The organism is Neobacillus sp. SuZ13, assembly GCF_030123365.1.
In the GTDB taxonomy this organism is placed as follows: Bacteria; Bacillota; Bacilli; order Bacillales; family Cytobacillaceae; genus Neobacillus.
The window spans coordinates 3,982,843-4,098,185 of sequence record NZ_CP126107.1; the positions used below are offsets into that span (position 1 = coordinate 3,982,843).

A 115,343-nucleotide genomic window follows, 5' to 3' on the forward strand; every position below is an offset into this window, starting at 1 on the left:
CGTTTAATCCATCGAAATGCGGGTGATAAGATTTCGCCATGGTTTGTGTTTTTATTTACGTTATCCTTTGCGGCACTCGGTGGAGTACTATGGGAAATTTATGAATTTAGTTCTGACCAATTCTTCGATATGACCTTACAAGGCGGAGGAAATAAAGATACAATGACGGATTTAATTGCTGATACGATTGGCGGGCTTTTAATTGCAGTGTGGGCAGGAATTCGAACGAAAATTAAACTAAAAAAGGCATAAATCAGGCTCGCTAAAATGGCGAGCCCTTTTATTTGACATGTTCATTTACCTTACTCATTTTACCTTTTCGATTATTATAGGTATTCCATTAAGCACTGCGTTTCCCGATATCGGATCAATCATTTGCTCATCCGTCAACAGGTTGACGTTAACACCCGCATGTCGGCTTGCTACCCCAAGACGAGTCCCTGAAAGGTTATGTCCCCATCCATGGGGCAGACTTACTGTCCCCGGCATAATATCATCCGTAATTATTACTGGCACTTCAATTGTTCCTGTTTGAGAATTCACTATCGCCATATCTCCCTGCAAAAGTCCTAAGCTTTCTGCATCACTGGTATGAATCATTAGTGTACATCTGTCTTCACCTTTTACTAGGACCGGGAGATTGTGCAGCCAGGAGTTGTTGCTCCGAAGGTCTCTTCTCCCTACCAATAGTATGGAATCGGCTTTCGAATTAAGCGTTTGTCGAAGACGCTCAACATCCTTCGTTAGAATTGGTGATGACAATTCAATTTTCCCTGAAGGTGTTTGCAATATATCGTCAATTCTCGGTTGAAGGGCTCCAAAGTCCATTCCATGTGGATGATCCTCTAAGACAGATAAGCTTAGTCCTTCAGGATTTCTTCCAAAGTGTTCTCCATAAGGTCCCACACGAAGGTAAAAATCAAGCAAACGCTCCGGCCCTTTTCTATTCTTTAACATTTCGGTAATTTCTATTGTGTCCCGCTCGTAAATAGGAGAATTCGGGTTTTTTATTTCATGTTTGATCAGTTCCTTAATTGCAAGTTCATCCAATTTACTAATGATGTCCCCTTCAATTTTTTCCTCACCAACGGCTGCAGCTAAATGGAGAAGAATCTGCCATTCATCTAGTTGTTCTGCTGGAAGGTCAAAAACAGGTTTTGAATAGTGGGCAATATTCCGTATAGCAAGATTGTAAAAGGTTATATCATAATGTGAGCGCTCTAATGGTGAAGGAACAGGAAGCAGGACATTTGCATTGCGAGATGTTTCATTTAAATAACAATCAAGACTTACCATAAAATCCACTTTTTCAAGAGCAGATTGTAATTGTTGACTATTCGGTGCTGAAAGCGCAGGGTTTCCAGCTATGGAAACAAATGCTTTAATTTGTCCAGGACCAGGGGTTTCAATCTCTTCTGCAAGGCAGGATACAGGAATTTCACCCAAGACCTCAGGAATATTTCTTACTCTACTTTTAAAACGGTTATACCGTATCGATCGAACTCTATTGGAAGATGCACGCCTCGTTGCTGGGTTAGGAAACATGACACCGCCCGAACGGTCCAAATTACCTGTTAGAACATTTACTACATCTACTAGCCAGCTATTCATGGTGCCAAAAGGTTGTGTACATGTGCCCATTCTTCCGTAAACAATCGCTTGAGGTGCGCTGGCAAGTTCACGTGCTATCCGACGAATGTCGTTTTCTGGAATTCCGCATTTAGCTGAAACTACTTCAGGTGTAAAATTCTCAGATAGGGTCTTGATTTCATCAAGCCCGTTAATATAATCAACCAACTTTCCAGGGTTAACTAAACCTTCCTCGAAAAGTGTATAAATAAGTCCGAATAGGAACAGAGCGTCTGTCCCAGGACGTATAAAATAATGTTCATCGGCTTGTTTTGCTGTAACCGTACGAACGGGGTCAATGACCACTAACTTTCCTCCACGATCCTTTAGAGCCTTCAATCGTTCTCTCATATTAGGTGCAGTCATTAAACTGCCATTAGATGCAAGGGGATTGGCACCAATCATCAATAGATAGTTTGTATGATCGATATCTGGAATGGGTAGATTGGCATCACTTCCAAACATGATTTCAGATGAAAGTTGTTTTGGAATCTGATCTAAAGTACTAGCCGAAAAGATGCTCCTGCTTCCTAATGCACGTAAAAAGTTTGGAACATATAACATACTGCCTAAATTGTGAACGCTTGGGTTTCCTAAATAAACAGCGACGGCATTCTTACCATACTCCTCGATAACGGAACAAAGACCTTTTTTTACTTCAGAGAAGGCTTCATCCCAGGAAACTTCTTGCCATTCTGCCCCATTACGAACCATCGGTTTTCGAACCCGATCTGGGTCTGAGTGGAGTTCTTTTACACTATATCCCTTTGGACATAAATAACCTTTACTAAAAGGATCCTGTTTATCACCCTTTATATGGACAACCTTTTCTTCCTGGGTATGAATTTCTAACCCACAGGTCGCTTCACACAGTGGACAGGTCCGATAGCTTATTTTAGTCGGTTTACCGATTAATTTCTCGCTTTTCTCCAAAATCCCCATTCTCCTCCCACCTTAACAAAATACTCTTAGTGAATTTATTTATGGATTTAATACTATTTTTCCGATTGTCTGACGCCCTTCTATTAGTTCATGAGCTAATTTCGCATCATCTAAGGGGAATGTGTTGCCTATTATTAATTTTAATTTTCCTTCACCAATATAATTCAATAATTCTATTACACTTTCTTTATATAACTTAACATCTTTTAGAATATGGATTAACCAGAAGCCTATAATACTAACATTACGCTGCATAAGAATGGCCGGGTCGAACTTTGTGGTTTGACCACCCGCACGGCCATAAACGACAAGTCTTCCATTTATAGCCATACATTTCAAACTTTTCTTAAAGATGTCCCCTCCCACCATCTCAAGAATGATATCTACCCCTTTTCCTTCTGTGGCAGCTAAAACCTGTTCATGCCAATTTTCTTCTGTGTAATTAATCCCTACATCAGCACCAATTGAATGGACCAGTTCTAATTTTTTAGAACTGCTTGCTGTTGCAATGACTTTGCCCGCCTCCATGATTTTAGCTAACTGGACAGCTAAAGTTCCTACTCCTCCTGCAGCCGCATGAACTAAAACAGTATCAGCTTTTTTTATTTGCCCCGATGTTTTTAAGATATGATAGGCGGAAACTCCTTGCCCCAGGATGGCCGCTGCTTGGTTGAAATCCACATTTTCCGGTATTTTTACTAACTGGGATACATGTAGGGCGATAAATTCTGCATAACCGCCATCGTCTGTTAAGGCAACAACACATTCTCCTTTTTTATACTCCGTAACTTCCGGTGATACCTCTGTAATAACTCCAGCAACTTCTGCACCTGGAATATATGGAAGAGGAGTTTTTGCTAAATATTGGCCGTAGCGACGTGCAATGTCAGCGAAATTTACACCAGCAGCCTTTACTTATTACCAGTACGTATCCTGGTCTTATTGATGGTATCGGTACATCTACCATTTGTAACACTTCTGGATTTCCATACTCCTTAAATTGAATGGCTTTCATCGTAAACATTCTCCTTATTCTTCTTTTAAATTCTGAACTACATACCGACCGGTTAGTATAATGATATCATAGAAATTAAATTCAGACTATTCGAATTTGAACTTCTTGTTTCCTAATTTTTAGGTACCTGTGATTAATAAGCAAAAAAAGCAGTCTAAAATCACAAGTGAATTTAGAACTGCTTTTTCATAATAATGAGCGTGATTATACCGTAACTGCCATAAAAAATTCCTCATAAAGTGCCTGAACCGCTCTTTTTTCATCTACTACCTTAACCCCAAACATCATGCTTACTTCCGAAGAACCTTGGTTAATCATCTCGATATTAATACGAGCTTTTGCCAGCGCTTTGGATGCTCTTGCCATTGTCCCTACATTGTGACGCATGCCCTCACCAACCACCATTATAAGCGCAAGACTGTGTTCAATCTTCACTTGATCAGCATGCAGTTCTGATTCAATTCGTTCAACAATCGCCTTCTCCATTTCGGCATCCATTTGATTTTCACGGAGGATCACGGAAACATCATCAATTCCTGAAGGCGTATGTTCATAAGATAATCCAAAGTCTTCTAAGATACTTAACAGCTTCCGTCCAAAGCCTACCTCTCTATTCATTAGGTATTTGCTTACGTATATACTACAAAACCCTTGGTCACTGGCAATACCAATGACTGGTCCATTTGTATTGTCTCGTTCATAGACGATCTTTGTCCCAGGTGCACTTGGATTATTTGTATTTTTGATTTGAACAGGAATTCCTGCTCTGAAGGCCGGAACAAGTGCTTCATCATGTAACACGGTGAATCCCGCATACGAAAGTTCACGCATTTCCCGGTAAGTCAGTTCTTTTATTTCCTTCGGATTATTTACGATGAAGGGATTGACGGAATACACCGCATCCACATCGGTAAAATTCTCATAAAGGTCAGCTTTAAGGGCATTGGCTAAGATGGAGCCAGTAATGTCGGATCCGCTTCTTGAAAAGGTAAACACTTCACCTTCCCTGCTATAACCAAAGAATCCTGGAAATATTAAAATCCCTTTTCGATCGTGCAACGAATACAACTGACTATAAGCTTCAGGCAGTGCTTGAGCATTACCTGGCTCATCACTGACAAGCAGCCCCGCTTCTTTCGGATCTATGTAAGAAGCTTCTACACCCTGCTTACGAAAATAGGCAGCAACCAATTTGGCGTTGTTATCTTCACCACTTGCTTTTAACAAATCCAGAAAACGATCAGGTTTTGTTTTATCAGCACTCAACCGTTTGGCTAAATCTTCTTGAATTTCGATTATAATATCATTTGACAGTGATAATTCCTCAGCGATCGAGGAGTATCTTTCTAGGACGGCCTCAAATTGTTCCCTTGGGTCCTTATTTTGTAGACATAGTTCTCCACATTCAATTAATAAATCGGTTACCTTATCATCTTCTGCAAACCTTTTCCCGGGGGCAGAAACGACAACGACTTTTCTCTTGGGGTCTGAAACAACAATCTTAAATACCTTTTCCATTTGTTTTCCTGATGCTAGCGAGGACCCACCAAACTTTACGACCTTCATCCCTACATCTCCCTAATTCAAAAATATAATCTTAATTTTAATCATATTCAGAAAATAATCAAGCTTTTTCTTTTATGCACGGACATTTGTTCACCTCTAGTGGACAAACAAAAAAAGAGAGGATTTCGGCAAGGAAATCCTCTCTTTTTTAATAACTATAGCCGTAGTAATTCAATAAAATGGGCAAGAATCTTGGCCGTAAGTCCCCAAATCACTTTTCCATCATAACGATAGAAATACTCCTCGATTCCTCGTGTACGCCAATTATAATTTTCTCCTCCCACAATCAGGTCAAAGGGAAAATTCACCTCGGGTTCTGCCTTAAATTCAATGTGATAAATCTCTGGTTCACTTTTTATTAAAAATGATAGCGGCACGGTAAAAATCTCACCGACTTCTGAAGGATTAGGAACAATCGTATTAGGTGTTTTAATGTAGCCAACAAAAGGATAGATCATCATTCCAAACGGTGAAATCATATAATCCAATGGGAGTACGTTTGATATTTCCTCATTTCTGACACCTAATTCTTCCACGGTTTCGCGGATAGCGGCTGCTTTTTCGTCGAGATCTTGTGCATCAATCCTGCCCCCAGGAAAACAAATTTCTCCAGGCTGCCTTCTAAGTTCTAGGGAACGAACTTCTAACAAAACGTGAATCCCGTCTTCTTTTTCAATGAGTGGGACCATAACAGCATATTTTGAGAACTTTTCACTGCCAAGGATCTTTGGTGTATGGTTTTTTAATTTTGATAGAATTGGTTCCAACTCCATGACTTCACCTCATTTCATTTTTAAATCACTTATTATTACAATACCACTTTTTACCTAAAGATAAAAAACAATCCAATTTAGTTTATTGGATTGTTCGCTAAATAAATTTATTTCTATTTCTCATACCATGAATACATATAATTAACATCCTCAATTTCTTGTGCGGTTTTAACGATTTTTAATGGATGAAAGGTGTCAATCATAACAGCTAGTTCCAGCGTTTCCTTTTTTCCAATACTGGCTTCGGTTTTCCCCGGATGTGGGCCATGAGGGATACCGCCAGGATGAAGGGTAATCGAACCTTCTTGAACCCCTTTTCGACTCATGAAATTACCTTCCACATAATAGAGAAGTTCGTCGCTGTTCACATTGCTATGATAATATGGCGCCGGTATGGACTCTGGATGGTAGTCATATAGCCTCGGAACAAATGAACAAACAACGAAATTATTCCCTTCAAAAGTTTGATGGACCGGCGGCGGCTGATGGACTCTCCCAGTGATTGGTTCAAAATCTTCGATGTTAAAAGCCCAGGGATATAAATATCCATCCCAGCCCACTACATCAAGGGGATGATGTCCTAAAATATGCGAGGTTATCTTCCCTCTTGATTTTGTTAAAACCTCAAATTCACCCTTTTCATCGAATGTGGTCAGTTTTTCCGGGCCACGAATGTCCCTTTCACAAAATGGGCTATGTTCTAATAGCTGACCATATTCATTTCGGTACCGTCTTGGCGTGGTGATTTGGCTGAAGGATTCAACATACAGCATTTTTGTCTCTTCATTTTCGTTTGGTATGACACGGTATATGGTCCCAATCGGAATAATGAGATAATCACCCGGCTGGTAAGAAAGGGTCCCGTACATCGTTTCTAGTTTTCCAGTCCCATAGTGGACAAAGAGCATTTCATCGCCATCACCATTCCGATAAAAGCTGGTCATCGGTGCAGTTACATGTGCTGTTCCAATTAATAAATCCTGATTACCTAAGATATACTCCCTAGCCTTCAGGGCATCCCCTTTGGTCTGCACTTTATTGGTGAAAAAATGGCGGTGTTTTAGAGGCTGCTGCTCCTCATATTTTGGCAAGTAACCACTTACTATTTCCGTTCTCACCACCTCAGTTGGCATATAGTGGTGATACAAAATCGATTGGGTTCCTGAAAATCCCCGTGTCCCCATTACTTGCTCTCTGAATAGGCTCCCATCGGCTTTTTTAAACATCGTATGCCGTTTGTGCGGTATCTTCCCCATTTGACGGTAATACATGTTTTCACCTCTCTTCAGCGATTATCTCATTCTCTAACACGCCAAGATGATCAATCTCTAATTTAACTCGATCACCTGGCTTTAACCAGCGATGCACTTGTTCACCAAGTTCAAGAATACATCCAGAGCCGACAGTTCCTGAACCAATCATCTCACCAGGGTATAGGGTAACACCCGCCGAAGCCCTCTCAATCATCTCTCCAAAAGAATAAAATAGGTCTTTCATATTCCCTTCGGAAAGAAGTCGACCATTTACAGTGGCTTTCATGGAAAGAGCATAGCCTTTTCCTGCTTTTAATGGTTCTAACTCATCTTTTGTAACAATCCATGGTCCAATGGAAGTTGAGAAATCCTTCCCCTTGGCGGGACCCAGGCCAACTTTCATTTCTTTCCTTTGCAGGTCTCTTGCACTCCAATCATTTAGTATACAGTAGCCAAAAATATGCAAATCCGCTTGATTTGCAGAAATATTTCTACCTTCTTTACCAATGATGCAGGCAATTTCAAGCTCATAATCAAGCCAGTTGCTCGCTTCCGGCTTAACAATGGCTTCACCCGGTCCTTTTATGGCAAGATGATTAGAGAAGTAAAAAACAGGGATTTCGTACCATTCTGGAATCATTCCAAGGCCCCTATTCTCCCTTGCTTGTTTTACATGCTGCTCAAATGCATAAAAATCACGAAAACTCCTAGGGAATGGCATCGGTGCCTTTAATCGGAGCTCACTTAATGGATATACTCCTTTTTGCTCCTTTGTAAATGAGAAACTGGCCACCTTTTCTAGATTAGACTCACTATTTTCTAGAAAATCTAGGAGATTACTAGGCAGTATTCCACTTGAGGCTTCATGCATATCTACCGCATATTCTTGATCCAATAACCATCCTGCTCGGAATGTCCCATCCGGTTTTTCGAACGTTACGAATTTCACGACACTCACCTTTTCTAGGTTTTTCTCTTCATTTCAAACATTTTTGCTAAGGGGTCTGTAAAAATATTTCCTGCCATTCTCCCGATCGGCTTCAGTTTCGCAGTATCAATCCGTCCCTTATCCAACAGTTCATCGTTTACATGGAAATGAACTACTTTTCCAATTACTAGACTTCCCGCCCCAGGTTTATCACCAAAATCCAATACTTGTTCTAGTTCACATTCTAGGTGGACAAGCGATTCTTTGATACGCGGCACCTTGACCTTGATACTAAGTTCTTTCGTTAAACCCACTTCCACCATTTCGTCGACATCCGGACTAAATTCGATCGCACAGTCATTCATTTGCTCTGCCAAACTGTCACTAACAATATTAATGACAAATTGACCTGTGGTTTCTATGTTTACAAGCGTATCTTTTTTAGCACCATCTGTCCCCCTTCTCATTGGTGAAAAACAAATGAGCATGGGGTCAGCACAAATAGCCGTGAAAAAACTAAATGGGGCCGCATTAGCAGTGCCCTTCTCATCCACTGTAGAAACAAAAGCAATTGGTCGGGGAAGAATTGAGCCAACTAATAATTTATATGCCTCTCTCCATTCCAGTGTTTTCGGGGAGATTTCCATTACATTTATCACCTCACTTAGTTGAACTCTAAAAAAGGAAGAGAACACTCTCCCTTTTTAAACTCTAAGTCGATATTCTTTATAAATTTCCTCGTCTTTCTTGCTCCCTCTCAATGGACTCAAATAGAGCTTTAAAGTTTCCTTCTCCAAAACCGCGTGCCCCTTTTCGTTGAATAATTTCAACAAATAATGTTGGACGGTCAACAATTGGCTTGGTGAAAATTTGCAGTAAATACCCTTCATCATCTCGGTCTACTAAAATATTTAGTTCACGCAGCTTTTCAATTTCTTCATCAATTTTTCCAATCCGTTCACCTAAGGATTCATAATAAGTATCAGGAGTTTTTAGGAATTCAACTCCATTTTGCCTTAAAATCGCAACCGTTGAGACAATATCCTCCGTTAAGATGGCCAAATGCTGTACACCCGGACCATTATAGAATTCTAGATATTCCTGAATTTGTGATTTTCGTTTTCCGACCGCCGGTTCATTAATTGGAAACTTGATTCGCCCACCGTTATGCATAACTTTTGACATAAGTGCAGAATATTCTGTCGTAATGTCCTTGTCAGAGAAATGTTTCATTTCTTTAAAGCCCATTACCTTGGCATAATACTCTACCCATTCCTCCATGCGCTCTACGTTCCCAACGACATGGTCAATCCCAATTAAACCCGTATCTTTAACAGGTACTGGCGCCGAATATGGTTCAAATCCTGGTAAGAACACTCCCTGATAATTTTTTCGTTCTATTAACGTATGGATTGTGTCTCCATATGTACCAAGAACGGCTTTTTTAACCACCCCTGCTTTATCCTTCATTTCAAATGGGGCCGCAATGGCAATCGCGCCTCGATTTACAGCCTCTTCAAACGCTTTCTCGACATCATCAACTAAAAGCGCAATATCCTTCACACCGTCTCCATGTTTCTTAACAAATTGGGCTACTGACCCTTCCTCAGTATAAGAACCTGTTAGCAAAAGGCGGATATTTCGCTGCTTCAAACAGTAGGAAGCGGTTTCACGGTTACCTGTTTCAAGACCCGAATAAGCTACTGGTTCAAAACCAAATGCTGTACAGAAAAAGTGACATGCCTGTTTGGCATTACCTGTATAAATCTCAATATAATCCACATCTCGAACCGGAAAGAAGTCATTAGCTAATTGGTCTGCTCTTACTCTATTTTCTTTCATTTAGAAACCCCCATTAACTAAATGTAATAATATTCAGAATTAATTCTAATTCAAAGAATCTTGTCCTATCAAGAATAGGGTGTAAAGCAATAACGCTTTTTGGTGCTAAAGAAATCAGGACTATTTTTACGATATTTCCCAAAAACACAAAAAGAAACTTACCCGTTTCGGGAAGTTTCTAATTAAATCATATTGGAAATATTAATCAATAGAATAATAGACATTCACAAAATTTTTTTCGATTAGGAAAGAATCGCGCGGTCGCTCGCCATATGTTCCCCACGGATCCGTTTAAACTCCGTTAACAAACTTTCGATTGTCAGCTGCTTCTTATTTTCCTCACTGACCTCTAAAATAATCTGACCCTTATCCATCATAATTAAGCGATTTCCTAAATCAATTGCTTGCTGCATATTATGTGTAACCATTAATGTGGTCAATTTGTATTTGTGGACAATTTCTCTCGTTAAATTTGTAATTAATTCCGCTCTTGACGGATCAAGTGCCGCTGTATGTTCATCCAGTAGGAGAATGGATGGCTCTGTGAAAGTTGCCATTAATAAGGATAATGCTTGGCGTTCTCCACCGGATAAAAGCCCTACCTTTGCACTTAGTCGGTTTTCCAGTCCTAAATGAAGTGATTCCAATACCTCACGAAAATAATCACGGCGCTTTTTTGTTACCCCTTGGCGGAGTGTCCTCATTTTGTTACGGGAGTACGCCATCGCTAGATTTTCCTCAATTGTCATACTTGGAGCCGTTCCTGCCATTGGATCCTGAAAGACACGTCCAATCATTTTAGAGCGCTTGTACTCTGACATATTGGTAACATTTTTCCCGTTAATATGAACCTCACCGACATCTGGGATTAACACACCGGAAATGATATTCATTAATGTAGATTTCCCCGCACCATTACTGCCAATGACAGTGACAAAATCACCAGGCTGAAGGTTCAGATTCACATGATCGATGGCGATTTTTTCATCCGGAGTCCCTTCATTAAAAATCTTATGAATTTCATTTAAGTGTAGCATGATTGTCCCCCTTCGCTGAAGCATTCGCCTGGATGATATTCCTTCGCTCTGATCTTCGTCTGGCTTTTCGCTTTTTCTCTTTAGACCCTTCAATGATTTTTGGAGCAGTAAGTGCAATAATAACAATAAGTGCAGTAATTAGCTTCATATCACCTGGGTCTAAGAAATCTACACGCAAGGCTAACGTTACGACGATTCGATAAATGATGGAACCGCCAATCACAGCAAAAGTTGTCCGAGCGATTGTTTTTGTACCAAACAGGGCTTCACCGATGATAACGGAAGCAAGGCCAATGACAATCATCCCAATTCCCATACCTACGTCTGCAAATCCCCCTTGCTGGGCTATTAGAGCACCCGAAAACGCTACTAATGCATTAGATAACCCTAAGCCAAACACAACAAGAAGATTGGTATTAGCAGAAAGGCTGCGAATCATTCGTTTATTATCTCCAGTTGCTCTAACTGCAAGACCAATTTCCGTTTTTAGGAACAAATCCGTCAGGAATTTAATCACAAATGTAACGATTATCATAAAAAGAAGAATTCCCCATGTTTCCGGCAGGCTATCACCGAGACCGACCATGGAAAGAATATTATTGAAGAATGAATCAATTCCTGTCTTTTCAAAAAATCCACTGATTTTCGTAAAAGCTGTATCTGTATTTAATAAAGGGATGTTGGAACGGCCCATAATTCTCAGATTTATTGAATAAAGTGCAATCATCATTAAAATACCAGAAAGCAAGTTATTAATCTTTCCAAATGTGTGCAGAAGTCCCGTCATACATCCTGCTGCAAAACCTGCAAATAGTGCCATAATTGTAGCTAAAAATGGATCAGTACCATTTGCAATCATAACTGCTGAAATCGCTGCTCCAGTGACAAAACTCCCATCAACCGTTAAATCTGGAAAATCCAGAATACGAAAGGAAAGATAGACGCCCAGTGCCATAATCGCGTAGATGATACCTGCTTCAAATGATCCAAATATGGCTGTAAACATTGAGATCATCCTTTCTTTTATCATAAAGCATCCGTCTTAGATGCAATATTTTATGTAGTGACAAAGAGGCAGCCTTCTAAAAGAAGGCTCCTCCTTGAAAAATATCATTTAATTACCTTCGTAAAACTCACCTAAACTACTCCAAGCATCATTGACTTTTAACCCTTGGGCTTCAGCAGCCTTCTTGTTAATAACAAGCTTTAAGCTGTTAGGAAGTTCGACAGGAATTTCAGAAGCTTTCTTTTTACCGCTTAAAATGTCAGCTGCCATGATACCAGATTGATAGCCAAGATCGAAATAACTAAATCCACTTGCGGCAACTGCGCCTTTTTTCATGGAATCAAGTTCACCAACGAACAACGGGATTTTCTTGCTGTTTGCAACCGCGATAACTGAATCAAGTGCAGTAACAACAGTGTTGTCAGTAGGAATGTAGATGGCATCAACGCGTCCAACTAATGATTCTGAGGCTTGCTTCACTTCTGCTGTAGTAGAAACTGATACTTTTACTAGTTTAGCACCTTTCTCTTTAGCAATCTTTTCAACTTCTGCCACCTGAACAACGGAATTTTGTTCCCCTGAGTTATAGATGACCCCGACATTTTTCGCTTTCACTTCGTCCGTAATAAAGCTGATTGTCTTTTTCGTTGCCTCTGGATGGTTATCGGTTGTTCCAGTAATGTTCTTGCCTGGTTTATCAAAAGCCTCTACCAGTCCAGCACCAACTGGGTCTGTCACTGATGTGAAGATAATCGGAATATCTTTGGTGGCATTCAATGCCGCTGTTGCACTAGGCGTAGCATTAGCAAAGATTAGATCTACTTTGTCCCCGACAAAATTATTCGCAATTGTTTGCGTGTTGTTCATGTCTGCCTGAGCGTTTTGTTCATCAAAGCTAACTTTAATCCCTTTATCCTTTAGGGCCTTCTTAAAGCCCTCTGTCGCAGCATCTAAAGATGGGTGTGGTGCAAATTGGGTAATACCTACTTTGAACTCCTTATCCGCTCCACCTTTTTCAGTTCCGCCCGCGGATTCTTTACTTCCACAGCCAGCTAGAAGCATCATTCCTGCTAAAGCAATAGATAATACTTTTCCATTTTTCTTCATCTAGCTAAATCCCCCTCAACTACTAAAATATCAATTTTCAAAAAATTAAATATATTAGAAATTATTCTAGTATTTTTTTGAAAGAAAATCAATAGTTATTGTAAAAATAATTTTTCGCTTTAAAGCAACATAATTTTAAATCCATAGTTCCCATGGTAAATACGCTATATTTTGCTGCTAAAAAATAAAAATGCCTCCATTTAAGTGGAGGCATTTTGAAACTATCGAAAAACTTTCGACAGTCTTTTTCATTTACATTTCTTTAACAATTCACCGCGTTAATTTGTTTAAAATAATTATATTGTCTATCTTTTCAACAGGCCCAGTTGCATGAGCAACTTATAATATTAATCGTTTTTTGATTAAGACAAAATAAAAAACTGCCGAGAAACTACCCTTTCTCGACAAGTTTAATGCCTCCATATTAAATGGAGGCATCCTAAGAATTATTTTTTCAATAATACTATTCTACCAATCACGGGTATTTTCAAGTAAAAGGTCAATTTCAACTTTTTTAACGATATGATTATTTTTCTCAGATGTTAGATTTGACGTTGCTTCTAGTAATTTGTCGATATCGATTAGTACAGTACCCATTTCTAACCTCCTGAATGTTAGTTTGTTATTGTTGATAAATCATTCGACGATTTCATTGAAATAGTGGGGGTACCCCTCTAATTAATCTCAAAAAAAATAAAAATCCAGCCAATGCTATTTAGGCTGGATTTTTTTAGTCTATTAATAAGTCTCTATTTCTATCATGCGGTGTTTTTCATCGTTGTTCGTTTATCACCTTGATTGAAAAAGTACTTCATCATTGGTGGTGTAACAATGGTTGTCACTAGGACAACTACCACTAATACAGCAAAAAGTTCTTGGGTGATTAATTTTGTTTCTAAACCAATTGTGGCAATAATTAACGCAACCTCTCCACGAGATACCATGGCAGCGCCTATACCAAGTGAATTCTTCCAAGAAAAGCGTGCCATTTTTGCACCAGCAGCTGCACCTATTAATTTGGTTAAAATAGCAAGAATACTAAGGCCCAACATAAGCCCCAAATGTTGAGAGATTCCATCAAAACTTACTGATAAACCAATTGAAGTGAAAAATACAGGCACAAAAATAGAATAACTGATGGTCTCCACTTTCTTAAATATTTTAGGTTTATACTCTGTCTGCCCAATAGCAACCCCAGCGATATAGGCACCAATAATACCCGCAACACCTGTTAATTCCGCTGTATAGACGAATAGGAAACAGATAATTAATGCACCCGAGACAAGCGATTCTGTGACCTTTAATGGAACGAATTTTTTTAATAGCCATGGAACAAACTTCCAAGCAACTAAAATAGCACACGTGAAAAAGAGGACCTTTTTTATAATCATCATGCTTAAATTCACTTCGTCTCCAGCCATACTCATGAGAAAGGCTAAAGCAATGATCACAAGAACATCATCAATGACAGCTGCACCTAAAATTGTTGTCCCTTCTTTGGATTGAATTTTATTTAACTCTTTAAGTGCTTGAACGGAAATACTTACACTAGTTGCGGATAGTAATAATCCTAAAAATAATGCTTCGATGGTTGTCATATTTAGCAAAACCCCTGACAGGTAACCTGCCAATAAAGGAACGATGATTCCGCTGATCCCCACAAAGGTTGATGCCTTCCAAGTTCGTCTAAATTCATGGATATCAGTCTCCAGTCCTGCGATAAACATTAACATGATCACACCAATTTGGCTTAGGTCAGCTATGGTTTTCGTTTCTGAAATTAGTCCCAAGACGGCTGGTCCGATAATAACCCCAATTAATAACTTTCCTAAAACTGATGGCTGGCCTAATTTAACACTAATATCTCCTGCAACCTTTGAGGCAAATAAAATAATTGCTAATTCTAAAATTAATTCCATTCAATCACGACTCCTTTTAAATATGATCTGTTAAACTTGCCTGTTGATTTCCGCTCCAGGCACTTCGCTTTCCGCGGTCCGGGGAGCCTCCTCGTCGCTGCGCTCCTGCGGGGTCTCCCCAGCCCCGTCCTCCCGCAGGAGTCTTCGTGCCTTCCACTCCAATCAACAGGGTGCCAAATTATAAGATTAGCCTTAACATAGCCAAAAAATAAAAGGGTCTGTATTTAACAGACCCTTTTTTGAATACAAAAAAGCCCGTCAACCAAGGGACATAGTAATCCCTTGGTGACAGGCTCCTCCAAATACAACAGATATTTTATTAAATAATATTATAACATTATTTATATTAACCTTCAATCCCACTTTTTCATTGTAGCAATTACTTTTTCCTTAAGGACCATAATAAAGGTGGTTTCTCCTTTGTTCGCTTTTTGCTTATTCCATTCATTAAAGCTGGCAACCGTAATTAGGATTAGTCCAGCAATTAATAAATAGAACCACCACGGCATATTCCCCCAGTACGGTCTTGTTTGCAGGAATACGTTTAATAATAAAACGCCAGCTCCTACAAAAAAATATGATTTAATTTGTAAGAACATTCCTGCCAGCAGCGACAACAAGGAAAGCGTCCCGACAATGATTGCATCATAAATTGTGTTGCTCGCCAAACCATCCTGAATTAATAATAAGGAAACGACGAGTAGGACTCCCCATTGAACAGCTTTCGTTATCTCCGCATATCGCCCTTTTAAACAACGTCGAATGAAAATAATAAGAATAATAAAGGGAAGAACAATCACTTCCCGCTCCCATAATGGCGGAATATTAAGCTTAGCCATGATTGAATAATATGGTTGTAATAAATAGGCTCCGCCAAGTATGGTCATTAGGACGGATAACCTTTCTGGTACTCTTTTTCTTTGCAGTAAAAATGAAATTGCAATCAGCACCCCCGGAATTGCATGTATCCAGATGAATGGATCCTCGAACAAATACATTAGACCGAAAAACATGAATGAAACAAATGTAAAACCGTCAATTTTTAATTGCTGAATTTTCGGCCCATATTCAACAAGCCTTTTGTAAACCAATTGTCCGATTATCGAAAGAACAATTCCTACCCCTCCAGTAACTAGCATTTTAGCAAGTTCACCTAAGTCACTCGAATAGGTGAATTCTACAGTTGCAATAAAGGCTAAAAATAAAGGAACAATTCCGAGAACATCCCATTGGATTTTATGCAAATAAAACACGGTTCCAAATCCATAAGCAAGTGTGACAAGATATGGAAGGAAATCAAATGGATAGGTAATCAACGTAAACACAATTCCAATTATCGAAAATGGGATTAAATAATAAGCAGTCCTTTTTTTATATTCATCTTTTGCAAAGAAAGCAAACAAGAGAAGTAGCGCACTAGTAAACACAAACTCATAGTTTCCAAAAGATTGATTGATTATTTGATCTAACACAGTTGTAACTATAAAGAATAAGGAAGTAAAACTACCATAAAGAAATGCTTTAATTTTCCATTCTACAGTCATCAACTTTGTGCTAATAGCATAGACAAACAACGCCAAGATAAAGCTGTAAATGCAGTCTTTCTGAAATGCGAACCATGTGAATAACAGCGTCAGTGGATAAATGCTGTGTCCTACCCAACCAAATGCAAATGATATGTTCAAATCATTTTTCCGGCAAAGATAGGAGATTAGCAGCATAATCACTGCACCAGTAGAGGTGATTAGGGAATTCATGGTATGACTTAAAGTAAATCTATGCAAAATGGCTTGGATGATAGAAAAATACGCAATTAGTGCTGCAATACTGACTAAAAATGGTACCCACTTCGTACCAATCTTTTTATACAAATAATAATACATTCCAATTCCAACTAATAAAATAAGTGGTTGGACCCAAACAAAGTTTATTTGATTAAACAATGCTTGGAGAATGGCCACAGTATAAAGTGCATGGGATGTATACAAAGAGATTTTATCCAACCTCTTTTCCCCTACTGCTCTCCAAACAAAACTTGATAATAATACAAGGATGGCCGCGATAGCAAAATTAACTCCATACCCAAATTCATGAAGATAAAATGAAAAGTTACTATTCATTTCTTCTCCAAAAGCGGCAATGGAAAGACCAAGTAAAATAGGTGCAATCCATACAGCGGCTTCTTTTAAGAAAATCCTTTCTTCCTTTTTATAAACTAAATAGGCCGCAACCATAAATAGGAATAAGAGAACACCAAGCTCCCACCATAATAAAAACGATATTGCTGTCATTATAGCAAGCACCATGATCGACAAACCGACATCTCTGGAGGCAGTCTGAATGATCTTTACGTACTTTGAAAGGTGAGCAATACCTAACACACTAAACAGGATAAAACCTGTGATCGATAATTGTAGTGAGAAATTTATGATATCAAAAGTTTTGCTTATTAATGCAATGATTTCATAAATGCTAGAGGCTGCAAAAAATGCGCTTAAATACGGAAAAAACCTTCTTGAACCGTGATGGGACAAGTAAACAAAGTTAACTGTAATGATGAAATAAGCGAGCATAAGCACAATTGACGGATTCCCTGCACGCAGGAGAATTCCTTCGAGACTAATATAAATAAAGGCCATCCCTGATATTACTGCACTAGTATATTGAAATGCTTTATTTAATGAAAACTGGTTATTCAAAGCCATTGGAACAAAGACCATTCCAAATCCGACCAAAGCATAAATTATCGCTCCTATATAATCCAGGAAGCTGTGCTCAATTAAATGATAAGCACCATATACAATCATGATACTAAAAATGAAATGATATTCTTTTCGGCCGCTTACATACATCATTGATAAATATATAATCGCTGTTAACAGCAAATTGAAACTGTATACGACCTTGTTATCAAATAAAAACAACATAAATAATGTAGACAGGACAAGATTCACTTGGATATACGGGATAAATTCCTTCGTAAAAAGTTTAATTGATTCCTTATTCTTTACCTGATGATAAACAAAAATAGTGGCTGCATTGAAAATCATCATACCTAAGTAAAAAAAATCAATCTCGAAATGGAAACTAGCTAAAAGAAAGGCCATACCTAAAGATACCGAAACAAAGGTGAACCAAACAAATAATCTTGATGCTAAGCTCTTTGCAAATAAATAGTAAACAATAACAGGCAGCAAACTACCCAGCATTCCGAGTAAATAACGCCCCTCTCCAGTAATAGATAAATAGGATCCTAAAAGCCCAAACCATCCCAATGAGAGAATAAAAATTGGTAAAAACAAACTTCCAAGGACACTAAAGGCAAAAGCTGTTTTCTCTATTTTCAATACTTTTTTTGTTAAAAAGGCAATTCCATAAAATAAGATAGCAACAATTGCAATTGACCCACTTTTCATGAAACTTGTCATAGATTCCCAATTACTTGTTGCAACAAACAAGCCCCCGATAAGTAAGAAGATTACTCCAATGTTTAATAACCACGTAATATTCCTTTCACGAATCTCTTCTGGTGTTCGTGTCTTCTTCACTATCGTAGTTTTTTTAGGTATTGGAGTATGGACTTGCTTAACATTTTCATGTACAGAAGGTTTTGCCTCCATTTCGTTTAAATCTAAATGGTATTGGTGATGTGCCCTTGCAACTGTGTCAACTATTGCTTCAGAAAGGTAACCCCCCTCACGTAATGTATATAATTCTTTTCTAAAAATTTTCCGTTGCTCTTCTCGTATATTTGAATCCATAAAATCTCCCCACAATCATTCCAAAATGGTAGTTGTACCAAAAATTTCTATATAGTGTAATTTTACACTATTTTTATATTTTTTCCAATATATTCTACAAAAAAGGTACTGTAATTGATCCTTTTCTTAAAGATTTTACGTTTGGGTAAAATAACTGTATGATGTATGAAGGCTTATTTAATTTTTTGGAGGAAACTATGCTTACATATAATGAAAAATTAGCAATCATCGAATCATTTCCTGAATTGGAAAGAAAAAATGTTTCACTAGGACGAGTCAATTTTCAGTTTGAAGGCAGTATCTCTGATAAGAAAAACATTGTTTATCACTTACACCCTAACGGGAATGGATTTATTTATGCCGGACAGTTGGAAAATTATGATACAGATGAAAAAGGAATGGTCAATATCCGTGATTACTCCGAAGACCAACTCCGTAAATTATTAAAACAATCGATTCAATCCCTATCTCCAGTCGAAAAAACGGCTGCAGAAGAAGCGATTATTGGAGATTCAAAAGAGGAACGTTGGGTTGATAGTGAAAATAATGTCCTTATTTTAGTGGAAGAAAATGAATCCTGGAATATCTATTACGGATTAAACCTGGATGCAACTTTTGATACCTATGAGGAAGCTGAGATGTTCTTACAAGAAGAGGGTTTTACTAGGCAGTAAATGAATGAAACAAGGCGGTGCTTCTGCACCGCCTTTACTTTATATACTTTCGTTGTCGATCCATTCATCTAAGCGAATAATGCTTTGTTTAGCTCGTTCATATTCAATCGTCCGATAATGATGCATGCCGCCTTCTTCTTCATCCTTTTCATCGGCCCATTTAACAATTTGCTGTAAGGGTGTCCGGACAATATCGTTGGATGGCAAAAATGAGTCGGTATGAAATAAAATGGCAAGTGCGATTGTCTTTGCTTTGATTGGATTTTCACCAAGGCGAATCAAGAGCTTATGTGCCCTTTCCGCCCCTTTGATTGGGTGAATGTCATTTTGTTTGTACAAGTCATAATCCCATTTTCCGTTTTTATACCATGTATAATGACCCATGTCATGGAGGAGTCCTGCTTTTGCAGCAATGTCTACATCCAGTTGATGTTCCTTCCCTAATTGAAAGGCATGGTAGGCAACCGCAATCGCATGGGCAAGACCTGAACGATTCAAATATTTTTGGGCAATATGATGTTCAAATATATTCAATAAGGTAACGTCTCTCATGCGATCCCTCTCCTAACTTTTTTAAAATAATATATTTTACCTATTATATGATAACAATTGGTACTTGGCTATTTTTTTATTGGCCCTTTTTAGCTGGGATGTTGATTTCCGCTCCAATCAACATAGTTATACTATCATCATTGCCCTTCGAAACATCCATTATTTTTAAAAAGCAGCAAGCATAAAAATGCCTGCTGCTACCTCTAACAATTTATATTATCGCTTCGATTTCCGATAGCCTTGATCCTGTGCTTCTTTTTCTGAACAAAACCAGACGATGTTGTCTTTGGTGGATTCGTAATAACTACCGCCTGGTACATGATAAATATGGGAATTGGCATTTCCTTTAATTTTCCCTTTACAATCCAAATTAGTTTCTTGATCATCATTTGGGTTATTTTCATACATATTTCCGGTTGATGTGTTTGAAATTGCACCTTTATCATCTGTGCTCTTGGCATTATCAGTATTATACCCATCCTCTAGAGCATAATTTTCAATGGACCAAATGCCTATACCCTTTTTTTGTGCTTTCTTTTGGATCGCATAAAATTCATCAACATATTGAGTATTGGGTGCATAGATATAGGCTACTCGTGCAAGACCTTCCTCAAGCAGCATTTCATTAAACATTTTTCCATTTATATAAATATAAGCAAGTAAACGGCCATATTTATCTCGACCTTCGCCAATTCCAGGTTCTATTTCGACTTTTGTACCGACAGCGAGAATCTTCTTAGTATACTCAGACGCTTCCGGTCCAAACGGTTGAACACCTAAGCGGGGGTGGTGTGTCTCTGGTGTATCCACGCAGAGCATTCTGACCTTTTCGACCCTCCCATTAAGATTAATCTCAACAGTATCCCCATCGACATTCTTTACAATGGTGGCGGGAAATAATTTCTTATTAGCAGTTTTCTGCTTTGGAACTTCTGATTTAGATGGTGAAGCATCGCTCGTTTCGTTCGTATTCACTTCTTTATTTTTATTAATAGAGGTTGTTTTTGTGTCATTCTTAGAGATTTCAGTCTCAGTACACCCAGTTAGAATAATAGGAATAATGACAAGTAATGAAATGATTAATTGATGAATTCTCTTGTTCATTGCAGGTTCCCCTTAATGTTATTTCCAATAATAATTGTAACAAAAGAAAAAGAGAGAAGTTATCGTTTCTTCTCTCTTTAACAGTGTTATTCTTCTGATGTCTCAGTATCACCTTTTGGACCTAAATATTCATAATCATTAGGGTTAATTGGTGTATAACCTTCTGGCTTATAGAAACGTAGTAAGTCTTTGTAAACAATTTCATCAGACATATTTAGTTCCATATTGACTTTGCTATCAACATCCTTACAACTCGTATTATCCTCTAATAATTCACCTGTTGCAGAGGAGTAACATTTCTCATTAATCTGGATGGCATCTGATGTTACAAAGTCACCGTTTCTAAATAATGCCCAATTCCGGTGTTGTTTGGAAAGTAAATCTGATCCAAATTCCATATAATCTTTCGTATCAATACCTAATAAATGAAGAACAGTTGGACGAACATCGACTTCCCCGCCAACTTGGTGTTGAACTCCGCCTTTTACACCAGGTACATGAATAAATAATGGTACACGCTGTAGTTTTGCATTGATTGCAGGAGTGATTTCGTCCACACCCATAACCTTTGCCATTGCATCGTTATGGTTTTCAGAAATGCCGTAATGGTCGCCATACATAACAATGATGGTATTATCATACAAACCGTTTGCTTTTAGATCATTAAAGAACTGCTGGAACGCCTGATCCATATAGTTTGCAGATTGGAAATATTGGTTTACAACCGTATCACCGTAATCACCGGCAGGAAAATTTGTATCCTCCGGATCCATTTCAAATGGGAAGTGATTAGACAGAGATATAAATTTTGTATAAAACGGCTGCTTTAAGCTTTCAAGTAATGGAATAGATTCCTTAAAGAAAGGTTTATCCTTCATTCCATAGTTTTTTGTATTTTCATCTGACATGCTATAGTACTCTGCATCAAAGAATTGATCGTAGCCAAATGCTTTGTAGATCACATTTCGATTCCAGAATGTTTTATAGTTCCCATGTAACACTGCAGAACTATATCCTTGTCCTTTTAGAATCGACGGCATAGCTTGATAGGTGTTTTGGGCTTTGTTAACAAAAACCGCACCCTGTGCCATTGGATAAAGTGAGTTTTCCATTAAGAATTCGGCATCCGATGTTTTTCCTTGGCCTGTTTGATGATAAAAATTATCAAAATAGAAGGTATTATTGTCATGTGCCAGTGAATTTAAAAATGGTGTTACCTCTTGTCCGTTAGGCATCTTATAATCAATCATAAAACTTTGGAAGGATTCCATCGAAATATAAATTACGTTCATTCCCTTAGCTTTACCAAAGTATTTTGGATTGGGGGCAGCATAATTTGCTTTACGATAGTTCTCAACATCGGTAATATCACTGCTATCAGCCAACGCACGCTGACTGGATGACTTAATATTTTGGATAACATCATAAATGGTAAAGTTGTACGCACCAAGGTATTTTACTAAATAATTTCGGTCAAAAGAACGTGACAGTAGTTGTGGACGATCCTTTTCCGCTAAACCTAGATTAAATAGAAAAGTAGTGATTGAAAATAATAGAACAATTTTATAGGTTTTTCTGTTCGATACCGTTACTTTTTTAAAGATTGTTAATGCTAATGCAACTAAAATAATCGTATCTGTAAAATATAAAATATCAAAAGGAGACATTAACGAAAGTGCACTGTCACCTAGCTGTCCAGCATTCGTTTTGGTTTGCATCAAAACTGGCACCGTTATGAAATCATTAAAGAAGCGATAATAGGCGATATTCGCATACAATAAAAATGATAAAAGGAAGTTAATTAATATCATTATTAACTTTGAATGCTTCTTAAACAGCAACGCTATACCAAAGAAAAATAAAGCTGAACTTAAAGGATTTATCAAAAGCAGAAACTTTTGTAGGTTATTTTCAATACCTAAATTGAATTCAATTTGATATGCAGCATAGGTCTTGATCCAAAATAAAACAACTGCTGCTGCAAAGAATGTAATATGACTATTTTTTAATGTTTTAGTTAGTCTAATTTTATTCATTTAAAAATTTCTCCCCTCACTTACCAATTAAGCTACGGTAAACGAACCTCAATTACTATATCACATTTCTTTTCAAAATAAAAACAAAACTCATGTTATATCTTCCATTTCTTATCAACATAAATCTACATTCTTTGCTAATTCTTTAGCCCTTTTTATAATTTGGTCATTTCTATTTCTATGTCATTTAATTGTTGGACATGACTATTTTCGAACCCTCAATAATATAAGACGAATATGTTTTATTTTAGTTTCAAATTTTTATTAATAAGTGATACGTTCCATTAATCACCATTTCTACATATATTAAACCCGAATGTATGAGGGAGCAATATGAATTTAGCCTTATCTTTAACAAAAATGGAGTCACCTTTGCTTGAATGAACTATGTAAACATTGGAAAGTATATACACAGAGGAAAGAAGAAAATTTCAAAGGAGAATCTTATGCCCAGAATAAGGCCTGAATTTACAAAGAGTCCCTATTTTGTTGATGAACCAGGAAATTGGCATTTAAAACCTGGTGCACCAAAGGAAATGCAGGTAGAGCTCAATAATTATCTAAATAGCATGGAAGATGTTGATGAGCCAGGTACGATCAATGGGGTACATATTGACTACCCTTATTAATGAGAAATTGCAATTATATAATAGAAGAAAGCGATTACAAATCCTTTGCAAAACCAAAATTTGACTAGGAGTGAAAAGAATGAATGTTAATCGAGTAAAACAGATTTTATCCTCATCTGCTGATATTGAGGTCAAGTATAATGGTGTATCTGTATGGATTGACCAACTACATGAAGATGGGCAAACTGCTACAGTTCATTTACGTGGGCCACTAGAAGAACGATCCAATGTTGATATAGGCGAATTGGTGGAAGAATAATTCAACTTCTGTTAAAAATGTAACCACTGATTTAACCATAATAAAAAGGCAGGATTATGATCCTGCCTTACACCATATCTTCATTTTCCTTTTCAATTTCACTTGGTTGAGGTTGTTCTCCTTGGACGATTCCACCAAGAACCTCTCTGTTATTCCTATTAGCATCATTTCCTGCTCCAGGCGCAATATTAGCCATAGGGAGTTGTTCTAATTCTTTACCTCTTGGCATGTTTCCTCACTCCTTACAGTTAAGGTATCCAAAAAGTTTGAATTTAAGTTATCCAACTTTTGGTTAGTTGTTGTTAATACTATACTTAGCTAATAATTGCAAAGTCATGTCATCCATTGGAGGATTATGAAGTCCGGCGCGTACGTCCCGATAATATCTTTGTAATGGATTGCCTAATGACAAACTTTTTGCCCCAACGATTCGCATCGCTAAGTCAACAATAGCAATAGCCAAATTGGTCACGGTTAATTTGGCTGCCCCTAAGTGTGCCCCCATTTTTTCTCTATCCTCATCATTTGATACATCCCACTGTTTGGCAGCCCCATATAAAAAGTACTCTGACTGCATTATCTTTAGTTCAATTTCACCCAGTTTTTGTTGTACATTTGGTAAATCGATGATCGGTCCTACGATACTATTAGGAGAATACTCCTTTGCAAACTGAATGGCATATCTTTGGGCGGCTTTTGCTATGCCAAGATAACAAGCAGGTATATGTAAGAGCCATCCATTTGCTTTTTTCCCAGCGGAACTAATCTCTTCGACAAGATGGTCGTTAGGGACAAAACAATGATCCAGTATTAAGTCATGGCTGCCGGTGCCTCTTAATGCAATACTGTCCCAAGTTTCCTCGATAACAAGTCCTTTAGTGTTCCGTGGGATTAGAAAATTTGCCACCTCAGCGGTTTCATTTATTGTTGCACTAACGATAAAAAAATCAAGGACGGGTGACATGGTCGTAAATGTTTTTCTTCCTGTTATTACCCAGCCATTTTGACATTTTTCTGCCGTGGTCTCCGGTCTTCCTCCCCGAGTAGGACTACCAGTTTTCGGCTCACTTTGAGCGCTGTTTATTAATGAACCATTTATTATTTGTTCACAAAGATACTTAAAAACAGGCTCCTTCCATGTTCTTTTCTCATTAAGATTCATTATAATACCCATATGCCACCCAATCGAAAGTGCCGTTGCCCCATCACCCTCCGCTATTGTTTCTTGGAGACGAATTAATTCATAAAGCTCTATCTCCTTACCCCCATACCTAGAAGGTACAGTTAATGTAGTGTATCCAGTATTTTTAAGGTCACTTATATTCTCATAAGGAAAACTGCCTTCAATGTCTATTTGATGTGCTCTTAATAGGAATTTTTTCGACAGATTACTCATAAGTTCGATTCGTTCATTCACAGTCTGTTGTTCTAGAAAATTCATTATATATCTCTCCAATCCAAATCGTAAAAAATTAAACCAGAATACTACCCAATTGTAATTTTTCCCTTAGGGTACCAGAAGGAATAATTAGTCCAAAACCCAATTTTTACGCAGCATTGTTTTCTTCCTTCCTCCTAAAAAATTAATTTGTTTGTGTCAAAAGTGTGTCATACCTCACTGAAAGTCAATTACTTATTACTCTATAATACAAGAAGAATGCTAATGAACAGATTTCTAAATATATAACGTAAGATTGAGGAAATAATAAATTGGCTTGGGAATTAAAGGGGGATTTTTATGAAACAAGGATCAAAACAACTTTTTATACAAACTGGAAGCCTTGTTGCTGGTTTTATGGTTTGGGTACTTATATCATCACTAATGCCTTTTATAAAAGCAGATATTCAACTTACTGCTTCACAAATTGCATGGGCCACAGCCGTCCCTGTGATCCTTGGCTCCCTGCTTCGTGTTCCGATTGGCTATTGGACGAATCGCTATGGTGCTCGTCTTTTATTTTCAATTAGTTTCATTATACTACTTATTCCTATTGCATTGTTAAGCTATGCTGATTCCTTGCTTACGCTTATCATAGGCGGATTATTACTTGGGATTGGCGGTGCTATTTTTTCGGTTGGTGTAACGTCCCTTCCAAAATATTATGAAAAATCAAAGCATGGATTTATTAATGGCATATACGGTGCAGGTAACATCGGAACGGCCATTACTTCTTTTTCAGCACCTGTTCTTGCTACCGCATATGGTTGGAGAAATACGATAAAAATCTTCTTGTTAGTTGTACTTCTCTTTGCAATTTTAAATTTTATATTAGGGGACAGAAAGGAACAAAAAGTTAGCATTTCCTTACTTGACCAAATCAAGGAGGTATATAAAAATCCAAAACTATGGTTTCTAAGTTTATTTTATTTTATCACGTTTGGTTCCTTCGTGGCCTTCACCATTTATTTACCATCGTTCTTAGTCAATCACTTTGAATTGGATAAAGTGGATGCAGGACTCCGGACCGCTGGTTTTATTGCCTTGGCCACAATTTTTAGACCAATCGGGGGATGGATGGGCGATAAAATTAATCCTTTTCTTATTTTAATGGCTGTTTTCTTTAGCCTAACGTTTGCAGGATTTCTATTGTCGTTTACTCCATCTCTTCCAATTTATTCCTTCGGCTGCTTATTAGTTGCTTTCTTTGCGGGGATTGGTAATGGTGCGATTTTTAAACTAGTCCCATTATATTTTTCAAAGCAAGCTGGTATTGTGAATGGTATTGTTTCAGCCATTGGGGGGCTTGGTGGTTTTTTCCCTCCAGTTATTCTTACCATTCTCTTTAATTGGACTGGACATTATGCAATTGGGTTTATGTCCCTCTCTGAGTTTTCTTTAGCTAGCCTAGTTATTGTAGTTTGGCTGTATTACCAAGGTAAGTTAGATATTTCTGCTAAGATCGTAAACCATGCCTTAGATGGCATTTGTGTAACCGATGTCCATGGAATCATTCAAAGTGTAAATCCTGCATTTACGAAAATTACCGGATATTCTCAAGCAGAAGTTATAGGTAAAACCCCAAGTGTACTTCAATCTGGAGAACATGGGAACCAATTTTACAAACAAATGTGGGAGAGCCTTAAGACCAACGGAGTTTGGGAAGGCTACATTTGGAATAAACGCAAAAATAATGAGGTTTACAGAGAATGGCTTTCCATTACCGCCATTAAAGATGACGGTGGAGAAACAAAAAACTATGTAGGCATGTTTTATGAGGATAACGAAAAATCTTAAATAAGCATAACGAAAGGAGACCTTTCCACTTGGAAGGTCTCCTTTCGTTATGCTTATGGATCAAATTATTACAACTTTTTGTCATCTGACTTGAGTTCACAGTTCGTTCACCATTTTTGTGACGTACGTCACAAAATTCATGTTACCATCTGATTTATAGTAATAACACAAACACCAAATACTTTTGAAAATAAAATTTAAAACACTTTAGGGGGAATAAATAATGGCCCGAATTAATTACTGGAACCCAGAAGATGAAAAATTCTGGAAAGCAGAAGGAAAAAAACATGCACGACGAAATTTATGGATTTCCGTACCATCATTGATGATCGCATTTATTGTCTGGCAAATTTGGTCTGTAGTTGCTGTTCGACTTAACGACATCGGCTTCCATTTTACTGAAGAACAACTCTTTACACTTGCAGCCATTCCAGGCTTGGTTGGTGCTACACTACGTTTTGTTTATACATTTGCAGTTGGCTCGATTGGTGGTAAGAACTGGACCGTCATTTCCACAGCAGTCTTAGCGATTCCTGCGATTGGAATTGGATTTGCCGTTCAGAATCCGGAGACACCATTTTCAATTATGCTAACTCTAGCAGCTCTTTGTGGTCTAGGCGGCGGTAATTTCTCATCCTCATCAGCGAATATCAGCTTTTTCTTTCCAAAAAAAGAAAAAGGAACAGCTCTTGGTATTAATGGCGGTTTAGGTAACATGGGGGTATCTGTTGTTCAATTCGTTACACCATTAATTGTTACTTCAGGAACTTTTGCACTTGTTGGCGGCAATCAAGTGTTAGCAAATGGTCAGAAAGTTTGGCTACAAAATGCAGCATTTATCTGGGTTATCCCAATTATAATCTTAACAATCCTAGCGATGTTTAAAATGGATAATGTTCCTGGAGCAAAACAATCCGTTGCGGATCAATTTGTAATCGTAAAACGTAAACACACTTGGATTATGACAGCTCTTTATGTAGCAACATTTGGTTCATTCATTGGTTATTCAGCGGCCTTCCCGCTCCTTTTAAGATCACAATTTCCTGAGCATATTTCACTTGCCTTCCTTGGAGCCTTAGTGGCAGCGGCAGCTAGACCTGTAGGTGGTTGGTTGGCTGACAAACTTGGCGGTGCTAAAGTCACTGCATATGTTTTAGTTATTATGGGAATTGGTGCAGCGGGGGTTATTTACTTCCTAAATGGAAAACAATTTGCTGGGTTCCTAATTTCTTTCTTAGTTCTTTTCGTAGCATCTGGTATTGGTTCAGGCTCAACATTCCAAATGATTCCAAACCTTTTTATTCCTAAGGAAGCCGCACCTGTCATCGGATTCTCGGCAGCATTTGCAGCTTATGGTTCATTCTTTATTCCAAAGTTGTTCGGATGGTCTGTTAAAGCTACTGGCACACCAGTTACTGCTTTTTACTTCTTTATCGGTTTTTATGTTATATCCTTTGCGCTTAACTGGTATTATTATCAAAGAAAAGCAACTGCAGCTAAAGCTCTTACACAGCAGGTCGGGTAATCCCGGCTTGTTTTTTTATTTTAAGCACTATTAAACTAGGCTGTTGATCTCCGTTCCAGGCACTTCAATCAACTTGGCTATAAAATCAACACTAATCTTTAACAGATCCTTTTTTTATAAAAAGAACGCAGTTACGAAACTGCGTTCTAAAAGATGAATATTAGTCGTTTATACCTTTTTGATTGCCACTGCGCATGCCTTGTATTCGGCGGTTCCTGAAATAGGGTCGTATTCATTTAATGTTAAAACATTTGTTGGTGTTTCACTCCAGTGAAAACTCATAAAGACTAAACCTGGTACCACTTGGTCTGTAACCTTTGCCTTCACCTCAAGCTCCCCTCTTCGTGAACGAACCCAGACCACTTCTCCATCAATAATTCCTAGAGCTGCTGCATCAGCGGGAGAGATATCTAGGGTCTCTTCCGTTTGTTTCACCTTTACACCCGAGGCATAATGACGAGTCTGAGAATGGGTATTATAGGATTCATAGCGACGGCCTGTCGTTAGGGTAAATGGATAATCATGATCTGGTAACTCTAACGGAGCTGTGTAATCTACCGGAACAAATGGTGATTTTTTCGTTGGTACTTCTTGCTGATGGAACCTCTCATGCATAATAAAAGTACCTGGATGATTTTCGTCTGGACATGGGTAGTGGATGCTATACTCTTTCTCGAGCCGCCCGTAAGATATGCCGCCATACATCTCCCAAGCAAGTTTCCTCACTTCATCCCAAATTTGTTCACTATTATTATAGGTCATAGGATAACCCATTAAAGTCGATAATTCACAAAGGATTTCCCAATCCTCTTTCACATTTGGATGTGCCTCAATTGCTTTGCGGACCCTTTGAATTCTTCGATCTGTGTTGGTATAAGTACCATCTACCTCTCCCCATGATCGCGCTGGTAAAACAACATCTGCCATTCTGGCTGTTTCTGTCATAAAAATGTCTTGAACAACTAACAAATCCAGTTTCTCAAGCAATTTTTTCGTATGGTTCATATGAACATCGGCAAGCAGAGGATTTTCACCAATAATATAAAGAGCCTTTAATTCACCCATTTCTAAGCGGTCAAATGTACGAGTTTGTGTATCGCCTGCTTGCGGGTTTAATTCGACTTTCCATTCTTTTTCATAACGGGCACGGAATTCGTCATTTGCTAAACTCATTGCTCCAGCTAATTGGTTGGGCAGGCATCCCATATCCCCGGCACCTTGGACATTGTTCTGGCCCCTTAATGGCATAATTCCAGTTCCTGGTTTTCCAATATTTCCAGTCAATAAAGCAAGGTTGGCGATATCAAATACATTATTAACGCCACAGTGATGCTCTGTAATACCAAGTGTATACGCAATCATTGAACAGCTTGCTGAAGCATACTCCCTAGCTGTAGCGACAATATCTTCTGCTTGCAAACCAGTAATGTTTGCAGCAAATTCAGGAGTATATGATTCAACTTGTTTTTCAAGTTTCTCAAAGTCGACCGTAAATTGTTTAATAAACTCAGGGTTATATAACCCTTCTTTCAAGATAATCCGAATGAAAGCATTGATCAGTGCAATATCTGAACCGACATTTAATTGAAGATGACGATGAGCAACTTTCACCATATCAATTTTTCTTGGATCAATAACGATTATTTTTAGGCCGGCTTTTGCCGCCTTTTTGATGCGATTAGCGATAATTGGGTGTGCCTCTGTCGTATTCGAGCCCATCAAAAGCAGCACTTCTGCCCGCTCAAAATCTTCCAGAGTGTTTGTTGGGAAACCGCTTCCAAAAACAGTTGCCAGACCGGCAACACTAGGAGCGTGTCAGGTTCGATTGCAGCCATCAATATTATTACTGTGAATGACCGTTCTCATGAATTTTTGTGTTATATAATTGGATTCATTTGTACTCCGTGCACAAGCAAACATAGATATTGCATTTGGTCCCCATGATGATTTGATGCTTGATAATTTAGTGGCAATGTATTGATAGGCTTCATCCCACGTCGTTTCAACCAACTTACCTGCTTTACGAATTAATGGGGATGTTAATCTATTCTTAGCATGTACATATTCATAGGCAAATGCACCTTTTACACATGTTTGTCCTTTGTTGACAGGTGCTTCCTTGTCACCACGGATTTTCATGATTCGGTTATCTTGAACTTCAAGGACTAGGCCACATCCCGTTCCACAATATCCGCAGATCGTTTTGACTAAATTAGATTCTCCCAACATGTTCACTCCTCTATAAAAACATTTGTAACTATATAATAATAATAATCTATTTATTTTAATTGTAGATTCTTTTTTCACAATATATGTGTCTATTTATTGAAAAATGGAGTAATAAAAAAACGAGAGAATCGTTCTCCCGTTTTTAAGCAGTTTTGGCAGGCAATAAGATATTAAAGGTGGTACCTTTATTTGGTTCGCTTTCTACAAAGACCTTCCCATTATGACTTTCAATGATTTTGAAGCTTACCATCAATCCTAAGCCGTTCCCGTTCTTCTTAGTTGTGTAAAAGGGCTCGCCAAGTTTCTTTAATTTCTCCTTAGAAATGCCCACACCTGTATCTTGAATAGAAATTTGAACATTATTATCGTGAATGATTGTTTTAACATGTAGTTCTCCGCCGTTTGGCATAGCTTCAATTCCATTTTTGATGAAATTTAAAAATACCTGTTTTAAACGGTTCTCATCACATTCAATTTGAATAATCTCCTGATTGCAATCAAAAGTTAAACGTACATTTTTCTTCCTTGCTTCAAATTCAAGCAAGGAGACAACATTTTTTATCAGTGGAACAACATTCTTTTCTTCTAATTCAACTGCCTTTGGTTTTGCTAATACCATAAAGTCCTCAACAATAGTATTAACTCGTTCAATTTCATCGAGGATAATGCTCAAAAACTCGATCCGCTCCGGGTCCTTTTCATCTAGCTGTAAAAATTCCGCGTATCCTTTCATTGAAGTGAGTGGATTACGGATTTCGTGGGCAACACCCGCAGCTAATTGACCAACTGCGGCCAATTTATCCTGCCGATGCAGGACTTCCTCTGTTTTCTTCCGTTCGGTTATGTCATTACGGATGGCAAGATATTGGTATGGCTTGCCCTGATCATTTAAAAAGGGAACAATCGTGGTATCCACCCAATAATAGGTGCCATCCTTTGCTTTATTTCTTATTTCACCCTTCCACACATTTCCAGAACCAATTGTCTTCCAAAGATCCTTGAAAAATTCTTTTGAATGGAAACCTGAATTTAAAATATTGTGATCTCTGCCAAGTAATTCTTCCCGATTATATTTTGAAATTTCACAGAATTTTTCATTTACACTGGTGATAACTCCTTTTGCATCCGTAAATGCAACAATCGAGGATTGATCAAGTGCAAATTTAATATCAATATTCTCTTTAATGGTTTCTTTTAGATGACCTTCAGCCTTTTTTCTGTCCGAAATATCTGAGCGAATCGCAATATATTGGACAGGCTTTCCTTTTTTATTTAAAAATGGCACAATCGTGGTATCAACCCAATAAAATGACCCATCCTTCGCTTTATTGCGAATTTCTCCCCGCCAAATCTTTCCTGATTGAATCGTGAACCATAAATCCTTGAAAAATTCTTTAGAATGGTACCCAGAATTTAAAATCCGATGATTCTGACCGATAATTTCTTCCTTTGTATACTTGGAAATCTCCTCGAATTTATCATTAACAAAAATGATATTTCCTTTAGGGTCTGTTATAGCAACAATGGTAGAGGCATCAAGTGCTGCTTTAATGTCCTTCAGGTTTGAATCAGATGTTACTAATTGTTTACTAATTAATGTACTTGATGCAATTAGTCCCCCAATAATTAGAATAGATAAGAATAATACCAAATAAATAAAAAAGGGACTATCCGCGCTTGATCCATTCAGCCTTTCACTAAAAGACGTGACTAAAGCCCGCCTCAATAGAAAATGTCCTTCAATAATGGCAAACGACATAATGATCGCACTAATTGGTTTTAACCAAACCTGGTTATTTCGAGTAAAACTTTTCGATGAAAAAATAATCCATAAAGAGAACAAAAAGGAAGCAAAGATTAATAACCCTGAAAAAATAAGCAATATTACATGATATTTAATAACAACATTCATAGCATATAAACCAATTAGATGGATTGCAAAAACGGCCAAAGTTAGAAATAAACTACCTAAGATTAAATGATAAAACGTCATTCGTTTTGCTAATAAAGACAGGAAGGCCATTCCTGTAAATGCTATTCCGATAATTATTGAAAGAATCGTAAGTGGAATATGATAGCTGGCAAACCTGTTTGTATCTACGGAAATGAGTCCAATAAAATTCATGATCCAAATGCCGATGCCAATTGAAAATGTGCCACCTAGAAACAGATGCGGCTTATTTTTTTCTGTAGACTTTATTAAAGTAAACATATCTAATGCTGTATATGATGCCATGATGGTTAAACCAATGGCAATTACGATGAAAAAAGGTTGAAAAGTACCTATCATTGCATTCATTTACCAGCATCCCCCCATATCTATTGCTTTTCTACTATGATTGTAATGGAAAGAGAAATGTTATGGAAGTATAAAATTCTTAGAGACGTCGATTTCCTATTATTTTAACCTACACAACACCAATCCATGAATGAATATAAAGATCTAATGAACACTTATATGATAAAAGACTTATATTTTAAAAAAAAGGCTAAATTTTTTAAAAAAAGTCTACACATTTTAATTTATTTCGTCTATACTGTACTATAACAAGAACGATATAAATAAACTGTATTAATAAAGGAGGAGTTTTATTATGTTAATTAGTCCAGTTGAGTTTTTCCGTACTTTACCAAAGAAGCAATGTTCAGAATGTGGTCAGCACATGGAGGAACAAGCAGAAAGCTATTTTATGGAATGTGAAAAATGTTTAGCAAAAAAAGAAGAATAGCTTGAAAAAACTCTCCGCTTTGGAGAGTTTTTTTGTTATTTTAAATGTCGTGTGAAGATTATTAAATTTTTTCCTTTTAGGAGAGATTTAGGAAGGCATAATCCTTTTTCTTGACGCAAATCCTTTATATAAGGAGATGATATGCATGGTTAAAAAGGTTGATACCCGTAGTTATCGAACAAGAAACAATATAAAAGAGACTGTTATTAATAATACGAAAACAGTTTCAGGGGATTCTGTAGATGAACTTAGAAATCTGGAGGAAGCAAATACCTTAATTAGCGGTGATGAAATCCAACAGCAAAATGAAAATCTATAGAAGGAGAAAAAAAGACTGTCAATGATCCATGACAGTCTTTAGTGAATAGTGTTTTCTAAATTTGCGGAAGTTCTCTCATTTCTTGAAGCATTTCATTACCACACATTGGGCATAGTAAGTCATCTGCAACGAAGTCCTTTCTCATCCATCCAATACAGGCTTCGGCAATGCATGAATAGATTTCAGTATTAACCAGGACCGTTTCAATTTCTTCTTCTTTAGCTCTTTTACCGTAAAAAATGGGAACCGCCTCCTTTTTTATTAGTATGCACAAAAAAGTGGGTTTTCATTTCCAGAATTCTTTAGGAGTTGTTAAAAAGATGCTCAATCAAAAAAGATATACAAAAGTGGGAACGGATATTAATGAAGTAAAACGGTTAAATAGCCAATCTGGCTTGAGCTATAATGAAGTAAAAAAATTACTTGCTGAAAGATATCTTGCTATTAAAAAGGAATAGAAAAAGACTAACCCTCAAGCCATTGGGCTTGAGGGTTTGATTTTTGTTAATGATTTCCTTCTTCTTTATGTTCAATTGTTATATTTTCCTGATGTCCTTTTGAGAGCAGTTTATCTTTTTTACGGTTTTCTTTGGATTGAAAAATTATGTCGAAATCGTAATCATCAGGGTATAGTTCTTTTGCTGCGATATATAAAGTGATTCTCTTGTGGTTGATTGTTTGCTTTTCCCCCTTTATTTGTACGACATATTTTCCTAGAGGGTCCGGACCTGTAAAGATAATCCCAAACTCATTAGCAGGTGAAATTTTCACATTGTCTCCCTGTTGGAAGAGAGGGATTTTTACCTCTATTTTTGTTCTTTTGGTCATCTCCTTATATTTATTAATAATCACCTGTTTTTCCAATTCCTTTAGCTTCCAGACATCTGTTACATCTGTTGTATATTGCTTTTCTTCTTTATAGGTGATGATATGAGCCCTTTCAAGAATTCGCGGATGTATTCCCAGCTTTAACGCAATTGCAAAGGCCTGACTCTCTCCTCCTCTTCCAATGTGTAAGCGATAGGTTGGACTTAAGCTGGTTAAATCAAACTCCATCGATCCATTAATAAATCCTGGATGTGTTTCAGCAAAAACTTTAATTTCACTGTAATGGGTTGTTGCCAGGATAGTTGCCCCCTTTTCATACAAAGTTTCTAAAATAGCTGTAGCGAGCCCCATTCCTTCACCAGGGTCGGTGCCCGAACCTAATTCATCTAATAAAACCAAGGTGCAGTGCTGGGTTTCTTTTAAAATTTCAATAATATTAACTATCCGTGAGCTAAATGTACTTAAATTTTCAGTAATACTTTGCCCATCCCCAATATCAACTAGAATGCGCTCAAATATATTCATACTACTTTCTGGTGCAGCCGGAATATGAAGCCCGCATTGGACCATTAAGGTTAAGAGACCCACTGTTTTAATCGTTACAGTTTTCCCGCCTGTATTTGGTCCGGTAATGACTAATGCATGCTGTTCATTACTTAAAGTAAAGGAAAGAGGGACAGCTTTTTCCCCTAAAAGCGGGTGTTTTGCAGAAATTAAATTTAACTCACCCGATTTGTTTATACTTACCTTTGAGCCATTGATCGACCGTGCATACTTTGCTTTTGCAAATAAAAAATCATAATGAACCATTGTTTCAATCGCAATACGAATTTGCTGCTCCTTTTCTTCAACCAATCCCGTTAAATAATTTAAAACCCTTTGAACTTCGACCTCTTCATCTCCGAATAACCAATTTAATTGATCTTGAAACATCGCAATCTCTTCAGGTTCCATAAAAAGAGTTGAACCAGAAGCAGAAGTATCTAAGACCACTCCCTTTATTTTGTTCCGATATTCTTTTTTAATAGGGATCACATAGCGGCCATTTCGCTGACTGACTACATTCTCCTGTAAATAATTTTTATATTTATTGGATCGAATCAACTGAAGTGTTTTTTCTTTTAGCCTTTCCTCTTGAATCGCTATTTGTTTCCTCAATTTTAATAACTCTTTACTAGCATAATCATCAACTCGGCCATTTCGGATACAGCGGATAATCTCACTTGCAAGATCCGGTAATTCATCAATTCCATCAACGTAGGAAGATACTCTTGGGGCATAATATACTTTATCCTTCATATATCTGCGCATCTTTCCACAGCAGTCCAAGAAATCATAAAGCTTAGCCAACTGGTCAGCCCTAAGTGCAACTCCCTTATTCATATTATTTAACAATGCATCCATCCCATCCAAACCGTGAACAGGAACACTAGCACTCTTTTTTAAAATCTCGACAGCCTCAGACACTTCTTCAAGCCATGCTTCAATTTGCTTCAAATTGGTCGATGGTGTCAGGCACTCGATTTTTTCTTTTCCTTCTTTCGTTAAGGCAAAATTCGCAATGGTCTCTTTGATTTGCTGAAACTCCAACGTATTAAAAGTATGTGAATTCACTTTTTAACCTCCTAAATAATTGACTATGTTAATGATTGTTGAATTGGCACTATTGTTGATTGGAGCGGAAATCAACAGCCTAGTTAAACAGAAATAAAAATAGCCGCAATGAACAATGTCATTGCGGCTACATGAAATAAACTCATTCACTCATCCTACATACAAAATATTTACCCAAAATAAAAACTGTCTACACGGATGTACACAGCTACATTGGTAAAGATGTATGCTAATGATGCCCATTGTTCTTAACTCCATTCCTAAGCATATCTAAATAAGCCTTCATTCAAGAAAAATTGAAAAAGGTTTTAGGAATGAACATATCCAATTGATTGGATTAGTTAAGAACGACACCTAACATAAAACATACTCCTTTAAACACCTAAGTTTTTAGAAAAGTTTAATTCTTATTAAGAATATGATAAATGGGAACACTTGTCAATTTCTTCATTTTATAGAATATGCAAATAAAAATCCATTGTTACACTATAGTAAGATTGGAATGATATAAGGAATGACAAACGATATTAACAATGCTGCGATACCCATGGCGGCGCCGGCAACGGCTCCCTGGATCTCCCCTTCTCTGATAGCTTCAGCCGTACCAATGCCATGAGCGATTGTTCCGATTGATAAGCCACGGGCAAACGGGTGATCAATTTTAAACAGATTCATGAGCCTTGGCCCAAACATTGCGCCAATCATTCCTGTAATTATCACAAATGCAGCGATGAGAGAAACATTACCCTTTATTATTTTGCCAACTTCCGTTGCTACCGGAACAGTTACTGATTTAAACGTTAATGGCAGTAGTAACATTTTTGAAAAAAAGAAACATTTAGCAATAATGAGGGCCGATAAAATCGTTGTAATCGTCCCTATTAATAACCCTACACATGCTGCAGCCAAATATTGAGCTAACAAGGTCCGATTCTTATAAATCGGGACAGCTAATGCAACCGTTGCAGGTCCGAGCAGATAAGTCAGAAACTTTTTAGCAGGCGAATATTCATGATATGAAATATGTGAACCTACTAACAGAACAATAATAATTAATGTGCTTAAAAATACAGGGCTGGTAAGAGGCGATGAATATCTTTGCCCAAATTTCCGTGAAAATATATAGACAGTTATCGTTAGAAAAATGCTATACACTGTGATCATGATAATTCACTTTTACCTTTTCTTTTTTCATTATTATAGATTGTGTTGCTTTACCCGCAGATATGAGTCCAATAAAGGCACTAATAATCAAGACAATTAAAATGAGGATGCCCTTATTTAGAAACATAGGTCCCAATGTCATTAAGCCAACTGCGATTGGTATGAAAAAAAAGCTTAAATGCTTTAATAGCCATGTTGCTGCCAAGTCTATTTGTTCTACTTTGATTACACGGGTCCAGAGTAGGATTAATAGGATAAGAATACCGATAACATTTCCAGGAACTTGTAAATGAAAAAAACGTACCAGTAGACTGCCCATTTGATAAATTACAATTAAAGTGGCAAGTTGAAAAGAAAAAATTAACACTTTTTTCACTATACTCCCCCCTTTTCTAGGAAATATTTAAATATTCAAAAAATATAATCGATAATATTAAAATATAAAAGAACAGCATTTTAAATGCACGAAATTTTGTTCACAAATTATCCATATCTTTTTTCAACTAACTTCTTTATCTTAAATGTAGGAGGGATACATATGAAAAAGATCTATTTAATTTGCAGTCTTGCTGTGTTTATCGGTATAGCAGCAGGAATTTCTTTTTTTCTCATTCGTGATTCAAATGCTAAAATACCTGCAGAGGTAACGTTGATAGACCAAAATGGTGATTCCTATAACTTTGGTAAGGATAAAACTAAATTAAAACTGGTTGAGTTTATCTATACCCATTGCCCTGATATTTGTCCAACCACAACACAAAAGATGATTGACTTGAAAAAGGATTTTGAGAAGGTTGGCGTTTTTGGGAAGGATATTGAGTTTTTGACAATTACCATCGATCCCTATCGTGACACCCCAGAGATATTATCAGACTATATGCAAGGATTTGAGATTCAAAATAATAAGGATTGGTTATTCCTAACAGGAGATAAACAAAACATTAAAAGAGACCGGGCAGAGATTAAAAAAGTGACCGATGCAATGCAGTTTCAGTTTAAAGATCCTGGCAACGGACAATTCATACATTCCACTTTTACCTTTTTGATAGATGAAAACAATAAATTTATTGACAAGTTTCCAATGGGAGAAGACTTTGACAAACAAGAAGTATACGATCAAGTAATGGATGAATTAGAGTAACAAAAAAGCGATTAGTCCGTTTGGATTAATCGCTTTTTATTTTCTAGATTTTGTCCCTTTCAAATGCTTGTTATTTAGTTCACAGAAGAAGGGTAATTTTTTATTTTCTGCAGTGACAAGAGGTAATTGGATTTTGGTTTGGTTAAGCTCGCTTTAATACCAGCCTTTTTTAACTTGTTAACAAGTTCGGTTAGTTGATTTTTTGTCATCCATCTCACACCTTCTTTTACTTGCTTCTTTACCCCAATTCTACAACAAAAATATGAATAAAGTGTGAAATCAAAGAAATTTTTTTAGAAAATTTTTCTTATACACTTTTTATTGACTAAAAGAATTCGCTCTTCTTCTGTTTTAATGGTATAATCAGTAGATATTTTGTTTTGGAGGATGTTTTAAATATGATTACTGTAAGTAACGTAGGTTTAAGATATGGAGACCGAAAATTATTTGAAGATGTAAACATTAAATTTACACCTGGTAACTGCTACGGACTAATAGGTGCTAATGGCGCGGGAAAATCAACCTTTTTAAAAATTTTATCTGGTGAAATTGAAGCACAATCTGGAACTGTTCAACTCGGACCTAATGAACGGATGGCTGTGTTAAAACAAAACCATTTTGAATATGAAGAGTATGAAGTATTAAAGACAGTTATTATGGGTCATACCCGCTTGTATGAAGTCATGCAGGAAAAAGACGCAATCTATATGAAGGAAAACTTCACAGATGAAGATGGTATGAAGGCAGCTGAATTAGAAGGCGAATTTGCTGAATTAAACGGCTGGGAAGCAGAACCAGAAGCGGCAATTCTTTTAAAAGGTCTAGGGATTGGTGAAGATCTTCATTATAAAACAATGGCGGAATTGACAGGCTCTGAAAAAGTGAAAGTGTTGCTTGCACAGGCATTATTCGGCAGACCAGACGTGTTACTACTGGATGAGCCAACTAACCACTTAGACATCAAAGCCATCCAATGGCTTGAAGAATTCTTAATTAACTTTGAAAATACAGTAATTGTTGTTTCCCATGATCGTCATTTTTTAAATAAAGTTTGTACACATATCGCTGACCTTGACTTTGGTAAAATTCAAATCTATGTCGGAAACTACGATTTTTGGTATGAATCAAGCCAATTAGCATCTAAATTGACTTCTGATGCTAACAAAAAGAAAGAAGAAAAGATTAAGGAATTACAAGCCTTTATTGCTCGTTTTAGTGCAAATGCTTCGAAATCAAAGCAGGCTACTTCTCGGAAGAAGTTACTTGATAAAATTACTCTTGATGATATTAGACCTTCTTCTCGTCGTTATCCATTTGTTGGGTTTACACCAGACCGTGAAATCGGAAATGATTTGTTACGTGTCGAAGGCTTAACAAAAACCATTGATGGTGTTAAGGTCCTTGATAATATCAGCTTTTTTGTGAATAAAGGCGATAAAATTGCTCTTGTTGGAACAAATGAACTAGCAAAAACAACACTTTTTAAAATTCTAATGGGTGAAATGGAAGCAGACAGTGGTACCTATAAATGGGGTATCACCACTTCACAAGCTTATTTCCCTAAGGATAACTCCGAGTATTTTGAAAACAGCGACTTAAATCTAGTTGATTGGCTTCGTCAATTCTCACCTAAAGATGACAGCGAAAGCTTTTTACGTGGATTTTTGGGCAGAATGCTTTTCTCTGGTGAAGAGGTCCTTAAAAAGGCAAGTGTCCTTTCCGGAGGAGAAAAGGTTCGCTGTATGCTCTCTAAAATGATGTTAAACGGTGCAAATGTCCTTTTATTAGATGAACCAACAAACCATTTAGACTTAGAATCGATCACTGCTTTGAATAACGGATTAATTAATTTTAAGGGTTCATTGCTTTTTGCTTCCCATGACCATCAGTTTATTCAAACCATTGCCAATCGAATTTTTGAATTAACTCCAAATGGCTTAATGGATAAAGAAATGAGTTATGATGAATATCTAGAAAATGATGAAATACAGAAACAATTGGCTGAAATGTATAAATAGTTAATTGGACAAAAGGGGCACCTCGATTGAGGTGACCCTTTTTCATTAACTTCTCTTCTGTTTTCTTCTTGATGAAGGTTCTGTTCTAGAACCTGTCTCAGTTGTTGTTGTTCCTTGTCCTTCCACTTGCGGGGAAGCCAAGCCTATTGTTGATGGATCCTTTTTACGTTTTCCCATGTTTGTACACCTCCCCTATTAGTTTTTGGAGGATTAATGCTAGTTATTCCGAATAATTCAGATAAAATGAGGCAAGATAATCTAGAAGAGGAGGTGTTTTGTATGGCAAAAATTGGTGTAGAACAATCTCTTACACAAGTTCAACAAGCCCTACGTGAAAAGGGACATGATGTAGTTGAATTAAAGCAGGAGTCGGACGCCCAGAATTGTGACTGTTGTGTTGTTACAGGACTAGATTCCAACGTAATGGGTATGCAGGATACCAGTACAAAGGGTTCAGTTATTGACGCAAACGGTCTATCCGCTGACGAAGTATGTCAACAAGTAGAAAGCAGACTACAATAATTAATCCAACTCTCAAAGACTAAAGGATACACTTTAGTCTTTTTTGTTTTCATCTTTTTGTCTATTTCCTATAATATTATTTGTTACAAATATTAAACAAAAATAAGCCATGATAAGGTCTAACTTATCATGGCTTTTTCATTTTTCTAAAACTTCCTAGTGAGTTTATTTCTTAAACCAATAATAATCCCTGCTAATGCAATAATTATAACACCATATATGAGATTAATATTGAATAACTGCTTTTCTTGTTGTTGTTTATTTTTAGAGGTTGTTACATTTTTTACTTGGAGCTTCACAGGAGCTGGCTCTTTGTATTTAAGTGGAACGAACTGAACTACTTGTCCATTATTATTACTTTTAATCGCAAGTACTCCCTGATTATTTAATACCCTCATACTCCCTTTGGTGGATTCTGTAATTAAGGTATTCTTTTCAGGGAAGTATTCTTTATTGCCTAATTTATAAATATCACTTTGCAAAAGTGTTGCATGTTGAAAGTTTTTAAATCCATAATCAAACAAACTTGCCGTATCATCATATTTATCTTTTGGTAGATCAGAGTTTAGAACCACAGCAGTCAGCCTTATTTTCGGATTGGCTGCAGTGGTAGCCAGGGTTTGTTTTGCTTTAACTGTATATCCTGTTTTCCCTCCGGTTACTCCTGGGTAGGCAAACTCCCCTTTTAGCATGCGGTGGTGGGTTACGATGTTCGTTTTCCATGATTTCCCCTTCCACTTAAGTACTTTCGTTCCAAAGATTTCTGCAAAGACAGGATTCTTGATGGCATAATTAGTTATGATCCCCATATCCCTTGCCGTGGTATAATGGTTCTTATCAAACAAACCATTGGGATTGATAAAATGGGTGTGATTTACACCTATTGTTGTTTTTAAATAGGTATTCAAATGCATTGCAAACTGTTCGACACTTCCATCTAAGTGTTCTGCAATGGCTACCGCAGCATCATTTCCAGAATTAACTAACATTCCTTCGATCAATTGCTTTAAAGTAATTTTTTCCCCTTCGTCTAAATAAACCCTTGTTCCATCTTGCCTCACAGCATTGGCACTAACAGTAACCAGGCTATTCAAATTGCCCTTTTCAATCGCATAAATGGCTGTGGCTATTTTCGTTAGACTAGCAGGATACATCTTTTTATCTGCATTTTTTTGAAACAGAACGGCACCTGTATCAGAATCTAAAAGAATAGCCCCTTTACTTTTTAGGTTAGGTTGTCCATTATTAGCTGCTAAAGGAGTTAAATGGTTCGAACAAACGAGTAAGATTACGAAGATAAGTGACACTAACTTTTTCATTAAATAACACCCAACTTTTACATTATTTCCTATTAAATCTTAACAGATTGTATTGCAAAATAATAGATTAATTTAGGAAATCTATTGGAAAGTCATTTATAGATATAGAAAAACCGGCTGGTCACACCAACCGGAAATTGGACTAATTTCTTTTTTTCGATATAAGCATAGTAATTTGCGCCATGATTATTGGTAATGATGATTTTCTTCGATAGGCCAAGTATTTGGGTTCCCAAATATTTGTATATTTTTCTTTAAATTTTCGCAGACCTTGGAAGTGGTAAAAAAAATGGCCATTCAGGAAAATTTGTGCAGCAATTTTTTCGCTTAAAAATGAGAACCTTGACAGTCCTACATTTGCCAATGGGGCCATTCCCATATTAAACCGATCATACCCTTGTTCTTTTGCCCAATCAAATAAACACAAGAAAAGAAAATCAACTGCACCTGATGCGGCTTCTGGTTTAAACCTCATTAAATCAACAGAAATTGTTTGATAATCATCATATACATGCATGATGCTCATAAAACCAAGAATCTGCTTACGTTCATTTCTTACAATCGCAATTGGCGCCTTATTTAAATAATCCTCAGAAAAGAAACCTAGTGAAAAACCTTTTTCCTCTCTCCCTTGCAGCCATTCATTTGATATCTCTCTTAATTCTTCTAAAAGGTCTTTTGAATATGGAGGGGTAATGATCTCATAAGAATAATCAGCACGAACAAATTTATTTCGTAATGCTCGCAACCCTTTCATTTTGGACCCTGTTAAGGAGAAGTATTTCAGATCAACAAATGCCTCTTCACCTAACTTAAAAAAAGCAAAGCCATGCCCATGTAGATATGGAAGCATATCATCACTTACTTGATAAAATACGGGCGTAAAACCATGTAAATCAGCGATTTCCTGAAATTCCTCTATTGCATTTGATATTTCATCTTTTTCCCCAATGGGATCTCCAAGGATGACCAGCTTGTCTGCAAATTGCTGAAAGGAAATTAATACATTCTTTTTACTGTTCCAAAATATGAATTTATCATGTAAAAAAATTAAATGCGATAACACCTTCCCTTGATACTTCGATAAATGGTCAACAATATCTTTTTCACGGTTTGCAGATCTCTCTAAATTCCAACTTTTCGGCAGACTGATTAAATATCCAAACATAAGAATGAATAGAGCAATAACAAGCCCAATTGCTGCACTCATAAATAAATCGTGATAATCAACTATTACATAGGGCAAAAGTTTAGGTGGTATTTCTATTTTAGAAATCGGTAAATTCAGATAACCAATCACGAGATACATAGAAGTGATTACAAGAATAATCATTATATCAAAAATCGTTTTACCCCAAGTTAACACATAACTCTCTCGATAAAATTGACCTTTTGACATCCGGAGCAACAAAGCGACAATAATTAAAAAGATTGCCTCTTCATAATCAATTCCTTTAAAGATAGAAAACAGTGCGGCCAATATTAAAGCGAACATCGTTAGCTCGTAGGCCCTCTTTACGCTATATTCAATCCCCCGAGATAAACCTAATAATAAAAACCCAGCTGCAACAGATAATTGGTGCGATACATTAATAATTGGAAAGGATAAAAGTTCTTGTGCAACCTTCAACCGGGACATAATTCCAGGCACACTAGCTGATAACAGTAGGATTAAACCAGAAAGGAAAACCAGCATGGTTAAAATGACATGGCTTAATCTTTGAACCACGGCTTTAGGAAGATCATTCCAAGTTTGATTCCACTTTTTCCAATATAGCTTAACAAAGAAAACTAGGCTAATAAAAAATGGGAGAAAGTAATAGCCAATCCGATAAAATAGTAATAATACAAGTACCTTTTCTTCAGGGATATGTAAATCTTGCATCCCCCAAATAAATACCAAATCAAAAGAACCTAATCCGCCTGGGATCATACTAATGATCCCGGCACATGCAGCAACAATGTAGACAGGGAAAAGATTTGCAGCAGAGATAGAAATTCCTAAGGTGCGGCATAAAATCCAAATGGCTAAAAATACTGCAAACCATTCGATTATGGATATCAAAATTAGCTTCAAGGTACTATTGGCACTAACTAGAGAAGGACTTCCTTTTTTTGACCTTATTATATGTAAAATTAAAAATAGTGGTAAATATAAACCAACACCCACCACTGCAAAATAGAGCCATTTTGTGTCAACAAACAACGGGAAGTTACGAAAATTGTTTGTGACGATCCATGATAGCACTGAAATACCTGTTAAATAAAATAATGATACGGATGCAATAACCCCTAAAAGTTTACGTTTGTCCGGTTCGTGCTTATGAAAGAAATACGTTCTTAACATTGCCCCGATTATTCCACCAAAGCCAATTAAATTTGAAAACGAATTAGCAATAAATGATTGTTCTAATAAATCTCTGGTTGGAACTTTTAATTTTAAAATTCGTACTAATACCACATCGTAAAGCAACATGGGTAAGACAGCTATAAAAGTGATGAATAATATAAATAGAAGACGCCCCATATCAAGTTGACTAAGTTCTTCCTTGAGTAAGTGCATATTTATGTTTTGAGTAAATTTTTTGATTTCGTTAATTGCAAAGATTAACAGTAACAACGGAAAAATAAATTTTAGTGTCTTTAATATTCTTTCTTTTCTAATCCCCAACAAGCTAACCACCTAATTATTTGCGAATTAATTAGCAACTTCTAATTTACATAGAAACACATTTCCTGTTTTTACTATAAACTTTTCTAATAGAAAAACAAAGAAAAATTATCTCACTCTATAGGGTGTTACTACTTATTCTAGACATTTTTATTTATGTTCAACCATGTTTGAAGGTATAAGTGTTAACAAAAACAAAACAAATCAAAATCTTGCAAAAAAATAGACAAGTTTTCTCCCCCCCTTAGCATAAGTATAAAGTAGGACAAATTTACGAGGGGGTACGAAATGAAATTTTTAGTCTTTAAAAAAGAAACACTCCTATTCTTTGTTGCAATAGGGGTTGTACTTTTCTCCCTGTCAGCCTGGTTCATGTTAAAGGCTGGGGATATAACTGTTTTTAATCAGCAAGGCTCGAAAGATATCCGTGAAATTCACATGGTTACTGCAGAATTCAGTACGAAATTGAAAAATGGAAAAGAAATGGAGGCTTATCGCTGGGATCCTGGGACAGTATTTTTAGAGAAAGGTGAAAAAGTAAGGTTATTTATTAGCGGAATAAACGGTGAAGAGCACCCATTTTATATAGAAGGAACAAAAATAAAAGGGACTGTCAAAAAAGGAGAAGAGACAGTTGTTCCCTTACAATTTGAAAAAGAAGGTACGTATCGGTTAATTTGTGAAGTCCACTCCGATCGCTCACATAATGGTCCAATGATTGCTTATATAGTAGTAGATTAAAACAGGAGATCTTTCTCCTGTTTTTTTCATGAGAAAAGAATTGCTGTTTCATTCTTTTTTCACTATTAACACCTTGTTTTTATTAACTTCTTCATATATAACAGTTTCGCAACCCATCCGAATAATTATAGTACAGTTCCAAAAATGAATCTAAAAACCTTTATTAACAATCTGAAAATAATGCTAATTATCCCCATTAAATAAGACTTCACAAAACGTTAACAATTAGATACTAATATACGTGCCTTTTTTCACAAGAAATCTGTTATACTCGATTTATAGAAAGAACAACCAAACTGTTATATTGTTTTATACAAAAATATGAGGTGATTAATCATGGAACAATGGACTGGATTTACAAAAGGTGCTTGGTCAAAAGAAGTTAACGTTCGCGATTTTATCCTTAATAACTTTACTCCTTTCGAAGGAGATGATTCATTTTTAGAAGGACCTACAGATGCAACCACTAAACTTTGGGCACAGGTAATGGAATTAACCAAACAAGAGCGTGAAAAGGGCGGCGTATTAGATATGGACACAGAAACCGTATCTACGATTACTTCCCATGGACCTGGTTACCTTAACGAAGACCTTGAAAAAATTGTTGGGGTACAAACCGATAAACCGTTTAATCGTTCAATGCAGCCATTTGGTGGGATCCGTATGGCGAAAGCAGCTTGTGAAGCTTATGGTTACCAATTAAACCCTGAAATTGAAAAAATCTTTACTGAGTTCCGTAAAACTCACAATCAAGGTGTTTTCGATGCCTATACAGATGAAATGATGCTCGCTCGTAAAGCTGCGATTATTACCGGTCTTCCTGATGCTTATGGCCGCGGCCGTATTATTGGGGATTATCGCCGCGTTGCTCTCTACGGTGTTGATTTCTTAATCCAAGAAAAGCAAAAAGACCAAAAGAACACAAGCAAAGTAATGACTGAAGAAAATATGCGCCTTCGTGAAGAACTTGCCGAACAAATTCGTGCTTTAAAAGAATTAAAAGAAATGGCAAACAGCTATGGATTTGATATTAGTCAACCAGCTAAAAATACTGCTGAAGCATTCCAATTCGTGTACTTTGGATACTTAGCAGCGATTAAGGAACAAAACGGTGCGGCAATGAGCCTTGGCCGTGTGTCAACATTCTTAGATATTTACGTAGAAAGAGATTTACAAAACGGAACAATAACGGAAAAAGAAGTACAAGAAATAGTTGACCATTTTATTATGAAGCTTCGTCTTGTAAAATTTGCCCGCACACCAGATTATAATGAACTATTCAGTGGAGACCCTACTTGGGTAACAGAATCAATTGGCGGTATGGCAAATGATGGTCGGTCCCTTGTAACGAAAAACTCATTCCGCTTCTTGCATACATTGGATAACTTAGGTGCTGCACCAGAACCAAACTTAACAGTTTTATGGTCACCACAGTTACCTGAAAACTTTAAAAAATATTGTGCGAAAATGTCCATCAAAACTAGCTCGATTCAATATGAAAACGACGATATTATGCGACCAGAATATGGCGATGACTATGGAATTGCTTGCTGTGTATCAGCAATGGAGATTGGTAAGCAAATGCAGTTCTTTGGTGCCCGCGCCAACCTTGCAAAAGCACTTCTATACGCTATTAACGGCGGTGTAGATGAAAAATTAAAAATTCAAGTAGGTCCACAATATCAGCCAATTACATCTGAAGTATTAAACTATGAAGAAGTAATGCAAAAATTCGATCTTGTGATGGAATGGCTTGCTGGTCTTTACATCAATACCTTAAATGTCATTCACTATATGCATGATAAATACAGTTATGAAAGAATTGAAATGGCGTTGCATGATACGAAGATTCTTCGGACAATGGCCACTGGTATTGCCGGCCTATCCGTTGTTGCTGATTCACTGAGCGCTATTAAATACGGAGAAGTTAAAGTAATCCGTGATGAAAACGGTCTTGCGGTTGATTTTGAAACTACTGGGGACTTCCCTAAATACGGAAACAACGATGACCGAGTCGATGCAATTGCGGTAGAAGTGCTTAAAACCTTTATGAAAAAGCTTCGTAAACACCAAACTTACCGTGATTCTGTTCACACACTATCTATCTTAACGATTACATCTAATGTAGTCTATGGAAAGAAAACCGGTAATACACCTGATGGACGTCGTATGGGAGAACCATTTGCACCAGGCGCTAACCCAATGCACGGCCGTGACACAAAAGGAACACTAGCTTCACTATCTTCGGTTGCGAAGCTTCCATACAACTATGCGATGGATGGAATTTCAAATACCTTCTCAATCGTACCTAAAGCATTAGGTAAAGAAGAAGTAAGCCAAACCCGTAACCTGGTATCAATCCTAGATGGATATGCTATTAAATCAGGTCATCACTTAAATGTTAACGTCTTTAATCGTGAAACATTAATTGATGCAATGGAACACCCAGAGCTTTACCCACAATTAACAATCCGTGTTTCTGGATATGCAGTTAACTTCATTAAATTAACAAAAGAACAACAGTTAGACGTTATTAATCGAACATTCCATGAATCACTATAATTAAACCAACAGAGGCCCTTTTATTGGGGCTCCTAGTAAACTTAGGGGGATCATCATCATGAACGGAAATATTCATTCAATCGAAACATTAGGTACAGTCGACGGACCAGGTATCCGCTATGTTATTTTTACACAAGGCTGCCTATTGCGGTGCCAGTTTTGCCATAATGCTGATACATGGGAAATTGGCAGCGGCAAAGAAATGACCGTTTCCGAAATCATGGATGATCTTATGTCCTATCTGCCTTTCATTCAGTCTTCTGGCGGTGGAATTACAGTGAGCGGTGGTGAACCCCTGCTGCAAATCCCCTTCCTAACAGAATTGTTTAAGGAATGTAAAAAGAAAGGGATTCATACGACCATTGATTCTTCAGGTGGCTGCTTCTCTCATTCAAAGCTTTTTGTAGACCAGTTAGAGGAGCTGCTCCAGTATACTGACCTAATCCTGTTGGATTTGAAACATATTAACCGGAAAAAACATATTCAATTAACAGGAATGGCCAATGACCATATTCTTGAGTTTGCGACATTCTTATCCGACCATCACGTTCCTATCTGGGTTCGCCACGTGCTCGTCCCTACGGTAACAGATAATCCCGAAGATTTAACCAAACTTGGTGAATTCATCGGAACACTTAAAAACGTCCAAAAGATTGAAATTCTTCCCTACCACAAACTCGGTGTTTATAAATGGGAAGTACTTGGAAATGAATATCAACTCCATTCTGTTGAGCCACCCACAGAAGAAAACGTTGAGTTTGCCTATAAGAAAATAACTGCTCACTGGAATGTACCCATCCAAAAACACTGATTCGATTGAATCAGTGTTTTTAGATATTGGGCATAATTTGGCAACTTTGATACTTACCCTATTGGGCAATAAGTAAATATCTTCATAATCTGGCATTTTGGCAAGTATTAAATTGATTCTTTACCCTATCTCCTATATACTCATATCATTGACATTTAAGTGAGGTGATAATATTTGTTTCAATTGCTTATCGACAGTTCAGATATCAATGCACTTAACGCTCTTTATGTAAGTATTTTTTTAGGAATTGCTTTAAAATTATTATGGGCATGGAGTGTGGAATATTCTTTTGTTGGTTCCTTATCTGATCCGGCAAGGACAAATATTATTCACCCATTGGTACTTTACCTTAAGAAAAGTTGTTTAAATGGCAGCTTTATTCTGAAAAGAATTGTTATATATTTTCGTAGAAAAGAATATTCACAGGATGATTCTGAAGAACCTGTTTCCTCCCTTTTTTCTTAATAAATATTTATAAACCATTCTAGGAGGAAATATGAAAAACAAACGATCTTCATTAATTATTGTTACAATGTTGGCTTTAACGACTTTATTATTATCTGCATGTTCATCACAAGCACAAAATGGAAACAACAATAGTGGATTTTTCCATACTTATTTTGTCGAACCTTTTTCAACTTTTATCCATTATTTAGCTGAACTTTTTAATGGAAACTATGGTTTGTCCATTATTCTTGTAACGTTGATTATCAGGCTTGCTCTAATGCCGCTTATGTTAAGGCAGTATAAAAATCAAATGGCCATGAAGGAAAAAATGGATGTGTTAAAGCCTGAAATGGATGTCATTCAGACTAAAATGAAAACCGAAAAGGATCCAAAGAAAAAGCAGGAACTTCAAGCAGAGATGATGGGTCTTTATAAAAAGCATGGGGTTAATCCATTAAATATGGGCTGTTTACCATTGCTTATCCAAATGCCTATTCTAACTGGTTTCTATTATGCGATTCGCGGTTCCGAAGAGATTAAAACTCATGAGTTTTTATGGTTCAGTCTAGGAAATCCTGACATCATTATTACGATTATTGCTGGGGTTATTTACTACTTCCAGTTTAAAGTTTCTCAGTCGAATATGCCTAGCGCACAGGCAGACCAAATGAAATATATGGGTTTACTCTCCCCATTAATGATTGTTATGTTTTCATTTAACGCACCAGCAGCCCTTCCTCTTTATTGGGTAGTCGGTGGTACGTTCTTGATTATTCAAACAATGATTAGTAAAAGTCTTTATCAAACTAATAAGACACCGAAAGTTCAAGTCAAACAAAAATAATCAGACTGAAAAAGAAGCGTCCTTGGATGCTTCTTTTTTTGGATAGTTTTTTACAATTATGGCAACCTAATTTTGTAGAATTCAGATAAAGGAGTGATATGACAACATGAAATTCAACTTATTCATCATTGCTTCCCTTATTCCAAGTCTTTATTTAACTGGTTGCGCTAATAATGATATGAATAATGAAGTTGCTACACGTCAACGAAATGCAACTGACATAACCCGTGTAAATTATAATCCCCATCAAGTCGGACCTGCGATTTCAAGCGCTGATACCAGTGATCCCGAATTAGACCGCACGAGAAAGCATAATAATAGGAATAACGTAGGAAATAACAATCCAACCAACACAAGACTAGCGGATAAGGCAGTTGATAAAGTAATCAACTTGTCCGAAGTCGATGATGCAGTTATCATTGTAAATGATAATAATGCTTATGTTGCTGCTAAATTGAACCGTTCATCACGGAATGAATTGACCTCAGATATTAAAGATAAGATTGCTCATGCAGTCAAATCCGTTGATGAAAATATTGACAACGTTTATATTTCAGTTAACCCTGATTTTTATGACCGCATGAATACATATTCCAGAGATATTCGAAATGGACGACCTGTTTCAGGTTTCATGGATGAGTTTTCTGATATTATCCGTCGAGTCTTCCCAAATGCAAAATAGTCAAAATAAATAAAAAATGCCTGGCGCATCAGCCTGGCATTTTTATTATTTATACAACTTGTCTTTTAATTGGGTGCTTACGCCTTCCCATTCATCATGAAGGATACTAAAAAATACCGTATCCCTTACGTATCCATCAGAAATTATCCGATCTTTCCGTAGTACTCCTTCTTTCACGGCACCGATTCTAGCAATCGCGTTTTGGGATCTTATATTTCGAGCGTCTGTTTTTAATTGGACACGTGTAAGATTCCAAACATCAAATGCATGGCTTAATAGAAGAAATTTACACTCGGTATTTACTTTGGTCCGCCATACAGTCGGATGATACCACGTCGAGCCAATTTCTGCACTATTATGGTTTGGGAGTATATCTAAGAATCGTGTGCTTCCAATGATATGATTATTGTTGTCCACAACCGTAAAGGTATAATCTGTTCCATGTTCACGTGCTTTAATGGCAGCGTTTATCATTTGTTCCATATCATCTTTTGAGCGAATTTTTGTCGCCATATACGTCCATATTTCTTCTGGTTCCGCTGCTTCCCACAAACCGTCTAAGTGGTCCATACTGACAGGAATTAACTTTACCGTTTCCCCTTGTAACGAAAATAGATCGTTCCATAATTTAACCATAAATCATTCTCCCTTTTTCATAAGAAAAGCGCAAGCGCCCTGCTCAGCGGCGTATGGCCTCCTCGAAAGAGCTAACGCTCTTTCTTCGTGCGATGCTTATGCTGCCGAAGCCTTCCTTGTGGAGCGCTCCAACTGAGATAAAGGAAACACGAAGAGCCGGAGGCGCATTCGTGCTTGACTTATCGCAGGGCGGAGAGCGAAGGACACTAGCCGCTAGGGCCGCTTGCGCTAGACAGTAATATAAGTTCAAAAACTTTTACTTTCTTACCATAAGAAAAGACTGCGGGCTATGCTCCACAGTCCTCCTATTATGCATCCTGAAAATATTCTTTGTAAAAGCCGCCTACTTTTCCTGTATTATCAACAATGTAATAAAATTCTTCTGTCTCATTTTTTACATCATAGACTTTCCCAGCCGTTAAGGCATTATTGACAAGATATTTTTTGGCATCCGTATGAACGCATTTTATTTTTTTTATTGTTTCCCGATCACGCCATGATAGATGAATCATTGGTGCACCCTTCCTTTCGTTCTTTGTCCCACTCCTAGTATAATCAAAATGGCTGGTGGTGCGCAACAAAATCAATACATTAAGAAATTGTGAACTATTTTAAAATTTTATTAATTTTGGGTTCTCAAATGACCAAAAAAACATTACAATTATAAAAACTGAATATTCAATCCATTTTCTTGAGGAGGCATTCATAAGTATGAAAATTATGAGTAATGAGCAATTAGTTGTTTCGTATCGGGATGCATTAAAGTCTGACAAGGAAAAAGAATGGATTAAGATATTAAAAGATGAAATCAAACGCCGTGGCCTAAGACCATTTAAAAATCGTTAACTCGAAAAAACCGCTGAAAGGATTCAGCGGTTTTTCAATTTAATCTCAATTTAATTTCATTACTTGTTAAATCATTAGGATAAAGGGATAATTCAGTAAGTTTTCCTGCAATCTTGTCAGCCGCATCCACCGGATTATCAGCAAAGATCTCAAAGAATTCCCCTTCATACTCTTGTTTCGCATGGTCATAACGCGGATCATAATAGTATTCAAGTAAAAGGTGAATCATATCCGGGTAATTTCGCTCCGATAACGCTTGGATAAGTGAATTTCTGATATCAATAGCTTTAATACGCCTTAACACCTTTTCAATCCCATCTGATATCTTATCAAAATACCATGGCTCATTCTGGTAAGGAAGTACATATTCCGCCACAAGATGTGTTACTCTTTGTTCAATCGGGGTATTTAGATTGATATTTATCCCTCTCATCTTTTTATCCATTAATTCCTCGGTTTGGACGGCTTTTCCGATTCTTTTGCTTTCTGCTTCCACGAGAAAGTAATCAGCACCCTTGATTTCGGTAAGTCCTTTAAATAGTAAGGAGTCAAATGTTTTTTGATTATGACCATCCCCAAGTCCGATTGTTCCGAATATAGAACCGCGATGCCCTGCCATCTCTTCAAGGTCTAAAATTGGATATCCTCTTTTTTTCAAGACCTTTAAGACCTCTGTTTTCCCAACCCCTGTTAGTCCATGAAGGACAATAGCTTTGCCGGGAAGCATTTTTGGTAACTGTTCAAGAATATAGTGGCGGTACTCTTTATATCCACCTACTAGCCTACTAGCATAAATACCTGCAAACTCGAGAAACGTGACCACAGCTTTACTTCTCATCCCACCTCGCCAGCAATGGATAATCAGCTCCGAATCGTTAGAAATGGCCTTCTTTATTGTTTGTAATAAGACAGGAATCTTAGGGGAAACGATTTCCATTGCTTTCCACTTAGCGTGCGATGGTCCTTCTTGTTTATAAATTGTTCCAATTATCTGACGTTCTTCATCTGTAAATAAGGGAACATTGATCGCTCCAGGAATTGCACCATCATTAAACTCAATTGGTGAGCGTATATCAATGATTATAGGATTCTTAATCGTAAAAAGTTCTTCGACAGTCATTTCTTTCATATCATCTACGCTCCTCTTAAAAATTCTTATTGAATAAATCAAATATCTATTAGAAAACAAACAAAACTTCCACAATGGGAAGTTTCGAAAAAAGTCAACTAGTGTAAATTAGAATTTCCTACGTATCTATTATACAGGAAACATCCCTTGCATTCAAGGAGAGACAGTTACCCTGTGTGCTTATACCATTTTTGATATTGGTTTAAAAACAGACATTAACTTTTCCATCTCAACCAGTTTTCCATTATGAAATTGATCGACAATTTTGCTGCCAACTATAACTCCATCACAGTACTTTGTTAAGTCTGCAATCTGTTCTTGGCTTGAAATGCCGAAGCCCGCCAAGACAGGAATTGGACTTTGAGCTTTTACATTCTGTAAGAATTGATTCAATTCCGAATCATATTCATTTCTCACACCTGTAATCCCCTTAATTGTTACCGTGTATAAAAATCCCCTGCCCTTATTTGCAATCGTTTTGATTCGCTCAATAGGTGTTGTGAGCGTGACAAGACGAATTAATTCTATTTCAGCTTCATCTAGCTGCGGTGTAATAATCCCTTCTTCTTCTATCGGTAAATCGGGAATAATACACCCGTCTACACCTGCATTCCGTATATCTTGGACAAATTCATTGATCCCATAGCGATATATTGGATTTAAATAAGTCATAAGCAGGATTGGAACATTAATTTCCTTTCGTGCCTTTCCTAATTCTGTAATAATGCTCTTAAGCGTTGTGCCATTTCCAAGTGCTCTAATTCCCGCTTGCTGGATGGTTGGTCCATCAGCCACTGGATCCGAAAATGGAACCCCCACCTCAATGGCCGTTGCACCGAATTTCTCTAATAATTGAAGACGATCAACCAAACATTCCAGTCCGCCATCTCCTGCCATGATGTATGGAACAAACGCTTTTGTATTATTCTCTTTCAATGCTGCAAAAGTTTTTTCAAAACGGTTCATTTTTTATCTCTCCTCTCCTAAACGTGTTTTCACCGTATCAACATCTTTGTCACCGCGCCCTGATAAACAAACTACTATTTTTTGCGATTCGTCCATTTCTGCGGCCAGCTTTACTGCAAAAGCAATGGCATGTGCACTTTCAAGAGCTGGGATGATTCCTTCCAGTCTAGATAAAAGCTGAAAAGCGTCCAGCGCCTCTTTATCGGTAATCGAATGATATTTTGCACGACCAATGTCATGTAAATAGCTATGCTCAGGTCCGATACCAGGATAATCTAATCCGGCCGAGATAGAATGTGCTTCCTGAACTTGACCATCTTGGTCTTGCAAAAGATACATGAGTGCTCCATGTAATACCCCTGGACTTCCCTTAGTTAAGGAGGCTGCATGGTACTTTGTATCAACACCCTGTCCAGCTGCTTCTACCCCGTAGAGACTGACCTCTTCATCTTCGATAAATGGATAGAACATCCCCATTGCATTACTCCCTCCGCCAATACAGGCTACCACGGCATCTGGAAGTGTCCCTTCGCTTAATTGGAATTGGTGTTTTGTTTCCTTACCGATCACACTTTGGAAATCCCTGACCATCTGAGGAAATGGATGCGGCCCCATTACAGAACCCAATAAATAGTGAGTATCATCAACATTTTCGACCCAGTATCTTAACGCCTCATTTACTGCATCTTTCAATGTAGCGCTCCCAGAGGTAACACTAACAACCTTTGCACCCAGCAATTCCATTCTAAAAACATTAAGGGCCTGCCTTTTGATGTCCTCTTCACCCATGAACACGATACAATCAAGATTTAATAAAGCACAAACGGTCGCGGTTGCCACACCATGCTGGCCAGCTCCCGTTTCAGCGACGATTTTTTTCTTTCCCATACGTACGGCTAATAGTGCTTGCCCAATAGCATTATTAATTTTATGGGCACCTGTATGGTTTAAATCTTCTCTTTTAAGAAAAATCTTAGCTCCTCTGGCATGTCTTGTAAGATTATCTGCATAATACAACGGCGTTTCTCTACCAACATAGTTTTTTAATAACTCTTGAATTTCCACATGAAAGGAAGGATCCTTTTTCGCGCTTTCATACGCTTCACCAAGTTCTATTACTGCTTTCATCAATGTTTCAGGGACAAATCTTCCTCCGAAAATGCCGAAGTGGCCTTTCTCATTTGGTAATGTATAAGTGTTCATTCCCTTTACCTCCCTACAGGTGTGCTTTTCGCTTTTTCTATAAATGTTTTAATCTTATCTAAATCCTTTTTCCCATCGGTTTCTACACCCGAGCTAACATCTACCATATATGGTCGAATAATATTAATCGCTTCTTCCACATTGTTTGCATGCAAACCACCGGCAAGGATAATTTTGTGATTATTAATCAGGTTAGGGTCAACCTCATTCCAATTAAATACAGTTCCATTTCCGCCTCTGTATTTGCCCTTAGGACTATCTAATAAAATAAACTCGTTTGGATAATCAGCTAATGCTGCTAAGCCTTCATTTCCTTGAAAACTTATTGATTTTATAACTGGCAAGGACAGCGATTCACTAAATCGTCCTGTTTCGTCTCCGTGTAATTGAATATGTGTAAGTCCTACAATAGAAGCAATTTTCTCAATTTCTTCACGTGATTCATTTACAAAGACACCGACCTTATGAACCTCAGCTGGTAAATAACCAATAATTTCTTGCGCTTTCTCAATGGTGACTCTGCGCTTACTTTCTGCAAAGACAAACCCAATAGCATCAGCACCATAACGAACGGCTTCGATCCCAGTTTCTACATCAGTGATTCCACAAATTTTCACTTTCATTTAATGACACCTCCAATAAGCGGCAAGCGAAAGTCTAAAAAGGATTGTTTCACATCTGAACTTTTCATTAATGCTTCGCCCACTAATATTCCATTAGCTCCTGCATTTCTAACGCGTGCTACATCCTCTTGGTGATGAATTCCACTTTCACTAATGAGATAAGCACCAGAGTTTTTAACAATCAATGCTAAGGTCTCCGTCACTTCCAGGGAGACGTGAAATGTCTTTAAGTCACGATTATTTACCCCAATCAACTTTGCGCCGGTCTTTAGTCCTATTTCCAATTCTTCCTGATTATGAACTTCAACCAATACTTCTAGACCTAGCTCCTTAGCGTATTGAAAAAGTTCAATCAATCTCTGTTCATCTAAGGCAGCTACTATCAATAAAATGATATCCGCACCATTTGAGGCAGCAAGCTTTATTTGCAATTCGTCTATGATAAAATCTTTACAGAGAATCGGCAGGTTTACTTTACTCCGAACTGCTCTTAAATCGGAGAAAGATCCTTTAAAAAAAGTTTGGTCCGTTAAAACGGAAATAGCTGACGCGCCATATGCTTCATATAGTCCCGCCTGATAGGCAGGATCAATCGAGTTATTAATGATACCTTTCGAAGGCGATGCCCGCTTAAACTCTGAGATAATCGATATTTGATCGGTTGTTTTTAGCTTTTGAATAAATGATCTTCTCGGCTGGTTTGTTTCTTCGAATAGTTGGTTCCCTTCTCGAAGGAATAGAACTTCTTTTTTCTTTTGTTCAATAATTTTATCTAAAATGGTTGCCACTTATATCGCCTCTTTCTGCCCTGCAGCTTGAGATTTTTCAATCAGAGTGGTTAATTTTTCATAAGCAGCACCAGAATCAATGACCTCTCTTGCTACGTGGATACCTTCCTTAATGGAACTTGCTTTTCCAGCTGTAAAGATTCCGAGCCCCGAATTAAGTATTACCGTGTCACGGTAAGCGCCCTTTTCCCCTTTTAACACATTGATCAAAATTTCTGCGTTTTCCTTGGAGTCACCACCCTTAATACAACTGTTATCATATTGTGGAAGATTGACTTCTTCTGGGAAGAATGACTGATTAGTAATGATACCATCCTCTAAAATGGTTAAATGGTTTTCCCCTTGAAGCGATGCTTCATCCATAAAGCCTGCTCCATTGATGACAATGGCCCGCTTGCGTCCTAACTTTAAAAGTACTTCAGCAAACACATTCAATAAATCTCTCCGATACACACCCAACAATTGATAGTCCAACTCAATTGGGTTTGTAAGTGGTCCAATAAAGTTAAATATCGTTGGAATCTTTAATTGTTTTCGGACGGTCATGACTTTCTTTAATTTTGGATGAACATTTGGTGCAAATAAAAAAGATAAGCCAATTTCCTGTAGAATTTCTTCTGTTCTTTCTGCTGATAGATTTAAATTAATCCCTAAATATTCGAGTACATCGGCACTGCCCGTTTTACTCGAAACACTTCGATTGCCATGCTTGGCAACAGGAATTCCAGCACTAGCAATCACAAAAGCAGAAGTAGTACTTACATTGAAACTTGAAGAACCATCTCCTCCGGTCCCACAATTATCGATAACGCCTGAAAATTTCTCTTTAAATTTCAGTGTATTTGCTTTCATTGCTTTTACTATTCCGGTAATTTCTTCGACTGTTTCTCCTTTTGACTTCAAGCCCATTAAGAAGGCAGCAATTTCAGATTCTGAAACCTCTTCACCCAAAATGCAACTAACCGCTTCTTTCATCTGGTTTTCAGAAAATGATTCACGTTTAGCTAATTGGAGTAAATAATTCTTCATTTTTCTTCATCCTCTCTATCTCATTTAAAAAGTTATTTAGGATTTGTTTGCCGGAAGGAGTACCGATCGACTCCGGATGAAACTGAAGCCCAAAAACAGGATAGTCACGATGTCTGATCGCCATAATTTCCTGATCCTCGTCAGAATGAGCGATGCACTCGAGCACTTCAGGAATACTACACTTTTCAATAATTAATGAATGATAGCGCATGACTTCTAAAGGGTTGGGCAGCTCTGCAAATAATCCATCGCACTGATGCGAAATGAATGATGTTTTACCATGCTTGATTAGGGCTGCTCTTTTTATCTCACCACCGAATGCTGCACCGATCGCTTGATGGCCAAGACAAATTCCTAAAATTGGTATTTTATTAAAAAATGTTTGAATTAATTCAATGCAAATTCCGGCATCCTCTGGCTTTCCTGGTCCCGGAGAAAGAATGATTGCTTTAGGGTTTAATTCCTTGATTTGTTCCATGTTTAGCTGATTATTCCTAAAAACTGTTATCTGTTCCCCTAGTTCCCCTAGATATTGATAGAGGTTGAATGTGAACGAATCAAAATTATCAATCAGTAAAATCATTTCTCACCCTCCAAGAAAGAGTTTAGTTTGTTTATCGTCTCTTGATATTCGGACTCTGGATTTGAATCATACACGATCCCAGCTCCGGCTTGAATATAAGCCGAACCCTCTTTTAAAATCATCGTCCGAATGGCAAGGGCAAAATCCATATTTCCATCGGCGGATATATATCCAACAGCTCCTGAATATAACCCTCGTTTTGACTTTTCCAAAGAGTTAATAATCTCCATCGCTCGAACCTTAGGAGCTCCTGAAACAGTCCCGGCAGGCAGACAGGCAGCAAGCGCATCTATGGCTGTCTTGTCAGAATTTAAATGACCGCTTACTTCTGAGACAAGGTGCATCACATGTCGATATTTCTCCACTGCCATATACTTATCGACTTGAACGGACCCAAATTCGCAAATTTTTCCGAGGTCATTTCTGCCAAGATCGACTAGCATCTTATGTTCTGCTAATTCCTTTTCATCATTTTTCAATTCTTGTTCAATTAACAAATCTTCTTCATTTGTTTTCCCGCGTCTTTTTGTACCAGCGATAGGATTCGAAATAACTGTCTGTGCTCTTGTTTTAATTAAGCTCTCAGGAGATGAGCCAATCACGGTATAGCCGTCAAAATCAATATAAAACATATAGGGTGTTGGATTATTTGCACGGTGTTTGCGATAAAGTGATAATGGATCTCCATTAAATGCTGATTTCATCCTCCTCGAAAGAACCACCTGAAAAATATCACCAGCTAAAATATGTTCCTTGGCAATTTCTACATTTTTGATAAAGGTTTCTTTTGTTGTTTCAGAGTTAAAGCCTGAAAAATTAAAAGGCTCTTCTGTTGGGTAAAAAGTAGGCTGTTTGAGTTCTTCTATTCTGCGATCGATTCTTTTTTCAATTACAGCGGTGTCGCTCTCCTTCATTAAAGGACAACCACAAATCAAAACCTTGTCTTGAAGATGATCAAAGACTATTACTTCTTCATAAAACATTAAGTGTACATCCGGCATTTCCATACCGTTTGGAAATTCCTCTCCTATCACTTCATACTGCCTAATAATGTCATAGCCTACAAATCCAACTGCCCCTCCAATAAACGGGAAGGGATACTCTTCAAAGCCCATTGGCGGGATAAGTCTCTTTAACACTTCTAGAGGATTACCCGTTAAAACTTCTTTTTCACCATTCCGCTTAAGAATCTCATTCCGATCGCCCCTCGAAATAAGTTCAAAGGCCGGATCTGCACCAATAAAGGAATATCGGCCAGAATCATTATACTTATGTGAACTTTCTAAGAGGAATTTCTTTTTCCCGTTTATTTTTTTTAAGATGGAAATGGGTGTAAGCGTGTCTCCTTTGATTTCCTTTATGAAAAAATCCATTTTAGTTTTCATGTTAGGACTCCCTTCTAAATAAAAAAAAAAAATCGTCCTCTATATGCGCAAAAATTTACGCATATAGAGGACGATTCTATGGTCGTGGTGCCACCTCTGTTTGAAGCTGTTTAATCAACCTGCTTCCTCTTCAGATACGGAACAATCTGTTCGATATCCTATCCTTTTAACGGTGGAGACCCGTGCATCCCTACTTAGATTCAAGACGCCTCTCACAAGTCCATTCCACAAATCCTTTCTTATCGGGCTCCCACCTACCCCGACTCTCTTGAAAGAAATAAATTAGTGTACTCCTCTTGTTCAACGAGTTAATTATTTAACTTTGATTTATATCCTACGCAAATTTCACACTGAAGTCAAGGAAAATATTCAGAAATTTTTTAATTAGTTTGAAAATTAATTTTCCTCCTCCACGGTCTTTAAATCATTGGCCTAATTATTAATTCCATTTAAAGGATGTTCCAACTATGTTTTTTTAAAAGTGAATAAGCGAATAGTAATAGTAGCAAATAACGAAGGCGGGATTGAAGATTAATGGAGCATATTGAACATTTAAGCCAAAATCCAAAAGCTGCGAAAAAGAAACAATCGGCAGCAGGACAAAAGCGATCGAATGAAATAGCTAATCAGAAGTGGGCAATTATCTCACTGTCTTCCATTCCTCTAGTCATGACGTTGGGCAATTCGATGTTAATACCAGTTCTACCTTCAATGGAAAAAAAATTATCGATTTCTTCCTTTCAAACCAGTATGGTTATAACCGTTTATTCAATTGTTGCTATTTTCCTAATACCTGTTGCAGGATACTTATCAGACCATATTGGTCGAAAAAAGGTCATTATTCCAAGCCTTATCATTGCTGGCATTGGCGGGCTGATCTCAGGTTTTGCTGCATGGAAAATGGATGATGCTTATTGGATTATTTTAGCGGGCCGAGCCCTTCAGGGGGTCGGTGCAGCTGGAGCAGCTCCAATCGTTATGCCATTGGTTGGTGATATGTTTAAAAATGAGGACGATGTTAGCTGTTGTCTGGGTCTAATAGAAACTTCGAATACATTCGGAAAGGTATTAAGTCCTATTTTAGGGTCTTTTCTTGCGGGATTCATTTGGTTTATGCCATTTTTTTCCTTCCCGGTATTTTGTGTCATTTCTGTTTTGATGATTATGTTCCTGGTCAAAAGTCCAAAATCAACAGAGAAACCCATTCCATTTAAAGCTTTTTTCATCAATGTGAAGAAAACCTTTACTGAAAAGGGCCGCTGGCTATATGCCATTTTTTTTATTGGCGGAATCTTAATGTTTGTCCTTTTTGGAATTTTGTTTTATCTGTCTGAGCTTTTTGAAAAAGAATATGGTATTAAGGATATCAAGAAAGGATTCTTTCTAGCTTTACCACTTGGTGCTCTTTGTTTATCTTCGTTTATCAGCGGAAAAGTGATTAAGAAAAATAAAGTTCTAATGAAGTGGATTACATTTGGCGGTGTGATTGCTACAGCCCTATCGATTGGCGCCTTATGGTTTTCGATAAAACTTTGGTACGTAATTACCATGTTTCTTATTAGCGGTGTAGGTATTGGTTTAGGGCTTCCTTGTCTAGACGCCTTGATTACTGAGGGAGTTGAAAAGGAAGAAAGAGGCACCATCACATCCATTTATAGTTCGATGAGATTTATTGGGGTGGCGGCAGGGCCACCAATTATTGCATTGTTACTTAAGCAAGATACTCATTGGATTTTTATCCTTTTAGGTAGTGTAAGCATTATTGCAGCCTTTGTTGCATTGATGGCGATAAAACCAAATTCACAAGACCAAAAGAGCTGAGGTTAGTCCTCAGCTCTTAATATATTCTTATTATTTTACAGGTTTTTTTAGAAAACCGATTAATAATGCTGAAACAACAGAGCCCACTAAAATGGCAAGGGCATAAAGAAGGGCACCATTTTCTACCAATGGAACAACGAATATTCCGCCATGTGGGGCACGGAGACCAATTCCGAATGCCATCGATAGTGCACCTGCGATGGCAGAACCAGCCATAACAGAAGGAATGACACGTAATGGATCAGCTGCTGCAAAAGGAATCGCACCTTCGGTAATGAAGGATAAGCCCATGACATAACATGCTTTTCCTGCGTCCCTGTCCTGATCATTAAATTTATTTTTGAAGAATGTCGTTGCAAGAGCAATTGCTAGCGGTGGAACCATACCTGCAGCCATAATTGCCGCCATCGGCTCATAGACACCACTTGATAATAATCCTGTTCCAAATACATAGGCAGCCTTGTTAACTGGTCCCCCCATATCAAAAGACATCATAAGTCCAAGAACAATACCTAATAAAACTGCATTACCTGTCCCAAGTCCTGTTAACCAATCAGCAATCGTTCCATTTAACCAAGCAACTGGTTTGTTGACTACATATAGCATGATAAAGCCTGTAATCGCGATACCAAAAAGCGGGTAAAGTAAGATGCTCTTAATACCTTCTAAAGATCTAGGAAGTCCAGCAAATACTTTTTTAAGAAGAAGGACAACATATCCTGCTAGAAAACCTGCGACCAAACCGCCAAGGAAACCAGCTCCACCACTTGCTGCCATCATACCGCCAACCATACCAGGTGCAAAACCAGGACGGTCTGCAATACTTAAAGCAATGAACCCTGCTAAAACAGGAACAATGAGTCCAAATGCATTACCGCCGCCAATCGTCATTAAGGCTTCAGAAATAGGATTATAAGTAGCATCATCCGGCTTAAATGAGTTATAACCAAACATAAAGCATATCGCAATTAAAATCCCGCCTCCAACAACAAACGGAAGCATGTTAGATACACCATTCATTAAATGCTTATAAAATCCTGTACGTGAACCTTTTTGGTCGGCTGCTTTTTCGCTTTGGCTGCCATTCCCTTTAAATATCGGGGCATCCTGATTTTGTGCCTTGTTAATTAATTGTTCCGGACGACGAATTCCTTCAGCCACTGCTGCCTGAATCACATGCTTACCTTTGAACCTATCCATTTCAACGTTTATATCTGCGGCAATTATAACGGCTGTTGCATTTTCAATTTCTTCTTTTGTCAGGACATTTTTTGCACCGCCAGAACCATTTGTCTCAACCTTAATGTCCACACCCATTTCAGCTGCTTTTGCTTTTAAAGAATCAGCCGCCATATAAGTATGGGCAATACCCGTTGGACAACCAGTCACAGCAACGATTAAGTTTTTCTTAGTTTCTGTAGTAGTTACTTTTTCCTGTTTTTCTTCTTTGTCGTAGCGGTTAATAGTATCAAGAATTTCTTCAGGAGTTGTTGCCTTTAATAGCTCGTAACGGACTTCCGCCTTCATTAACAAACCAGAGAGCCGTGCTAATGCTTCTAAATGTGTATTATTCGCACCATCTGGAGCAGCAATCATAAAAAATAAATGTGCTGGTTTTCCGTCCAATGATTCATAATTCACACCTGCAGCTGATTTTCCAAAGACAATCGCTGCTTCTTTCACTACCTTTGTTTTAGCATGCGGGATGGCGATTCCATCTCCAATTCCCGTTGTACTTTGCTCTTCACGTTTTAAAATGGCTGCTTTAAATTCAGCACGATCAGATATTTTGCCAGCATTATAAAGAACATTTACTAGTTGATCAATCGTTGCCTCTTTTTGATTGCCCTCAATATTTAATAGAATCGTATTTTTCGATAACAATTCAGTAATTTTCATGACATTCTCTCCCTTATCGAATTTCTTTTATATGAACTTGTGGAAGAAGTTCTTCTACTTTATCCTTCGTACATAAACCAAGTGAAAAGGCTGTTGCACTTCCTGATGCCACACTATAGCGAAAAGATTCTTCAATATTTCTAGTTTTCATGTAAGCTGCTAAGAAACCTGCGACCATCGAGTCACCTGCACCTACTGAATTTTTCACTTCTCCTTTTGGAACTTCTGCCAAAAGTGTTGTTTCACTATTTATCAGAACCGCCCCGGCGCCAGCAAGCGAAACAATTACATTTTTTGCCCCCATATCAACGAGTTTCTTCCCGTATGGAACGACCTCTTCAGCGGTTGTAATAGTTGTTTCAAATAGTTCCCCAAGCTCGTGATGATTTGGTTTGATTAATAATGGTTGATAAGGGAGAACTTTTTTCAATAAATCTCCTTCTGCATCTACTACAAATTGTGCGTTGCTTTCACTACAAATTTTGACCAGTTCCTCATAGGTAGTTTCCGGTAAACTACTAGGAATACTCCCAGCCAGTACCAATAAATCATTGGCACCTAATTGCTTAATTTTTTGCTTTAGCAATGAGAAGTTTTCTTCGGTAATTTTCGGTCCTTTTGCATTAATCTCCGACTCTTGACCCGTTTTTAGTTTTACATTGATTCTCGTATCTTCATCGACTTGAACAAAATCTGTTTCAATCTTTTCCTTTTGAAGATATTGCTCAATGTAAGCACCAGTAAAACCACCAACAAAACCTAGTGCTATACTGCTTGTGTCAAATTGCTTCAAAACTGTTGACACATTAATTCCTTTCCCGCCTGGAAATTTCGCCTCATCGACTGTTCGATTTAACTCACCAATCTGAAAGCTCTCTAGCTTAACGATATAATCAACAGAGGGGTTTAACGTCAATGTATAAATCATGCTGTCACAACCTTTATTGTAGTTCTATTTAAGTATTGCTTTTTTGATTCGTCATCCAATTCATTCGTAATAATGGATGCTTCGTGTATATCTGCAATTTTGGCAAATGAGATTTCAGCAAATTTTGAATGATCAGCTAATACATATGTCTCTCTAGAAAGAGAAATAGCCTTTTGCTTTACCATGGCTTCCTCCTGATCTGGCGTGGTAAACCCAAATTGTGGATGAATGCCATTTACTCCTATGAAACATTTATCAAAACGGTAAAGGTCTAAGCATGCTATGGCTCCTCTTCCGATGAAAGCATTAGTATTAGGCTTCACCAAGCCGCCAATTAAATAAGTGGTTATTCCCTTGTCTAATAATGGTTTTAAATGCATAAACCCATTCGTGACAACAACGATATCCTTAAAAGGGAGGAATTCAATCATTTCAATTACAGTTGACCCTGCGTCAAGATAAATGCTATCTCCTTCTTCCACTAAACTGGCTGCGTATTTTGCAATCAGTCGCTTTTCTTGAAGGTTTTTGGAAGATTTCTCAATCATACTAGGCTCTTGAAGTTTCCCTTGTAATCTTGAGGCACCTCCGTGTATTCTCTTTAAAAACTTTTGGTCCTCTAATTGTGAGAGGTCACGACGTATAGTTGACTCCGAGGACTCGGTTAACTCCATAATTTCGGTAATTTTAACGACATTTTTCTCTTTTAATAATTGCAGGATCACTCGATGACGTTCTGGTGTTAACATGTCATCACCACCTAGATTTTTTATTCTATAACTACATAATACTGAAAACGATTGCAGAAATCAATCGTTTTCTTTCAAAAACAATCAATTTTTGAATGTTTTTGAACGTTTTATGAAAATTTTTAAATTATCACAGTTTAATAAATAGGTTGTCCTGTTTTTCAATATATAAAAAACATCAGAGATTTCGATGGCACTGAAAAAGTCTCTTTAAATTAGGTTGTTTGTTTAAATTGGCTGTTTATTTCCGCTCCATGGGGTTTCGCCTTCCGCTCCAATCAACAGGTTTTTTTATTAGGGTAAAATAAAAAAAGGTAAAATTCCTCATTATTAAGGGATTATACCTTTTTTAAATTTTTCAAGTATATTATTGATAGGGGCTTAACCATCCAGGATCTCTGTTCATGCAAATCGGACATTTCTCTCTTTCTGTTTGGAAGGAGGAAAAGGACTGTCCACAATCCTAACATTTTTTACAAGTTTGATAACTTTTACCCAATGTAGATTAAGTGGAGTTTGCTCCATTTTAACCGATTTCAGTCCCCGACTTTTATAAATCAACAATTCTTTTACGGTTAGTGTATAGGTATCATCTTATATGAGGGACCGATTTTCGAATTCCCTCGTCACAGCGGGGCCCTCGATTGCTGACAAAGGACAGGTAATAACACAATCCCCACAGCAATAACATTTTTCTAAATTTATTTCTATTGTTTGATGATTAATCGATATTGCCGCAAAAGGGCAAGTTTCTAAACAAACAGCGCACGTGGTATGTACATTTCTCTTCCTCGAGCACTTATTAGTAATATCCAAATCAACATGCATGCTTTCAAGCCACTTTACTAAAAGAGACATAGGCTCACCTACAATAAAGAGCTGCACTGCAGGGTTGTGTGCTCCATGCCTCGCTCCATGAAGGCTCAAAAAATAATAAATGAAGAAGTTGATAATATTTTTTTCTTGCTACTAGTAAGGACTGCAGCTGAATATGTACTGGGTCGTTCATAGTAATCATTTATCTCCCACCTTTTTGTGACGTATTTCACAAATATACTTATAACCAATCACCTACTTCTCAAAAATAATCACTATTAAACAAACTAATCTTACCTATGCATGGAAACCATTTTTCTAAATTATTCACATTAAATTAAAAATGGTGTGAAATTAATATGTAAAAAATCAAAAATACGCTAAAAATATCAAAAACGATTCAATTTTTTCTTGTTGAAACAAATATGTGTATAATAGTATGGATGAATATTTTGTAGAGGATGATACACTTGAACATTACTGGACACACAGTTGAAAAATTAGAAGATCCATTCGGTTTATTATCAGGTGACCGTTATGAGTTTTTCCTAGAACTAGAAGTTGATGAAGAAGATGAGCTATTTTCAGATAAAGGAATTGGTCTAAGAACCATCTTCGTTAGTGATGAAAATAGTGAAAAAATCACCAATTTTTATCTTTATGAACAAGGGAGTGAAACTGTCCTAGATTTTGCTCTTGAAGAAGATGAAGAGGCATTGGTCCTTGCCTATTGCAAAGAGCATGCAAAAGAATAAGAAAAGCCAAGCGCCCTGGTCAGCGGCGTATGGCCTCCTCGAAAGAGCTAACGCTCTTTCTTCGTGCGATGCATATGCCGCCGAAGCCTTCCTTGTGGAGCGCTCCAACTGAGATAAAGGAAACACGAAGAGCCAGGGTGCATTCGTGCTTGACTTATCGTAGGGCGGAGAGCGAAGGACACTAGCCGCTAGGGCCGCTTGCGCTAGACAGTAATCTAAGTTCAAAAACTTATACATTCTTATCAGATTAAAAAACAGGGAGTGATTATAATCACTCCCTGTTTGTTTATTACATAAAGTTTTTACTATGGTTATGAATCACTTGTAATTCTTTAGTTGTTAAACTCATTTCACTTTTACAAATCGGGCATAATGGCACATCTGTGCTTTTAAAATTGTCACGTACCCAGCATTTACAAGTTGCTGAATTACATACCCATATTTTCGTTTCTTCTAATTTGATTTCCTCATCATTTTTTCTACCAAACGCCAAAACGATCACCCCTTATAATTAGTGCATGACTGTTTTTACTATTTTGTTTGTTAGCTAAATAATATGGAAATACATCATTTAGCAGTGTCCCATTGCCACCTAAAACTAGTTTTTCATATATAAAACTTTATAGATAAAAAGGTGATGCTAAATCTAGTGCATCACCTTTTTATTTTAATAGAATTAAACTGCTTTAACGTTAGAAGCTTGTGGTCCACGAGCACCTTCAACGATTTCGAAAGATACTGATTGGCCTTCTTCTAAAGTTTTAAATCCTTCTGATTGAATTGCTGAAAAGTGAACAAATACGTCTTGACCGCCATCTGCTTCGATAAATCCAAAACCTTTTTCTGCATTAAACCATTTAACTTTACCGTTATTCATGAAATAACCTCCAAAATAATTGTTCACTTTAATTTTCAGTTAAAAAAATAAAAAAGACGTACTGACACGTTTGGGTTATAGACATCACCCACATCTTCGTGCAGTTACGGCTACCTAAACAAATAAATATTTAACTAACTTAAAAGCGTATCTTCATTTTAACAGATTTTGGCCATATCGTCAATTGAATTTCAAAAACTAGGAAATTCAGAGAATATATTTCAGTATAATAATAACTTGGCAAACTTGTCTCATTCTAGCAGATAATGAAACTCAAAACGAGGTTCATTATTCTTTATTAAAATTACCTTGTAAGAAAATTTCCATGAAATTGACGGTGAATTTTTGAATATCAATTTCCATGCCAATGTGATCAAGTGAATCTGCAGGCTCCTTATCTGGTTTTGGCCGAAAATCTGCAATACTTTTACCTTGGGCATTACCGAATCCCTCGACTCTTACTCGTCTTGGAATATATTTTACCAATTCATGCTCTGTTAACGCCATGAGTGGGACGACATCATGAAGTGGTGCTCCCTTAATACCCGGGACATTTTTCTGATATGCTTTATAGTAATAATCAAATGCTGGTTTTAGTAATGGGCGAAAAGGTGTAGGACTGTTTTTGCTGAGAAAGTCAATAATTTCGGGTGTGATGAGGGCTTTATTGGTGACATTGAGCGGATATAAAAAAATATTATGTGCTTTTTCCATAACGGTATGTGCCGCAATTGAATCCACATAAAAATTCGCTTCAGCCTCAGAGGTAATATTCCCGGGAACCAAAAAAGCTCCGCCCATAATATAAAAAGCGTTTACTCCCTTTAACGCTTCATTCCCATATAAGATAAACATCAATGCTAACTCGGTCAATCTTCCCACAGATACAATGACAAGATTTCCTTTATACTGCGTAACAATTTCAAGAATTTTGTTAATATCATATACCTTTACATTCTGGAGCGTATCTGGAGGCTTGATTGGTCCTAACCCCTCTTTACCATGTATCTCCGGGTAATAGGTTATCGGTTCACCTAATAGGGGTCCTGCGGCCCCTGCAATAACTGGAATATCTGCTCTTCCTCCTAAAGTTAACAGATAAGCTGTGTTCTTAACCGATTTCTCTTTTGGGGTATTACCATAACCACTGACAATACCAACCAGGTTAATTTTGGGATTTAGTAAGGCATACATTATGGCAAAAGAATCATCGATACCTGGATCAGCAATCATGAGCACATTAATAGCCATTGTATCTCCCCCAATACATAATATTTCTAAAAAATATGCAATTTAATTGTGTGAAAGAACAATTATAAAAACCGATTCGTGTATTCGAATCGGTTTTGAAACCTTCCTATGCTCGTTTTTTGACTCTTGGTGCTGCTTTCTTTCTTGGCGCAGCTGTTTTTGGAGGTTTAGTCCTGTCAATGGATGCTTGTAATGCCGCCATTAAGTCCGTGACATTTGAAGCAACTTCCTTCGTAGCTGCGGATACGGTTTCTTGTCCATTTCGTTTCGATTCAATTAATTCAAGCAATGCAGTTCTGTAATCATCCTTATATTTTTCAGGATTAAAATCTGTTGTCAATTGGTCAATCAACATGATGGCAGTATCAAGTTCTCTTTCCGTCACCTTATCTTCAGCAGGCACACTTGGTACATCACCCGCTTTTCGAACTTCATCTGGAAAGTGGATGGTTTCCATGACTAAAACATTTTCATACACACGTATGACTGCTAATTGCTCTTTTGAACGAATGATAATTTTAGCAAGACCTACTTTTTGTGACTCCAGTAAGGCTTTTCTTAGCAAGGAATATGCCTTGCCTCCTCCCTCACTTGGAGACATATAATAACTGCGATCGTAGTAAATGGGATCAATTTGGTCCATTTTAACAAAATCAATAATTTCAACTGCTTTATCTTCGTTTTCTTTACGTAACTTCTCAAGCTCTTCATTATCTAAGACGACAAATTTTCCCTTTGTATATTCATACGCTTTAACAATATCCTCTGGTTTCACTTCTTCCTCACAGACAGAACATATCTTCTCATATTTAATCGGAGCATGACATTTGTTATGCAGGGTTCGAAGTTTGATATCTTTATCTTCTGTTGCCGTATGGAGTTTGATGGGTATATTTACAAGCCCAAAACTGATACTGCCCTTCCACATCGTATGCATTGTGTATTTCTCCAATCTTTTTGTTATTATTTTGCGTTTCTTAGACATTCACATTCCTAAAAACATTTGGTAAAGAATGAATCTAAGTATTTTTAAACAAAATATATGAAAAAGAAGGGACCAATTTCCATGAAGCCGATGCTGCCCAGCCTTACATTTGATCTCCCTGTTCATCCTGAATGGCTCTATGAAGTAAAATATGATGGATTTCGCGCCCTTTTAGAATGGAGTTCTCATGGAATTGAACTAATTAGCCGGAATGAAAAATCTCTTCTCCCCCAATTCCCAGAAATTAAGGAATTCTTATTAGAACACGAAGAGCAATTTAAACCGTTTCTACCTTTACAATTAGACGGCGAACTAGTCTTATTAGAAAACACACACAAGGCCAATTTCTCGATGATTCAAGTACGCGGGCGATTAAAATCAGAAAAAAAGATCAGCGAGCAAGCCAGAAAATCCCCTTGTCGCCTAATGGTGTTTGACATACTGATGAGCACTGGAAAATCTTTACGTTCACTTAATTTTCAAAAACGCAAAAAGGAACTCATCAAATTGTTCGAAAAAGTCGGTTTTGCACTCGATGCTGACCCTTACAACGAACAACTTCTTCAACTTGTCCAGGCACATGAAGAATTTGAGCCGCTTTGGGAAAAGGTTGTATTATCTGACGGGGAAGGAATTATTGCCAAACAAAAAAACAGTCTTTGGGAGGAAGGAAAACGCTCCTTACAGTGGTTAAAGTATAAAAATTGGAAATATGTAAGTTGTTTTATCAACGCCTATGATAAAACAAATGGATATTTTTATGTAAGTGTTTATAAGGACAAAAAAATCCATCCAATTGGTCAGGTCCTTTTCGGATTTAAACCAGAAGAAAAGCAAGCACTCCAGCAAACGATTAAACAAAATATGCTCCGTGAAGAAGGACAACTAATGATTGTGGAACCGGCCATATGCCTCGAGGTAAAGTATTTAGAGCTATATGAAAACCAACTGCGTGAGCCCCATTTTGATCGATTTCGCTTTGATTTAGAACCCGCTGAGTGTACATATGATCGTTTTATCTTTGCACAAAAAAACCTGCCCGGAGACCTAGATATAACCCACCCTGATAAACCATTATGGGAAAAATTAGCGATTAAAAAAGCAGACTATATTCATTACTTGCGAGAAATCTCGCCCTATATGCTGCCCTTTTTAAACAATCGCTTATTAACCGTCATCCGCTATCCGCACGGGATGTTCGGTGAAGCGTTTTATCAAAAAAACTGTCCAGATTATGCGCCAGAATTTGTACAAACACACACAGATGATGGGATTGACTATATCCTCTGCAATAATTTAAAAACACTCGTTTGGCTTGGCAATCAATTAGCGATTGAGTTCCACATCCCCTTTCAAACCACCGATAGCAGGGGACCAAGTGAGATTGTATTTGATTTAGATCCGCCCTCTATTGAGCACTTTCAATTGGCGGTAAAAGCAGCACTGTTAATCAAAGAAGTCCTTGATCAATTAAATTTAATCGGTTTCATTAAGACGTCTGGAAACAAAGGATTACAAATCTACCTGCCTTTGCCGGAGAATGAATTTACTTATGACGATACAAGATTATTTACAAGTTTTATTGCTGAATATTTGATTTCAAAAGATCCTGATTCCTTCACGATTGAACGAATGAAGAAAAACCGCGGTAACAGGCTTTATGTTGATTATGTTCAACATAGCGAAGGGAAAACAATCGTTGCCCCCTATTCGATGCGGGGAAACGAACATGCTGGTGTTGCCACGCCCCTTTATTGGGAGGAAGTAACTGAAAAACTCAAACCTGTTTCGTTTAATATGGAAAATGCATTAAAGCGAATTCGCCAACAAGGAGATCCTTTTTCAGATTATTTTCAATCAAAATCGATACAACCATTCGGACCTGTGTTGGAGGTGTTAAAAAAAGGGGCGAAAAAATGAGGATAGGGTCTGTCTTTTTTTATTCAATCGCTTCAAAATTTCACCGCGTTAATTTATCAGAATAATATTGGTTTATAGCTTCAAACAGGTCTGTTGATAGGCGCTCCATGCACTTCGCTTTCCGTGCAAATCAACAGAGTGTTTTAATAAAGTACTTCAACTCAACTAATAAATAATAAAATTAAGTGGTGAAATCATTGTGAAATAAACGGAAAAATTCCGTTTAAATTGGGAAATACCCATATTTCCTTAATAATAAAGGAAGTTTTTCCGTTTATATTATCCAAATCTTTGGATTTTGTCTTATTTAGAGCAGTTAATCGGAATTTCTCCGCTTATATCTGCTTCTTAATCTTCCTCTATATACGTTAGCCGGAAATTCTCCGCCTATGAATTGTCATACCTACACGAAAATCAACAATGAATAATAACAGAGCCTTTATATAAGAAAAAGTGTGTGCAATACATTAGGTTGATTAGCCTCCCTGTTGATTGGAGCGGAGGGCACTCGACTCCTGCGGGATAGAGAGGTCACTGGAGACCCCGCAGGCGCCAAAGCGCCGAGGAGGCTCCAGGACCTCCCCGCGGAAAGCGAGTGCCTGGAGCGGAAATCAACAGGCCCGATTGCTGAAACCATACCACATATCAATAAAAAATTGCCGAGAAAAACAACGTTTCTCGACAATCTGAGGATAGGGGTTCCCCTATCCTTTCATATTCATTTCAACAAACGTTTTTGCTTCATTTTGCAATTGCTGATAAGAAGCCTGTTCAGAAAGGTCCGTTTTAGATGAAATTGTAAACGAACGATTTTCTAGGTCAACATTTACTGTAGCATTATAGAGATAGGTGGCATTCCCTATTAAGTCAATCGAGTATTTTCCTTCGCTTTCATGCGCAACACATTGGACTTTTCCGCCATTATTATAAACGTTTACGACGCTTTCCAATTCATTTAATTCCTGTAAACAAGTGACGAGCGTTGAAGCTGACATGGCAGTCCCACAGGCATTGGTAAAACCTACACCACGCTCATATGTTCTTACATAAATGGAACCCGGCTGTAAATACTTAACAAAGCTTACATTAACTCCGTCCGGGAACAAATCATTAGGAACATTAACTTTTTCACTAAGCTGTTTTTGAAGGTCGCCTTCTAGCTGTGCTGCTTCAACAATAGCAATTAGATGCGGATTGGGAACCGCCAGTGCTGTAAACCTTAAATCTGCAGATAGTTCTTCAATTTTTTCATTGAAAAGAGTTGGTTTATTTAATTTTAATGGAAGAGCCCTTAATTCAAACAAGACTGGAGAAATTTCCACCTGATAAGTATGGATATCGGGTAACAGCTCGTTTTGTTTGCTCACCTTTAAGTTTGCTTTCATTGTTTCAATTACGGCTTTATTTTGGCCAAGATGTTCACATACATATCTTGCAACAAGCCGCAATCCATTTCCACACATTGATGCTTCAGACCCGTCTGAGTTAAAGACACGCATTCGACCATCCGCGTTTTCGCTATTCATCACGAAAAGAATTCCGTCTGCCCCTAATTCAGACTGACGATTACATAGCAATTTCGCGAGTTCCGCACGTTCACTTTCCGAAAATGCATATCCATTCGACATTTCATCAATGATTAGAAAGTCATTTCCCGAACCATGACCTTTTATTAATTGGACTTCCATTATTCATCCCCCACAACCTTGATATCAGTATTTTATTTATCATACCAAACAATGTCCATGAGGGAAACTGTCGAAACTTCTATCTTTCGATAAAATACTCATTAATCAAAAATGACATCCGAAGGAGTTTGTCTTGTTCAGATAAAGTCTCTCTCATGGAAAGTACAGGTGTATTTGGCTCTGGAAACAAGGGACTCCATTCCAATGGCATCCATCCACGTCGAAGACGTGCTTCCTGAAAGTGATCGTGGTTTATGAATTGTTCATCCATAAAAGCAACAGCACCTTCTACGGCACCAATAAACTTTCCTTTCGAATCTAGTAATTCCTTTTTGGAGGTACTCCAATCCTTTTTTCTTCGCTCAAATCTGCCTAAGTATTGCCTACGGTGATTAAATACCTCTATTTTTATCGTTTTTCCACCATTAACCTTATAGTAACCGATTGCTTGGTTCTGGTTCTCCATGGAATAGAGTGCATAAATTTTTGAAAAAGATAGCTTCTTCGTCCCTTTGCCTTGATATCTTTTAATCATTCCAGCAAGATGCCCGTTCGGAAAGTAAAATAGTAGTCTAGAAGATTTAGTGTTCAGAAAGAGCACGAGTAAATGGCGTGATTCAAATAAAGACATTCTTCCGACCTCAGATTTCCTCATCTGTCTGTCAATTGAAATCGACTGCCGCCTTCGAAAAAGATAGAATTGAAAACTAACCAAACTATAGATAAGGAATGGAATCGTTAATAACATGATTTCTTTTGTTTTAAAAATAGAAAGGTTGCCAGCAATGATTATGATAACTGGCAATAGAGAAGCAATACTACCATTTAAGTTTAAATGAGCTGTATCCCGGTAATATTCATTTATTTTCATCTAGAAAACTCCTTATCAATTCCTCTTTTCTTAGTTTATTTACTATTAACAAAAAAAATGATAGGAGATTACGATTAGAATAAAAAAGAAGAGACGAAATGGTCCCTTCTCTTAATTCTTAATATAGTTAATTATCGTTGACATAGATGCTCTGGCATCTTCGTAACCTTGATTGTATAGCTCTTCCAGCCTATGGGGATTCCTTTCCATTCTACCGACCTTCAATGGCTGGGATGGGCGGATAATCAAAACATTTCCTTTTTTCTCTTCCTGCTCAACATATTCGACCGTTTCATTGTATTTTTGATATCGCTTCCTAAGGGACTGTTGCAAGCCTTTGTATTCGGGATACTTACGATCTACAAGAAAATGAAACTTGGAGGGCTTTTTCAAATACCCTACATTTCTTGTAAGAATGACGATATTTTTTGCAAACCCATCCAGTTGTGCTTTCTTGATTGGAATGGGATCGCTAATACCCCCATCAAGTAATATTTTATCTTTAAAACGGACTTCAGGTGCAATAAATGGAAGGGAGCTAGATGCCCGTATCACGGTTAAAAGGTCCTCCCCGTAATCCTTCTTCTTAAAATAAACAGGCTCTCCTGTCAAACAATCTGTTGTCCCCACAACAAATTCTGAAGGACTATTGTAAAAAACATCATAATGGAATGGGACATGTTTATTTGGAATTTCGTCAAAAATAAAATCCATTCCAAAGAATTGCCGATTTCGAAAATAATTTTTCCATGAAATGTATCTTGGGTCAGAAGCATATTCAATCGTAACGGTTTTATTTCTTCCTTTTTGCTTCGACAAATAGGAGGCAGCATTACAAGCACCTGCAGAAACCCCGATTACATAAGGGAAAAATAATTGAGTTTCTAAAAAGTATTCAAGGATGCCGGCAGTGTAAACACCTCGCATTCCTCCACCTTCTAGTACCAAACCAACTTGATTTTCCATGTTGCCTCGCCCTCTCATTGTTAACGTTAAACCTACTTGTCATTATAGACCCACTTAATTCTTTTACAAAATGAAACGACTTTGCATAAAAATTTTTTTCGGGTTGAAACTTCTACCTAGGCACCTAAATTGTTAAAATTGATAAAATAACTATTATCAATGTGAAGAAAGGTTTTATTATGACAAAAATACTTTTAAAAAATGCAACGGTATATCCGATTACATCGAAACCAATCCCACATGGAGATGTGTTAATTGATGCGGGGAAGATCCTCAAAATTGGAACGAATCTTACAACTGATTTAAATGTAAAAATCATCGATTGTGGGAACCAATTTCTTTTTCCAGGCTTTATTGATGTTCACACCCATTTAGGCCTTTATGATGAAGGAACAGGATGGGCTGGGAATGATGCAAATGAAACAGCTGAGGCACTCACACCTCATATTCGGGCAATTGATGGGGTCTACCCTTTGGATCCTGCATTTTCTGATGCAGTTAAAAGCGGTATCACCACTGTTCATGTTATGCCTGGGAGTGCAAATGTCATTGGAGGAACAACATCCACCATCAAAACTACCGGCAGAAATATTAAAAAGATGATTTTCCAAGAGATATCAGGCTTAAAAATTGCCTTAGGGGAAAATCCAAAAAGAATTCATAGCCATGGCAACAGTGATTCCATTACTCGCATGGGGATTATGGGGATGCTTAGGGAGGCTTTTTACCAAGCAATCCATGCAGATAATCCAGACTTACCTAGAATCGCACCTATCATCATGGCCCTAAAAAGAGAAATTCCCGTTAGAATCCACGCACATCGTGCTGATGATATTATTTCGGCTCTACGTTTCGCAGAAGAATTTAATCTTGATTTAAGAATTGAGCATTGTACTGAGGGACATCTTATTGCAAGTGAACTTTCAGGGATTGATTTAAAGGTTTCAGTCGGTCCAACCTTAACACGAAGATCCAAAGTCGAACTGAAGAATAAAACTTGGAAAACTTATCAAGAACTGACGAATCACGGTGTCGAAGTTTCTATTACAACCGATCATCCCTATACACCCATCCAATACTTAAATATTTGTGCAAGCCTCGCGGTAAGGGAGGGTTTACCTGAGCATAAAGCCCTAGAAGGGATTACGATTCTTCCAGCCAAGAACTTAAGAATAGACAGTCGAGTGGGCAGTATCGAGGAGGGAAAGGAAGCCGATTTAGTGCTTTGGAGCCATCACCCTTTCCACTACTTAGCTAAACCAAAATGGACAATGATAGGCGGCGAAATGGTCTATCAAGAAGCGTAGAATATTGCTGAAATTTGGTAAAAAATATTATCGAAAAATCCACAAAAAACCTATTTATTTTTTAGCTTTTTTCTTGTATTATACTCTAGTGAAGCCGTTAAAAACCTGAAAAACTTTGGGGGTTTACGAACAAATTCTTTTTAACAAAAAAATGAAATAGGGAAGGCAAATGGTGCGCCACCAGTTATACTGGTTCTAGTGGGTTCGATTCCCACCCCGAAATTTTTTAGTAACTTTATAAAAAATTTCGAGGGTGGACCGGACCGTTTCTTTTGACATGGGATCGGAATGCCCTAATGGAGGGGTTATTCATGCTTAAAAAACGTGATCTTCATGACAGCCACACATTGTACGAATTAATGACGCACCCTGATGTCTTCCCTTTTGTACGCCAAAAAGCTGATTCTTATGAAGAATTCTTATTTGTGACAAAACAAACGATTGAGGCCGAAGACCAAGGAGAATTGATTTCACGAACGATTCTTGATGAATGGGGTGCACCGATCGGTACCATTAATCTGTTTGATATTGAGGACAACGCTGGTTTTTTAGGAACCTGGCTAGGCAAGCCTTATCATGGCAAAGGATATAATAGCCCGGCTAAAGATGCTTTTTTTAAAGAACTTTTTTATGACTTAGGCATCGAGACCGTCTTTATGAGAATACGCAAGGTTAATGTTCGCTCAATCAAAGCAGCTGAAAAACTACCATATGTAATAAAAGCAAACGAAACGAGAAAATCTATATATGAACAATTGAACGCAAATGGTGACGTATATGATTTATATGAAATACCTAAGGATCAGTACACTTTCTACCTAATGCGAAATGGCGCTGTTCAATCAGATGATTCACAATTGTTGGAAGCATAAAAAAAGCAATCGGCCTTGTCCGATTGCTTTTTGTTTAGGATTTTATTCAATATATTATTCCGTTACGTTTTGTTCAATCGTTTCATTCACGTCATTAAGACCCATTTGGAGCAAAAATTCGTCTAGTTCCTCATTGGTTAATGTTTCAAAGCGGCCATCATGAAAAAATACCTGGGTTTGATTAGGATTTATTCTGTTCATATTAAAACTCATATTCTTTGCTCCTTTCATAGATGATTATTATCTATTGTCAACAAAAAGAGCAGTTTTCATTCTAGAAAATCAAATAGTTCAAAAAATTATACTAATTCTTATGGACCTTCCCTAATACATCTAATCCTCCAGTAATAGGGATGATACTACCTGTAATAAAATCGGATTTTTCGTCAACCAAGAATGCAATGACTCTTGCTATATCTTCACCGGTTCCAAACCTGCCAATCGGGGCATTTCCATTCATTCCCCTTGCATCATGAATATTACTTTCTTTCCACTGGTTAACGATATCTCCTGGACAAACCATATTTGCCGTAATCCCATGTTCCGCTTCCTCAATTGCTATAGTCCTTGTAAGTGAGGCCAAACCTGTCTTGGCTGCAGCAAAGGCTGAACGATATATCCAACCCGGTGAAGTTTCAACGCGATCATATCCAAATGTAATAATTCTCCCCCATTTTTGGTTACGCATGGAAGGGATTACGAGTTTAGTCAAATAAAAAGCAGAGCTTAAATTCCCTTGGACTACATAGTTCCATTCCTCAAAGGAGTAGTCTGCCAACTTTTTCCGTTCATGGATGTAAGGACCTGCATTATGGACTAAAACATCCACAGTACGGTAAGCTGCCAGTGTTTCATTAATAATTCGAATGCAATCCTCCTTGTTTGCTACATCACCTTGTACAACAATATTTTTGTTTCCAAAACTTTCAGTCAATTGGTTCGCTAAAGAAATAGCCTCTGTTTCACTATTACGATAGTTTATGGCTAGTTGATAACCATTTTCCGCAAGATATAATGCAGTTTTTTTGCCAATACCAGTTGCTCCCCCCGTAATCAGAGCCGTTTTCTTAATCACAATCATTACCTCTCTATGTTTAGAATCTCTCCCTTAACTATATGTTAACTAGACATGTTTATACGCAATTTTTGTACATTCATTCATAATGACTTAGGATTTAATAACGCATGGGCAAGTGTTAGCATATGATACAAATATCTAAGTAACACGGAAAGGGTGAGATCATTGTTCCCATGGAATATATTCCCTTTTGATAAAAATATAAAGGAAAAGATGACAAAAATGAAGCCGGAAGAAATTAATAATTATGTTCAGGATGTTTTAGGGAAACTCATGCCTGGAAATATGAAAGCGGGAATAAATCCAGCAGAGATGTTCCAGGGATTCCAATCACCGGTATCCTCCCCACTATCCACTAGCGATCCTTTACATTCAACTGCCTTTGAGACTCATAATTATGTATACGTTAGAATTTCAATAAAACAGGAGGAATGGGTTAAGCAGCTTCGAATTTATCACACATCCAATCAACTCATTTTAGAGCATATCCCTCATCATGAAGATAAACACACGATTACCCTTCCAGCTATAGTAAAAAAGAAAGGGGCAACTGCTACCTTTAAAGATGGCGTGCTTGAAGTTAAAATCCCTAAAAATATTGATTTGCAATATTCACAAATAGACGTTACGGAAATTTAAACCAATCCAATAAGTACTAAGTTTTAAGGACAGCAAATCTGCTGTCCTTTCTGTTATTGATCTTTATTTGATTCCTTCATATTATCCATATCCATGTTATCCATAGTGCTCTTTCCATTAGCATCCTCAGGTTCACTAGGGGTCCCGACAACAAATTCCTTTTTAGGCATGTTGTGCATATCTCTTGCAGTAACATGTGAGATGATATAATACGTACCTTCTTGATTGAAAGCTTTTTCTAGACGATAGATTCCATTCTCAGAATGTTTTATTTCTACTTTTTCATGGTTGTCATTTTTCGCACGCCAAATCTCAAAGATAACTTCTGCATCCTCCACTTGATCTTTCCCCTGGGTGACCTTCGCTTCAAATGTGACTGGCTTGTTCAGTTCACCTGGATTGGGTTTGATGGTCAAGTCTACTTCCACCATTTGCGGCAGATTATCCTCTTGATCTTTTTTATTACAAGACACAACGATATTTAAACAAAGAACAATCACTAAAAAAACGAAAAACTTTTTCAAGGTCTCCCTCTCCTATCTTAATTCTTCCATCACTTTATTGTGAATTTTAATTAAATGTACCTTAGCTTCTAGCGAAACTGTTGAATCACTAACTCTTTTAATGGCAAAAAAATATTTCTCAAATTTGCTTTTTCTGATTCTCGGGTGTGAATTTTCATCGAGAAGTTCTCTTTTTATTGCTTCTAGCAATGTATCCTTACTGCTTTTCCCCATCGTATCAAGTAACCGATGATTCCAAATAAGCCGATATTCTTCTAATAGATGATCAAAGGACACCTTTTCAATAGACAAAAACAATCCCCCCTTTTTGTCTTCACTTGCATTGTTACATATTTACTGACCACATTGCAAAAAATAACTTTTAACAACACCGAGGAAGGAGAATCCTTAAATGTCAACACCTTATAAATGTCCAAATTGCAAGACGAATCGAAGCCGTTTTAATTTGATTCAACAAGTATCTCATTCTGTTAAACTCGACCCACAATCAGGGGCTGTGATCAAAGAGTATGCTGAAAACGATTTAGAGCCCTTTCATCTCCCTTACAATGGCCCCGATTACCGAATACAATGCGGTGCTTGCGGTTTAATAGAGGATGAACGTACCTTTATCAAATTTGGAGAACAGCCGTTATAGCTCAACCTCAAACAAAAACATCCCCAATTGGAGTGTCCAATATAAGGATGTTTTTGTTTTATTTATTAAAATTTATTTTCCTTAAGAAAATCCTGTGAATCCACTTTCCAAGCGTCCAGCGGTGAAAATCTAATCAGGTGAATGTCTCCCCTAAAGGTTTGTCTGCCTCTATTTTTAATATACCAGTCAATTTCCACTGGTACGTCCAAACTGAGTTCTTCCGTTAAATCCTCTGCTGGCAATAATTCGATTCGAGACAGTCTAATATTTTCAACATTTTCTAAAATGGGCTTCCAATTAATTTTTTGAAGTGAGGCTAATGATGTAATTCGGCGGTCTTGCTGCTTAAATCCTGCTACATAGGCATTTATGACTTCATAGGGATTCGCTTTACCTAAATACTGATTTAATTTACCTGAAGCTTTTAGTACCATAAGCATATGCGATAAGTCCATTGAGTTCGTACGATGGGTGGTACTGCCATAAAAATGAATACAAAAGTGTCCTGGAAAGTTATTCTGCAGTGCACCCGCACCATGGGGCATCCCATGCATGGAACCTGCAATCCATTGGTCCTTATGAATAACAATTATGGCCCTTCGTTTCCAGCTCCATTGGCCCCCGTATATCCTCTTCATGATCTTCGTATCCTTGGTGGTTAAGGGTTGGACGTCCGCATGGTGGCTACCTGCCCGTCTTTGCACTTTAAACTTTTTACCCGTTTCTACATCCAAAACAGTAAATTTTGTGTATTTAGGTAGAATTTGATTAACTTCTTTCCAGTTCAACATCTCAATTTTATAACTAATCGTTGATGCTGCTTTAACCTCTTGACCATTTAGGAGGATATGAATAAATACAAAAAAAATAACTACCCTCTTCATCGCATCCTCCTTTTACAAAATAAATTTTGCCACATTAAAAGAGTTACCTGAAGAGGAAATTATCATTCATTCAATCCCGGTATTTTTGTTATTTTTCAAGATTTTCTAATTGCGTTCTAATTCCGTTCCAATCCATATTCTCACCGATAAAGACAAGGTTTAATGGCATATTCATATCCTCTTTCATATATAACGGCATGCCATAAGAAAATTGAAATAAAAAAGGGAGTTTCGAAAAATCAAACTTAACATAGCCTTTAATTCGGTAAATCGTATCAGGCAGCTTTTTCAAAAAATCCTCAAATTTAGTTTGGCTGATTGCCGATTCAAATTGGTAAACAAATGTCGTTAAATTAAGATGGGTTGGCTGAGCAACCTTTTCAACTGAAACAGAAAGATTTCGCAACTGGTCAACAGAAACCTGTGAAAAATTAGTCAAAAGGCATCTTGCATTTGGATTTATCGACTGAATTTCAAAAGTGATCTTCGCTTGCTCACTCTCTGTTAATTCATTCAACTTGTTAACAAGAATGTAGTCCGCATGTCTCACCTGCTCAAGAACCAATTGCTGAAGTTGTGGACTTAATGATTTTCGAACTAACCACCTTGTGCCATCGACGGTGGTGATTATCCCCTTTATGATTAATTTATCTGCAAATAAGGGAGAAAGAATCGCATCTAACACCTCCACAGGATGTGCAGCCCCGGTAGTCTCGATGTAGATCACTTCTGGCTCTTTCTCAACCAATAATGATTGCATTTGGGCTTCAAGCTTATCCTGAATGGAACAACAAATACAACCGCCCAGCAGTTCTTTTAAAGTAACATCTTCCTCGTCAACTATATCAGAATCAATGGAGACCTTACCTAATTCATTCATCATTACAGCTGTTTTTCTTCCTGTTCGATGTTCATCCTCTAATAATCGTTTGAGAAGGCTGGTTTTCCCGCTCCCTAAAAAACCGGATAAAATATAGACCTCAGCTTTTTTCATTGTAGTATCCTCCTCCTAGTTTGTAATACCAAAAAATGGACCCAACTTCTTAGGAAGTCGGGCCGCAATCGTTTATTTCATCGTTCCCTTTAATACTTTGATCGCCTCTTGCATTTGTGTATCATTGTTTTTAATTTTGTCTCTTAATAAGTCCATTAATTTCAAGGTAGAATCGCCTTTTAGAATTCCATCAGCTGGGAGCTTGTTAGCTTTTTGGAAAGCTGTGACGGCAGCTTTTGTCTTTTTATCAAAGAATCCGTCTGTCCGCCCAGGGTTATATCCTACGGCTTTTAACATTTTCTGTGCAGTTTGTACTTCTGTCCCCGAACTAGATTGTTTTAGTTCTTTATCCGGATTAATGATAGTTAAGGTTGCATAATCAGGCAAGGCAACTGCTACATCTGGATTAATCCCCTTTTTATGGATCCAATTTCCGTTTGGTGTTAACCATTTTGCGGTTGTAAATTTAAGATTTGAACCATCCTTAAAGTCAGAAGCCGTTTGCACAGTTCCCTTCCCAAAAGACTTTTCTCCAACTAGTTTTACACCTGCTGATTCCTTCACAGCCCCTGCTAGGATTTCTGATGCACTGGCACTGCCTTTATCAATTAAGACAACTAATGGAAGATTTGGATTTCCTTCATTTTGCGACGGATACTCTTTAATCTTTCCATTACGATCTTCTACTTTTAAAATAAGTTTTCCTTTAGGAACAAACATGCTCGAAATTGAGATGGCTTGGTCTAATAGACCTCCTGGATTTTGACGCAAATCTAATACGAGACCCTTCATGCCTTTACCATTTAATTCATTGAGTTTTTCTACCAGTTCCTTTGCCGTATTGCTAGAAAAACTGGTAATTTGAACCTTTGCAATTCCATCACCAACCATTTCACCATAAACCGTTTCAATCGGAATCTCATCTCTAATAATTGGGACTGTCATTGGTGGTGCATCTGTTCCTGGTCGTTGGATGGACAACTCTACCTTCGTACCCTTTTTGCCACGAATTAGGGTTACTGCTTGAGTTGAATTCATGCCTTGTAGGCTTTTTCCATTCACGGACATAATCATATCATTAGGTTTTAAGCCAGCTTTTTCAGCTGGAGAGCCTTTTATTGGAGAGACAATAACAATATGTCCGTCCTTTTCCTGAATTTCGGCACCTATTCCTTCAAACGAAGAAGAAATACTGCCATGAAAGCTTTCGGCTTCTTCATTGCTCATATAATCTGAATAGGGGTCATCCAGCGACTCCACCATTCCGTTTATTGCTCCATTAATAACCTTTTTTTGATCAATATCTTTGTAATAGCCACTCTTCAATGTATCAAATGCTTCATAAAGTTTAGTAAATTCTGGTCGTTCCGTTCCTACAGTGACTACCTTTTCATCACCGAACGCGAGTGCAAATGTTGTAATCCCCGCAGAAAGAAACACCACCATAAACAATAGCATGATAAAATGAAATCTTTTTAATCGTATGTATCCAGTTTTGTTTTCAATTGCCTGATCTTGTTCAATATTGGTATCTTTCACTTTTTCTTGTCCCATTTTCTCATCTTCCAAAGCCTTCACCACTTTCATTCACCATAAAAATTAACTCTTAGTGATTAGAATAACATCTTTTACTTAAAATTAACAAAGAAAAGTTAATGAAATTATTAATATTCACAGGAAATCGATATTCACAAAAAACGACACCTACCAAATAGTAAGTGCCGTTCGTATCTATTCTACATCATAGCCTTGGTCTTCGACGGCTTCTTTTAACTTTGTGATTGGGGCTTTGTTGGAATCATGACCAACCTCAACCTTGCCATCCTTTAGTGAAACATTTACTTCGCTTACCCCTTTAACACTTAGAAGTGCTGTTTTGACTGCTTTTTCGCAATGTCCGCAAGTCATCCCTGAAACCTGTAATGTTGTTTTCTCCATGACGATTACCTCACTTTTTTATTTATATATTCATTCTCTTCAATCGAAGGGAATTAGACACAACTGATACTGAACTAAATGCCATGGCTGCACCAGCAACCCAAGGAGCCAACAATCCTAGGGCCGCTATCGGTATTCCGCCTGTATTGTATACAAGAGCCCAGAACAAGTTTTGACGTATATTATGCATCGTTTTTTTACTTAAAGCCATTGCTTTTGGAATCAAGGTTAATTCCCCGCCAAGAATTGTGATATCAGCTGCTTCGATGGCCACATCTGTTCCAGTACCGATTGCAATTCCAATATCCGCAACTGCAAGAGCTGGGGCATCATTAATGCCATCACCAACCATTGCCACTTTAAGTCCTTTTGCCTGTAATTCTTTTACATGTTTAGCCTTTTCCTCTGGCAGTACTTCTGCAATGACATGTGTGATTCCTACTTGATGTGCAATCGCCTTAGCAGTCCGCTCATTGTCACCGGTTAACATAAACACATCAATACCTAAATGAAGTAATTGCTGTACGGCTAATTTGGCTGTTTCTTTCACTGTATCAGCCACTGCAACCACACCGACAATCGTTGAATTTATAGCAATAAACATGGCTGTTTTTCCCTCGTTTTCTAATCGAGACAGATCTTTTTCTCCCGTTAAGCTGGCAATATTTTTAAGATTCATTAACTTTCGCGTGCCCACGAAAATTTCATCATCGCCAATTTTCGCTTCAATTCCATACCCTGGTACAGCTTTAAACCGTTTAACTGGAAGAGTACTTGACCTTTTTTCAATCCCATATTTTACAATTGCTTCTGCTAATGAATGTTCTGAGGACTTCTCAGCGGAAACAAGATATTGGAGAACTTTTTTCTCCTCCTGATATGCAATAAAATCAGTCACCATAGGTTGTCCTTTTGTAATTGTGCCGGTTTTATCGAGGATGAGTGCATTGATTTTATGAGCTGTTTCTAAATGTTCTCCGCCTTTAAAGAGAATTCCCATTTCGGCTCCTTTCCCCGTTCCGACCATGATGGATGTCGGTGTAGCCAGGCCGAGTGCACATGGACAGGCAATCACGAGAACAGCAATTGCTGTTTCAAGTGCGGAAGAAAATTCACCAGGGCGGACAAAGAAATACCAGCTCAAAAAGGTAATCAACGAAATAGCGACCACAATTGGAACAAAATATCCTGAAATGGTATCAGCGACACGTTGAATTGGCGCTTTGCTGCCTTGCGCTTCTTCGACAATTTTTATTATTCCGGCAAGTGCCGTGTCTTTACCCACTTTCACTGCTTTTATTGTCAAGGTTCCATTTTTATTGATGGTCGAACCTATGACTTTATCGCCCACAGCTTTTTCGACCGGGATCGATTCACCAGTTATCATAGATTCATCAACAGATGATTGCCCTAAAGTTACTTCACCGTCAACGGGAATTTTTTCACCTGGTTTCACCAATAAAAGATCGGAAACCTTCACTTCTTCAATAGGGATTTGCCTTTGCTTTCCATCTCTGAACACTGTAGCTTCCTTTGCTTGGAGACTTAGTAATTTAGAAATAGCAATCGTAGTTTTCCCCTTTGCAATTGTTTCAAATAACTTTCCTAAAAGAATTAAAGTAATCAACACGGCACTAGTCTCAAAATAAAGATGCGGCAGATAGGCCCGGTTTCCAATTGTTTTTATTCCTTCAGCAAGACTATAAAAATAGGCCGCAGAAGTTCCTAGAGTCACAAGAACATCCATATTTGCACCTTTATTTTTTAATGCTTTAAAAGCACCTACATAAAATTGACCACCAATATAAAATTGCACAGGGGTTGCCAAAAGCAATTGAAACCAAGGATTCATCAATAAGTGTGGCATTGCCAATCCTAGATCCACTGGAATATGAGCAAGCATCGTATATAAAAGTGGAATGGACAGAATGACCGAAAGTAGAAACTTCCGTTTTTTCAGCTGCAATTCCTCTGCTTTAAATTGCTGCTTTTGTTCCGCTTCATCAAATCGTGCACCGTAGCCAAGTTTTTCTATTTTAGCAATAATATCATTACTTGAAACTTGTTCAGTATCAAAAGAAATAGCGGCAGTCTCCATGGCCAAATTGACATTTGCTTGTACACCGTCCATTTTATTTAGAACCTTTTCAATTCTGGTAGAACAGGCCGCACAAGTCATTCCAGTAATATCTAATTTGAGCTGCTCTTTCATTTTAATCACCTCTAATACTATATACAATACCCCCGGAACCTATATTTCGTCAAAGGAATAATTTCGAAATCATACTATTTTAATTTAAGTCTAATTTAAACGCATTTCGATGATATTTGTCACAGAGAAGTCTGTTTTTTATTAATTCTCCATTTTGGTGTTGAGTTCCTGTTATCTAAATAAATTTAAAGCCTCATCCAATATGGAAGAGGCTTGTGGTGATTATTCCTTTATAGCTGCTTCTAATGCTACTTCAATCATATCATTAAAAGTTAACTGTCTTTCTTCAGCTGTCGTTTCTTCACCTGTTAGAATGTGATCACTAACAGTTAGAACCGAAAGTGCTTTACGGTCAAATTTAGCGGCCAAAGTATAAAGTGCTGTCGTTTCCATTTCAATCGCAAGAATTTGGTACTTAGCCCACTTTTCCAACTCTGCATTATCATTGTAAAACGAATCTGCTGTGAAAATATTTCCTACTTTCAAGTTAAGCCCTTTCGCTACCCCAGCATCATATGCCTTCCGAAGTAAATCAAAGTTTGCTGTAGGGGCAAAATCGACATGACCAAAGGTAAGTCGATTCATATTTGAATCGGTAGAGCTGGTCATAGCCAGAATAACATCACGAACCTTTACATCTTTTTGAATAGCTCCACACGTTCCTACCCGAATTAGATTTTGGACATTATAGCTTTGCATCAATTCATTTATATAAATTGAGATGGAGGGTACGCCCATTCCAGTTCCTTGAACAGAAATTCGTTTCCCTTTATATGTCCCAGTAAAACCAAACATATTCCGGACCTCATTGTAACATTTTGCATCTTCTAAAAAGGTTTCAGCAATATATTTTGCCCGAAGCGGATCTCCTGGCAGTAATACTGTCTCTGCTATTTCGTTTTCTTTTGCACCGATATGTACACTCATTTAAAATCCTCCAATCAAGAACTGCGCACAGTTTTTAATGATTAAAACTGTGTCAAGGACAATATATCATAAACATTTTCCAATGAGAAACTCTGCAACGAAATAGACATGAATTTTTTAATTTGTGGAAAGCTATTTTTAGATTGGAGGGAGATTATTCATGGGTAAAAAACATCGAAGCCGCATTAATTCACCGAAGAAAAATAACCATATCCCTGCTGAGGCAATCGTAGCTGAACACGAAGCACATGCAAAAGAGCACAATGCAACAGGCGGAAGAAAGCACTAAGAAAAGCTTGTTTACTTTAAAAGGAATAAAATAAACCTAAGGAATGGTCCTTAGGTTTTTTAGAGTTACAAGAGTACGATTCTGTTTATAGGAAACCATCCACCAGGTTTTAATTGATAATAATGCTGGCCGCCGCGGCCTTCATCAATTAAAACAATATCTCCCGTAGAAAGAAATCTTCCTTTATAGTTAGAAGGGATTCTATCGGTCACATTAAAGCGGCTGAAGGTTTCCTCTAAGCACTTTTTACGGCTGGATGCTGGAATCATCGTTCGATAAACCTCTTTATGTCCCTTATGTTCACGGTACCTTGGAGTTTGAAAGATCGTTACATCATATTGCAAGCTAGCTCGTTTAGTTAATACTTTGATCATCATGAACCTCCAATTATTAGAATTTAATGTATATTCTAATTAATTAGATATAACCCTTGTCGAATCCTCCTTAGAAAACCCACTTTTTTTGTCGAATAACACTTTTTTTATCCGGACAGGATGTTTCTTGTGAAAATTTATCGAATCACGTTGGAACATAAGAAAAGCGCAAGCGCCCTGGTCAGCGGCGTATGGCCTGGAGCGCTCCAACTGAGATAAAGGAAACACGAAGAGCCGGAGGCGCATTCGTGCTTGACTTATCGTAGGGCGGAGAGCGAAGGACACTAGCCGCTAGGGCCGCTTGCGCTAGACAGTAATCTAAGTTCAAAAACTTATCATTAAATAAAAAAACAGGACCATTTGGCCCTATTTCCCTTGGTTTTATGAATAGCGTTGAATAACACTTTGAATTTTTTGTTGTAAATAAGGGATATCTGCATTTGATACTGACAGGCGCACATTGGTCTCATCTGTCCCTAAAGCTTCCGAGAACAAGCCGGATAACCCTCTAGCACGCCTATCTACTTGAAACATAATATCAAGGCTTCCATTCCCTAATGGGAAGAAAACAACTTCTAATTCATCTAGTTTGCCTCGAAATGCTCCTGAAGTTGGGACAAATTCATATTCTTGAACAAATGGTAATCTTCCTCGTAACCGTCGAGGTGCTTCTTCACAATCGGCCTCACGAATTCTAAATCCTAACTGATCAATGGCGGCAAACACAGCAGACATCAATGAATTCGGGACAACTTTAAGATAATCTTTATCACTTGGGTCGACACCGCCTTTAATATCAAGGCCTGTTGTTACCCAAACTTTTGACCTTCCAATGGAAAGTGGTGTATCGAATGGAAGTTGAAATGAAAAGGGGATGTCTTTTTTCTCATTTGGACGAATAACAAAAGGTGTGGTCAATCTAAACCTGTCAATTGCCGCAGTTACGGTATACTTTTTGTCATCTGATTCTCTTAAATATGTGGTATTTAGAGTGAGATAAATCTCATCCACTTGCTGCTCCACCTTGCCGCCTTTAATCTCAACTACACCATTAACTGTCTCTCCTGGCATATACGTATCTTTTTCAAGCTTTGTGTCCACAGCTGCAGACCCTATTCCTACACTGGCAAATACTTTGTTAAAAAAAGACATCGTTCTTCCTCCTAGATTAAGTATAAATTTATTATTTCAGCTCTTATTTGTGCACAGTTCTCATATGCTGGTTCAATCTGCAAGAGCCTTCTAATTATGTGTTTTGCATGGTTGGAAATTTTCAGTTCCTCTTCCCAACTTTTTTCAAGTATGTCTTTTGAAAAAGTAAAATTAGAATACAGCAAGAACAAAAGGAAATGTCCTAGTCCATAGAAATCCGCTTGGAAATTTATTTCTTTACGCAAATGCTTTTCCTTTGTTTTTGCTACCTCATTTTCATGATGGAAATGTCTACCCAACCCTAAATCGATCAGCCTAATGTTTGAACCATCAGTAATGACATTGGGTATGCGAATGTCTCGATGGACTATTTTACGGTTGTGCAAATATTCTAGTGGTGTAAGTAATTCACTGACAATTTGAAAGGCTTCTTTTTCTGAGATTTTCCTTCCTTCTGAAAAAATGAGTTGTTCGAAATTCATGCCTTCAATAAATTCCATGGTATAGAAGGGTATGTTGTTAAAGATCCCCTCTTCAAAATACCTAGGAAACCCTGGGTGATCAATTGAATCTAACAGTTCTTTTTCTAATTCAAAACTTCCTCTCCCAGAAGCTGTCAATCTTTTATGGAGACGTAAGGCTTTTAACACCTTCTTCTGTCTACTTTGCAAATCATACACCAAATAACTATGACCATAACCACCTGCTCCGAGATGAGTGATCACCTGGTACCGCTCAGCAATTAGTTCATCTTTGGGAAATGGTTTTTCCAATAAATTTGATATGAGTAAAGCGATTTTCTTCATCATGAATAAAACACCCGATTATATTAGCTGCTGAAAAAACTACTACTTTTATATTTCTTTTTATAATAATGATGCCCTAGGTTGTTGTGCTTATAATGATTCCTCTTCTTCCAGGCATCACTTGAGGAACTATACTTGTGATGATGTGATTTGCTTCCAAAAATCAATCTAAGGATTTTTTTTAACAACTCAATCTCCTCCTCTGCTTCGTAACTAGTTATACGTAACCCCTAAAGTAAAGGTTTCAATTACATGCAAAATTAATAAAAAAAAACATACACAACAAAAAGCGAGCATAGAATGCTCGTCTTTCGTTTTAATCTATGATAAAGGAAAACTTCTTTTCCTTTTTTATTCATCATCATCTTCTTCATCGATAATACTCTTCTCAATTAGATATTCGAAGGTGATGTCTGCAATTTCTTCTAGCTCTTCTTCGCTAGGAACGTATCCCCTTTTTACAAGCTCATGAAAGAAAAATTCGGCAATCTCTTCGGTATCAATAAAAACTTCAATTTCTCTCATAGCATCGCCCCCTTTTTAGTGAATGTATGATGTACATGGCGTTTTAATGCTAGTTAATTTAAGGAGCAAACGGAATATCCATTGGTTGAGAACAAATTTTTAAAATAAACTTGGAAAATTAAGTGGGAGATGATGTCTTTTTTGGATTGGACAAGCATAGGATGAATGAAAAGAACTTTCCAAGGGGTGGATTCGGATGTCAAATTTACAAGTAAAATTAGAGGCATGGATAGATGATGTAAATCGGGAGAATAGTGTTACTCTCCAATTAATTGAAAAGTTTTTAGATGGTATGTTTTTCCTCATAAAATGGGCAGGTATCCCGTTTGTTGTTTATTTACTATTTGTAATTTCAAAGTGGTAATTATACATGGCTTTTGCCATCATTACTGACAAGAGTTTCTAATTTTCTGATAATCACACGCATGACTTGATAATATTCCTGATCCTGAAACATTTCATATAAAATTCGGTAATCATTAAATATGTCCAATAAATTATCAATTAGTTCCTTCTTTTCTTTTTTTCTTTCAATTTCTTCAAATTCTGCTTTTCTAATCATGTTCTGGACTTTTGGATTTTCGACTACCTTTTCTTGTTTATTCACTAAGTATAGGAGACCTAGTTTTTGAATGAATGTATCAGCATTTTCAGCATCGGCTACAAGTGTTAATTCTTCTTCACCTGCTTCAAGCCATTCACCATCACTAACTCGTGATAACTCATAAATGACATCTTCCCAGGCATCTTCCTTATAGCGCCAAATTTCTGTTCGGAAGCCTACGACTTTAAATAAGTCCGCGCCATAACCGCTTACTTGAACTAGATCACCGAAGAAAAAATTATATTCGATGTCAATTTGTTCTTTCTCCATCACAACGCCTTCAAATTCTGAAAGTAACTGTAAGGCGGATTCAATGAACAATCCGTCACTTTTATTTACCTCATATACATACTTCCCATCTAGCCACTTTACATCAGTTAATTTTCTATTTTTATCAGGTAACTGAACCCTTGTTATAAAAGCTTTTTATAAGTTTATAAAAATAAAAAACTCATATATCAGATGATACATGAGTTTACTTTATCTTGTCATTCCCTTTTTTATCTTTGTCACACGGCTTCTTCATTTTATTCGTCAGTTCAACCAGTCCCCTGGCTGCTTTTTCGGCATCAAAAGTTCCTCGTTCTGCATATTTCGCTTTCATGAGATCACCTCATAGCAAAATATGCTTTTGGAACTTATTTGGTATCTTGTCTTTAATAATTTGTCAGACGCATCATATAAAAATTTTAAAAGTGGTTTTTTACTCAATCAAACGCAATAAAAATTTTTGTTTCAACCATACGAGTGCTTTTCCTCCTTAAGATTATTTTAATATTCATTATTATCATTATTTTGCACATAATTGGGTATATTATTCTCTGAACAAACCAACAGTGATTACAACCAACCAATAGAGGGCGCTGCCGATACAGGAATTTGCTATTAGAAAAAACATGTCAGCGAGTGCCGATGACCGTGAATTACAGATTTTACTAATCTTGTGGCAGTACCAGTTGAGATGAATGAAAAAGTAGTATGTAATGAACCGATATTATAAAAAAAGCGCCAACCGGCGCTTTCAAAGATATTGCTTTATAAATTTATCAAAGAGTGTAATTTAAATTAACCCTCATTTGTTTAGGAAGTAAATTGTACTCCTCACACAACTGCCGAAAATATGGATGATCTGTGTTAACGGGGTCAATATCTTCACATTTTTTAATTTGTTCTTCAGTTAGAATGTTCTTTGGTATTAATATTTCCATGGCACATTTTATCTTTTTAATTCCAAGTTTTTTAGCAAGATATGGTCTGTGATTTCCACCAGAACAGACTGAATAAAACCCATTTGGCATTAAAACTAAGTGAAGATCTTGATATCGTTTAAAATAATAGCCATTTTCCTTTATCGATTTAGATAATCGATCTAATTTTTCCTGGGACAAAACACCTTCATAACTTAAACCAATAATATCATCAACATAAACCGTATTTACACCGTAATCATAATAGTAGTAATCGCCATATTCCCTGACAATGTCATCATAGAATTTCCAGCCAGAATAATCTATTTCAATTTTCATATTTTCCCCCATTTGAACAAGTAATTTATAGTATTTTATTCAAAAGGAAGAATAATTAGAATTTTGTTTAGTTGTATAATGAAAAATCGTTTGAGTTTAAAAGAAATATCAAGTCCACCGCCGACATCTCCGGAAGATGTTGAAGGAATTCATTTTTACTCTCTTCATTAAAGAAATTGAAAGATGCGATTTACAATGTCCTCAATCTGATATTGTTCTAACCAATCATTATCAAATTCCACCTGAAATTCCATTACCCATTTCCATTCGCACGAACTCCTTCATTTTTGATTAAATAGCACAGCTATTTATTTTTATCATACATTTAATAGAAAGCCCTTTCATTCGTATATTTGTACATTTTGTTAATATTCTATTTATCCAATACATCAAATCCAACAACATCTTCAAACCCGCGTTTTATAATAATTTCATCTTTATTTTTTATAAAAATTTCCTTTTATAACTCATCAAGCCTATGCAATATACCGTGATATTCGTTGATAAAGCCAGCTTTCCAAACATTTATTTTCACTTGATACGTATACTCCATTGCTAAAAGCAAATTCTGTTCAAATTCTTCGATTTGATATTCATCTAAAATGGGTTTAGCTACTTTTAAATCCTCTATCCCTATATTATGCAGCATCTTTACATGTTCTGGCATAAAAAACGCTGATTGCCATTTAATCTTCCCTCGATCACGCAGCATTTCATTACCTCCTTTCATACTCTCATTATTAATATCATTAGAACAAACGTTCGTTATATACACAAACAAAAAAATCGTTGAATCATCAACGATTTTTTAAGAAATATATTCGACGAAAGAAGGAATCCTTAACTTTCCATCCTTTGTGTAATTCCTGAATTTTATCCGGCATTTCATTTTTGGGTCAAGGAAGATAAATTTCTTATCTTCATCTTTAATGAAATTTTTGTGAGTATTATAAAAGACCTTTTTAGCCACAGGATTCATAAATTCCATGATTCCGGCTGGTCGAATTTTTTTACCTTCTTCTAGCCCCAGAAGTAAGCCAAATTCATCTTTCCTGGCTCCGATAATATAAGCGTCGACATATTGATAATTTATGACTTTTAGCCAGTCTTTTGAGCGTTTATTTACCTGATACGGGGAATCAGCTCTTTTAAGAACAATACCTTCTAAGCCGTGCTCTTTTACAAGATTAAAATAGGCTTCACCATTGCCGTACATCCACTGGACCTTTGTGATAAATTCCCTTTGCTCAATCAAGTCATCCAGAAGCACTTTTCTTTCCACTAGTGGCATATGTGCTACTTTCTTTCCCTCATGGTAAAGGACATCAAATACGCAGTATTGTATTTTACGAGTTGATTTACTCGACATAAATCTTTCCATCATCGCCTCAAAATCAGGCTTACCCTGTTCATCACTAACAACTATTTCCCCGTCCAGAACAATTCCGTTAGGCAAATCCAGCGTTAAAAGTTCCGGAAACTTGGATGTCACCTCATTGTTGTGTCTTGTATAAAGCTTTATTTTATTATCAAATTTGGAGAGGATTAAACGAATGCCGTCCAACTTTAGTTCAGTAATAAAATCCTCATCATCAAAAGGTATATCAATTTTTTGCAAAAGCATTGGTGAAACAAACATTTATACCACCTCATAATAATCATAACAGATAAACTGCAATACTTGATTTGGAAATTATTGATATAATAGGAATACATCCCTAGAATTTAACATAAATTGTCTGGCGTTAAAATTTGTTTCGGGGAGGTTATAGTATGAATTCACTTACGCATTTAATTAGTAATTACAAAAGAAATAAAGCCAATTTTGAGGTGTGGAAATTAAGCGATTTTAGAAATCGTTCGAAATCCATTGAAGAATTAATAAATGATGCAGTTTGGGGGTATCTACCTGACCGTAAAAGGGACGGGCACCAACGAAGAATCGATAAAGGTGTACTTGATGAAATGGTAAAAAAGCTGCTTGATCCGGCTGTATTAGATGAATTAAAGGATAGGTGTAAAAGTTTTGATGATTTTTTTTCACTGGTTTATAGCTTAAAGATTAAAGGGTTTAGTTCATTGTGTGTTTATGATACAGCACTTCGAATAGGTGCTATATTCAACTATTATCCAGATGTTGTATTCCTTCACTGTGGTGCATTAGAGGGAGCAGTAGCTTTAATCGGCAAGGAAAAACTAAATCGTTATACGAAATATTTTGCAGATAACGGTAATTACCCTTATCTTCCGGTCGAATGCCTACCTAAAGAGTTACAAGTTCTGGAGCCACACCATATTGAAAACTTTTTATGTATAAATAAGAAAAAAATAATTCCTGCATAAAAACATAAAAATGACTCCTTTTCATAAGGTGTCATTTTTATATTTGGTCTCAATTCTTGTTTTCAGCGATTGTCCATGGTCTGTGGACTTGGATTATCTGTTTAACGCCCACTCACGATGCTAATTTTTTATGAAGTAAAATAAAAGCAATAATCAATTTAATTTTGACCTATTGCTTTTATAATTGTTTATATTGTTTTTTGTATACTTTTTTAGTCCTCTACTCCATGAAAAAAACCAGTGTTGAACCTGAGGATATATTCCAATAAAAAATAAAACAGCTATTGAAATTATGCTTAATCCTACATGAATCGCTAACCACATTTTAGTTTGCGGCAGATTATTCAAGGTTTGATTTTGGCTAAAAAGTAATTTGGATGATGCAAATGCTGACAAAATAATAGTGATAATTATTGGGATCATTTTTAATAAGTCTTTTCCAAGAGATGCTTTTATTTTATGTAATATCTTCCTGTTGGAATTTGCTTTCATATCAATCCATTCCTGAAGTTTTTCTAGATGATATGAAATTTCCATGTCGGAGGATTTAATACCTTCGCTAAATGAATGTATTTCTATCCTATCATTTTTCAAAATAATAAAAAGTTTCTTGTTTTCCTTATTATTAATAAAACAATCTTTTATCTCACTTTCTGCAAAAAGATACTCTAAGCTTTCAGGTCTAAAAAATTCTGGCTTATTGACCCTTTGATAATCCAAATTTTCAATATACATTTTTAACAATACAAAAAGCTGCTCTCTATCTGCTTTTTCTAAATCTGATGGAATATTAATAAAAGAATATATTTTAGACAAAACCGGTTTACTTTGTTCATTAATCCACGTAAAAAATCTGAATGCTGCGGACATCTCTGTAAACGGATAAAACCAATGAATGTACGAATCAGTTTTAAGAGGTAAATTGCCGATAAAAGAAACATATATGGAATTTTCCTGCTTACTTACATATTCCGATTCATCCAAATCCTTTACAATTAAATTAATATTAACTTTATCTTCTCCAACTTCGATTGGGAAGGTAAAATAATTTGCTTTATTTTCTAATTGACGTAAATAGGTTTCAGTAAGGTTTTTGCCTGATCGATTGTAAACTGTGACAAGCCATGAAATAATTAGTTGTTTGGGGTCAATAGTTCCGAATAAAACTTCCTCTTCGACAATATGTTCTGTTTCATATTCAGTTATTACCCTAGTCTTAATTGTTTTTTTCTGATTAATAATACCCTTAATCCGCAAATACTCCAGAACACCATTAGTATCTTCTGCTTTTAAATCATCCCATAGCAATGTAAAATCATAGAGACTCCGGAGATTTTCCATTCTACTAATTTCAGAAATGATAAAATCCAGATACTGAATCTCAACATCAGTTAAAAGAGAATCATTAACTGTCACCGCAAATCATTCCTTTATCAGAGATTCATACTCTTCAATTAAATTCACGGCATCTCCAGTTGATACTTTACACAGGTGTTGAAGTAACTTAACAACCTTTGCCGCCAGCTCATCACTTTGCATTTTGTTCATCGTTTTAAATATAGTCATATAAGCCGAAAAATATGATAATAAGTTTGGATATTTTTCAGTGGTATACTCGTTAACATCTTCACTAATATATTTATCAATTTCTGAATCACATAAAAAATGACCTACATTCAACATTATAGTAGAAACCAAACGTTTTTCACGATCATTCATGCCCTTTGTTTTGTTCTCTTCTAACAACAGGGTTAAATCATTGATTACCTCTTTCACTTTTCCTTGTAACTGGGAACGAAGAGGCGCTCTCATTTTCCTTTTATAAATGTCCAAGACTTGGTCCTCAAGGCTTTTATAAAATTTCTCAGAAATGACCACCCACTCGATATCATAAATAATGCGATCTAGAACTTTAGGAATGACATAAGTTTCAACTTGTATCCTTCCTTCTTCTGTCAATCTAAGGCGGAATCGATGCCCTTCAATAACAAAAATGGTTGAAAGCTCATACACTCTTAGTGATTGGTCACTTTGAACTAACTGGACAACCGGTCGTTGATAATTCATTTCATTAAGCCCATAGATATCAATTCTTAGGTCATCATCTGATTTAAATTTTGGATTAGAAACTTCTCCTTTCAACTTTAACTGAATCATAATTAACTGTGCTTCATCGAAGTGTATTTCTTCAATTTTTAATGAATGCTGATGAAATAAAAGATGTATAACCGAAAGAATATCTTTTGATTGACTAAAGGTTCCATCTGGATTGTGTACCGCAATAATTCCAGATTTGTAATAAAACCTTGTTTCAATCCAGGTTGCATTAGTTTGTCTTGACGGAAATGGTTCATGAACAATTGTTGATGTCTCGATTTTAAATTTAAAATCTAACGAGGCATTATTAAAATTTAGATCTGTTAAAAACAAATCGTATTTAATTCCGCAAGAAAGTGAATCAATCTCTTTAATATTTCTGTTATTCCCTTTAATTTCTTCAATTCTATCCTTTATTTGACTAAGGTCATCAGAAAAAGGAGGGATTCTAAAGAGCTTAACATTTAGTTTGTCACCTTTTCTTCCTTCCTGATCAAATACGGGTTTTATTTGTGAATAAACTTGGGATTGATCATAATTGTTGGTTTCAAATAACCCAAGATAACAATTATTTTTATTTATTTCGTTCTGATTTGCTCCTTCAGAAAAACTTGATGCATAGCGCTTAAAATGATTAACAAAATTTTCTGCATAAATTCGATCATACATCTCTTTAAGTGTATAGTCCTTTCGGAAGAAAAATGTTTTTTCAGACATTATTCAACCTCCATATGTCTTAACAATGATGATTTTGCTAAAATTTGCAATTCTTCCTTTTGTTTTTCTAAAGTCTGTACTACTTGATCAACAAATACGTGTGGTTGCAATAATTCTTCATACGCACTTTCAAGGTCAACATCATATATTGTTTGTCTTCCTCTAATTTTCGAATATTCATCTGCTCGTTTAATCATAATAATGGTTAGCTGCTCCAATTGGTCCATCAGCAGTAATTTTGCTTTAGTAGATATTCTCGAATCTACTTGGTTTTTAATAAAAGTCGATAAGGTTCCTAATCGTGTGACCCTGATTTCACCAGTTTCTTGTTCCTCCGGATCATTATGCTCAACTGATTCATCAAGTTGAGCAATATATTCATTAGCTTCATCATTTACAATGTCTGCATCTAAATGAAGTGTCTTTGGCTCTTTAACAATCTCCTCATTAGCTCCCATAAACGAATCTCCTTTTATTTTTAATTAAATTATATCTACAAAATAAGCTTTATAACAACAAAATTGTAAAATTAGTGCCAAAATTTCACAAATTAAAATTGAAAATCGTATTCTCAGCTTTCCCGGAAGCTGATGTATTGAAAACAAATCCTAAAAAAATCGTCCTATTTTGCAGGACGACTTTTTAAATAATCATAAAACGTGGTTCTACTGATGCCCACTTTTTCCGCTATTTCTTTAACTGAATAACGTTTTGACTCATGCAATGCAAATGCCATTTCTAATTTTTCATTATCTACAACTGGGCGACCGAGCTTTATGCCGTTTTTCTTTTTTGCAGCCAATTGTTCTTTTGTTCGTTCTGAAATAACATCTCGTTCAAATTCTGCAATTGCACCCATCACACGGAAAAACAATTTTCCCATGGCAGTCGTTGTATCGATTTTTTCACGTAGCGAAATGAAGTCGATTCCTCTGGTTTGAAATTCCTCCACAAGCTCTTCCAGGTGTTTTAAACTGCGGCTAATACGATCGAGTTTAAAAACTACAATTTCATCGCCTTCACGGGCATATTCAAGCATACGTTTTAATTCCGGGCGATCTTTTTTCATCCCTGATACATGTTCCTTAAATATATTATCTTCCTTAACACCGGCAGCTTTCAGTGCTTCAAACTGCATTAACATGTCCTGGTCGTCAGTGGAAACCCTTGCGTATCCCAGTTTCATTTTTCCTCCATTCCTGTACGAAAAACGGTAAAATCATTTATTTTTGAACATTTTATTTTTCGTACCATTTTTCGAACACTTTACATAAAAATTTGGTCCAAAATGCGCCCTTTTTAAATCGTTAGAAAATTTATCAATAAAACGGACGTTTTTTGAACACTGCTATTATGGTACAAATTTAAATATTTGATACCTTTTGGTAACATCAACCAAAAAAGTTGATAATTAAAAAAGCCACCGAATGTTACCGGCAGCGACTTAGTAGATTTTCTGTATTGGCGATCCGAACTTATTGAAATAAAACATCCTGTATTTAGCAAATAAAAAATGGCAGTATCAGAATTTTAAAAATCAAAATTACGCAATTAATGCATATAATCTTGCATATTTTAGGAGCTTAAATTTTATTCCTTATTGAGTTAAAGCACCCGTTTGTTTAAGTACAATTCTTCACAAGCTTAAAATGAATCTCCATTTTAATTCTATAGTCTTAAATACCAAATAAGCAGCCCCAAAAAAGCGCAATATCAACACCTATAATAAGAGTCTGAGAAGTGATTTGAGCAATCTTTACATTTTGGTTATAATTCATTTTATATCCTCCTGGTTTATTGAGTTTGTCCTTTTCGCGTGCTGGCTTTAGGACTCTCTCATTCTACCAAGAGGTTATTTATTTGTTCAAACTCCATTTTCATTCATTACAGGAATGCTGCCCCGTTTGTTCAATAAGAAGTTCAATAAAAAGTGCGCTAATCCTAATTGGATCAACGCACCCGTTATATACGTTTAGCGTGACGCTATTGGCGGTTGGCACACGTCACATTTACGTTGGTTATTATTTTTAAATTTCGTAAATGTTTTTTCAAAGTTGCTACCACATGCACATTTAAACAGTAACTTTTGAGAAAAACCGTGATATTCCGTCGATAGCAACTTACTTTCCGAATTGTTCTCAACAAATTCTTTAATTTTACCAATCGTCCATCGTTTATTCATTCTCTTACACCCCCTATTTTATCGCTAGTCGGAGGCTTACTTGGCATCCGTTCAATTATGAGTTAAAGTCGTAATTATCCTAAGTTCCTCATTATAACATGAGCAGGTACACAATTAAACAAATGGAAGTATCTTATTAATACAGATAGGTAAGGCTTTGAAGTTATCACCACCCTTTCCCCCTGTTCACACCGTAGGTGCGACTTTCACCGCATACGGCGTTCCAACTAATCCAATTCATTCAATAATAATACATCATATGGTAAAATGTGGAGTTCTTTATTACTCCTTTATTTCACTATGCCTTCACGAAGCCATATTGGTCTTAATTCATTACATTTAAACCGTAATCTACTACCAAGGGTTAAGAAATCCTGCGAATTAGCGAGCATTTGCGAGAAAATCGTATTAAACTGAGGGAGTTTAAGTACAAAACTTCACAGTTTTAGCCACTTTCTACAATAGCACTTTAAAATTGTAATTAGGAGAATTCGTCATTATGTGATACACTGTGCTTACCATTTGATTTACTTGTTTACATGTGCCCTACTCATTCGTGAGTGGGGCTCCTTGTTTTTAAAAGAATAATAATAAAAAAGCAGACTCTATAAAAGAGTCTGCTTTAGTTTATTCTTATTATGAAGCTTTACGCACGTTAGATGCTTGAGCTCCACGTTGACCTTGCTCAACGTCAAAAGTAACTGCTTGACCTTCGTCTAAAGATTTGAAACCTTCGCCTTGGATCGCTGAGAAATGAACGAAAACGTCTTCTCCGCCTTCACGTTCGATGAATCCGAAACCTTTTTCTGCGTTAAACCATTTTACTTTACCTTGTTCCATTTTGTTTCCTCCTGCTGTGTGCTTTGCACACAATGTGTTACTATCCTTGCACTCAGTGATCATCAAGACGAATAGTTAATCTTATATTATCCTTTACACCGAACAAAAATAATTCTTCTAAATTTTAACACTTTTGAAAAGTATTTGCAAGAACATTATTTTTATTTTCTTTTAAAATCGTTAGCACTTTTTAGTCTGAGGTTTATTTTAATTGCATTAAATATTTTTTCTAACGCCGATTAATCCTTAAGCTACATTGTTCAAACATAGTTAATTCCAGAGGAAAAAAAAGGCAACCAATGATGACGATAGCTACTCCTCCATACATTATTTTCACAGTCCTTACTTTTTCTGTGAGGTCATGGAAGTTTTTTTTCGTTTACCATTTCCCGCTTTTCCCCCAAATCCCCTATTCCCTCTATAGTTTTTCCTTGATTTCTCTTGTACTTTTACTTTAGGCTTACTGGCATATCGCGGTGTCTCGGAAGTTAACTGAACAGGAACATCCCTCTGTTCCTTCGACAACAATTTCAAGGCAATTGAAACTAACGCTAACGAATCATACTGATCGAGCAATTCGCCTGCTGCATGCTTAAACTGTGAGTACTGCTCCTCTTCAACCAATTGAATCATCTTTTCTACTGCGTCTTTCTGTATAGACTCCCTTGCCTCTGCTACCGTTGGTATTGATTTGCGCTGGATATTTCCTTTCGAGGCTTTTTCAATATTGCGGATCTGTCCGGTTTCCCTTGATGTAGCAAATGTAATAGCTAACCCTGACTTACCTGCTCTCCCCGTTCTGCCGATTCGGTGAACATAACTTTCCGGGTCTTGAGGAATGTCAAAATTGTAGACGTGGGTAACCCCTGAAACATCAATTCCCCTCGCAGCCACATCGGTCGCAACTAAAATATCAATGTTCCCCTCACGAAATTTATTCATCACAACATCTCGCTGTCGTTGATTTAAATCTCCATGCAATCCGTCAGCAAGATACCCTCTTTTATTCAATGCTTCACTTAATTCATCCACGCGTCTTTTTGTTCTCCCGAAAATCACCGCTAATTCTGGGTTATCCACGTCTAGCAGACGGCAAAGCACTTCAAATTTATCCCGTTCATTAACCTCATAATAAACTTGCTTTACATTTGGAGCAGTGACTTCCTTCGCTTTCATCTTTACTAACTCTGGATCGTTCATAAACCTTTCGGCAAGATTTTGAATCGGTTTAGGCATGGTTGCGGAGAACAGCAAGGTTTGTTTTTCTTCAGGGGTCTCTTTTAGGATTCGTTCGATATCCTCCAGAAAGCCCATATCTAACATTTCATCAGCTTCATCCAAAACCACCAATGAGATACGGTCTAATTTTAGCGTTTTACGTTTAATGTGGTCCAAAAGTCTTCCGGGTGTTCCCGTAATGATGTGAGGTCCCTTTTTTAATGCTTTAATTTGGCGATCTATCGACTGCCCTCCATAAATAGGGAGAGAGGTTATACCCATGTATTTAGCCAGTCGATTGATCTCTTCTGAAACCTGAATAGCTAATTCTCTCGTAGGTGCGATTGCAATCGCCTGAACGTATTTTTTACTCGTATCCACTTTCTCCAAGATCGGTATGGCGAAGGCAGCCGTCTTTCCGGTACCTGTTTGTGCTTGACCAATAATGTCCTTTCCCGACAAAGCTATGGGAATGGCTTTCTCTTGTATAGGAGATGCTTCTTCAAATCCCATATCCGTAATCGCTCTTTTTATGGGCTCACTAATGCCCATTTCCTGAAATGTTGTCATACTCAAAAACCCCTCCTAAGCGTTTACTATTTTTTATATTGTCTATACCCTTGATTGAATGCACATCTGTACTGATTTTTACAAGCTAATCAGGTAATTAAGGCATACACCCATCGGGTGCAAGGGAAATACTGACAATAGGCATCACGGTGATATAAGTGTCGACTCATCCCACTGTAAGTGACCTGCCAAAAAAGAATATTGTTTTCAGGACATATGATACACTGAGTTTACCATTTGATTTATCGATTCAAGTACCTCTTGAATTAGTCAGTAGGTTTTTTTGGTTTAAAATAAAAAACAGACCCTTATAAATAAAAGTCTGTCCTTATTCGTTCTTCTTATAATTAAGCTTTATGAACGTTTGAAGCTTGGGGTCCGCGTTGACCTTGCTCTACGTCAAAAGTAACCTCTTGACCTTCTTCAAGTGATTTATAGCCTTCGCCTTGGATCGCTGAGAAATGAACGAATACATCGTCTCCACCTTCACGTTCGATGAATCCGAAACCTTTTTCGCTGTTAAACCATTTTACTTTACCTTTTTCCACTTTTAGTTGCCTCCTATTGTGTAAATTGCACACAATTGTTGATGGATTGTAACATGACCAAGATGTTTAAGGAATCTTGGTATGGTCATATTATTACCTTGATGAATGAAAGTTTATTCAGTATATATGTTTAATACGAAACCATCCAAGAATATGATTAATCCACTAAAAAATGCTATAATAAAATAGGAGCTAATTAATACTTTGATGTAGAGTAGACCCTGCATCTAGTAATAAGGTTGGCTTTCTTTTACTTTATTCTGTATAAAAAAATTTAAATAACCCAAGTTAAAAGTACCAAGAGCGCCAAAAGCTTGGAACTTTTTACTGTCAACTGCCATCCTGTCCCCATAAGATGGTAGTTCTATTCTTTTTATTCCCTAAAAAAATACCCTTTTTTCATGAGCGCTTCTTCATATTTCCTACAGCAGTTTTTCTTCATCGATGAATTCTTCCATCCATTTTGACTTGCACTTACCCCAAGGCAAACGATTGGTAGAACCTGTTGATGATTTCCAAATGTTGACGTCGTCTTTTTTTCTAAACTTTGTGAAAGGTTGTACTTAATCTAACCTTCTACGTTATTTCAATAACATGCAGGGGTATGCGGTGAATCTTTCTCATTTAACAGGTTAATAATTCTTTTTTTGAAACAATACGCCATTCATGTGCTACAAATTTTTCTATATAGTCATTGATACTAATTTCCTCTAATTCAATTGCAAGTGGATGCGGTGATACATAGCTTTCATTTGTCTCATGATTTAGGGTAACTTTTACAAACAACCTCAATCCATTATGAAATCTTGAATCAAAATCTGGGGATCAATAATATCTCCTTTAACAGGAACAAGAAAAAGTTACTATTAATCTATTAATACGGGATCTTTTATAGTATCTTCATGTGGAGAGTGGGTGGTTCCTTTGTTCTTCTAGATGGCAATTTACTCGTTCGAGAAAAGTTGTAGGGATAGAGTTTTGGACAAATAGTCTCATGGGACAAGGGACCTGTTCCCTCGTCCCATTATTCGGGGAAAACATTGAAGTAAAAGGAAATGACAAAAGTATACTCAAGTACAAAGCGGTGATTATGCTTGGTCCCCCCTATGATCAGAGTTCATATTTACAAAGGGGTAGGAGATCAATTAAATTTTAGAAACGTTTTCTGCTTGAGAGCCACGTTGTCCTTCTAGTATATCAAATTGTACGCGTTGCACATAAAACCATCACCAGTAATCTTTACTATTGTTATGTAAATAAAATAAAAAATGGTTTCCTGGTCTGGAAACCATTTTTGTAGTTGACGATATGGTGTTACCAATTCGTTTTTCTCTTTTACGTAAAGAAGATAAACAATTACTATTCACTGTCTCAGTAGATGTAAAAAATTCTTAAAGATAGAGGTGAGATTGATTATTTTTTCTTCTAGAAATAATGACTTAAATAATAAATTGTATACCTAAAACAATGAAAGCCCTACCTCTCTTTCATCCTTACGGCTCCTTGTCCGTGCCAGTGTGAATCAGGATTGCAAAAATCAAGTGACTATTTTATCGAGTTATTTGATGAGGTTGTAGAAATAACAAAAGAGGTTAATGCTCTAAAGGTGAGTTGGAGAAGTTGAATGTCTTTGAAAAGATTTACTTTTAATAATATTCCCAAAAAATTCAGGATATTTTCGGGAGATGTAAAACATTATCATAAATTAACCTTAACAGAAACTTTTTATTTGATTTTCAGTAATCCCATTAATTAATCCCAGTTCACTAATCAAAAATTCATGTGCTGTATCTAACATTTTTTTTTCGCTTGTATTAAGTGCTTTTTCTTTCTTCATACGCATTAAATCACGTACAACTTCAGTACATTCTTGTATTTTACCTGTTTTTATTTTGTCCGTGTTCACTCTATACCTTTGTTTCCACGGCAGTAATCTATCTGATTCTCCATGATGAAAAATGTTTATGATCTGTTTTAATTCAATTATGTCAGTAACAGGGCGTATTCTTGAACTCAATATTTTACCCGTAGGAATCATGACTTGCATATTACCGATTAACATTTTTATGACATAATACTGTTGTTTTTCCCCTGAGATTTCCTTTTCTTCTATCGCTTTAATTATTCCTACTCCGTGCATTGGATAAACAATGTTATCGCCAATTTGAAACAAATAATCCACCTCCATATATTATAACCTTCTTAACCTTAACATACCTATTGTTTTTTATCAAATTTCTAATAATATCATAAATTTATTTTCAGTGTCAACTACTTTTACTTTAAAAATCAAAAAAAGCAAAAACAATAGGTATCGTGTTGATTACCAATAAAGGGAAGGTTAATTTTCCCGCGTATATTCTGAAACCTCTACTAACCTTAATAGTATTATTCTATATAAAACCTACCTGCACAAATAACACAAAAAGCGACTGCCTTGTTCATTGATAACGTTTACGTATATATCGGAAAACCCTGACTTTTATGATTGCATGACCAAATATGCCTCTGATATTTGTAATGGTAGACCAATCTCAGGTTTCTTTAATGAGTTTACTGAAACAATTCGGGAGTATTCCCTATAGCCAAATAAGGTGAATAAAAAATGCTTGGCAATATGCTAAGCATTTTTTCATGGTGGTCTAAGATTAATTGTCCACCATTAATTTTACATTGATTTTTAAAATAACGTCATGTGCAAAATTAAATTAATATTTAATTAAAGAGCTTAGCACGAACCATCTCTAACAGCAGCCACCATAACCCATGCCATAACCAGGATAACCTCCATAGCTCATACCGCTTCCAAAGAGATGTCTTTCCATTTTATATCTCCTCCTCAAATTGTTTCAAAAATAGTGTATGTGCCCATTTTTAAAGAGGAATAGATATTTGCCTATTTGTATGTGTTATTATTTTATTTTCGGTATAATGACAACTCCTCATTGTACTAGTGTTAATAGGACAATAAGCATCAGTGTCCTATTTTACTGTCTTTTTGTTTAAACTAGCTGCCACATTAGCACAAAAAGAAAATGAGCGCCGCAGCAACTCATTGTTAAACTCTTGCTACCCGTTAGAGTTCAACAAGAAAAATCTGTATCAATGACAGCTCTGATCTTAATACAGATAGGTAAGGGTTTGAAGTTATCGCTCCCTTTTCCCCCCGTCCACACCGTACAAGCGGCTTTCACCGCATACGGCGTTCCAACTATACCAATCCACTTTAACCATAACACTGTTAAGTATTGTGATACTTAATGTGTTTCATTTCTTCCGTTTCAATAAGTCGGTGCCTCCCGTGGGAGGTAAACCTCTTTTAGTCATACGAGAACCTTATTAACCGATAAAGAATTGCCTTGCATGATTAAAGGAATCTTCAATAGTCTTGTGGCTATCCCTCCATGTTGATTAGACATTTCATCGGTACTGTGCCACTACTTTCACTGATATAAAGAAAAGTTATACGGCAACTATTATCATTATCGCTTTTCTTTTCAACGCTTCGTCGGGAGTAAGCCCTCCACGTTATCAGTTTACAATGTTGAATTATATCTATTATAGAATGAACTTAGGTGCTTCCTTTAAGCCTGTTAGCCGTTCATATGCCTGTAACATATCATGGACTTTCATATGAGTTATTTTTACTCATCCACTGCTAACCTCACGCTATGGCGATATACACATTTCTATGTATTGTGCTTGTAGACCCGTACATTCAGAAGTTCGTCAGCTTACCCATATCTTGTAGGTTTATTTGCATTCTCACCATATTCATTCAACTCAAGCATCATGAATTACACCACTCCATCGAGTAGGCTTTCGGCAGCCGAACTGCTACGGTAATTTCTCACGCCTTTTCGCCGAGCTTATAACACTATCATTCTTACTAAATTAAATGCTATTCGACTTAGAGAGAACCCTTCAGGGCGTTACCCCATCATTTGATTCTTCGATATAACCCTTCAGTTCCGACAGGAACTGTCTGACCTTTACCTGAGCATTGTGACCAATCTCAATTTAAGCCGGAAACATTTCGCACAACTCAAGCACCCGTTTGTTTAAGTGTAGTTCTTCACAATCTTTAAATTAATTTAACGTAAAGTAAAATTCTTCTTGGAAAAATCGCAAGTGAAAAATCGAAATTATTCTAAATTAGACTTTACATCTAATCTTAAAACTGATCATCTTTTTATAAATCAGAAATTCATATCTCTTGTTGAATTGGTAAATAATATCCAAGAGGTGACAGGATGGAAAAGGATAAATTAAAACTCACATCTTCCGAAATAGGAACTTTGTGGGGAGAGTATGTAAATGGAACAGCCGTTGATATTGTAAATAGATATATGATTTCTATTATTGAAGATGAGTCAATAAAAGCCATTTTTGAGGATGCTATCAAGACGTTTGAAAAACAAAAGAATCAAATCATAACTTTTATGGAGAATGAGGGATTTCCAGTTCCGATTGGATTTACTGAATCTGATCTTAATAAAGGTACAGAAAGATTGTTCACTGACATCTTTTGCTTAAATTATTTAAATATTATGACTTTACACGGTTTGCTAGGACACTCCACTTCATTAGGTGTTTCTGTCAGAGAGGACTTAAGGTTTTTTTACGACTCGTGCGATAACGATGGGAAAAGGATGTATCATCAAACAATTGATTTATTGCTTGAAAAAGGAAGTTTTCAGAGGGACCCTTTATATTATCCTGCTGAAAACCCTGAATATGTTTCCAGCAAAGATTTCGCAGATGGATTTTTTGGAAAGGGTAGAATGTTAGCCGCGACAGAAATCATAAGTATTTCTTTCAACCTAAAAAAAAGTATTATGGCAAAAACTCTTGCAATTGCATTCAGTCAAGTCACACAAACAAAAGAAGTAAGAAAATTTTTAGAGTATGCTGAAAAAATAGCTGATCAACAAATAAAAGATTTTTCAAAAATTATGCAAACTGATAATTTACCAGCTCCGAAGTCGTGGGAGACTGAAGTTACAACTTCAACAGACTCTCCTTTTTCCGATAAGTTAATGCTGTATCATACTGGTTTCTTATTCCAAGCTGCACAAGCGTATCACGGGGCAGGTTTAGCATCTGCAATGCGAACAGACCTAGTATCTACTTACGAAAGCACCATTCTACAAAATCTTATGCTTACTAAAAAGTGGTTTAATATTATGGTGCAAAATAAATGGTTAGAACAACCTCCACTTGCACCTAATAGAAAAGAAATTGCAAAAGAAAAATAACTAAAAATGCCCTTCCCAATCGGTCGGGCATTTTAATTTTTAGAAAAATCATTCTTCCACTATACTGCCCCGTTAGTTTAAGTGAAGGTATTCACAAAGTTCATAAACAAGGCACCCATTAGACTATTTAAAAAATTCCGGTGTCCCAGATAATTGGTACAAATCCGTACTAGTTTAACACATTGTAACAATATTGGTTGCAATGCAACAAGTTGTAAAAAGAAATAAAAAATGCTAACTTTTTATCTTTTAAATACATAATTGGGATTAAGGTCTAAATCAACAACTCGCGTTAGCGAGTGTTTTTACGGAAAGATGTTATTCCACAGTCTTTTTGTTCCAATTCAATTATTTGAGGTACGAATTTTAGTGCCGATTTTTGCTTGTTTTAATTAATATTAAAGGAAATTATCATGAAAAGCTTAAACAATTAAAAATTTGAGCTTTTTCGTTGGTTTTAGTGCTTTTTATTATGCCTTTACCATAAGAAATACGATTCATCTTGTTTATCTATACTTATCAAAACAGCACAATTAAAAAACTTAAACAACTTCATTTCCGCGCAGAATTAGATATGAACAATGTTACCGTCACGTCGGTCTTTACAGGCGGATTATCTTTTTATTATTTAGTAAATCATTTTAAATGTGATATAACTAATATTAATAGGACATCCATTTCAAAAATGGGTTTCGTTCTTAGAACCACAAGGTCTGAGCTGCATTTAAATACCGGCACTTTAAACTAATTCACTAAAAAGTAGAATAAACTAAGTTGTATCGGTGATTTATAGCAATCTTTTATATTAAATACCGGCACTTTAAACTAATTGATGATGTAAAACCTATTGTTAACACGAATCACATATATAGAATTTATTATTTTGTTAACGAATGAAAATAAAAAACGGCGAAACCGCCGCTTTTTATTTCTTATTAGGTTTTCGACCACTATTGCTTTTTCTTTGTTGATGTTGTTTAAATTGAACTTCAATGAATTTAGCATATTCATTTTGGTCATCTGGAACGTAATGTGTGTCGTATCTTTTTAGCACTCGTGGATGCACCATATGTAAAACACTATCGCCTTGAATATCTCGTTTGATAATTTTATTTTTTTCAAGAATGTTTATATATTCGTTAATTGTTGTTTCATGAACTCCAATAATTTCGGCTATTTCTTTCTGTAAAAGGTGTTCCAATTTACTTGGGTTCTCTTCGTCAAGCAGGCTGTCTGCCAAGGATTGGCTTTTGTACAACATATTATGAGTTGGGTTCCAAACTAAGTAAAAGGTTTGAAAATGAACATATGGAAGGATCTTATAAAGTACACCAAGTGCGTTTCCAAGATTTTCATTTTCGACCATCTTGTTGAGTTCATTTTTATTTAATTGTACAAAACTTTCATGAATAGATTCTGCCATTGAATGAAACTTCTTATCCACATAATAAAGTATTATTCTTCTATCTTTTGGGTCCTTCTCCGACTTAATGACTTTTAAATCGACAATTTTTTTCAAAACGTCTCGACATCTCCTCTCTCCAAGACCAAGCACTTGTTGTATTTCAACTTGTGTAATTGCCTTTCCTCTTTTATTTACCAGCAGCCCGTCGCTTTTCCTTGTTAATTTACTGAGCAATTTAACAACTGAAGTTGCAATATAAATATCCATCTTTTTCGAAACTTCTTTAATATTATTAACCTTGCAAGCAATGAATATTTCGGGTTCTATCCCTTTTTCATAACTTATTGCGCGCCTTGCTTTTGCATATTCTTTTTGTGCTTGTTTCTTTTTTATCTCATTATATTTCTTTAGTTCATCGGGATCGATAATTAAAGAGTTTGGTTTAATTTCTGCTTTTAATTCTCCGGTTCCCTCATTTACTAGTAAACTAGGGTCTTTTCCTGTTCTGATAATCATGATGTAATCCCCTTATAAATTAATTTTTTATTTTAGGGGCAATTTAAAGTAATTTATTAAAGGATTCCTTGCTTTTTATTGGAAATAATATGTATAGTCATCGTGTAGTTAACCCATTTGGGTTCATTACTTCAAATTACCCTATCAGGTGTGGTACTTCTTATTTCGCATACAGGAAAGTACCACTTTTTTTATTCGTTTACATTTTGAACCTTTTTTTATATATAGAAAATATTTTTCTTTTAATCTCAATTCCTCGTATTTTATAATGCTTTAATCCCTCGTGCCGAAGTTCGCCTTTACGGCACCATCTTCGTATTGTTTCTTCATGAACACCAATTATATCAGCAATTTCCTTTGGTGAGTATACAGCTTGATTATCAATTTTTGGAAAATATGTTGGGAGAATCCTGCTGGAATCTCCTGTGTTTAATGGGTCATTTTTATAGTCATCATAGGTCACGCTGTCTCACCTCCTTTACGATAGCATCCAGCGCAGCTATTTCTGCTTTGATATCAGACATTAAATCTAGCCGTTCTTCAGTAGTCATTTTTAATTCACGTGCTGTTTTCCCTCGTATAAACTGTAGTCTGCGTTCGAGTTCTTCTTTTCCTTCTTTAGCAATCCCAATCCTATCTTCAATACGTCTATTTCTTTCTTTAACACTTTTAAGGATCGACTCATCGACAATTTCAACGTTAATTGGGCTTGTTTCCGAAACTTCTATAAACTCCAGAATTCCGTTTTCTTCTTTTTCCTTTATTGCAGAATCGATATAGCAGCCCATTTCTCTTTCCCAAGCTCCTAACAAATCTAAATTCCAAGGGAAATTAAGCACTCTATCGATAACTCTATAATATTCTTGGATGGTAATATCTTTGGTATAACTACCTTTAACACCTTCAGCTTTACGACTAATGTTATGACGCATTTGAATTTCCCCAGCTCGGTTCCTTACCATTGAAAGCTCCATTTCTAATGGCATTTTTTCAATAAGTTCTCGCAAAGAACGGCGACCAGTTTTTAATTCGAGACCTTTGCGTTTTTTTTCTGAAAGAAATTCAAATTCCCACTTAAAACGGCGCATCCAATCAAGCCGAACTGTATGTCTCTCCGGATCTTTAACATTTGGTCTAAACAAATAACCCTTACCTCGTGATTTTTGATGATTATAAAGATAATCAAAAAATTCGTTCAGTAAGGTTACCAGCTTTGGTACAATTAATGTCCCAAAAAACTCATGCGAATTTGATAAAGCCATTTTGGAAGCGTGAGAAGGTAATTGTAAAAATCCATAGCCCTTACTATTAGTAGCGATAAAACCATCATCACCCAATGAGAAATATTCAATCCTCAAACTAGCCATTTCCTCTGGTCGAATTCCAAGTAAGCAAGATAACATCCAGGATACTTTTCTTTTAAAGCTTTCGTAACTTTGGTCGGCTATGTGCATATCATCAAGACGTTGATAGACTTGCATAATCTCTCTTCTAGATAAAAAGACTTTGTCTTTTTCGTTAGAAGGATTTCTCGACGGCTCAGGAAGTTCGTTTACGATTTTGAGTAATTGATTCCGTTTGACAATGTACTTCTTCGCTACTTCATGTTCTATCATCCATGTTGGATGCTCTTCCTCCAACCTCATCAAAAGATACATAACAAATGGGTGTATGATTTGAGTCTGTGTTGTTATTGTGGTTTTCTTTAAAGAGTTGTAATAGGCACGCAAGTCTTCTACTGTTAAATCGTAAAACCGAAGATCCAAAACCGTCGGGTCGAATTGTTTTAGTTGCTCTTCCGACAAAGTTTTAACAATACCGGATTCAGCGTCCATGGTTTTAATGCCACAACGACCACAAATAGCTCTAAATAAAAATATGGATAATTTTTTCCGAACATTAACGCCTGTTATTTCAGGCTTAATAAAACCTTTTGAATAAAATGTCTTTTCTTCCCATTTTATTTTTGAATCCTTAGAACGGTATTTTATATATTCATCAATGATATCCAGTTGATGGTCCTTAGACAGATAGTTCCACGACGCATTGTTCTTTACCCAATCGGCTGCAGTTCTCGCTTTCTTTTCACTGAGTTCTTTCGCTGCTTTGTACTGCTTTTCAAGTAATTTAAAATCCCAAAAACGAGTCCCCTCTAAATGATCGGGCTGTGTAATGAGCCCCTTTGTTTTATACTGCCAAAGATTTGTTTCTGTAGCATTTAGCATTTCAGCGCAATCTGGAAGGGTTAAATACTCTAGCTTACTTTTGTCCAAATCCGCATATTTAATCGACCACTCGCTATAATCCCATTTTCGAGAATATTCCTGAATATACTCATCCCAATCTCCTCTTTTAAGTTGCACTAAGAAACGTTCATAGGAAATTCCTAATACTAATGCTGCTTCTTTGGATTTTAAAACAATTCCTGAGATTTTCTCTGCTGTTGTTTCTACACGTCTTTTAATATTAGACTCTTTAACTCTTTCAGTAATTTTGATAATCTCTGGCAACTCCGATTTGATGAAAAATATTTTATTAGCAAACCCGAATTCATTTTTAAGATCAACACCAGCCTTGAAAGCCAAGTCATTGTAATGACCTTTTTGAAAATATTTTTTCAAGGTCTCAGATGACACTGAAACTTGCTTTTCTACTTCTTCAACACCAATTAATTCTCCATGTTGCTTTTTAAGCTCATCTAAAGTTGGTAATAGTTTCATAATAAGCACCCCTTTCTCAAACATTGTGGTCAAATTTTTTAATATGTATGTATAATACATTTTTTAGAATTGTAAAAATATTTTCGGCTCAACATGTGTGTATCTGTGTGATTATGTGTTTGTGTGTTTGTTGTATTTTACGGGTTCTATACCTCTTCGGAAAACTCACAAATCACACAAACTCCTACAAATAAATTCGAAACGCGTTGTCATATTGAAGAAAGAAATGTAGGTGTTTGTGCGTTTTTTTGACGAGTCGATTTGATAGGCGAAAATCAGAGGAATTTTATGCAAAATTAATGAAAGTTTATTAATTATTATGTATTCGAACTTTAAATTAATTTATCCGGTTATCATTTCATCCTTTAAAAGATCATATGGTAGGTCAAATAAATTCCTGAACCCGCTACTGTTTATATATAAGGATTTTCCCAAAAATCCTCTTTTTTTTGATATTTTTTCAAAACAAAAAAACACCGCCATCAGACGATGCTTTTATAATAGTTTATAAGACCGTAAACAATATCTCTTAATTCTTCAATTTCCTTATTTCCGGTCTTCGATAATTTGTTGAAGCGATACTCAATTCGTTTAAATTCTTTTTTGGGGTTATACACAGATTTCTCTATAATGGATTCTTTACTTGTTTTAATTAATTCAAAGATATTTCCCTTTGAGCAACCGCTGCTGCAATTCCATGAAGTATCAACTACATTCATGATAGCGTGTGATTCGCATTTAAAACACGGAAAGGTGATAGTTTTTTCTTTATTGTCATAAAAATAATCTATTTTACTATCTTTAAAAAATGACAGAGAAACACGTTCCTTACTCATAAAACTTCTTTAATCCTGCCCGTCTACGCGAAGCCCGTATGAACGTCTTGAAATCCTTGCCCATAATAATGAACTTTCCACCAAAAGAATAATGCGTTATTTTGTTCTGTCGGCACCATCTCCTAACACTTTCCGCATTCATGCCCAACATGTTAGCTATTTGTTCAGGATTTAACACAGCGTCATCTGATACAAGGAAACTCTCATGAATATCCTCTACTTCTTCTGCTAAAAAATCAGCCATTATTATCAGCCTCCTAATAAGCAATAAAAACAACATTTTGGATGTCATAGTTTTTAATTGCATTTTTTAATAGTTTAATTTTCTAAAATATTTCTGATAATTAACCTTCTATTAGTAATGGCAATCTTAATCGTTTGTGTTTCAGAATAAGTTTTTCTAAGTGCCTAAGATTTAGTTGTTCACCTGCCGAATGAAATACACCAACTATTTTCCAGGAATTTTTTCCATTTTTGGATAAATACACATCACAATATTCCCCGTCAACTATAGCTGCAACAAATTTATCAGCTATCCATATACTTAATAAATTAAATGGATATTTTACTAATTTTGGCTCATCAATAAAATATGCATCTTCAAGTTTCATTTAATTCACCTCATAATATAGTATATCCACTTTTCAAAAAATTATTT

At 36.7% G+C, this 115,343-nt stretch carries 113 protein-coding genes, 3 pseudogenes and 1 other annotated feature (1 of these 117 running past the window's edge); of the genes and pseudogenes, 31 read left to right on the forward strand and 85 right to left on the reverse strand.

The window, feature by feature from the left end:
* Positions 1–252, forward strand: the 3' portion of a protein-coding gene (locus tag QNH17_RS19545) for a DUF2238 domain-containing protein (protein ID WP_283874505.1). The gene continues 324 nt to the left of window position 1, outside the view; the window shows 252 of its 576 coding nt (coding positions 325–576); its start codon lies beyond the left edge, outside the window; its stop codon occupies positions 250–252.
* Between the two features lie 54 nt (positions 253–306).
* Here the strand turns inward: QNH17_RS19545 and QNH17_RS19550 are convergent, their stop codons facing one another.
* The 14 genes and pseudogenes from QNH17_RS19550 to QNH17_RS19615 all read right to left on the reverse strand — a co-directional run bounded on the left by QNH17_RS19550 (position 307) and on the right by QNH17_RS19615 (position 18,778).
* Entirely contained in the window at positions 307–2,571 is a 2,265-nt protein-coding gene (locus QNH17_RS19550; protein ID WP_283874507.1) for a molybdopterin oxidoreductase family protein, read from the reverse strand.
* Positions 2,572–2,610: 39 nt separating this feature from the next.
* Positions 2,611–3,586, reverse strand: a pseudogene (locus tag QNH17_RS19555) (quinone oxidoreductase family protein).
* A gap of 204 nt (positions 3,587–3,790) precedes the next feature.
* Positions 3,791–5,152: an aspartate kinase gene (locus QNH17_RS19560; protein ID WP_283874508.1), complete on the reverse strand. Its 1,362-nt coding sequence runs from the start codon at positions 5,150–5,152 to the stop codon at positions 3,791–3,793.
* Positions 5,153–5,307: 155 nt separating this feature from the next.
* Positions 5,308–5,925: an NUDIX hydrolase gene (locus QNH17_RS19565; protein ID WP_283874509.1), complete on the reverse strand. Its 618-nt coding sequence runs from the start codon at positions 5,923–5,925 to the stop codon at positions 5,308–5,310.
* A 113-nt stretch (positions 5,926–6,038) separates the two neighbouring features.
* The gene (locus QNH17_RS19570; protein ID WP_283874510.1) at positions 6,039–7,196 is read right to left on the reverse strand and encodes a homogentisate 1,2-dioxygenase; all 1,158 of its coding nucleotides are present in this window, start codon (positions 7,194–7,196) and stop codon (positions 6,039–6,041) included.
* Positions 7,197–7,200: 4 nt separating this feature from the next.
* The gene (locus tag QNH17_RS19575; protein WP_283874511.1) at positions 7,201–8,127 is read right to left on the reverse strand and encodes a fumarylacetoacetate hydrolase family protein; all 927 of its coding nucleotides are present in this window, start codon (positions 8,125–8,127) and stop codon (positions 7,201–7,203) included.
* Positions 8,128–8,141: 14 nt separating this feature from the next.
* The gene (locus tag QNH17_RS19580; protein WP_283874512.1) at positions 8,142–8,753 is read right to left on the reverse strand and encodes a flavin reductase family protein; all 612 of its coding nucleotides are present in this window, start codon (positions 8,751–8,753) and stop codon (positions 8,142–8,144) included.
* Between the two features lie 79 nt (positions 8,754–8,832).
* On the reverse strand, positions 8,833–9,948 hold the full coding sequence (gene hppD, locus QNH17_RS19585) for a 4-hydroxyphenylpyruvate dioxygenase (RefSeq protein WP_283874513.1): 1,116 nt from the start codon (positions 9,946–9,948) through the stop codon (positions 8,833–8,835).
* 242 nt (positions 9,949–10,190) lie between these two features.
* Positions 10,191–10,985: an ABC transporter ATP-binding protein gene (locus tag QNH17_RS19590; RefSeq protein ID WP_283874514.1), complete on the reverse strand. Its 795-nt coding sequence runs from the start codon at positions 10,983–10,985 to the stop codon at positions 10,191–10,193.
* Positions 10,969–11,991, reverse strand: coding sequence for an ABC transporter permease (locus QNH17_RS19595; protein ID WP_283874516.1), 1,023 nt, complete (start codon positions 11,989–11,991; stop codon positions 10,969–10,971). Before QNH17_RS19595 ends, QNH17_RS19590 begins: the two co-directional genes overlap by 17 nt.
* A 108-nt stretch (positions 11,992–12,099) precedes the next feature.
* Positions 12,100–13,098, reverse strand: coding sequence for an ABC transporter substrate-binding protein (locus tag QNH17_RS19600; protein WP_283874518.1), 999 nt, complete (start codon positions 13,096–13,098; stop codon positions 12,100–12,102).
* Between the two features lie 468 nt (positions 13,099–13,566).
* Positions 13,567–13,695 carry a hypothetical protein gene (locus tag QNH17_RS19605; RefSeq protein WP_260871543.1) on the reverse strand — a complete coding sequence of 43 codons (129 nt, stop codon included), beginning with the start codon at positions 13,693–13,695 and terminating at the stop codon, positions 13,567–13,569.
* A 161-nt stretch (positions 13,696–13,856) separates the two neighbouring features.
* The gene (locus tag QNH17_RS19610; protein ID WP_283874519.1) at positions 13,857–15,017 is read right to left on the reverse strand and encodes a cation:proton antiporter; all 1,161 of its coding nucleotides are present in this window, start codon (positions 15,015–15,017) and stop codon (positions 13,857–13,859) included.
* A 353-nt stretch (positions 15,018–15,370) separates the two neighbouring features.
* Positions 15,371–18,778 (reverse strand): hypothetical protein, encoded by a 3,408-nt coding sequence (locus QNH17_RS19615; RefSeq protein ID WP_283874521.1) that lies wholly within the window; start codon positions 18,776–18,778, stop codon positions 15,371–15,373.
* 197 nt (positions 18,779–18,975) lie between these two features.
* Here QNH17_RS19615 and QNH17_RS19620 point away from each other — a divergent pair, with 197 nt between their 5' ends.
* Entirely contained in the window at positions 18,976–19,452 is a 477-nt protein-coding gene (locus QNH17_RS19620) for a hypothetical protein (protein WP_283874522.1), read from the forward strand.
* 39 nt (positions 19,453–19,491) lie between these two features.
* On the opposite strand, the gene QNH17_RS19625 is transcribed toward QNH17_RS19620, so the two are convergent.
* The 3 genes from QNH17_RS19625 to ltaS all read right to left on the reverse strand — a co-directional run bounded on the left by QNH17_RS19625 (position 19,492) and on the right by ltaS (position 23,144).
* Positions 19,492–20,004, reverse strand: a complete 513-nt coding sequence (locus tag QNH17_RS19625) for an HD domain-containing protein (protein WP_283874523.1) — start codon at positions 20,002–20,004, stop codon at positions 19,492–19,494.
* Positions 20,005–20,220: 216 nt separating this feature from the next.
* A complete protein-coding gene (locus tag QNH17_RS19630; RefSeq protein ID WP_283874524.1) occupies positions 20,221–21,108 on the reverse strand; it encodes a thermonuclease family protein in 888 nt (295 codons plus the stop codon).
* Between the two features lie 86 nt (positions 21,109–21,194).
* Entirely contained in the window at positions 21,195–23,144 is a 1,950-nt protein-coding gene (gene ltaS / locus QNH17_RS19635) for a lipoteichoic acid synthase (RefSeq protein WP_283874526.1), read from the reverse strand.
* A 446-nt stretch (positions 23,145–23,590) separates the two neighbouring features.
* On the opposite strand from ltaS, the gene QNH17_RS19640 reads away from it, so the two are divergent.
* Entirely contained in the window at positions 23,591–23,773 is a 183-nt protein-coding gene (locus tag QNH17_RS19640) for a hypothetical protein (protein WP_283874528.1), read from the forward strand.
* A 79-nt stretch (positions 23,774–23,852) separates the two neighbouring features.
* The gene (locus tag QNH17_RS19645; RefSeq protein WP_283874529.1) at positions 23,853–24,032 is read left to right on the forward strand and encodes an H-type small acid-soluble spore protein; all 180 of its coding nucleotides are present in this window, start codon (positions 23,853–23,855) and stop codon (positions 24,030–24,032) included.
* Positions 24,033–24,099: 67 nt separating this feature from the next.
* Here the strand turns inward: QNH17_RS19645 and QNH17_RS19650 are convergent, their stop codons facing one another.
* Positions 24,100–24,261, reverse strand: coding sequence for a hypothetical protein (locus QNH17_RS19650; protein ID WP_283874530.1), 162 nt, complete (start codon positions 24,259–24,261; stop codon positions 24,100–24,102).
* A 63-nt stretch (positions 24,262–24,324) separates the two neighbouring features.
* Complete coding sequence (locus QNH17_RS19655; RefSeq protein ID WP_283874532.1) at positions 24,325–25,473, reverse strand: acyl-CoA dehydrogenase family protein; 1,149 nt, start codon at positions 25,471–25,473, stop codon at positions 24,325–24,327.
* A gap of 297 nt (positions 25,474–25,770) precedes the next feature.
* Here QNH17_RS19655 and QNH17_RS19660 point away from each other — a divergent pair, with 297 nt between their 5' ends.
* Both QNH17_RS19660 and QNH17_RS19665 read left to right on the forward strand, forming a co-directional pair.
* The gene (locus tag QNH17_RS19660) at positions 25,771–27,267 is read left to right on the forward strand and encodes a nitrate/nitrite transporter (protein ID WP_283874533.1); all 1,497 of its coding nucleotides are present in this window, start codon (positions 25,771–25,773) and stop codon (positions 27,265–27,267) included.
* Between the two features lie 223 nt (positions 27,268–27,490).
* The gene (locus QNH17_RS19665) at positions 27,491–28,792 is read left to right on the forward strand and encodes an MFS transporter (protein WP_283874535.1); all 1,302 of its coding nucleotides are present in this window, start codon (positions 27,491–27,493) and stop codon (positions 28,790–28,792) included.
* Between the two features lie 168 nt (positions 28,793–28,960).
* Here QNH17_RS19665 and fdhF read toward each other — a convergent pair whose 3' ends face one another.
* Together fdhF and QNH17_RS19675 are read right to left on the reverse strand one after the other, a co-directional pair.
* Positions 28,961–31,021 (reverse strand): formate dehydrogenase subunit alpha, encoded by a 2,061-nt coding sequence (fdhF, locus tag QNH17_RS19670; RefSeq protein ID WP_283874536.1) that lies wholly within the window; start codon positions 31,019–31,021, stop codon positions 28,961–28,963.
* 142 nt (positions 31,022–31,163) lie between these two features.
* Positions 31,164–33,320: a PAS domain S-box protein gene (locus QNH17_RS19675; protein WP_283874538.1), complete on the reverse strand. Its 2,157-nt coding sequence runs from the start codon at positions 33,318–33,320 to the stop codon at positions 31,164–31,166.
* A gap of 295 nt (positions 33,321–33,615) precedes the next feature.
* Between QNH17_RS19675 and yhfH the strand changes: the two genes are divergently transcribed.
* Together yhfH and QNH17_RS19685 are read left to right on the forward strand one after the other, a co-directional pair.
* Positions 33,616–33,750 carry a protein YhfH gene (gene yhfH / locus QNH17_RS19680; RefSeq protein WP_081825336.1) on the forward strand — a complete coding sequence of 45 codons (135 nt, stop codon included), beginning with the start codon at positions 33,616–33,618 and terminating at the stop codon, positions 33,748–33,750.
* A gap of 145 nt (positions 33,751–33,895) precedes the next feature.
* Positions 33,896–34,069, forward strand: coding sequence for a hypothetical protein (locus QNH17_RS19685; protein ID WP_283874541.1), 174 nt, complete (start codon positions 33,896–33,898; stop codon positions 34,067–34,069).
* Positions 34,070–34,124: 55 nt separating this feature from the next.
* Here QNH17_RS19685 and QNH17_RS19690 read toward each other — a convergent pair whose 3' ends face one another.
* Complete coding sequence (locus QNH17_RS19690; protein WP_260871546.1) at positions 34,125–34,343, reverse strand: cold-inducible protein YdjO-related protein; 219 nt, start codon at positions 34,341–34,343, stop codon at positions 34,125–34,127.
* Between the two features lie 46 nt (positions 34,344–34,389).
* On the opposite strand from QNH17_RS19690, the gene QNH17_RS19695 reads away from it, so the two are divergent.
* The gene (locus QNH17_RS19695) at positions 34,390–34,527 is read left to right on the forward strand and encodes a hypothetical protein (RefSeq protein WP_283874542.1); all 138 of its coding nucleotides are present in this window, start codon (positions 34,390–34,392) and stop codon (positions 34,525–34,527) included.
* Between the two features lie 46 nt (positions 34,528–34,573).
* Here the strand turns inward: QNH17_RS19695 and QNH17_RS19700 are convergent, their stop codons facing one another.
* From QNH17_RS19700 to QNH17_RS19710, 3 genes are all read right to left on the reverse strand, one after another.
* Positions 34,574–36,511 carry an endonuclease MutS2 gene (locus tag QNH17_RS19700; protein ID WP_283874543.1) on the reverse strand — a complete coding sequence of 646 codons (1,938 nt, stop codon included), beginning with the start codon at positions 36,509–36,511 and terminating at the stop codon, positions 34,574–34,576.
* Positions 36,512–36,997: 486 nt separating this feature from the next.
* Positions 36,998–37,675, reverse strand: a complete 678-nt coding sequence (locus tag QNH17_RS19705) for an LrgB family protein (protein WP_283874544.1) — start codon at positions 37,673–37,675, stop codon at positions 36,998–37,000.
* Positions 37,659–38,051 carry a CidA/LrgA family protein gene (locus QNH17_RS19710; RefSeq protein WP_283874545.1) on the reverse strand — a complete coding sequence of 131 codons (393 nt, stop codon included), beginning with the start codon at positions 38,049–38,051 and terminating at the stop codon, positions 37,659–37,661. The genes QNH17_RS19705 and QNH17_RS19710 overlap by 17 nt, the downstream gene beginning before the upstream one ends.
* Positions 38,052–38,213: 162 nt before the next feature.
* On the opposite strand from QNH17_RS19710, the gene QNH17_RS19715 reads away from it, so the two are divergent.
* Entirely contained in the window at positions 38,214–38,816 is a 603-nt protein-coding gene (locus QNH17_RS19715; RefSeq protein ID WP_283874546.1) for an SCO family protein, read from the forward strand.
* 74 nt (positions 38,817–38,890) lie between these two features.
* Here the strand turns inward: QNH17_RS19715 and QNH17_RS19720 are convergent, their stop codons facing one another.
* Complete coding sequence (locus tag QNH17_RS19720; RefSeq protein WP_257148543.1) at positions 38,891–39,025, reverse strand: hypothetical protein; 135 nt, start codon at positions 39,023–39,025, stop codon at positions 38,891–38,893.
* Between the two features lie 189 nt (positions 39,026–39,214).
* Between QNH17_RS19720 and QNH17_RS19725 the strand changes: the two genes are divergently transcribed.
* Entirely contained in the window at positions 39,215–40,834 is a 1,620-nt protein-coding gene (locus tag QNH17_RS19725; RefSeq protein ID WP_283874549.1) for an ABC-F family ATP-binding cassette domain-containing protein, read from the forward strand.
* A gap of 45 nt (positions 40,835–40,879) precedes the next feature.
* On the opposite strand, the gene QNH17_RS19730 is transcribed toward QNH17_RS19725, so the two are convergent.
* The gene (locus tag QNH17_RS19730; protein ID WP_144547146.1) at positions 40,880–41,011 is read right to left on the reverse strand and encodes a YuzL family protein; all 132 of its coding nucleotides are present in this window, start codon (positions 41,009–41,011) and stop codon (positions 40,880–40,882) included.
* A 102-nt stretch (positions 41,012–41,113) separates the two neighbouring features.
* Between QNH17_RS19730 and QNH17_RS19735 the strand changes: the two genes are divergently transcribed.
* Positions 41,114–41,356: a YkuS family protein gene (locus tag QNH17_RS19735; protein WP_283879554.1), complete on the forward strand. Its 243-nt coding sequence runs from the start codon at positions 41,114–41,116 to the stop codon at positions 41,354–41,356.
* Between the two features lie 146 nt (positions 41,357–41,502).
* Here QNH17_RS19735 and QNH17_RS19740 read toward each other — a convergent pair whose 3' ends face one another.
* Both QNH17_RS19740 and mprF read right to left on the reverse strand, forming a co-directional pair.
* Positions 41,503–42,675 (reverse strand): D-alanyl-D-alanine carboxypeptidase family protein, encoded by a 1,173-nt coding sequence (locus tag QNH17_RS19740; RefSeq protein ID WP_283874550.1) that lies wholly within the window; start codon positions 42,673–42,675, stop codon positions 41,503–41,505.
* A 142-nt stretch (positions 42,676–42,817) separates the two neighbouring features.
* On the reverse strand, positions 42,818–45,346 hold the full coding sequence (gene mprF, locus QNH17_RS19745) for a bifunctional lysylphosphatidylglycerol flippase/synthetase MprF (RefSeq protein WP_283874552.1): 2,529 nt from the start codon (positions 45,344–45,346) through the stop codon (positions 42,818–42,820).
* Between the two features lie 288 nt (positions 45,347–45,634).
* Here mprF and QNH17_RS19750 point away from each other — a divergent pair, with 288 nt between their 5' ends.
* From QNH17_RS19750 to QNH17_RS19775, 6 genes are all read left to right on the forward strand, one after another.
* Positions 45,635–46,087 carry a cupredoxin domain-containing protein gene (locus tag QNH17_RS19750; RefSeq protein WP_283874553.1) on the forward strand — a complete coding sequence of 151 codons (453 nt, stop codon included), beginning with the start codon at positions 45,635–45,637 and terminating at the stop codon, positions 46,085–46,087.
* Between the two features lie 336 nt (positions 46,088–46,423).
* Positions 46,424–48,649: a formate C-acetyltransferase gene (gene pflB / locus QNH17_RS19755; protein WP_283874554.1), complete on the forward strand. Its 2,226-nt coding sequence runs from the start codon at positions 46,424–46,426 to the stop codon at positions 48,647–48,649.
* 58 nt (positions 48,650–48,707) lie between these two features.
* Positions 48,708–49,460, forward strand: coding sequence for a pyruvate formate-lyase-activating protein (pflA, locus tag QNH17_RS19760; protein WP_283874555.1), 753 nt, complete (start codon positions 48,708–48,710; stop codon positions 49,458–49,460).
* 174 nt (positions 49,461–49,634) lie between these two features.
* Positions 49,635–49,925 carry a hypothetical protein gene (locus QNH17_RS19765; RefSeq protein WP_283874556.1) on the forward strand — a complete coding sequence of 97 codons (291 nt, stop codon included), beginning with the start codon at positions 49,635–49,637 and terminating at the stop codon, positions 49,923–49,925.
* Between the two features lie 31 nt (positions 49,926–49,956).
* Positions 49,957–50,751, forward strand: a complete 795-nt coding sequence (gene yidC, locus QNH17_RS19770) for a membrane protein insertase YidC (RefSeq protein WP_283874558.1) — start codon at positions 49,957–49,959, stop codon at positions 50,749–50,751.
* A gap of 106 nt (positions 50,752–50,857) precedes the next feature.
* Positions 50,858–51,433, forward strand: coding sequence for a YhcN/YlaJ family sporulation lipoprotein (locus tag QNH17_RS19775; protein ID WP_283874559.1), 576 nt, complete (start codon positions 50,858–50,860; stop codon positions 51,431–51,433).
* A gap of 45 nt (positions 51,434–51,478) precedes the next feature.
* On the opposite strand, the gene QNH17_RS19780 is transcribed toward QNH17_RS19775, so the two are convergent.
* Together QNH17_RS19780 and QNH17_RS19785 are read right to left on the reverse strand one after the other, a co-directional pair.
* Positions 51,479–52,069 carry a GNAT family N-acetyltransferase gene (locus QNH17_RS19780; protein ID WP_283874560.1) on the reverse strand — a complete coding sequence of 197 codons (591 nt, stop codon included), beginning with the start codon at positions 52,067–52,069 and terminating at the stop codon, positions 51,479–51,481.
* A 308-nt stretch (positions 52,070–52,377) separates the two neighbouring features.
* The gene (locus tag QNH17_RS19785; protein WP_026563761.1) at positions 52,378–52,581 is read right to left on the reverse strand and encodes a DUF6501 family protein; all 204 of its coding nucleotides are present in this window, start codon (positions 52,579–52,581) and stop codon (positions 52,378–52,380) included.
* Positions 52,582–52,780: 199 nt separating this feature from the next.
* On the opposite strand from QNH17_RS19785, the gene sda reads away from it, so the two are divergent.
* Positions 52,781–52,915 carry a sporulation histidine kinase inhibitor Sda gene (sda, locus tag QNH17_RS19790; protein WP_026563762.1) on the forward strand — a complete coding sequence of 45 codons (135 nt, stop codon included), beginning with the start codon at positions 52,781–52,783 and terminating at the stop codon, positions 52,913–52,915.
* 34 nt (positions 52,916–52,949) lie between these two features.
* Here sda and mnmH read toward each other — a convergent pair whose 3' ends face one another.
* From mnmH to trpE, 8 genes are all read right to left on the reverse strand, one after another.
* Positions 52,950–54,044: a tRNA 2-selenouridine(34) synthase MnmH gene (gene mnmH / locus QNH17_RS19795; RefSeq protein ID WP_283874562.1), complete on the reverse strand. Its 1,095-nt coding sequence runs from the start codon at positions 54,042–54,044 to the stop codon at positions 52,950–52,952.
* A 180-nt stretch (positions 54,045–54,224) separates the two neighbouring features.
* Complete coding sequence (gene trpA / locus QNH17_RS19800; protein ID WP_283874564.1) at positions 54,225–55,010, reverse strand: tryptophan synthase subunit alpha; 786 nt, start codon at positions 55,008–55,010, stop codon at positions 54,225–54,227.
* A gap of 3 nt (positions 55,011–55,013) precedes the next feature.
* The gene (gene trpB / locus QNH17_RS19805; RefSeq protein WP_283874566.1) at positions 55,014–56,213 is read right to left on the reverse strand and encodes a tryptophan synthase subunit beta; all 1,200 of its coding nucleotides are present in this window, start codon (positions 56,211–56,213) and stop codon (positions 55,014–55,016) included.
* 5 nt (positions 56,214–56,218) lie between these two features.
* Positions 56,219–56,836: a phosphoribosylanthranilate isomerase gene (locus tag QNH17_RS19810; RefSeq protein WP_283874568.1), complete on the reverse strand. Its 618-nt coding sequence runs from the start codon at positions 56,834–56,836 to the stop codon at positions 56,219–56,221.
* Positions 56,833–57,624: an indole-3-glycerol phosphate synthase TrpC gene (gene trpC / locus QNH17_RS19815; RefSeq protein WP_283874569.1), complete on the reverse strand. Its 792-nt coding sequence runs from the start codon at positions 57,622–57,624 to the stop codon at positions 56,833–56,835. Before trpC ends, QNH17_RS19810 begins: the two co-directional genes overlap by 4 nt.
* Entirely contained in the window at positions 57,625–58,653 is a 1,029-nt protein-coding gene (gene trpD / locus QNH17_RS19820; RefSeq protein ID WP_283874571.1) for an anthranilate phosphoribosyltransferase, read from the reverse strand. It abuts the gene before it with no gap.
* On the reverse strand, positions 58,625–59,236 hold the full coding sequence (locus tag QNH17_RS19825) for an anthranilate synthase component II (protein ID WP_283874573.1): 612 nt from the start codon (positions 59,234–59,236) through the stop codon (positions 58,625–58,627). The genes trpD and QNH17_RS19825 overlap by 29 nt, the downstream gene beginning before the upstream one ends.
* Complete coding sequence (gene trpE / locus QNH17_RS19830; RefSeq protein ID WP_283874575.1) at positions 59,233–60,621, reverse strand: anthranilate synthase component I; 1,389 nt, start codon at positions 60,619–60,621, stop codon at positions 59,233–59,235. Before trpE ends, QNH17_RS19825 begins: the two co-directional genes overlap by 4 nt.
* A gap of 63 nt (positions 60,622–60,684) precedes the next feature.
* Positions 60,685–60,934: a binding site (T-box leader), on the reverse strand.
* Between the two features lie 221 nt (positions 60,935–61,155).
* Between trpE and bcbE the strand changes: the two genes are divergently transcribed.
* Entirely contained in the window at positions 61,156–62,442 is a 1,287-nt protein-coding gene (gene bcbE, locus QNH17_RS19835; protein WP_283874577.1) for a bacillibactin exporter BcbE, read from the forward strand.
* Between the two features lie 30 nt (positions 62,443–62,472).
* On the opposite strand, the gene QNH17_RS19840 is transcribed toward bcbE, so the two are convergent.
* From QNH17_RS19840 to QNH17_RS19855, 5 genes are all read right to left on the reverse strand, one after another.
* Positions 62,473–64,341 carry a PTS fructose transporter subunit IIABC gene (locus QNH17_RS19840; protein ID WP_283874579.1) on the reverse strand — a complete coding sequence of 623 codons (1,869 nt, stop codon included), beginning with the start codon at positions 64,339–64,341 and terminating at the stop codon, positions 62,473–62,475.
* Between the two features lie 13 nt (positions 64,342–64,354).
* Positions 64,355–65,269, reverse strand: a complete 915-nt coding sequence (pfkB, locus tag QNH17_RS19845; RefSeq protein WP_283874581.1) for a 1-phosphofructokinase — start codon at positions 65,267–65,269, stop codon at positions 64,355–64,357.
* The gene (locus tag QNH17_RS19850) at positions 65,266–66,018 is read right to left on the reverse strand and encodes a DeoR/GlpR family DNA-binding transcription regulator (protein ID WP_283874583.1); all 753 of its coding nucleotides are present in this window, start codon (positions 66,016–66,018) and stop codon (positions 65,266–65,268) included. The genes pfkB and QNH17_RS19850 overlap by 4 nt, the downstream gene beginning before the upstream one ends.
* A gap of 594 nt (positions 66,019–66,612) precedes the next feature.
* Positions 66,613–66,876, reverse strand: coding sequence for a hypothetical protein (locus tag QNH17_RS30070; protein WP_481858537.1), 264 nt, complete (start codon positions 66,874–66,876; stop codon positions 66,613–66,615).
* 4 nt (positions 66,877–66,880) lie between these two features.
* Positions 66,881–67,036 carry a hypothetical protein gene (locus QNH17_RS19855; RefSeq protein WP_283874584.1) on the reverse strand — a complete coding sequence of 52 codons (156 nt, stop codon included), beginning with the start codon at positions 67,034–67,036 and terminating at the stop codon, positions 66,881–66,883.
* Positions 67,037–67,295: 259 nt separating this feature from the next.
* On the opposite strand from QNH17_RS19855, the gene QNH17_RS19860 reads away from it, so the two are divergent.
* A complete protein-coding gene (locus tag QNH17_RS19860) occupies positions 67,296–67,589 on the forward strand; it encodes a DUF6509 family protein (RefSeq protein ID WP_283874585.1) in 294 nt (97 codons plus the stop codon).
* A gap of 289 nt (positions 67,590–67,878) precedes the next feature.
* Here the strand turns inward: QNH17_RS19860 and QNH17_RS19865 are convergent, their stop codons facing one another.
* The 4 genes from QNH17_RS19865 to ku all read right to left on the reverse strand — a co-directional run bounded on the left by QNH17_RS19865 (position 67,879) and on the right by ku (position 70,654).
* Complete coding sequence (locus QNH17_RS19865) at positions 67,879–68,082, reverse strand: cold-shock protein (RefSeq protein ID WP_186328561.1); 204 nt, start codon at positions 68,080–68,082, stop codon at positions 67,879–67,881.
* A gap of 183 nt (positions 68,083–68,265) precedes the next feature.
* Entirely contained in the window at positions 68,266–68,466 is a 201-nt protein-coding gene (locus QNH17_RS19870) for a cold-shock protein (protein ID WP_132094519.1), read from the reverse strand.
* Positions 68,467–68,754: 288 nt separating this feature from the next.
* Positions 68,755–69,717: a nucleoside hydrolase gene (locus QNH17_RS19875; protein ID WP_283874592.1), complete on the reverse strand. Its 963-nt coding sequence runs from the start codon at positions 69,715–69,717 to the stop codon at positions 68,755–68,757.
* 106 nt (positions 69,718–69,823) lie between these two features.
* Complete coding sequence (gene ku, locus QNH17_RS19880) at positions 69,824–70,654, reverse strand: non-homologous end joining protein Ku (protein ID WP_283874594.1); 831 nt, start codon at positions 70,652–70,654, stop codon at positions 69,824–69,826.
* A gap of 129 nt (positions 70,655–70,783) precedes the next feature.
* Here ku and QNH17_RS19885 point away from each other — a divergent pair, with 129 nt between their 5' ends.
* Positions 70,784–72,622 (forward strand): DNA ligase D, encoded by a 1,839-nt coding sequence (locus QNH17_RS19885; protein WP_283874596.1) that lies wholly within the window; start codon positions 70,784–70,786, stop codon positions 72,620–72,622.
* A gap of 704 nt (positions 72,623–73,326) precedes the next feature.
* Here QNH17_RS19885 and dapF read toward each other — a convergent pair.
* The 3 genes from dapF to QNH17_RS19900 form a co-directional block, all read right to left on the reverse strand.
* Positions 73,327–74,310, reverse strand: a complete 984-nt coding sequence (gene dapF / locus QNH17_RS19890) for a diaminopimelate epimerase (protein WP_283874598.1) — start codon at positions 74,308–74,310, stop codon at positions 73,327–73,329.
* A gap of 79 nt (positions 74,311–74,389) precedes the next feature.
* Entirely contained in the window at positions 74,390–75,181 is a 792-nt protein-coding gene (locus QNH17_RS19895) for a hypothetical protein (protein WP_283874600.1), read from the reverse strand.
* A gap of 111 nt (positions 75,182–75,292) precedes the next feature.
* Positions 75,293–76,147, reverse strand: a complete 855-nt coding sequence (locus QNH17_RS19900; protein WP_283874602.1) for a patatin-like phospholipase family protein — start codon at positions 76,145–76,147, stop codon at positions 75,293–75,295.
* 179 nt (positions 76,148–76,326) lie between these two features.
* Between QNH17_RS19900 and QNH17_RS19905 the strand changes: the two genes are divergently transcribed.
* Complete coding sequence (locus QNH17_RS19905) at positions 76,327–77,454, forward strand: amidohydrolase (RefSeq protein ID WP_283874603.1); 1,128 nt, start codon at positions 76,327–76,329, stop codon at positions 77,452–77,454.
* A gap of 311 nt (positions 77,455–77,765) precedes the next feature.
* Positions 77,766–78,326 carry a GNAT family N-acetyltransferase gene (locus QNH17_RS19910; RefSeq protein WP_283874604.1) on the forward strand — a complete coding sequence of 187 codons (561 nt, stop codon included), beginning with the start codon at positions 77,766–77,768 and terminating at the stop codon, positions 78,324–78,326.
* Positions 78,327–78,380: 54 nt separating this feature from the next.
* Here the strand turns inward: QNH17_RS19910 and QNH17_RS19915 are convergent, their stop codons facing one another.
* Both QNH17_RS19915 and QNH17_RS19920 read right to left on the reverse strand, forming a co-directional pair.
* Positions 78,381–78,539, reverse strand: a complete 159-nt coding sequence (locus QNH17_RS19915) for a hypothetical protein (protein ID WP_186328562.1) — start codon at positions 78,537–78,539, stop codon at positions 78,381–78,383.
* Between the two features lie 91 nt (positions 78,540–78,630).
* Positions 78,631–79,407, reverse strand: a complete 777-nt coding sequence (locus tag QNH17_RS19920; RefSeq protein ID WP_481858538.1) for an SDR family oxidoreductase — start codon at positions 79,405–79,407, stop codon at positions 78,631–78,633.
* Between the two features lie 210 nt (positions 79,408–79,617).
* Here QNH17_RS19920 and QNH17_RS19925 point away from each other — a divergent pair, with 210 nt between their 5' ends.
* Positions 79,618–80,043, forward strand: coding sequence for an Hsp20/alpha crystallin family protein (locus QNH17_RS19925; RefSeq protein ID WP_283874608.1), 426 nt, complete (start codon positions 79,618–79,620; stop codon positions 80,041–80,043).
* A gap of 53 nt (positions 80,044–80,096) precedes the next feature.
* Here the strand turns inward: QNH17_RS19925 and QNH17_RS19930 are convergent, their stop codons facing one another.
* Together QNH17_RS19930 and QNH17_RS19935 are read right to left on the reverse strand one after the other, a co-directional pair.
* Positions 80,097–80,567: a FixH family protein gene (locus QNH17_RS19930; protein ID WP_283874610.1), complete on the reverse strand. Its 471-nt coding sequence runs from the start codon at positions 80,565–80,567 to the stop codon at positions 80,097–80,099.
* 12 nt (positions 80,568–80,579) lie between these two features.
* Entirely contained in the window at positions 80,580–80,858 is a 279-nt protein-coding gene (locus QNH17_RS19935; RefSeq protein WP_283874611.1) for a hypothetical protein, read from the reverse strand.
* A gap of 100 nt (positions 80,859–80,958) precedes the next feature.
* On the opposite strand from QNH17_RS19935, the gene QNH17_RS19940 reads away from it, so the two are divergent.
* Positions 80,959–81,204 (forward strand): DNA alkylation repair protein, encoded by a 246-nt coding sequence (locus QNH17_RS19940; protein WP_283874612.1) that lies wholly within the window; start codon positions 80,959–80,961, stop codon positions 81,202–81,204.
* Between the two features lie 65 nt (positions 81,205–81,269).
* On the opposite strand, the gene QNH17_RS19945 is transcribed toward QNH17_RS19940, so the two are convergent.
* The 6 genes from QNH17_RS19945 to deoD all read right to left on the reverse strand — a co-directional run bounded on the left by QNH17_RS19945 (position 81,270) and on the right by deoD (position 88,159).
* The gene (locus QNH17_RS19945; RefSeq protein WP_283874613.1) at positions 81,270–82,088 is read right to left on the reverse strand and encodes a hypothetical protein; all 819 of its coding nucleotides are present in this window, start codon (positions 82,086–82,088) and stop codon (positions 81,270–81,272) included.
* Positions 82,089–82,176: 88 nt separating this feature from the next.
* Positions 82,177–83,082, reverse strand: coding sequence for a CobW family GTP-binding protein (locus QNH17_RS19950; protein WP_283874615.1), 906 nt, complete (start codon positions 83,080–83,082; stop codon positions 82,177–82,179).
* 72 nt (positions 83,083–83,154) lie between these two features.
* Complete coding sequence (locus tag QNH17_RS19955) at positions 83,155–84,636, reverse strand: lmo1851 family serine protease (RefSeq protein WP_283879555.1); 1,482 nt, start codon at positions 84,634–84,636, stop codon at positions 83,155–83,157.
* Positions 84,637–84,813: 177 nt separating this feature from the next.
* A complete protein-coding gene (copZ, locus tag QNH17_RS19960) occupies positions 84,814–85,020 on the reverse strand; it encodes a copper chaperone CopZ (protein ID WP_283874616.1) in 207 nt (68 codons plus the stop codon).
* A 22-nt stretch (positions 85,021–85,042) separates the two neighbouring features.
* On the reverse strand, positions 85,043–87,232 hold the full coding sequence (locus QNH17_RS19965) for a heavy metal translocating P-type ATPase (protein ID WP_283874617.1): 2,190 nt from the start codon (positions 87,230–87,232) through the stop codon (positions 85,043–85,045).
* Positions 87,233–87,454: 222 nt separating this feature from the next.
* Positions 87,455–88,159 carry a purine-nucleoside phosphorylase gene (gene deoD / locus QNH17_RS19970; RefSeq protein WP_283874618.1) on the reverse strand — a complete coding sequence of 235 codons (705 nt, stop codon included), beginning with the start codon at positions 88,157–88,159 and terminating at the stop codon, positions 87,455–87,457.
* 160 nt (positions 88,160–88,319) lie between these two features.
* Between deoD and QNH17_RS19975 the strand changes: the two genes are divergently transcribed.
* A complete protein-coding gene (locus tag QNH17_RS19975; RefSeq protein ID WP_098575029.1) occupies positions 88,320–88,448 on the forward strand; it encodes a hypothetical protein in 129 nt (42 codons plus the stop codon).
* A gap of 65 nt (positions 88,449–88,513) precedes the next feature.
* On the opposite strand, the gene QNH17_RS19980 is transcribed toward QNH17_RS19975, so the two are convergent.
* From QNH17_RS19980 to QNH17_RS19995, 4 genes are all read right to left on the reverse strand, one after another.
* Positions 88,514–88,825 (reverse strand): YodL domain-containing protein, encoded by a 312-nt coding sequence (locus QNH17_RS19980; RefSeq protein WP_283874620.1) that lies wholly within the window; start codon positions 88,823–88,825, stop codon positions 88,514–88,516.
* Positions 88,826–89,203: 378 nt separating this feature from the next.
* A complete protein-coding gene (locus QNH17_RS19985) occupies positions 89,204–89,974 on the reverse strand; it encodes a sporulation protein (protein WP_283874622.1) in 771 nt (256 codons plus the stop codon).
* A gap of 11 nt (positions 89,975–89,985) precedes the next feature.
* A complete protein-coding gene (locus QNH17_RS19990) occupies positions 89,986–90,783 on the reverse strand; it encodes a serine/threonine-protein kinase (RefSeq protein WP_283874624.1) in 798 nt (265 codons plus the stop codon).
* A 348-nt stretch (positions 90,784–91,131) separates the two neighbouring features.
* The gene (locus tag QNH17_RS19995) at positions 91,132–91,305 is read right to left on the reverse strand and encodes a YozD family protein (RefSeq protein WP_283874626.1); all 174 of its coding nucleotides are present in this window, start codon (positions 91,303–91,305) and stop codon (positions 91,132–91,134) included.
* Between the two features lie 196 nt (positions 91,306–91,501).
* Between QNH17_RS19995 and QNH17_RS20000 the strand changes: the two genes are divergently transcribed.
* Positions 91,502–91,669, forward strand: a complete 168-nt coding sequence (locus QNH17_RS20000; RefSeq protein WP_283874627.1) for a hypothetical protein — start codon at positions 91,502–91,504, stop codon at positions 91,667–91,669.
* Here QNH17_RS20000 and QNH17_RS20005 read toward each other — a convergent pair.
* The 5 genes and pseudogenes from QNH17_RS20005 to QNH17_RS20025 form a co-directional block, all read right to left on the reverse strand.
* A pseudogene (locus tag QNH17_RS20005) lies at positions 91,670–92,293 on the reverse strand (hypothetical protein); the annotation flags it as partial.
* A 91-nt stretch (positions 92,294–92,384) separates the two neighbouring features.
* Entirely contained in the window at positions 92,385–92,513 is a 129-nt protein-coding gene (locus QNH17_RS20010; RefSeq protein ID WP_283874629.1) for a hypothetical protein, read from the reverse strand.
* A gap of 442 nt (positions 92,514–92,955) precedes the next feature.
* Positions 92,956–93,435, reverse strand: coding sequence for a ParB/Srx family N-terminal domain-containing protein (locus QNH17_RS20015; RefSeq protein WP_283874630.1), 480 nt, complete (start codon positions 93,433–93,435; stop codon positions 92,956–92,958).
* Between the two features lie 460 nt (positions 93,436–93,895).
* Entirely contained in the window at positions 93,896–94,147 is a 252-nt protein-coding gene (locus QNH17_RS20020) for a YolD-like family protein (RefSeq protein ID WP_283874632.1), read from the reverse strand.
* A gap of 96 nt (positions 94,148–94,243) precedes the next feature.
* Complete coding sequence (locus tag QNH17_RS20025; protein ID WP_283874633.1) at positions 94,244–95,074, reverse strand: ATP-dependent DNA ligase; 831 nt, start codon at positions 95,072–95,074, stop codon at positions 94,244–94,246.
* A gap of 134 nt (positions 95,075–95,208) precedes the next feature.
* Between QNH17_RS20025 and QNH17_RS20030 the strand changes: the two genes are divergently transcribed.
* A complete protein-coding gene (locus QNH17_RS20030; protein WP_283874634.1) occupies positions 95,209–95,778 on the forward strand; it encodes a hypothetical protein in 570 nt (189 codons plus the stop codon).
* A gap of 153 nt (positions 95,779–95,931) precedes the next feature.
* Here QNH17_RS20030 and QNH17_RS20035 read toward each other — a convergent pair whose 3' ends face one another.
* From QNH17_RS20035 to QNH17_RS20075, 9 genes are all read right to left on the reverse strand, one after another.
* Positions 95,932–97,194 (reverse strand): hypothetical protein, encoded by a 1,263-nt coding sequence (locus QNH17_RS20035; protein ID WP_283874636.1) that lies wholly within the window; start codon positions 97,192–97,194, stop codon positions 95,932–95,934.
* Between the two features lie 6 nt (positions 97,195–97,200).
* Positions 97,201–98,592 (reverse strand): hypothetical protein, encoded by a 1,392-nt coding sequence (locus QNH17_RS20040; RefSeq protein WP_283874638.1) that lies wholly within the window; start codon positions 98,590–98,592, stop codon positions 97,201–97,203.
* A complete protein-coding gene (locus tag QNH17_RS20045) occupies positions 98,592–99,050 on the reverse strand; it encodes a hypothetical protein (RefSeq protein ID WP_283874639.1) in 459 nt (152 codons plus the stop codon). Before QNH17_RS20045 ends, QNH17_RS20040 begins: the two co-directional genes overlap by 1 nt.
* A gap of 164 nt (positions 99,051–99,214) precedes the next feature.
* Positions 99,215–99,778, reverse strand: a complete 564-nt coding sequence (locus tag QNH17_RS20050; RefSeq protein WP_283874640.1) for a recombinase family protein — start codon at positions 99,776–99,778, stop codon at positions 99,215–99,217.
* A gap of 786 nt (positions 99,779–100,564) precedes the next feature.
* On the reverse strand, positions 100,565–100,774 hold the full coding sequence (locus QNH17_RS20055) for a hypothetical protein (protein ID WP_215039890.1): 210 nt from the start codon (positions 100,772–100,774) through the stop codon (positions 100,565–100,567).
* A gap of 636 nt (positions 100,775–101,410) precedes the next feature.
* A complete protein-coding gene (locus QNH17_RS20060) occupies positions 101,411–101,614 on the reverse strand; it encodes a cold-shock protein (RefSeq protein WP_283874643.1) in 204 nt (67 codons plus the stop codon).
* 342 nt (positions 101,615–101,956) lie between these two features.
* On the reverse strand, positions 101,957–103,402 hold the full coding sequence (cshA, locus tag QNH17_RS20065; protein ID WP_283874645.1) for a degradosome RNA helicase CshA: 1,446 nt from the start codon (positions 103,400–103,402) through the stop codon (positions 101,957–101,959).
* Positions 103,403–103,749: 347 nt separating this feature from the next.
* Complete coding sequence (locus tag QNH17_RS20070) at positions 103,750–103,950, reverse strand: cold-shock protein (RefSeq protein ID WP_160723171.1); 201 nt, start codon at positions 103,948–103,950, stop codon at positions 103,750–103,752.
* Between the two features lie 1,711 nt (positions 103,951–105,661).
* Positions 105,662–106,138, reverse strand: a complete 477-nt coding sequence (locus QNH17_RS20075) for a CarD family transcriptional regulator (protein WP_283874649.1) — start codon at positions 106,136–106,138, stop codon at positions 105,662–105,664.
* Between the two features lie 271 nt (positions 106,139–106,409).
* On the opposite strand from QNH17_RS20075, the pseudogene QNH17_RS20080 reads away from it, so the two are divergent.
* Together QNH17_RS20080 and QNH17_RS20085 are read left to right on the forward strand one after the other, a co-directional pair.
* Positions 106,410–106,543, forward strand: a pseudogene (locus QNH17_RS20080) (YhcN/YlaJ family sporulation lipoprotein); the annotation flags it as partial.
* Positions 106,544–108,203: 1,660 nt separating this feature from the next.
* Positions 108,204–109,208 (forward strand): DUF3231 family protein, encoded by a 1,005-nt coding sequence (locus tag QNH17_RS20085; protein ID WP_283874651.1) that lies wholly within the window; start codon positions 108,204–108,206, stop codon positions 109,206–109,208.
* A gap of 925 nt (positions 109,209–110,133) precedes the next feature.
* On the opposite strand, the gene QNH17_RS20090 is transcribed toward QNH17_RS20085, so the two are convergent.
* The 6 genes from QNH17_RS20090 to QNH17_RS20115 form a co-directional block, all read right to left on the reverse strand.
* Positions 110,134–111,129 (reverse strand): hypothetical protein, encoded by a 996-nt coding sequence (locus tag QNH17_RS20090; protein ID WP_283874653.1) that lies wholly within the window; start codon positions 111,127–111,129, stop codon positions 110,134–110,136.
* A gap of 199 nt (positions 111,130–111,328) precedes the next feature.
* Entirely contained in the window at positions 111,329–111,592 is a 264-nt protein-coding gene (locus QNH17_RS20095) for a helix-turn-helix domain-containing protein (RefSeq protein WP_283874654.1), read from the reverse strand.
* The gene (locus QNH17_RS20100) at positions 111,582–113,849 is read right to left on the reverse strand and encodes a hypothetical protein (RefSeq protein ID WP_283874656.1); all 2,268 of its coding nucleotides are present in this window, start codon (positions 113,847–113,849) and stop codon (positions 111,582–111,584) included. The genes QNH17_RS20095 and QNH17_RS20100 overlap by 11 nt, the downstream gene beginning before the upstream one ends.
* A gap of 482 nt (positions 113,850–114,331) precedes the next feature.
* Positions 114,332–114,685 (reverse strand): hypothetical protein, encoded by a 354-nt coding sequence (locus QNH17_RS20105; protein ID WP_283874657.1) that lies wholly within the window; start codon positions 114,683–114,685, stop codon positions 114,332–114,334.
* Positions 114,678–114,929 (reverse strand): helix-turn-helix domain-containing protein, encoded by a 252-nt coding sequence (locus QNH17_RS20110; RefSeq protein ID WP_283874658.1) that lies wholly within the window; start codon positions 114,927–114,929, stop codon positions 114,678–114,680. The genes QNH17_RS20105 and QNH17_RS20110 overlap by 8 nt, the downstream gene beginning before the upstream one ends.
* Before the next feature lie 100 nt (positions 114,930–115,029).
* Entirely contained in the window at positions 115,030–115,296 is a 267-nt protein-coding gene (locus QNH17_RS20115; protein WP_283874659.1) for a hypothetical protein, read from the reverse strand.
* Positions 115,297–115,343: the final 47 nt, after the last annotated feature.

Bases quoted from the DNA above. Each gene is read 5' to 3' on its own strand.
- QNH17_RS19550 (WP_283874507.1), bottom strand. From the start codon at position 2,571: ATGGGGATTTTGGAGAAAAGCGAGAAATTAATCGGTAAACCGACTAAA.
- QNH17_RS19560 (WP_283874508.1), bottom strand. From the start codon at position 5,152: ATGAAGGTCGTAAAGTTTGGTGGGTCCTCGCTAGCATCAGGAAAACAA.
- QNH17_RS19565 (WP_283874509.1), bottom strand. From the start codon at position 5,925: ATGGAGTTGGAACCAATTCTATCAAAATTAAAAAACCATACACCAAAG.
- QNH17_RS19570 (WP_283874510.1), bottom strand. From the start codon at position 7,196: ATGTATTACCGTCAAATGGGGAAGATACCGCACAAACGGCATACGATG.
- QNH17_RS19580 (WP_283874512.1), bottom strand. From the start codon at position 8,753: ATGGAAATCTCCCCGAAAACACTGGAATGGAGAGAGGCATATAAATTA.
- hppD (WP_283874513.1), bottom strand. From the start codon at position 9,948: ATGAAAGAAAATAGAGTAAGAGCAGACCAATTAGCTAATGACTTCTTT.
- QNH17_RS19590 (WP_283874514.1), bottom strand. From the start codon at position 10,985: ATGCTACACTTAAATGAAATTCATAAGATTTTTAATGAAGGGACTCCG.
- QNH17_RS19595 (WP_283874516.1), bottom strand. From the start codon at position 11,991: ATGTTTACAGCCATATTTGGATCATTTGAAGCAGGTATCATCTACGCG.
- QNH17_RS19600 (WP_283874518.1), bottom strand. From the start codon at position 13,098: ATGAAGAAAAATGGAAAAGTATTATCTATTGCTTTAGCAGGAATGATG.
- QNH17_RS19605 (WP_260871543.1), bottom strand. From the start codon at position 13,695: ATGGGTACTGTACTAATCGATATCGACAAATTACTAGAAGCAACGTCA.
- QNH17_RS19610 (WP_283874519.1), bottom strand. From the start codon at position 15,017: ATGGAATTAATTTTAGAATTAGCAATTATTTTATTTGCCTCAAAGGTT.
- QNH17_RS19615 (WP_283874521.1), bottom strand. From the start codon at position 18,778: ATGGATTCAAATATACGAGAAGAGCAACGGAAAATTTTTAGAAAAGAA.
- QNH17_RS19620 (WP_283874522.1), top strand. From the start codon at position 18,976: ATGCTTACATATAATGAAAAATTAGCAATCATCGAATCATTTCCTGAA.
- QNH17_RS19625 (WP_283874523.1), bottom strand. From the start codon at position 20,004: ATGAGAGACGTTACCTTATTGAATATATTTGAACATCATATTGCCCAA.
- QNH17_RS19630 (WP_283874524.1), bottom strand. From the start codon at position 21,108: ATGAACAAGAGAATTCATCAATTAATCATTTCATTACTTGTCATTATT.
- ltaS (WP_283874526.1), bottom strand. From the start codon at position 23,144: ATGAATAAAATTAGACTAACTAAAACATTAAAAAATAGTCATATTACA.
- QNH17_RS19640 (WP_283874528.1), top strand. From the start codon at position 23,591: ATGCCCAGAATAAGGCCTGAATTTACAAAGAGTCCCTATTTTGTTGAT.
- QNH17_RS19645 (WP_283874529.1), top strand. From the start codon at position 23,853: ATGAATGTTAATCGAGTAAAACAGATTTTATCCTCATCTGCTGATATT.
- QNH17_RS19650 (WP_283874530.1), bottom strand. From the start codon at position 24,261: ATGCCAAGAGGTAAAGAATTAGAACAACTCCCTATGGCTAATATTGCG.
- QNH17_RS19655 (WP_283874532.1), bottom strand. From the start codon at position 25,473: ATGAATTTTCTAGAACAACAGACTGTGAATGAACGAATCGAACTTATG.
- QNH17_RS19660 (WP_283874533.1), top strand. From the start codon at position 25,771: ATGAAACAAGGATCAAAACAACTTTTTATACAAACTGGAAGCCTTGTT.
- QNH17_RS19665 (WP_283874535.1), top strand. From the start codon at position 27,491: ATGGCCCGAATTAATTACTGGAACCCAGAAGATGAAAAATTCTGGAAA.
- QNH17_RS19675 (WP_283874538.1), bottom strand. From the start codon at position 33,320: ATGAATGCAATGATAGGTACTTTTCAACCTTTTTTCATCGTAATTGCC.
- yhfH (WP_081825336.1), top strand. From the start codon at position 33,616: ATGTTAATTAGTCCAGTTGAGTTTTTCCGTACTTTACCAAAGAAGCAA.
- QNH17_RS19685 (WP_283874541.1), top strand. From the start codon at position 33,896: ATGGTTAAAAAGGTTGATACCCGTAGTTATCGAACAAGAAACAATATA.
- QNH17_RS19695 (WP_283874542.1), top strand. From the start codon at position 34,390: ATGCTCAATCAAAAAAGATATACAAAAGTGGGAACGGATATTAATGAA.
- QNH17_RS19705 (WP_283874544.1), bottom strand. From the start codon at position 37,675: ATGATCACAGTGTATAGCATTTTTCTAACGATAACTGTCTATATATTT.
- QNH17_RS19715 (WP_283874546.1), top strand. From the start codon at position 38,214: ATGAAAAAGATCTATTTAATTTGCAGTCTTGCTGTGTTTATCGGTATA.
- QNH17_RS19720 (WP_257148543.1), bottom strand. From the start codon at position 39,025: ATGACAAAAAATCAACTAACCGAACTTGTTAACAAGTTAAAAAAGGCT.
- QNH17_RS19725 (WP_283874549.1), top strand. From the start codon at position 39,215: ATGATTACTGTAAGTAACGTAGGTTTAAGATATGGAGACCGAAAATTA.
- QNH17_RS19730 (WP_144547146.1), bottom strand. From the start codon at position 41,011: ATGGGAAAACGTAAAAAGGATCCATCAACAATAGGCTTGGCTTCCCCG.
- QNH17_RS19735 (WP_283879554.1), top strand. From the start codon at position 41,114: ATGGCAAAAATTGGTGTAGAACAATCTCTTACACAAGTTCAACAAGCC.
- QNH17_RS19740 (WP_283874550.1), bottom strand. From the start codon at position 42,675: ATGAAAAAGTTAGTGTCACTTATCTTCGTAATCTTACTCGTTTGTTCG.
- QNH17_RS19750 (WP_283874553.1), top strand. From the start codon at position 45,635: ATGAAATTTTTAGTCTTTAAAAAAGAAACACTCCTATTCTTTGTTGCA.
- pflB (WP_283874554.1), top strand. From the start codon at position 46,424: ATGGAACAATGGACTGGATTTACAAAAGGTGCTTGGTCAAAAGAAGTT.
- pflA (WP_283874555.1), top strand. From the start codon at position 48,708: ATGAACGGAAATATTCATTCAATCGAAACATTAGGTACAGTCGACGGA.
- yidC (WP_283874558.1), top strand. From the start codon at position 49,957: ATGAAAAACAAACGATCTTCATTAATTATTGTTACAATGTTGGCTTTA.
- QNH17_RS19775 (WP_283874559.1), top strand. From the start codon at position 50,858: ATGAAATTCAACTTATTCATCATTGCTTCCCTTATTCCAAGTCTTTAT.
- QNH17_RS19780 (WP_283874560.1), bottom strand. From the start codon at position 52,069: ATGGTTAAATTATGGAACGATCTATTTTCGTTACAAGGGGAAACGGTA.
- QNH17_RS19785 (WP_026563761.1), bottom strand. From the start codon at position 52,581: ATGATTCATCTATCATGGCGTGATCGGGAAACAATAAAAAAAATAAAA.
- sda (WP_026563762.1), top strand. From the start codon at position 52,781: ATGAAAATTATGAGTAATGAGCAATTAGTTGTTTCGTATCGGGATGCA.
- mnmH (WP_283874562.1), bottom strand. From the start codon at position 54,044: ATGAAAGAAATGACTGTCGAAGAACTTTTTACGATTAAGAATCCTATA.
- trpA (WP_283874564.1), bottom strand. From the start codon at position 55,010: ATGAACCGTTTTGAAAAAACTTTTGCAGCATTGAAAGAGAATAATACA.
- trpB (WP_283874566.1), bottom strand. From the start codon at position 56,213: ATGAACACTTATACATTACCAAATGAGAAAGGCCACTTCGGCATTTTC.
- QNH17_RS19810 (WP_283874568.1), bottom strand. From the start codon at position 56,836: ATGAAAGTGAAAATTTGTGGAATCACTGATGTAGAAACTGGGATCGAA.
- trpD (WP_283874571.1), bottom strand. From the start codon at position 58,653: ATGAAGAATTATTTACTCCAATTAGCTAAACGTGAATCATTTTCTGAA.
- QNH17_RS19825 (WP_283874573.1), bottom strand. From the start codon at position 59,236: ATGATTTTACTGATTGATAATTTTGATTCGTTCACATTCAACCTCTAT.
- trpE (WP_283874575.1), bottom strand. From the start codon at position 60,621: ATGAAAACTAAAATGGATTTTTTCATAAAGGAAATCAAAGGAGACACG.
- bcbE (WP_283874577.1), top strand. From the start codon at position 61,156: ATGGAGCATATTGAACATTTAAGCCAAAATCCAAAAGCTGCGAAAAAG.
- QNH17_RS19840 (WP_283874579.1), bottom strand. From the start codon at position 64,341: ATGAAAATTACTGAATTGTTATCGAAAAATACGATTCTATTAAATATT.
- pfkB (WP_283874581.1), bottom strand. From the start codon at position 65,269: ATGATTTATACATTGACGTTAAACCCCTCTGTTGATTATATCGTTAAG.
- QNH17_RS19850 (WP_283874583.1), bottom strand. From the start codon at position 66,018: ATGTTAACACCAGAACGTCATCGAGTGATCCTGCAATTATTAAAAGAG.
- QNH17_RS30070 (WP_481858537.1), bottom strand. From the start codon at position 66,876: ATGTCTCTTTTAGTAAAGTGGCTTGAAAGCATGCATGTTGATTTGGAT.
- QNH17_RS19855 (WP_283874584.1), bottom strand. From the start codon at position 67,036: ATGATTACTATGAACGACCCAGTACATATTCAGCTGCAGTCCTTACTA.
- QNH17_RS19860 (WP_283874585.1), top strand. From the start codon at position 67,296: ATGATACACTTGAACATTACTGGACACACAGTTGAAAAATTAGAAGAT.
- QNH17_RS19870 (WP_132094519.1), bottom strand. From the start codon at position 68,466: ATGAATAACGGTAAAGTTAAATGGTTTAATGCAGAAAAAGGTTTTGGA.
- QNH17_RS19875 (WP_283874592.1), bottom strand. From the start codon at position 69,717: ATGGCTATTAATGTGCTCATGATTGCTGATCCAGGTATCGATGATTCT.
- ku (WP_283874594.1), bottom strand. From the start codon at position 70,654: ATGCATACGATGTGGAAGGGCAGTATCAGTTTTGGGCTTGTAAATATA.
- QNH17_RS19885 (WP_283874596.1), top strand. From the start codon at position 70,784: ATGAAGCCGATGCTGCCCAGCCTTACATTTGATCTCCCTGTTCATCCT.
- dapF (WP_283874598.1), bottom strand. From the start codon at position 74,310: ATGGAAGTCCAATTAATAAAAGGTCATGGTTCGGGAAATGACTTTCTA.
- QNH17_RS19895 (WP_283874600.1), bottom strand. From the start codon at position 75,181: ATGAAAATAAATGAATATTACCGGGATACAGCTCATTTAAACTTAAAT.
- QNH17_RS19900 (WP_283874602.1), bottom strand. From the start codon at position 76,147: ATGGAAAATCAAGTTGGTTTGGTACTAGAAGGTGGAGGAATGCGAGGT.
- QNH17_RS19905 (WP_283874603.1), top strand. From the start codon at position 76,327: ATGACAAAAATACTTTTAAAAAATGCAACGGTATATCCGATTACATCG.
- QNH17_RS19910 (WP_283874604.1), top strand. From the start codon at position 77,766: ATGCTTAAAAAACGTGATCTTCATGACAGCCACACATTGTACGAATTA.
- QNH17_RS19915 (WP_186328562.1), bottom strand. From the start codon at position 78,539: ATGAGTTTTAATATGAACAGAATAAATCCTAATCAAACCCAGGTATTT.
- QNH17_RS19920 (WP_481858538.1), bottom strand. From the start codon at position 79,407: ATGATTGTGATTAAGAAAACGGCTCTGATTACGGGGGGAGCAACTGGT.
- QNH17_RS19925 (WP_283874608.1), top strand. From the start codon at position 79,618: ATGACAAAAATGAAGCCGGAAGAAATTAATAATTATGTTCAGGATGTT.
- QNH17_RS19940 (WP_283874612.1), top strand. From the start codon at position 80,959: ATGTCAACACCTTATAAATGTCCAAATTGCAAGACGAATCGAAGCCGT.
- QNH17_RS19945 (WP_283874613.1), bottom strand. From the start codon at position 82,088: ATGAAGAGGGTAGTTATTTTTTTTGTATTTATTCATATCCTCCTAAAT.
- QNH17_RS19950 (WP_283874615.1), bottom strand. From the start codon at position 83,082: ATGAAAAAAGCTGAGGTCTATATTTTATCCGGTTTTTTAGGGAGCGGG.
- QNH17_RS19955 (WP_283879555.1), bottom strand. From the start codon at position 84,636: ATGGGACAAGAAAAAGTGAAAGATACCAATATTGAACAAGATCAGGCA.
- copZ (WP_283874616.1), bottom strand. From the start codon at position 85,020: ATGGAGAAAACAACATTACAGGTTTCAGGGATGACTTGCGGACATTGC.
- QNH17_RS19965 (WP_283874617.1), bottom strand. From the start codon at position 87,232: ATGAAAGAGCAGCTCAAATTAGATATTACTGGAATGACTTGTGCGGCC.
- deoD (WP_283874618.1), bottom strand. From the start codon at position 88,159: ATGAGTGTACATATCGGTGCAAAAGAAAACGAAATAGCAGAGACAGTA.
- QNH17_RS19975 (WP_098575029.1), top strand. From the start codon at position 88,320: ATGGGTAAAAAACATCGAAGCCGCATTAATTCACCGAAGAAAAATAAC.
- QNH17_RS19980 (WP_283874620.1), bottom strand. From the start codon at position 88,825: ATGATGATCAAAGTATTAACTAAACGAGCTAGCTTGCAATATGATGTA.
- QNH17_RS19985 (WP_283874622.1), bottom strand. From the start codon at position 89,974: ATGTCTTTTTTTAACAAAGTATTTGCCAGTGTAGGAATAGGGTCTGCA.
- QNH17_RS19990 (WP_283874624.1), bottom strand. From the start codon at position 90,783: ATGATGAAGAAAATCGCTTTACTCATATCAAATTTATTGGAAAAACCA.
- QNH17_RS19995 (WP_283874626.1), bottom strand. From the start codon at position 91,305: ATGAGAGAAATTGAAGTTTTTATTGATACCGAAGAGATTGCCGAATTT.
- QNH17_RS20000 (WP_283874627.1), top strand. From the start codon at position 91,502: ATGTCAAATTTACAAGTAAAATTAGAGGCATGGATAGATGATGTAAAT.
- QNH17_RS20010 (WP_283874629.1), bottom strand. From the start codon at position 92,513: ATGAAAGCGAAATATGCAGAACGAGGAACTTTTGATGCCGAAAAAGCA.
- QNH17_RS20015 (WP_283874630.1), bottom strand. From the start codon at position 93,435: ATGAAAATTGAAATAGATTATTCTGGCTGGAAATTCTATGATGACATT.
- QNH17_RS20020 (WP_283874632.1), bottom strand. From the start codon at position 94,147: ATGCTGCGTGATCGAGGGAAGATTAAATGGCAATCAGCGTTTTTTATG.
- QNH17_RS20025 (WP_283874633.1), bottom strand. From the start codon at position 95,074: ATGTTTGTTTCACCAATGCTTTTGCAAAAAATTGATATACCTTTTGAT.
- QNH17_RS20030 (WP_283874634.1), top strand. From the start codon at position 95,209: ATGAATTCACTTACGCATTTAATTAGTAATTACAAAAGAAATAAAGCC.
- QNH17_RS20040 (WP_283874638.1), bottom strand. From the start codon at position 98,592: ATGTCTGAAAAAACATTTTTCTTCCGAAAGGACTATACACTTAAAGAG.
- QNH17_RS20045 (WP_283874639.1), bottom strand. From the start codon at position 99,050: ATGGGAGCTAATGAGGAGATTGTTAAAGAGCCAAAGACACTTCATTTA.
- QNH17_RS20050 (WP_283874640.1), bottom strand. From the start codon at position 99,778: ATGAAACTGGGATACGCAAGGGTTTCCACTGACGACCAGGACATGTTA.
- QNH17_RS20055 (WP_215039890.1), bottom strand. From the start codon at position 100,774: ATGAATAAACGATGGACGATTGGTAAAATTAAAGAATTTGTTGAGAAC.
- QNH17_RS20060 (WP_283874643.1), bottom strand. From the start codon at position 101,614: ATGGAACAAGGTAAAGTAAAATGGTTTAACGCAGAAAAAGGTTTCGGA.
- cshA (WP_283874645.1), bottom strand. From the start codon at position 103,402: ATGACAACATTTCAGGAAATGGGCATTAGTGAGCCCATAAAAAGAGCG.
- QNH17_RS20075 (WP_283874649.1), bottom strand. From the start codon at position 106,138: ATGGAGGTGGATTATTTGTTTCAAATTGGCGATAACATTGTTTATCCA.
- QNH17_RS20085 (WP_283874651.1), top strand. From the start codon at position 108,204: ATGGAAAAGGATAAATTAAAACTCACATCTTCCGAAATAGGAACTTTG.
- QNH17_RS20090 (WP_283874653.1), bottom strand. From the start codon at position 111,129: ATGATTATCAGAACAGGAAAAGACCCTAGTTTACTAGTAAATGAGGGA.
- QNH17_RS20100 (WP_283874656.1), bottom strand. From the start codon at position 113,849: ATGAAACTATTACCAACTTTAGATGAGCTTAAAAAGCAACATGGAGAA.
- QNH17_RS20105 (WP_283874657.1), bottom strand. From the start codon at position 114,685: ATGAGTAAGGAACGTGTTTCTCTGTCATTTTTTAAAGATAGTAAAATA.
- QNH17_RS20110 (WP_283874658.1), bottom strand. From the start codon at position 114,929: ATGGCTGATTTTTTAGCAGAAGAAGTAGAGGATATTCATGAGAGTTTC.
- QNH17_RS20115 (WP_283874659.1), bottom strand. From the start codon at position 115,296: ATGAAACTTGAAGATGCATATTTTATTGATGAGCCAAAATTAGTAAAA.